Raw genomic sequence first — 110249 nt, forward strand, 5'->3', positions numbered from 1 at the left:
GTCTTTTCCTTTCTCCAGAATTATAAATGTCAAAATGTTTCGAATTATGCACACATGGACATTATAACCGTCAAATTCTGGACAGGCAACACCGTCAACTATCGGTCATTTTGGGATGGCAATAACAGCCATCCTTAAACCCTGAACAAGAGTATGCTTTACTATTTTCATAGACAGGCTTTTTACATTTTGGGCATACAGATACAGATTCTTTGGCCTGGGTTGCTGTAGAAGAAAGCTGCTTTACATTTCCTTTAATTTCTTCAGCAGTACGCTTTACTAGGCCTTCAAGCTCTTCATAAAATGTTTCTTCTTTTAATTCGCCATGTTCAACTTGAGAAAGCATTGTTTCGAAAAAGGCTGTTAATTTTACACTATATAAGGAAAAATCTTCAGGCATCATTTCAATTAATTCTCGGCCAAGTGGTGTTGAAATAATTTGATTCTTCTTTTTTTCGATAAACCCACGTTCTACCAGCTTTTCAATAATAGCTGCCCTCGTAGCTGTAGTACCGATTCCCTCAACGGCCTTCATCATTTTTTTGTCTGAAGCTTCATCAAGAAACTTCGCTGCATGTTTCATATCATGTAATAATGTTCCTTCCGTATAACGTTTTGGTGGAGCTGTTTCTTTTTGAATTAAAGAATATTCCCCGATGTCATTTAATGTTGTATGTTTTAATGAGCCTTCACTAATCGTTTCTCCATAAAGCTCTCTCCAACCTAGCTCAATTAATACTGTTTCTTTAGCTTTAAATGTATGCTCTTGGTCCATAAAGGAAGCTGTAGTTTCTTCTTTTACTGCACATGGATAAAAGGCAGCTAGAAATCTAGTAAAAATCACATTATATAGTGTAGCTTCATCACCTGATAGATTGTTGGCCACTCTTGAAGTAATAATAATCGCTTCGTGATCTGTTACCTTGGAAGGATCTACAAAAGAAGGTTCGATGTTATAGCCATTAGAAATAATGTTCTTAACCCATTCATGGCCAGCATGCTTTTCAAGCAACGAAGGAAGCTCAGAATCATTCGCAATATATTGTGACCCTGTACGTGGGTAAGTAACGTATTTCTTTTCATATAGGGCTTGTGTTGTGTTTAACGTATGATCTGCACTCCACTTATACTTTTCATTCATGTATTTCTGAAGTTCTGTTAAATCAAATAGTTTTTCAGGCTTCTCTTGTTTATGTTTCGTTGTAATATCAAAGGCCATCCGGCTTCCAAGTGAATTTAAAATACTTTGTGCTGCGTCTTTTGTTAAGTGTGTATCTTTATCTAAAACTAATTCGAATTTAGCTTCTTTCTTATCGGTTGCTGCAATTGAGTAATGAACTACTTTAGAAAAACTCTCAATAGTTTTGTCTCGATTAACTACCATTGCAAGAGTCGGTGTTTGAACACGTCCCAATGAAAGAACTTTTGGACTCTTACTTAATTTTGTGACCATCATTGTACCGTTCATCCCAATAAGAAGATCCGATTCCTCTCTCAGCTTTCCAGCAATGGCTAAGCCTTCATAGTGAGAACCATCTTTAGCGTTTTTGAAAGCTTTAACAATACCTTCTTTAGTCATATCCTGAACCCACATACGTTTTAACGGCTTCTGAACCCCACTTAATGAGTAAATCTTCCTGAAGATATGTTCTCCTTCTCTTCCGGCATCTGTTGCGATATAGACTAATTCTGATTGTTTCATAAGAGTTGTAATTGTCTTGTATTGCTTTTTAACACCAGGATTATTAATTACGGTTAAAGGAATATTCTTAATGAAAAACGGAAGTGTGTTTACATTTCCCTTCCATCCCCAATCTTCATTGATTGATTCCGGACTCACACAATTCACAAGATGGCCAAAAGCAAAGGTATAGATTTTCCCATCGTTACCTACATAATGTCCTTCAGCTTCCTTATATCCCCCTGAAATAGCTGTTGCTAAGTCTCTTGCTACACTTGGTTTCTCACATACGAATAATTTGCTCATTATTTCCGTCTCCCTTTTTTAAAATAAAAAAAGCACCCATAAAGGAGTGCTTAACATTTTGATATTTATTTCATTGCACCAATACCACTTTAAAAATTGTATTTGATTTTTGTAATTTCTCTTTATATAGAGCAAGTACAGTATTTTTATTTAATCGTCCTGTCCCTGTTCCTAATAGTGGTATGACAACTGTTTCTATATTATTCTCGTTACAATATACCAATATGTTATCTAAACACTGATTTACTGTATCTATACTAGATTTTGTACCAGGCCAATTCATTGTTACAGCATGAAGAATCCCTTCGGGATAAAACAATTTCCCAGACGTAGTATGGATAACATCCCCTGAACGGGCTTTATTCCGCCTAAACAAAGCCTTTGTTATTTTTTCTATTGAGGGATCAGCATAGTGAATTGATTCAGCTACTCCATTTAGCTTTATGAACCTACCTAGTATGCCTCCCATCCATCCTCTTCCATTAGCTGCATTTACAAGTATATCCCCTTTTATATATGGAATGGTCCCTTTGATATATTCGATCATGAAAATACCCCTTATAGTTCTATTTAATTTAAATAATTATCAATAAAAACTACCCAAAAAAGTGTTTGAAATCGTTATATTAACCAACAGTTCTATTATTAAATTTTTTAAATGCTTGCCAGTAGCTTTTTACGGCAAATTCTGCGCTTTCCTCTGTTCGAGCATTGCTAATACAAGCTAAATAACGTTTTCCTTTATATTTGAAGACCTCACCACTTCGGTAATATCTCATTTCGCCTTTGATTAGTTCTCGATGAATAACATAGTTATCGATATCGAGATTTTGGATTAAGTAATTAGGAACTTCTAGTTCACATTCCTTTTTTAAATTAATCGGAGCTGTCATTTCCTTAATTTCCAATTCTTTTAACATTGAGCTTACCTCCGATCTTTCAAAGTTCCATATTCATATTGTTTTTTTTAAATGAAAGCTCAACTCTTGATTTTAGTTCGTTATTCCAATCCCATTTTGTTTGTCCTCTAGGTAAATCCGGTATATCACTTTCAATTGATATACACTGACCGTCTTTTTGACTGATTTCATAGTTTTGTATTTTATAAATAAACTCTTTTCCAGCATTATCATTGTCAACACATAAAGTTACTGATTCAACGTCTCTTCCAATATCTCTTAACTCTTTGAGTGTATTTTTAATGGTCCTAAAAACTGTTTGTTGTTTTAAACCGTCCATACTTATTAAACGGCAGTTTGTTAGTTTCGATCTGTTTATTGATAGGTAGCTCAATAAATCAATAGGAGCTTCGAAGAAATATATCTTCTCAGGATAACCCCTTGTTATACTGAAGCCACTGTAAGTTGCCTCTTTAGTAGTAGGTAATACCTTTTTAAAATACGGCCTATCTGCATGTAATCTTTTTTCTTCAGGAATTTCTCTTGTTCCTTGTAAATTGGCCCCGATTAACTCTCCATTCTCTTTCCACTTAAATACTACATTTTTATATGAGTCTTCCTTGATTAAGTCTGCTTGGATAAAAGCTTGAACTAAATCAGGATCTATTTTCCGATCATCCACGAGATACTTAAAAACATTATCGGAAGTGCTAACTTCTTTTACATCATAGTTAAACTCGCTTGGATAAGTTGGTTCTGGAACCTTAAATTTAGAAAGATCTTGCCCTCCAAGGTCTTCGTTAATTTTTTTTACAGCATGTTGAAAAGAGATATTATATACGTTCATCAAATAAGTAACGGCATTGCCTGAAACATTCTTACTGTTCCAACTGAAATAGTTTTTCCTTGAATTGACTACTAAACTATCGTGTTCCTCATGCCTATAAAAGTTGTTACCTTCACTTTTTAACGGCTCACCAATTGATAATAAATAATCCAAGATATTTACGTTATTGGCCCTCTCCTTTTCTTCAGCAGAAACAAATATTTTTTCTTTTTTATCTTCAGCAGCATTCATCAAGTATCATCCTCCTTATTACAAAATAAAAGAAGCTAGGTATTCTACTAACCTAGCTTCTTTGAACAAGATTTAAAATCATTGCAATAAAACCATCAATATAGGTTCCTATTTCACTCAAAACCGGAAATTTAGTCTCTAAATTAAAGAAGTGAATGCAAGCAAGCACACCAATAATAACTCCAACGGTACTGAAAATAACCTTAGATGGACCACTATTATAAATTGGAACACGACCCAATTTTCTTTTTTTAGCAGCACGATATTTAGCTTCAATTTTTTCTTGTTGAGATTCTTCTCTTTGTTTTTGCCTTTTCTCTCTTTTGAATTCTTTTTCCTGGTTTAATCGTTCTTTCCTCAGTTCCTCCATGAACTTAATTTTTTCAAGTGCAATTTTCTCATCGATCTCTATCTGTTTACTTTGTAATTTTAATTTTTCTTCTTTTTCAGACCTACGCTTTAAGTGGTAGTTTTTTAATATCTTATAAGCCTTTTTACTGCCGTTTACAGACCCTTTGGCGCTGTACTTGACGAATTGTATTGAACGACCTTTTACTTCCTCAAAATCAAGCTCCTGAAGCCTTTCTTTAAAGGTTAATTTAGGTATTACCATTGTTGTTGGAATATCAGCTTTAGGTAGTGGGGATTCGGTCGGTTTTTTAAAATTAATAATTTCTTGCTGGTGTTTAACTTCTTCTATATCACCTTCAGCTTTTAAGACACTTGCTTTCCTGTCAGTTTCAAGCAACTTTTCTTCAACTTCCTGAAGCTCTATTTTTCTTTCAAGTTCTTTTTTCTCTAACTCTGTTTCAATGCTTTTAAGTTCTAGTTCGGCTTTTTTTGCCTTTTCTTCAACTTCCTTTAAACGTCTTTCATGATCTTCCTTCTTTTTCTTATCTAACTCTTGCTTTTCTTCCATGCGTTCCATTGCTTTTGTTTTTTCTTCTTCTAACAATCTCAAAGCCTCTAAGCGTTGCGATTCTTTTACTGCCTCTTCTTTTTCCTTTAATTGAATTGACTTTTCTAAGGCTGCTTTTTCTTCCTGAATTTCTCTCATCTTTTTCTGAAATTCAATCTCTCTCAGTTGACTTTCCTTTTCTTCTTTCTTTAATTGCTGAAGAATATCGTTCTTTTCTGATTTCAATTGCTCTAATTTCGCCTTTTCCTCTACATGACTATTATAGGAAATAACTTCTTCTTCCTCGATCACTGTTCTATTTTCGACTTTTGCTACGTACTCAGTTACAGTTTTAGGCGCACTAGAGTTTTCCCTTATTAACTGAAAAAGGCTAGGAATATCTCTATCTATTAAAATCTTAGAGTTAAAAACACTTTCTCCTGTTTCTAACTCAGTGATTTTATAACTTACTTTCATGCTTTGGCCCGTTTGCTTATATTTAGTAACAGCCTCTAATAACATCTCATTTGCTTTCACAAAGGTTAGTGGCCGATCAAATTCAATTTTACTTTTTTTAACGTTTAATCCCTTTTTATATGTGATAAGAAACATGAACGTCCCTCCTTACTTCATCATTAACCTTGAGATTAACAATCGTGATCCCATAGAGCCAAGAGCACCAGCCCCTCTTGTCATAGCTCGGGAACCTCCACCACCGTACCACATATTTTCTAATACTACAGGTGATTTTATTATCAATGCTCCTGCACCGATAGCTAAGAATATGTTCCCTCCTGAAAAGAGAATATTAATTATCAAAGTCAATAAAAATAATTTCATTAATAGAGATACAACGATTTTTAGTAACCCTCTCCACCATACTTGAAAATAGTTGTTATCGTCTGCAATCATTGACAATGAAACCGGAGCAACTAAAATTTGCATAACTATATAGTCTGCATAGAAGACACAAACAGAATATAAAAACATGACAAAAACTACTGTAAAGAACAGTAGTAAAGCCGTTAATATAATCCCTCCAAAGCCTGATACTGCAATTCTGCTTCCGGCTAACGCTGCCGAAATAACAGCATACCCACCATTCCCCTGAAAATCCGTTCCAGCTGATGCAAAATAATTAGCTATTGGAAGAGCAATATCTAACACAATTATTTTTAGGGCCCAAGGAAGGACTAACATACCAGCAGCGCTTTTCACTACTCTTAATAGAATTTCATCTAAAGGATATTGTTGAGTTCCGTTTTGGGTATTAATGATATACTCGATTATTTTATAAAGAGCAATAACCACAGCGAAGATTCCTGCAAACCAAACGAAAAATGTCATGACACTATTTACAAAGTTATTTTCAGGTAAATTAAAAACCATTTCATTAACTAGGGTTAAGATCCAATTCATAAATTCTTCTACCCAGCCGTTAATTGTTTCCTCAATCATTTCCTTTAATTTGCCTTCAAGCCAATTCATATATTAAAAACCTCATTTCACATGTTCATAGTTATCTTCTTCAGACATGGCCTCTAAAACATTAAATGAATTTTGGTACATTTCAATTTCGTCTCTAGCTTGAGCTAAAATATCATCCTGTTCCATATCGGCTAAGTTTTGATCCTCAATTTCTTGATCTTCATCAAGACTTAATTCTTCCATTTCTTCTTGTAAGGACTCATAAGCATAGACTTCTTTTTCATAAGCTTCTTGAGCTGCATCACTAATTTTTCTTTTATAATCCATTTGAGATACTTCGTACTCTTCAACCAATCCTGGATATAATTCAAATTGGATAGCTTTTCTAGCCTTAATAGGGTACTTACCAGCAATCAATACAAGACTATCTCTTTCTGACATTGTTAGAATTTCATCAGCATTCATAAGTGATCTTTGAGAATAAGAATAGTTTGAACTACTAGATGAGTTACCTGTTCCACCCTTTGAAATGGAATGACCTCCTGTTTCCACTTTGACAGTCGCTTTTCCCATTAAATTACTGAAATAGGCTGCTGTAGTATCATTGACGTTTCCTAAACAAATTTTAATTGCACAGTTCCCTAAAATTGATTCGGCCTTATCTTTTCCGTACTTGTCCATCAATTGAGTATTGTTTTGAAGGATTGTACAACAAGCAATTCTATAACCCCTACATGTGGCTAAGAACTCTTCATAATTATTAAATTTACCTAAATTCGGAAACTCATCAAGTAAAAATACAGTCGGTACAGGTAGTTTCGCTCCGTTTTTATCTCCTAATATATAAAGCTCCTGGAACATTTGAGTGAAAAATAGATTAATAAGTCCCTCCCATGTAGAGTCCATAGTTGGAATTAATACATAAAGCGCAACTTTTTTAGTCCCTATATCTTCAAAGAAAAAATCATTATTACTTGTAAAGGCAGCGACCTCTTCATCTACATAATCACCGATTGTAGTAAGTAAACTGATAATGATACTTGCTCTTGTTTTTTCTTGAGACTTTTTAAAACCTAATTCATAACTTCTTCTTGCTGGATGACGTTTATCAAGAGCCATAAACTTCATATCAAGTTCACTGTCTCCATCTTCGTTTGCTTCAGGATCAAACTCTTGAAGAAAATCTAATATTCCCTCCATATTTCTTTTATCCGGATGAAATTCTGTCTTAGCATAGAGAATTAGTGCTTTTAATAATCCTAATTGTGCGTTAAACCATATATCCTTTCTTTTAGGATCGTTTTTTGCACTTACAATTGTATTCGCTACAGTTGTAGCATCTAAGTCACGTCTAACATAACCGAATGGATTATAATGATCTGATAATGCCATATTTTTAAAATTAACTACTCTTACTTCATAACCTTGAGCTTCTTTTATTTTTGCTGTTTTTTCAAAAACCTCACCTTTCGGATCGGTCACAACAATACTACAGTCCGTAATATTTAACATGTTAGTAAGAACAAATGACTGTGTTTTAAAAGAACCAGGTCCACCAACAACATAATAATTTCTGTTTGCTATTTTGCTTTTCTCATGTTGAATTAAAGCCTTTCCATCTTTTAATCCCATAACAATTCCACTTGTATTAGATTCTTGACTGACAGCCATTATCTCACCTCATTATTTTCATAACTATTTCTTGCAAAATATTCATCTATTAGTATTTTTTCATCTTTGAAAACAATCTTTTCTATGTCTTTATATTTCCTTGTCTTCTTTTCTGCTAAAATCATAGTTTCAAAACAACTTTCAAGTATTAGGTTTGCACTCTCAACTATATACAGTTTGGTCAAGTCCTCATTTTCACTTGATGTTGTATGGTATTTTTCCACTTCCTTAATTAGATACATAATCATCTGCATATGAAGAGAGTTTCTATGTTGATTTCGCAATAAAAGTATTATTAAAGCTGTTATTGTTGGTATGAGAATCTTATGACTTTCAACATAGTAAGTGTTACTTTTAGAGAAAGTTTGATGGTCTTTAGAACGAATAGATATTTCTAGGAACTCTATTAATTCATCCTCTACTGAAGATCCTTTGACTTCATCATATTTTTTTTTACATCTTTTAAATAAAGTCATATTGTCCCTCCCTTTATTAACTGTCTATTTATTTAATGTCTTTTTCAGTTCACCATACATATCCTTACTTGGAATCACAGTTATTTGATCAGGAACCTTAAATATTTCATGTTTTTTGGCCCATCTTGAAGACCCTTGAACACCATATCTTTCCCCAACGTTTTCATAGTTTTTATTTCGTGATTTATACAAAATGTAAATGAACAAAAATAACGCTGCTGCCATTGATAGGTATAACAATGGATTCTGTTCAGCGTGCATTTCCTTAATGTTTTTTATTGGATGTAGAATAATATCTTTCGTAAATTCCATTATCAGATTCGAGTTTATGGCCATCTTATACTCAGCTATAAAAGGAAGAAATCCTGATAAAAATATCGAGAAAAAGAATAGAAAAATAAAAAAGAAAGTAAACACAATTATTTTCGACTTCATATTATCCCCCTCAACTTTCTGACATAGAAGCAAATGTCCCTAGCACTTCTAAGGAGACTATTTGCTGTTTGCCGTTTTCTTCAGAAACTGTCACTTGAAATATTTGTGTTGTTTCTGGACTTTCAACACCCTCGATTTTGTAAACCGTATTTAGTAACACAAGTCCTGTTAACTCCTTGTTTTGAGCTGTCATATACAGCTTTAAGTTATTAATTTTATTTTCAAATTTGACGTTAGGAATTTCGGGAATACCAGCCGAAGTGAGTTGTCCATAAACTTCATCATTTACATAAGATTTTATTTTTTCATATCGTTCCTTATATGTTTCAGAATTGTAGTCATATTGAGTTTTAAAGAAGCTTTCAACAACTTTTTTGGCATCGCTGCTATTTGCTAGTTGTTCATCGGTAATAATTCCTTCAGCTTCATTCAATCCTGTTTTTAGGCTTTTGATTTCACCCTTTAATTCCTTATTAAGCTCACTGTATTCTTTGTTTTCTTGGCTCTTGCTACTAACATTAAAACCTAATGCAACATTAGCGAAAATCGATATTACTAGAGCAAGAGAAATTGTTATAAAAACTTTTGTATTCACTTATTTTCCTCCTATTTCACGACACGACCAAAGCCTGCAAAGTGTTGTTTCCAATAACCTTGATTCCAATTTGAATACCCTATTCCACCATTGTTAGCGTCATACATTCTTTGTTCGTCAATGTATATACCCACATGTGTTATTGAACCGGCTGGACGAGTAGGATTAGTACCCTTAAAGAAAATTAAATCCCCCGGTTGTGGTTCGGCTACAGGTATTGAATGAGCGTGTTGTTCGGCTGCTGTTCTCGGTAGATCGTAACCAATTAGACGATAAGCGTATTGAACCAAACCACTACAATCGAAGCCTACACTTGGGATACTTCCTCCCCAACTATAGGGCCAACCGTCATATTTCAATACTTCATTCATTAAAGCCTGATAAACTTCAGGTCCCAGGGCTGAAGCATCTACATTCCCAATACCTCCACCGGCCCCTGGAGATAGATATTGTTGAACTAACATTACATAGTACATATTTCCGTAAGCGTACCGAAAATTCCCGTTAAAGTCGGCTATAGGATTGCTGTATTTCACTGTTTTTCCATTTGCTAAATTCTTGGAGAAGTTACTTGCTAACTCAAAGGTGTACTGTTGTCCGTTATTTTTTACATAATTATTAAAACCGGAACCGAAGTTGTAGCTTTGAACAGGTGACCAAAAATCTAGTCCCTTTGATTTTGCATCGTTAATGACGGATGCAAAGTGTTTTACCCCCACATTAATAGACAAGATAGGATCTGTGATAGTGTTTGGAGGAAGCCCAAGAGACTCAGAACTTTGCATTACATCAAGGCCGTTTCCTCCTGTTTCAACCATCATAATTGCTAATATCACATCCACGTAATCAGGTATACCTTGTTCTTCTGCAAATTGTCTTACTACTGGCTCCCACGCTAAGACGGCTTCATTCACTCTTGCTGTTCCGGAATTTCCGGAATTACTCATTAAAGACATAAAACCAACAGCCATTAACATAAAAGAAGATAGCGAAATAATCGCTATCTTCTTTCTATGTTTGACTGCTTGATTCCCTAAAGATATGGCAACTTTTGCAGTTACAGCAGCCATTAAGCATCCATCCCTATTTTTTCATTTAACTTTATAAGCTTTTGTTGCAATTCAACAAGCTTATTTTCTAACTGCTTGATTTCTTCCTCCCTTTTCAAGGTATCGCTTTCTTCTTCCTCTAATGTATCTGTTTGTTTTAGAGTAGCAATTTGTTCATTTAAGTTTTTAATATTAATCTCGAACTCAGCCTTTTTAACGTATTGATCTAGTTCCTTAATTTCCTTATCACTTAACTTAAACACACCTGAATTGTCTACTTTAAGCCTCTCTAATACACTATTTGCATTTTCAAAGTTGTCATGTTCTAGAAAAGCTAAAGCCAATCTTTTAAGTGTGTCCTTATCCTCAATTAATGGTGCCTTGGCAATTAAATTTTCCGAATCAAAATCAACTATCTCTTTTTCAAAATTTAAAAATGTTGAATTGGATTTCAACTCTAAAATTTTCTCTTTTTGACCTGTTTTATAAAGATGATTTACAACTTCCTTTTCGATTGTTTTATCATAGTCTATGGCATCATCATACTTCCCAGCTTGAACTAACATTTTTGCAATGACGGACGGATCTTCTTCTTTATCTTTCATTATTTTTACTGCCTTTTCGGTATCACCACTTGCTACAGCAAGTGTTAATTCATTCTCTAGTTTCGATGCTGCTAACTCTGTCTTAAATTCTGCAGCAACATTTTTTTCAACTTGTTTTATCCCTCCGGCAAATAATAGAACCAACAACAAAGCACCCAGGCCCCAAAGATAAATCTTCCTTTTAAAGCCCTTTTTACGGCTATCTTCTTTAAATTGAGCTTTTTCATAAAAGCTTGATTGCTCTTTCTCTAATTCAACATCAACCAAGGTTTTTAAGTCTGCAAACGAAGTTGTAGCATTCACAGCAAACATAAATTCGTTATTTTCTTTTCGTAATAAATTATCCTTATTAATTAAAAACCTCTTGTAAGAATGCTTATCACTAAAGAATCCTAATACGAATAACTTATACTGATCTAACGTGCTTATATCTTTGTTATAAGGAAGATAACCATTTGAACGATAGAGGACTTTTATATCTTTAAAATTCTTAAAGAAAATATTATTCAAATCTAAATAAGTCATTCCATCGGATTCTAACAATGGATCTATTTCTAATAGATTTTTTATTAACTGAAGTTTAATAACTGGAACATATCTTTTTGCCTTTTCTAAAGGCTCATATCCCTCTGGAAGACTATAAACTAGATAAACTTTATTATTTTGGCGACTTATGCTTTCTATATCAAAAAAACCTGGTAGCGCATGCTCCAAGTCCTCAATTTGATCTAAACTAGTAACCTTTGTAAACTTTTCGTCAATCTCAATCTTGTATTCTCTCTTATTGACATAAAGAGTAAGGTTATCCATCATCGTTATTTTTTTCATTTAAAATCCCTCGACTTTATTTAGTTCATGAGTTATTTGATTGATTTCATTCTGTGAAAGAAGGACTTTATCTGACCAATCAGGCAACTCCTTTGCGCTACGTCCGGTCTTTTCTTCGTACTTTTTAGGATTTAATAATCTTAATTCCTCTTCAGTAAGGACAACTTTTAACAATGCTCTTTGAGCTCCATAAAGAATTAGTGCTTCACCTTGTTTTTTAGCTTGCAGGAAGTGAATTTCTTTATCAGATAAAGGAATCTTTAATCGATCAATAACCTGATTAACTTCACTAGGTTCAAATCCAAACATAATCTTTGTATAACTGTTTCCTACAATAGCTTCACCTATGCCGTTAAGAGCATCTAGAAGATCCTGAATTTGTTGAGTGGTTACAGTAGCACCAGCATTGTATTTCCTAAAACGCTTGTATGCTTGGAAAAAGAAATCTGCACTTTCAGGATTCTTTAATAAAAAGTGGAATTCATCACAGAATAATTCGTCTGAACGAGACTTATTACTTGTTATTAGCTCCCATAAATAACTAAACGTATTTAGATATGCTGCTGCTTGGATCTCCTTCTCTGTTTGCAACGGCTTTAAATTAAAGGAAATAAGCTTTGAGCTTAAATCAACGTTAGTGTATCCGTTAAATAAGGTACTTGAACCTTCAACCATGTCTTCTAAAATAAAACAATATCGTTCAATCAATTTATACTTTTCTATGTCTGTTTCTTTTAGTGCTTTTAAAGCTTTAAGATGGTCATTTAAAATTGGCCAGTCCTCTTTTTCCATTAGGTCTAAGTCTTTCTTTTCTCTAAAAACCCCATACAACTTCATGGACTCGTTTGAAATAATGGACAATTGGACCTGATCCATTTCCGGCATGTTAACTTTATGGAACCCTTTTAATCTATTTACCTTTTGACGAATTAAATTATCTACTTCGGTATCAGTTAGTTGTCGAACCCTTGATATATTGTCATCATCTGAATCTAGAGCTTGCGATAAAATCTCATAAGAGTTCATACGAGTGGCACTTGCGCTAGAAAGGTCAATTACAGTTCCACCAAATTTTAATACATCTTCTGAATACTCATCTTCCGGATCGATGATATAAATATTGTCTTCCCCTTCAGCAATCTTCCTGAAGATATTACTTTTTAGATAGGTGGATTTCCCACCACCTGAAGTACCTAAAACAATTTTATTTCGGTTTAACGTTCTTCCTCTATCTTTATAATCAATTGCAATCCAGGAATTTGTTTCTTTATTAATTCCTTCAATAGTTGAGGTTGGTGTTAAATCGCAAATTTCATTATCATCAAACGGGAAAAAAGAGCTTGCGCTGACAGTATTTGTCATTGCATAGGTATATTCTTTCAATTCATTTAGACCTATTGGGAAGGATGAAAAATAAGCATCATCAATTCTTCTATAAGGCGTTATTCCTTTTAAGTTAATCTTGATTAATACACGATTTAAACTCTCTTCTAAAGACTTTAGTTCAGCTTCCGAGTGAGCTTGTAACAAGATATATGTGTAAAGGTATATAAAAGCACTTTTTTCATCTAAAGACTGTTCTAACTGCTTCTTAGCTGTCGATAACTCCCTTTTAATTTGCTCTCTTCTCATGTGATCTAATGTCTTTAATAGTTCAGCTTCTTTATTCTTTACCGTTTCGTTATAATGCCTGTTTAAAATTTCTCCATTTGCTGGTTCCAGATGTTGGGTTATTGTAATATTCCCCTTCAACCTTTTTAAAGGAGATAACCAATTCCCTGTAGGTTCTGAAGGATAACTTAATATGACATATGGTTTTATATAGTTACCACTAGAAGCGATATATTCTCTATTTAATTCAAAGACAAAAGGGTAACGACTCTCTACGACATCTTTATCAATCAGTCCTTCAAGTTGATTTTCTTCCTTTGCCTTTGGTTCATTCTTTTGCTTCGTTCCGAATAAAGCTGATAAAACATTCATAATTTCACCTACTATTAATTTTGATAGATTGATGTTTTGTAATCTAAAAATTGGTGTAAAACTGATAGGGCCTCGTTTGCGCTTAATACTTCTTGTTGACTATCGTATGCGTTCAAAACTTGATGAATCGCTCTCATGATTTCCTCTCTCTTTTCCGTTAACTTGATTTCGGCTTCATGCAGGTATTCAAGGGTAGGCTTCTTTAATTTCTCTTTAAGAACAATAAAGTGAGCTTTAACGGCCATGTTTAGATCTGTTTCTGTTTTTTGGTATTCATATAAGTAGCTCGCTCTTAATTGCCTCAAATTTTCGTTTACGTCCTGATCTTGACTAGATTTAATATGCTGGACCTTCCATTTCCTTAAATAATCACCCATTTTAATTGGCATCGTCATAGAGACAGTTTGGGGGCGATAATGAATATTTTGAGCCAAAAATGCTCCATATTCATCAAAGATTGAGTTTTGTTCGTAAAGGGATAACAAATCAAAATTCACACCTTTTACTTTTATCATGGTGACTAGAGCATGTTCCTTTAAATAAATAAAATCAGAATATACACCCTCGATTGGACTTATATCATTGAAGGAAGTTTCTTTCTCGCTCAAATTATTCACTCCTAAACATTATTGATCTAAAAATCTACTTTTTGGTTTTACAAAGTAGATTTTCTTTTTCTTCTGATAATCAAGAATCTCTTTTATAAAATCTTTTGAACGTATGTTTTCTCTATATTTCACTGGTCTATAGTTCACGTAAATAACTGGAATAACAATGATAAATACAATAAAAAATGCTTTAATAAGCCAAAAAACAATTGAGTTATAAGGTGGAATAAATCCGATTCCGGCTGAGATTAATAATGCTGGAAAAACGTACAATAGTAACTCTTTTAAAGTCATGTTTGCTAAGATTTTATACTGATTATCAACATTTTTCGGGAAGAACCATTTACGTCCTCTTTTACCATTTGAATCAATCATTTCTAATAGTGCTTGCTTAACTTGTTCTTGATCCATAAGATACCTTCTCCTTTATAAATAAAGAAAGAGAAAGCAAAAATGCTTTCTCTAGAGTTTGTTTTATACGAATAACGAGTACACCCAAGGAATAATCCAAATTAACGCTGCTGATGCTGCAATGGCTGCAAGAACCCCACCAATACTTTTCCACATTTCATTTTTAACATGAGGATCATCGATTCCTGGTAAGTGTTTCACAACAATTTTCAATGCTGCTGCAATACCAACAACAACAACAATTCCTGTTAACACGGTTTGAAATGCTGTAGCACCACTTTTTAACTTTGTTTGAACTGAACTTGTTGACTCTGCTGCAAATCCAATTTCCGGAGCTATCAAAAACATAAAACATGAAAATGCCAATATAGTAATTGCTTTTATAGATTCTTTATTTAATTTCTTAATTGATAACATATATTTCTCCCCTACCTACAAGCGACTTGGATTACACTTGCTTTCATTAGTATTTTTTCTAAATATTTTAATTCCTGATGATTCATAAACCCTTCCGAACCATTCAAAACCTATTAGGAGGACCCTTTGAGGTTACGAAAGGTTCGAAAGAATCATAGCCTTCTAAGCTTTCAGAAGGCTTATTTTTCTAGTAGTAAGCCTTCATTGAGACGTATCTAATCAATGGTTTTTATAATTTCGGAACCATCCTTTGGAACCTAGAAGTTACTAAATCAAAAAGTTCCGGAAACGCTACTGAACACAATGCGACTAAACTAGCTATAACTAAAGTCGACCCAATGAACCAATAAGTTCGATTAGTATTCTGTTCCAACATAATTTATTGGAAGAAATTCATTAAAGAATCGATTGGAAGATGAACAAAACCGGCTGTTAACGTGTTAGTGAATTTTGTAATTACTGAGTTAAAAAGATTTACGAATCCAACTTTTGAAGCAGCTATTAATAAAGCAACAACGATAACGGCTCCAATCATCCAATAAAATCGGTCTGTATTTTGATCTAACATTTTATACCACTCCTGTTTTTTAGTTTTATTTTTCACTTTTTTTATTAAAGGGAAAGTATAAACCCGGATTTACCAACATTTGCAAGATTCCTTTATTGATAGACAATTACAACATAAATAAATGCAATTACAACAACTGCTGTATTAAACAATAGTTGAGGCTTAGCATTATGCATTTAATATATCCCCTTCCTTAGGCTCAACTTGCTATCTTATTTGCGAAATAGCAGTACCTTTAACAGATATATCCTTACTTAAAAGAGGTAGAAAGAAAAAATCATGTTTTGTATTAATTGTGTAAGTTACTTCATTACCAAACGCTAATTGTTGACTCATTTGTGAGCTTTGCACTTTGAATTTACCCTTGTAATGCTCTTGGTTAAAAGTATTTATTTTGTTATTCGCTTCGCTTGTAAGTCCTCCATTTCTTTCTATTTGGTAGTTAACGTATTGTTTAAATTCGTTAGCATGATTGATTTCAGAGAAAAATAACGCTAAAGATACCATTGAAAATATAATGAATAAGGAAATGTAAAGTTTCCCTACTTCCATAACTGAACCTTCTAACATAGAACGCCCCCCTTAAAATAACCCTTCAGACAAAGCTTCAGAAATCATACAGATCGCATAACCTAACGTAATAACAAAACTCGACATAGTTAGCTTAGTAGGATACAATGCAAATTTTCTAAGCTTATACGTAATAATCTCGTCAACACCTTCAAATAATTGATCACTAGAGAGTTGACCAAGTTCCATAATGATAGATTGATCATACGTATTTTGTTGGAAGTCATATAAAGTAGTCATAAATAATATAGAGCTGTCAGTACCTGAAGCATCCTTTGCAAATCTAACAAACGGAATTTCCGAGTTTGGGTATTCGTTCATTTCAATTAACAATCGTTCTAACGCTCGCTTAACGTGACTATCTTCTAAACGATCCAATAATCTTGTAAATACGCTGTATAAAGTTGCATCCGTTTGTAATAAATATGGGATTAGCATTCTAGTAAACTTTGCATATTGAAGCTGTTTTTCAAAGTTAAAGTTTCCATAGAACTTTTTTGCACGATTATATTCGTTCCACCACAGGAATCCACTAATAACTACACCAGCTAAAGCCCACCACCATTGAGTAAATAAGGCAGCTAAAATTAAAGGGAAACCCAATAGAATGGCCCTCAAAAATCTTTTCTTTTGGTACTTAATAAATCTGTCTTCAGTGAAGCCCATTTCTTTACACATGTCGTAAAGATTATGTTCTGCAATTCGTATCCAAAAGCTCGTTTTACCTTGTACTTGCTCACTCATACTTTCACCTCCATGATATTGTCATCAATGTATCTAGTTCGAAAGTTAATGAAATATCCACCTAACAACGATAAGTAAATCCCACTAGTAACCCAACCCATAGGATTTCTAGCGTAATCATTTATAAATTGATCCCACCCAAAACTAAAGGTTATAGCCATGATTAGTACGAGACCAATAGTAACAATGAATTTAAAGCTATAAGCCTCTTTTTGCTTTTGGGCCATAAAATCATCTTGCTTCTTTTTTACTTGGTTATGATAAGTCTTAATGTCCTTTAGTGTCTCTACGGAGAGCCTACCTTCAATAGAAGCAGTTGCTAATTGTTCTACGAATAAATCAAAAATTACATCGTTTTTATATTTATCCGATAGGACCTGGAAAGCATCTATCTGTTCTTTCGTGTTTGCATCCACTAAGGATGCTTGCAATAGATAAAGATCCTCTTTAAATTCTCCATTTGCCCTTTCTGTTACAGCTTTTAATGCATCTAAGACTGTTCTTTCCGGATTAGTTAACATTTGAGTAATGTTATTAACAAAGTTGTTTCTTTCCCTAAAGGCAGTTACTTCATATGCTCGTTTTGTATTTTGTGGTAGCATAATCTTATATGCGTAAAACATAGAAACACACCCAACAATAAGTGCTAACCACCAATAGTAGAAAAGAGCAAATGTAAAAATGGCACCTACAAAAAATGGAATTAGAAGAGAAGAAATAAGTTCTCGTCTTTCTAGTGGATTACCATAGGCAACACGAAGCGCATTAACCTCATCAAGCGTATAATTTCTCTTTTTGGCCATCCAATCAATTCTCCTTTCCGAAGGTTGGGATTTTACATTTAAACTTCTTTAGATTTTGAATGAATTCTTCACTCATTTCACCGATAACCGGAATAAGCTTGTCCCCATCCTTTATCTGTTTAAAAACAGTAACTTCAGTTTTATCAGGTCTAAATTCAACAACTTCACTAAGATAACGAACGACCTTTCCATTAATTTGAGCTTTTTCAATATGAACTCCGAATTGAAAGTAATTATATATATCAGATAAAACGGATTCTTCATCAATTGAATACCCTATCTTCATCATATTAATAAATCGTTTAGGGATAGCTCTTGCATCAACAGCATGTAGAGTTGTAATGATTCTGTGACCTGACAAAACAGCTTGTAACATTTCATATGCTTCTTTGCCTCGTGTCTCCGAAATTAACATCCAAACTGGATTATTACGTAAACCAGCCCTGATTAAATCAGTAAAAGTAATGGTAGGAGAAGTAAGCCAACTATGAATATCTTTGTCGGGATAAAGCTCCTTTAAATAACTATCCAACGTATCTTCCATATTTACGATTTTTTCATCAAAAGGAATGTCTTTTACTAGAAATTTTTGCAATTCTGTCTTTCCGGTTCCTGTTTCACCAGCGATAATTATATTCGAGCGAGATCTTATTGCTGCTTCAAAAAATTCCAGCATGTACTCAGGAGCAAAATGCTTAAAGTTTCCTTCATTCAAAACAGCTTCAGCTTTTGATGAACGCAGAGCCATTGTAGTACCGAAAGGAGATAGGCTTTTATGAACAGCGTTAATGCGTAAGTTATTTAGTGCAGCATCTAGTATTGGGTTCTTAGGTGTAAACTCTTTTCCTACTGCATTAGCAAACTTTTGAATTATCTTAATGATGTAGTTCTCACTAATTTCTTCGTCATATACATATTTTTCACTGTTTGTGTTAACGATTAGTTCCGTACCGTTATAGCTTATATCTGTTACCGTTGGATCTTTGATTATCTCTTCAATAACTCCTAATCCAACAATTTCAGTTAGAGCATAATCAACGTGTTCTTCAGTTCTTAAAATGACTTGATGTCTTTTTGGTAGATCCTCTTGCATGACCTTTTTAAGTGCTTGTCTTGCTATTGGATCAGTAAAAGCCTCTAACATTAATTCCGGATTTAATAATTTCAAATCATGGATTATATCTTTTAAAATATCCTCTGAAATCTTCTTCATATTTCCTCCTTTATCGATTACCTATATCCGTTATATAAGTTGCTTGGTACTTTGTATTTGTCTCATCTGTTACTGCAACTCTAATAGCCATAATCGTCCCATCGTTAGCTCTCAGGTAATCGTAAGAATATCTAGGATTTTCAAGTTTTACATTTACAGTGTCTTTAAACTTTTTCTCAAAATTCGTTTGAAATTTCTCACTTGTAATTTCAGCTGTACCAATTTCACCTCTAACAACATTATCCAAACTTTGGTATGCTGCTACTTGTGCAGACTCTGTGATCGATAAGACCAAAGAGTTATATCGAAATTCTTCTATTTTGTAATGACAAGTAAACAAAATAAGATAAAGACCAAAGAATATGATAAAAATTGTAAAAGGAAAGTCCTTCATCTTATCCCTCCATAAGAAAAAGACCTAGAATGTTTTCTCTAGGCCTTATCCTTTAATTTTTATTCCATTCCATAAACCGTGCCACATCTTGAGTAGTCCAGTTTTCAGGATAATAAGGATCGTTTGAATTGATTGGTCTTAAATAAATCGCATCTTGTTTTCCGGTAGGAGAATCAATATGTCCATACATATAAGCATCAATAACCAATTCATCGTTAATTTTTGTATTTACGCTATTTACACCAATTGTTTTTGTGCTGGTCCAAGTGATAGGATATGTCCCTAAGTCTCCCCAAATTGGAGTATAAAATTTCCTCTTTCCATCTTTTAGGGTTTTTGTAATTCTACTATCTTTGTTTTGAACTTGTTGATCGGAAAATAAATAGCCTGTTTCTTTTTCTAGATTTACATGAGGCAATTCAAATAAGTTATTAGCTGAAAACTTTCCACTAACTGTAGATGAAGTTGAACTTGTTTTATCCATAGAAACTTTTGCTATACCGTTTGTAATTGGATAACTTACATAAGTATCAACTAATTTGCTTGGAACTTCCATTTGAAAAGCAGTATCTAAACTACCACCAATTTCATTTGTATACTGCAAATCTATAGGGCTTTCGAAACCATATCCGGTCCAATTTCTATTTAATTTATTGAAGGATAATTTTAATGTTTCATAATAAAGCATCATGTTTTTACCCACTTCACGTTCGGTCATAACAACTCCTTTATACTCCAAAAGCGTTGATGATTTTGCATTTACTTCTAAAGTTCTCTCGCTGCTAGTATAACCGTCTGTCGTTAGTGATTCCCGACCTTGGATAACATCAAAATCATTTTTGTTATATCCCTCAAGCTTTATGGTATATGGCTTGTTGGTGTTTACCGTTAACATGGTTGCTGGAATAGTAAAGGTTAAATACTCCGGCAATGTTGCAGCAGTAAATTTCTGTTCAGAAATTTTTGTTGTTCCATCATATAATGCAACCGTAATACTCTTTGTCGAGTTAGAGAAATCCGAAATATTATTAGAATTTGGATAGTTTGTTACTTTTGATAAGTACACCCGAACAGGAAGCCCTTCTGTTTTCTTAGCAGTGTAGATTTGGATTTTATTCAATCCTGTTTTAATCATCGGCTTGTCGTAATAATAGTTAATTACGATATTTCCAGTTCCGACTACCCCTGATTGTGAATTTCCGTCTGTCCGGATATATCGGTACGTATATCCATCCTTTGTTATAGTTACAGGACTTTCGGAATAACTATCTTTTTCATGTAAGGTATAAGTTTTACTATCAATAATCTTTTGGCCTGTTCTTTCGTCAAGATAGTTTACTGTTACTGTTCTTCTTAGTTTGTAATTGAAAGTGTAAAATATTTCGCTATATTCAGTAGTTATATTTGTAGATGAATTACCAAACAAATCGTAATACAAACCATTTCTAGTGTGAACATTTGGTGCTGTAAAAGTGTTTACTGTCCCTACCTTATATAACTGTCTTAATTGATTGAATACATCATTGTTAGGATACATATTCTTCTGATCGACATTTACATACTGATAAGGATCATAATTCTTAGTTACGGTAACGTTATTTCTTGGCATAATCCCTGATACACTAGTAGATTCTGCAATTTTATAGATATTACCGTTGTAACTTATTTCTGCAGGAGCATTATAAGAGTAACTTTCTCCAATATAATAGCTTCCTACTTTTAAAGCTGTTTGAATTTCTTGAGCAGTGTTTAAATTATTTACATACCTAACTGTTAAGTCCCACTTAGAACGATAATAGAAGTTGACTGTAAAATTAGAACTTGGTACTGTACCCGTCTTGTACTGTGAATCATCTAATACTGTTTGTGGAGCATTTGGGATTCTTACTGTTGAATCATACTGTTCGTTGTATATGGTACCGATGGTAACTGTTTTAGCACTTGTTTTTAATACTGAACCATTGTCTCTATCTATATGCTGGATGGTCATAGTAACAGTTCTTGGAGTAAACTGTGCTGTCAGTCTAACTGTTGCATTCGGATCTCTAAAATACTGACCGTAACCCAAGGTTTGGTAACCACTTGAGTTAGGTATTGAAACAAATGGCTGCCATGCTTGCATAGTTCCTGATATATTGCCCGTGTCAAAAGAACCTCCATATGTCAAGGGAGCTTCCAAATGGAATCTTTGTCCTCCCTTTATAGTAGTAGTACCTCCTGTTTTACTAGAACCTGTTGATTCATTAACTAGTGTGACACTACTTGGTAAAGAGATTGTAATTGAATTATCTTGGTAAGCTTGGAAAGTAGTTGTTTGCGATACTTGTTTACCATTGCTTACATTTACTGCTAAATTTGAATTAGTAAAATAAAGTTGGTGGTAAGGCATTGAACCACTTAACGCATGATTATATAAGTCTGAATATCCAGCTATACGATTTCCGCCACCATTTACTCCGGTATAAACTCTAGATAATACTAACGAAGTTACTACAATTCCTCTCGCGCTATCAGTACCAAATATGTTCCCTGGACCATTCCAGCCATAATATAATGTTCTTGCAATTTGTTCATTATTGTATGGGCTAGGACCTGTGTAAGGTGTTCCTGTTCCTGGTGTGGCTTTATGATGCTCTATACAGAATGCCTGTACTCCATTTACCCTGAAGTCACCTACAATCGATCCCCCATAACTTACCTGCCCTTTGTATTCTATAGTAGGACCACTAGCTGCCATTACCTTTTGTCCAAAGAAAAAACTCTTAATTTTAAACCCTAGAGTGAGTTTTTCCTCTACTCCTTTTTTCATCAGCTCGTCCAGTTTAGCAGGTATTAAGTCATCACCTTGACCTACATATAGAGGTACATCACCATACATCAATTCACCCTTCTCATTAACTGTTAGAGCTTCAATTTCTTTCTCTGCTTCATCTCCTACAATTTCTTCTAAAGTAGGATTATCTCCATTGGTTACAACGGTACCCTCTGCATTTACTGATACCGGTAGTTGTATTCCTTGTAATAATAAAGTTAGAACAACGAGTAGAGATAAAACTTTTTTATTCAGCTTCATAATTCGGTCACTTTTCACGTTACCACTCACCTAATTTTTTTTACAAAATAAAAAGCCTACTAATTAATTTAGTAGACTTATCATAAGTTAGTTTCCAAAATTCATTTCAAACGTTCCAGTTTCCCAAGTTCCCATCCCTGTTCCGGAACCAATATGGTCCTCTAAGTCACCACCACCGGTTACTTGTCCTACCGTTGAACCAGTAGAATTACTATTAGAACTATTTGGTTGACTCGGACTAGGATTGGAACTATTAGGACTAGTAGATTTATTTCTAGAGTTACTTGTTGAATTACTAGTGGTACTAGAACCTTTCGAAGACCCCTGCGAACTGTTCGAAACCACTTTATTATTTACCGAATTGGAATTACTTGTATTAGATTGTGCTTCTTGTTGTTGCTTGGCTACTTGTTCGGCAGCTGCCTTTTCTGCTGCTAATTTTGCTTCCTCTTTTTTACGATTTTCTTCTTCTATAGCAACTATTTTCTCATTGACTGATTCAAGATGTTTTTTTAGTTCGTCTTTTTTCACTTCATTCTTCACTTCATCAACTAGTGATAATGCTGAATTATAAGCTTCTCTACTCAATGAGTTTTCTGCTTCTTTAATTTTATTTAAAGCAGAATCAATTGAAGCCAATTGAGCGTTAGCCTCAGATAAGTATTCGGATAAGTGATCGTAAATCGATTCATTAATACTTTTAATGATAATCAATTTTTGATTAATCTCTGTAAGTTTTTCCTCAGTAATGCTTTCAACTAATACTTCATTTTCTAAGGTGCTGTAGACTTCTTGTTGAATTTCAGCAATTTCTTTTACTTCGCTTATTTCTTTAGAAAGTTGATATTGTGCCTTTTCTTCTTCTACCTTTCCTACAGCAACTTCAGCATATTTGATTTTATTTTCAATATCATCGGCTAATCTAGTTCTAGTGCTGTTGTATAGTGAATCTACTGCATATTCAGCATTTTCAAGCGTTTCTACTCTCAAGTGTTCTAACTGTGTTGCTTCCTTCGCTAAAACCTTTTGATTATAAGCATATACACCTGTTCCTGTACCAGCTAGTAAAGAAAAAGCCGTAACACCAACAATGATTTTCTTTTTCATCATCTACTTACACACCCCTTCACATCTATAATCGGTTATTTTCTAAAATTTGTTAAGGATTTTTTGTTAAAGGATAATTTTGCTCGATACGTTATCATGTAAACAATTTATTATAGAGGCCGTTTTTTCAACAGCCTCTATTACTTTTTATAAAAATTCGCAATCGCTTGCGATTAATATACAAATTTATAGTTTAAACGAGGAAAAGGGCTTATTAACTTTTTATCGTCTCACCGATAGATAATAAACAATCTTTTCTTCCTTTTTGTTGGTTTTTGGCATGTACCAACACCCTTACGGTCAATAATATGTTATTAACCGACGTCGCTCTTGGATCACAAGTGGATTTAAGCATGTTCCCCCACTAACTCATGAAATTCGTATAGTTAACTCGAATAGTGATCTTTCATCGAGAACCACGCAATATTGTATTTTCAAGGATCATTTGTGCCGTTTTAAAAATAAATTGCACACATCATAACGTATAGGTTTTTCAATTTCCTTTAACTTGCTTTAACTTGCTTTTGTATATATAAATCACTTTTTCTATTCTTTCTTTTGGCCACTATTTGTCCGTTAATGGTCCTTACAGTTCTAATGTCATAATATATCTCTTCTAGTCTCCGAATCTTTTTGGTTTCAACATTCTGTACAATCAACCCGGTTTTAAGTATGTAAATCTCTTTGGTGAATGTACGTATTGTAACCTGGTTTTTGAAGTCTAAGAATTGAAATCTATGCATTTTTGGTAATCTAACCTTTCGCAATTTTATCACCACCATTTTGCTTAAAAACTCTATTAATCTATTTGTTTTAAAGATTAAAAGAGATTTTATTTTTGTTCACTTAGTTCTTCTACCTTAATTTCAAGTGCCTTAGCTATTTTCATAATATTTTGATGCGTAGGTTGTTTACGAGTCCCATTTTCAATTTGAGATATGGTAGGTTGGGGAACACCGGATTTTTCGGCTAGTTCAAATTGAGTCCATCCTTTTTCCAATCTCTTTTCCTTTATCCTCTTAATGGTATTCACCTCCTTATGTTTATATTATTCGAAAATGAATATTTCGTCAACTATTTTATTTTTATTCTATTATGAATAAACGTTCAATAATTTTAAAAAACCCTCACTTTTCTGATATGATTTAAATAAAATAATTACCTGTATTGGTGAGTGAAATAAATGAATGAGTTCTACAAAGAACTGGGTGAAAAAGTTAATAAGTATCGAAAAGCAATTAATATGTCTACTACCACACTTTCAGAGCTATCAGGAACATCACAAAGTACAATTAGTAAAATTGAGAATGGTGCTACAGCAACTAATATAGAAACTCTGTTAAAAATTTGTGAAGTATTAGGAATTACACTTTATGACATACTACCGAGTGAAATTTTCCCGGAATTTAAAATTACCGATCCGGATAAATTGCAACTACTTAATGTTTTTAACCAAATGTCAAAAAGTGAATTAAAGTTAATTCAAACTTTTCTTACAAACATCCTTCCAACATTAAAGAATTTAACTTCTCTTATTAAAGCCTTAGATCAATTATCCGACGAAGAAAGGGAATTTTTAATTTCTTTCTTTGATTCGATTTCGAATAATTAATTTAAGGAATACAAATACAATATAATAGTCCATACCAAAAAGGGAGGGTTAAAAATTTACCCCCCCTTTTTTAAAGAATGATTAAATGTTATTCATTTTCTTCTTTATCATTTGCAATTGCTTTTTAATTGTTTCAACTGATTTAAACAATTTTTCAGCTATTTGTACCTTATTCAATCCTTCTTCTTTTAATTTGAAGACCTCTCGTTCGGTTGGAGTTAATACCCTTGTTTTTCTTTCTAATTTGAGTTCCTTTAAAAGCACAGAAGAAACATCAGAATGAATACTAATCTTGTCATAATAAGCTTCTCTAATTGCTTTTGGAATATCTCTATAAGAGGATTTATTAATATAGTTAGTAGCTCCATTGTCAAATGCTTCAAGAATAATTTCCGGTTCATCCCACGATGTTAACATAATAATTTTCTTTATTCCTTGTTCGTATAATTGGTTAGCTATTCTAAGCCCGCCAAGATCTTCTTCATCTTCAGAAAGTGAAAGATCCAATAATACTACATCCACATCTAACTCGCTAATTTGTAATGCATCCTCTTCTGTAGATGCCTTTTTAACTACTAAAATATCTTCTTCCTGTTCTATATATTCAGATATACACTTCATCCAAACTTGATCGTCTTCGACAATTAGAAGTCTAATATTATCCATAGATCATTTCCCCTGCCCCTGTTAATTCAAGTTTTGGTTCCTGAATCTCGATAACTCTCTTCTTGGGTAGAATCAATGTAATTGTAGTACCCTGGTTTATTTGACTTTTAACCGTAATATCTCCTTGGTGTTTTGTCATAACGTTATAGCAATACGTTAATCCAAGGCCAAAATTCCCTACTCTTTTCTTAGTTGAGTAGAAAGGATCTAATATTGAAGAAATCTTATCTTTTTCAATACCTTTCCCATTATCATTAAAATCTATAAAAACTTTACCACGAGTTAAATAGATTTTAATTGTGATACTTGGATTACTCCCCATAGCTTCGATTGCATTTTTTAATATGTTTAAAGTGGTTTCCTGAAGATGGACAAAGTCTCCATATACTTTTACATCCATTTCATAATTCTTTTTTATTTTGACTTCAGAAATCAAGGGTTGAAGTAAATCAATACTTGTATCAATTAAATTACTTAACCAAAAATCAGTTTCCTTCAAGTTCATAATGTCTAATTTATTTTGAATCCGATTTGATAGCTCTAGAACATGACTTGTAGATTTCAATATTAATTCAATATTTTCTGATTCAGGTCCATCTACTTTATTCTTTAGTTGGGTAGTTAATAAATCAATTTTTGCAACTTCATTTTTTATTGTGTGGTTTAAAAGTGCCGTTCCCGAGGTGACAGCTTTCATTGTAGAGTCACGTTTTTGCTTCTCAAACTTAATTTGCACACCTAAAATCCCATATCTAGTGCCAAAATATATAAAAAAGCCAAATTGGACAATAATGATCAAAGGATTATATATCCAAGCTCCTACTACCCCAAAACCTTCTAAGATTATGTTGGTGATTAAAGGAAAAGCGATCATCGGAATAACCGTAATACAGGTTATTATTTTCTGTCTTTTTATGGATATTCTAGTTTCTTTTATTGCAGAGTAGACCATTAAACCGAAGCACATTAATACGTAAGGTACTATCCATATTGCTAATATTGCATGTATTGTATGAAATTCAGGGTACACATGAAAAGGGAAAATCGGTAAATACATGGCGATAGGAGGAATTGCTAATGCAGCTTTCCAGACCCGTTTTTGTTTGCGTGTTTTAATCGATTCCGAATATAATAGGCCAAAAAATGCAATGCAATAAGCAGTCCAATAGTGACCGAAAGATGTAGATATTCCATCTAAAACTAGAATCCATTCAGGCCGATTGATTCCTGTACCAAGAACAGCGCCAAGCCCACCAAAACCGCCACAAATACCAATGTAACTGACCCATCTCATTTTTTCGTCATTTAAGTTTGTAAGAAGAACAATAGCACTCATTAACCAAAGTAATATCACAAGTATAAGCATATTGATTTACCTCTTTACTCTCTCATGGATAAAAGAAAGTGTATCGGTAGCAATCTTAGTTCTCTGAAGAACAATTCCAGCATGTCCACAATTATAGATATGTCTCGGAGGCTTCCCCCACGCTTCCCATAAGTGGTTTGCATCATTTAAATCTATATATTGATCAAATCTACCGGAGATTAACAATATATTGTTTTTATTAACTTTTGGTTTAGCTTGACTAGGATCTAAAATGTCCCAATATCTCTCTAAATCCTCATAAGTCACACCATTTTGTTCTAGGTCCTTCTTTATAAATTTTCCAGGAATTGTATTCCAAATTGAATGAGATAATTTATTTGCATAAAAGATCGATACTATACCATCTATTTCCTCTTCAAGAGTAGCAGCTAAATTGGTAATCCATCCCCCTAGACTTACACCTACTAAGTAAATAGGACCTTTTTTATTTATTTTCAACCAATTTATCAACGTTCGTAAGTCAACAATTCCTTGTCTCGTTGAATCGACAGTACGGTTAATATTTGCGCTTATCATTAATTCACCACTATACAGTGAATCTTCTGGCTGCCTTTGAAAATGAAAGGGTAGTGGAAAATAATACATATTCCAACCAAACTCATTCATAATACGGTCATGAAATATCTTCTTAATTCTATCGAATGACTCCATTCTCCAACCATGAACAAAGATAATATTTGGTTTGTTTTCCTCATCCTCATTTAAAAATACATCACCTTTTACCATATCGTTGTTGGTAATTCCGGAAGGAAGTGAAGAATTGAAGGCAAATGACCCTATTTTATAATCCTTTTCTGTAGAAGATAAATCGATAGTAACGTTCACTGGATTAGATTTATAAAAGGTTTCTCTATCTATAGTTTCCTGAGTTATATCTTGGGGAGTTAAGTAATGTGAGATTTTGCTCTTCTTTTTGTGTAGATCATATAATGCGTAACGATCTATGAATTTTGAAATTAACAATTTTCTTCCTCCTATAAAAAGTTATTTATCCCTTTAATGAGATTATTTTACATTAAATAAACCTCCTATCCTTATCTTCAGTAAATTAAACCGTAAAGATAAAAATGGAGGTTCTTATTTCTATATTGAAATTTACGTTTAATTTATTGCATACAATCAATAAGTAGATAGGCTATTAATTTTTGCTACTACAAATTTTATATATATAGCATATTTACTTATATCGGTCAAAAGTCATTTTAGTTTAATTACAAGAACGTAAATTGACCTAGATAACATAAAATTATATTTAAAATAGGAATTATTAGGTAGACACCTTTTTCTGTAAGAAAACAATTATTTATAAAACATACAATTAATAATAAAAAATTCAAGATAAATAAAAAAATACAAGTATATATAAGGAAAATAATATGAATGCTGAATCCCTTATGTAGCAAGGGTTTTAGGGTTCAAAATTATTTTTGAAATACAGTCTTCACATACCCACATATTGAAAAATACTTTCTTCACTATCCACATATATCTAAATCCTTTATCAAGATTTCCACATAACTATAAATACAGTTCTATTATTATAGATAACTTGAAATACAGTCTTAAAATTCGGTGTTCTAGTAATTCCAGGGTGATAATTTTAGTTATTTTGTAACAATAGGATATTTATTGAAATTAAAGGATAATAGAGAAATTTGAAGAAGTTTCGAGGGAATGACAAATAGCCCTTTCATTTTTAATTTTTGAAAAGGCTGATTGGATTAGATTTTATTTTTTTATAAAAAAACCAGTTTATTTAACTAGTTTTTGAAACTAGGAAAGGAGGATATACCCCATTTGTTCTATGGTATGCAGTCATAATTTCGATGCGATCTCCCTCAGATAAAAACCCTTTAAATTCTTCAAAGGAATTAGAGAAGCACTTATTAACGAATGCACCTAAGTTTTTAATAGAGTTTAATTCACCATTATTGTGTAGGTGTTCAAGGGTATCTGCAACCTTTGAAACCGTATAATTTATCATTTTGTCGTGCTGGTTTACTACACGTAAATGAGTAGAGATTTTGGCCATTCTACTAACCGACTTGTAAATATCCTGCATCTCGCGCCATTTAGCAGGGATTTTAGCATTCTTAATACGAGCTTCCATTTCTTTTTTTGCTCTTGCAAATGATGTTCTCTCTTCTAAATCATCGTTACTTTTAAAACATGCTCCATTAAGGGCAAAAGTAAATTTCTCAATGCAAACTTGAACGAATGTTCTCTTTCTCACTTGGCGATCTTCAGAAGGATTTTTAACTTTGGTATTAATTGGCTTAAACAAAAAGATGTTTTGAATAATAGATAAAAAGTTTCTAACTCTCTTTGCTGTAGTGTTTAAAGTCGTTTTTAGATATGACATAGTTCTCACATCTTTAACTTCATCAACATTCAATACCTTTCTACGATTGGTTCCTACCTGACGAGTGAAATATTGACATAGTTCAAGAAGTAGAATAGGTCCTTTGTGATAACGTTGTTTAATTAGTAAGCCGAACACTCTTTCTTGGAATAAAGCATGAGGAATTCGGAAATAACTTGAGGATTTATCGCTAAATGAATTATTAATTTGTTGATTATATAAAGCATAATTAACAATTTCATAGTGGAGTCCTTTAGAAGTATATACTTCAGCTATATAATTTTTTTCAATTAATTTATCAAACGCTTTTTTGACAGTTTCATAACTTAAATCATGTTCAGAGGAAAGGTTAGATATACAAAGTTGTTTGCGATCACTGATTGAAGGGTCTTTCGTAAAAGAACGGATTTGGCCCATTTCATCTACATATAAGTGGAGGATCATGAAAACAGAAATCTCAGAGGTTGTAATTGGATGAATGTCTTCCTTAGAATCCCGACGTATATTTTTCAGGTGCTCTTCAAAGAATTTGACTCCATCGATTGTGTAGTTTTGAGGATCTTTAGTTTTATTTAAAATTGACATTGTATATACTCCTTTTTGATTCAACAAAAAAAGACGATGATCCCTGTATTATCAAGGAAAACATCGTCTTTTATGTGTTGAAAAAAGGCAGCACAAAATAGACTTTTGGCAGGAATTTTCTTTGACTTCCTTCTTATACTAATGTAAAATACATATATATAAGAAGAGAATAAAAGAGACTTCCCGTCAGTGTTTTCCCTAGGTGGTTTAGGGGGAACCGTCTAAGAGTGTTTGCAGCACTACTTAGATGGCTGGAGGTCTTTTTTTTATTGTCGTTTTTATTTATTGTGACAAGTATAGCAATAAAATTTTTAACTAGCAATTTATACCTATGTATAATACGTTTGTTATTTTTAATAAATAAGTTGTCGTAAATCTACTTTACAACAGCTTTTTTTTTTTGTAAACAGAAGAAATCACATTCGTTATCGAATATTATCATATTTATCTATTATCAAATTTATCTTTATGATTATAGATAAAAAGATAAATTATCATATTTATCTTTCGTTATATTTATCTATTATCATATATATTTATTATCATATATATCTAAAATCGAAATCCGAATAAGCATAGATGTGACAAGGGTTTGGATAGCCTTTTAAGTAAACTCTCTCTATTAAAAAGTTTATACTAAATTTGCAAAGATTCACATCTCTACCAAAGTGCTTTATAATTAATGAATCAAATATATCTATTATCATTTTTATCTTTATGATAATAGATATATAATACAAGTAGAAAAAATTTTCAGAGGGTTAGGAGGAATTCGGAATGGGCATTACCATATGTGTTGGAAATTACAAAGGTGGAGTCGGAAAAACTAAAAATAACGTTATGAATGCTTACGAACTAGCTAAGAAGGGCTTCCGAGTCCTGGTTGTAGATCTTGATCCACAAGCAAACTCTACAACTGTTTTAGTAAGGACCAAAAAAGCGCATAGTGAAGAGGTTTTTAGCTTTGATAAAACATTAATGACAGCTGTACGTGAAGGGAATTTAGAGGGTTTAGAGGTTCCGATTGTTGAAAACCTTTGGTTGTTGCCCTCGTATATTGATTTTGCGAACTATACTACATTTTTAGACATTCGATATGGCATTGTGGAAGAAGATGACCGGGATTATCATCATATTACTAAGGAGAAAATTACATATTTTTCAAAACTTCTACAGCCATTAAAAGAAAAATATGATTATATTTTTATTGATGTACCTCCTACCAAATCGTATATAACAGATAGTGCAGTGATGTGTTCGGATTATGTATTAATTGTTCTTCAGACACAAGAATTGTCACTGGATGGTGCACAAATGTATTTAAAAGATTTACAGACTCTGGCCTTGGAGTATGGTGGGGAGTTTGAAATTTGTGGAGTATTGCCTGTTTTAATAGATGGGAACGCATCTGTAGACCAATTTGTTCTAGAAAGCGCAGCTGAAGTGTTTGGTGAAGAAAACATGTTTAAAATAAAGGTTCCGAACATGGCCAGATTAAAACGTTTTGACAACACAGGTATAATCGAAGTCGATCAACACGATAAAAAAGTGGTAGCATTCTATTCTAATGTTGCTGATGAATTAATAAGCAGAATTAATTATTTTGAAGGGAATGGTGATTTAGATGGAGAATAATATCAAGAGTGAGAAAAAAAGAGTACCTGGATTAATAAGACAGGAAAGAGTTATTCCGAATCTTCCAGATCCTAAAATGGAAAATGTGATTACCGAAAAACCAAAAGAAGAAACTAAAGCAAATGGCAATACCACCAAAAAAGCAAACATAAACCAGCAGAGTAATATAAAAGTTTCATTAAACACTAAAAAACAAATTGATATATTACTTAAATTTTCTAATCATAAATTTGCTTATGAACTAATTGATAGTATGGTTGATGTTTATGTCGAACGTGCTTTAGATAATGATCAGAAACGGGCATTTAAGACGTTAAGTAAATTAATCTCTGAATAAAAACGTAATATGTAATTAACTTTATAAACATTCTTGAAATTCCATCGAGCCAAAGCGTATGAGTTGTTTTGGCTTATTTTTTTGATAAAAAATACCTCTTAGAACCTGCCCCTTTTTTCTTCAATGTTATATATTTATATATTTTCTATAATAAAAAAATATAAATTTTATATATATTTTTAATAAAACAATATTCCTTAAATAAAATTTAAAATAAAACTATATATTTATGATATATTTTTTATATAATTTATATATAATAATATGCATTGCTGATGGTGTTTTAGTCATTTTATATCATTTCTATATTATTTTTATATAAATATTATATAAAAATGTTTACTTTTTAATAATTATAGGTTATGATTAATACAAGGTTAAGAAAAAATAATTTATGAGGTGAACGGAATGAAATTGTGCGTAGGAATTGATATTGGAAATGCAAAAACAGAATTAGCTTTTGAATCAGAAAAACAGTTGCAACTTGTAAGACAACCTTCAGTTATTTCATATCTTCCGAGAACTCCTGAGTCAAATGATCTCCCACTGGAACATGTAATGAATAATTTAATAGATAATCTAATTGTGAATATTTCATCGCCTTCAATAAAGAGAAATGGAGATTACTACATAGGAAAAAAAGCAATGCAACATGACGGTATTAAAACGAATATGTTGATTAACCTAGGTGGAAAATCAACGCACGATTTACCTATCATTACTTCATTGTCGTTAGTTGCAGCAACTTCAGTAAAGAAGCATTACGAAACTGAAGGTGAACTTCCTGAAAGTTTATCGATAGACCTAAAGATGGCTACTGCAATTCCTTCATCTGAATTTAGTCGTCAAAATGCAAAAACTCTTGAGGATCGCTTTAAAAATAAACATATTGTGACTTTGTATATTGGAGACCATCAAGTGTTAACTTCAATAAAAGTTACAGATTGTAAGGTAACTGAAGAAGGAAAAACTTCTATGTTAGCATTTTTAAATAGTGATGAAGACATTCTTGAAGATTATAATGAAATCTACAGCGAGAATAAAAAGCCTTCAGACTTCAAATCGACAAGAAGTCTTCACTCAGATATTGGAGACGGTACATCAGAATTTGTTGTTATAGAAGGAGCAAGTCCGGTACAAGGATTAAGTAAAGGAAAACGATTAGGTGTTGGACATGCTTCCGATCTTGCTATAAGACTTTTACGTGAACAAATAAATATTAGTGACAAATTTACTCGTCAACAGTTACAAGAGTGGCTAAAGAGAGATAATGAAAAAGGGCAGCTTGCAAGAAACTTAATGGGTGAAGCTACATTGGGACAAGCGCAAGCCATTTTAGAAGAAATTCAAACGTCATTCCAGGAGCTTGCTTCTTCAGATGTTGATTATGTTTTTGTTCATGGTGGAGGTAGCATCACTTTTAAGAATGAATTGCAAGAAGAGTTAATGGATTTTGCTAAGAATAATCATTTTAAAGTGGTATGGATTCCTGCTAAGTATGCGACTACGATGAACTCAAGAGGGACATTCTATTTGGCGAAAATGATGTATTCTAACAAGAAATAAACTTGAGAGGTCTTAGTGACCTCTTCTTATAATTTTAGGAGAGTGAACATATCATGTCTAAAAAGATTGGTAATGAAGAACAGAAAATCAAAGGGAAATTTTTAATAAATATTGAATCACGAACAGATGAAAAGAAAATTAAATTTACAAAATGGTTGAATGCACAAACTAATCCACAGAATAGTTTTCTTTCTTTAATAGAACATTGTATTGATCGTTTTGGATATGAAGATGTTACGGATCACGAGATAGCAAAAAGGCTGCACACAGAAATTCTTTATTTTAACAACAATGATGTTCCTCAAACTAATATAAAAATGGTTGAGGCTAATAATTTAAAAATGGACAATGAAGTTGAGAAAGAAAAGATAGAGATAAAGAAACAAGTAAAGAAAGTAAGTGAAGTAGAACCACAAGAAGATCCTGAAGATGATAATAATATCATTGCTGATTTAAACTCTTTTTAAAATTATTAAAGTCTATTCAACTAAAATTCAGGGGGGATTTACTTGAAAAGTAATAAAGTTAATAAAGCGATGGAATATGCAAAAGCGTCACAAGCGATGGAGGGTCTAAAGGTATCTGAAGAACAAGAAAAGTTAGTTTTAGACATCATGAGTGGTAAAATTTCTGAAGAAGAATTTAATCAGAGAGCAAGACAATTGGCGAATGAATAATAAGTATAGAAGTCAATCAAGGTACTGTTATCCTGGAACCGATGTATTAATTAATAAGTTTGATGAGAAAGATCTCGACAAACTAACTAATCTTGAAACCACTTTTACAACTCGAAGGATATACCAGCTATATGAAAAGCCGATAGCTGGATCTTTTGGGTTGAAGCATTTACAAAAAATTCATAGATTTATTTTTAAAGATGTTTATTCGTTTGCAGGAGAATTTAGAGATGAACAAATTTCAAAAGGGACCACAACATTTGCTCATCCTCTTCACATTCATTCATTCGGAAATGACATATTAAAAGAGTTAAAAAATGAACAGTTTTTAAAAGGATTAAACAAAGAAAACTTTGCTGAGAGAGCATCTTATTATTTAGGTGAAGTGAATATCCTTCATCCCTTTAGAGAAGGTAACGGAAGAGTCCAAAGGGAGCTATTTAGGATTTTAGCTTTGAAGAATGGTTATGAGTTAGATTGGTCAAAAATTAGCCCCGATGAAATGTTAAAATCCTCAATTCAGTCAGTTAATGATTCAGCAGCCTTTAAGATTATCTTCATGAAGGCAATTATAAATAGTGAACCGGATCAAACTTTGATTAAAGAGTTTAGGTCTTTGAAAAAAAGTAATGAACTAGAATTATAATATTGATTATTAAAAGGAGAAAGGAATTAATTATTCCCTTCTCCTTTTTTGTGTTTATCTAATTTTTTAGCTTTTACATATGATGAAAATTGTGAAAATATCTCTTCTACTTCATGTAGATCGTTGTTATTTAAATCGAAATATTTTTCAGAAAGCGCACCTATTTGAATTAATCTTCTAGTTCGCTTCTTTCTTTCAATTTTACTTAAAGAGTGTTCAAATATTTTCTTTTCTCTTTCAAGTTTTTTTATTTGTTCATCTAGTTTACTGATTTGATTCGTCATTGCTAGTTCCAGTTGAATTTTCGATAGTTATTGTGTCCCTTGTTAATTCCTCAAGAGTTTCAATGAATGAATAAATTTCCTCAATGGACTTATTTTCTAAATTAAATTTTTCAATAAACCTCTTACCTGTATTTTTCTCTAACTTAGCTATTTCTCTTTTCTTTTTATCTTGAAGCTTCTTGATCTGTTCCTCAATTGATGTGATTTTAGATACTGTACTTTGGGTCATTGTGTTATCTCCTTAATAGTTTTCTTTTATTCTATCAAATTTCCTTTTATGCTTCAAATTAATATTAAAAGGCATAGGTAAAACAATTGTATAAGAAACTAAATAATGTTAAAATATATCCATAACAAAGTGACATATGGCGCACTTATACACTCTATCGAGTGTGTGCTAAAACCAAGAAGGACTCCGTCCTCTTTTGGTTTCCGTCAGGCGTGTTGGTTAAAATTCGCTTCGCTCATGTTTATAGAAAGGAGAATTCTGAAATGGCTATTTATCACTTTAGTGGACAAGTAATGAGCAGAATTTCAAAACAAACAGGAAACCCTACAAGTCCATTAGCTAGTGCTGCTTACCGTTCTGGTGAAAAGTTAGTTGATGAAGTAGACAATAAAACATTTTTCTATAAACGTGAGGTTGCACCTGTTACTCATATTCTAGCTCCTTCTCATGCCCCTGACTGGGTTTATGATAGAGAAAGATTATGGAATGAAGTGAATAAAATTGAAAAGAACTATAATGCTCAATTTGCTAGAGAATTTAATGTTGCACTTCCAGTTGAATTAAACCTAGAACAACAAGAGCAATTAACTTTAGAATTTTGTCAAAAAGCATTTGTTGATCGAGGAATGGTTGCTGATATTGCTATACATAGAGACGATGTAAGTAACCCACACTTTCATGTGATTCTTACAGTAAGACCATTTAATGAAGATGGGTCTTGGGGAGTTAAGGCAAAGAGAGAGTACAAGTTTGATAACAATGGAAATCATATTTTAGATAAAAACGGAAAAAAGGCTTTTGATAAGGTTGATACAACAGACTGGAATCGTAAAGAAGTTTTTAATTATTGGAGAAAGCTTTGGGCTGATACTGCAAATGAATATTTAAAGGAAAATGGTATCTATGAAACTATTTCTCATCTGTCAAATGAGGATAGAGGGATTGAACAGATGCCTACAATTCATGAAGGTTATGTTGCTAGAAAGATGGAGCAGAACGGACAAGAATCTGACCGTGTTTCTATAAATAAAGAAATTAAAAAATATAATAAAACTATTTCTGACCTTCAAAAGTTCAAAGCGAAAAAAGAACAATTAAACTATCAAAATAAATTTGCAAGAAAATTTTCTCCAATGGAGAAAAAGAATCTAAGTGATATTGCAAAACAATTAAAGATGTTTGTAAATGTAGATTCATTGAGCGACCGAAGAAGTCAATTAAATGACTGGAAGAAATCTATTCAATTTACAAAAGATAATGAATCCAAATTAAAGCAATTAGCACGAATTGAAAAAGAAGAAACTTTAATTTCTTCTGCTGAAGATATTTTCAATTCTGAAAGTGAAAGATTCATCAAACAGTATTATTCAACATGGGATCTTAATAGTTTGAGTTTAGATGAAAAAATTATGATTGTTGAGAAGACTATTCAAACCAATCAACTATTAACAGAGGATGAGTTGGATCTAATTGAAGAAGAGGTTTACTCAAATAACTTACTCAAAGAAATTAATGGAATTCTTCACAATAGATACGCTTTTGTTCTAACTGTTAATCAAAAAATTGAGACTTTAAATTCTATAAGAGTAGACTTAGAAAAGAGATTAGGTATTTCGACTTCTGATTTTGAAGGGTCACTTAAACGTGCAGCATTAAAAAATCCACAGGAGTTTGAAAAACTAAAATCCATTATTAACAATACTGGTGAACTATTTAAAGCAAGAGATTTAATGAATGAGTTCTATAATTTAGAAGTTCAAAAACTTTATCCTTCAATTAATGTTGAGAATTTAACACTTGAAGAAAAGGAAATTTTAATAGTGGGTACGGAGTATTACGAAAAACCGGTCACATTAGAATCTATTCCCACGTTGCAAAGATACACAGAAGAAGACCAGATAAAATTAATTAGTCTTCTTACACAAGATGATGAAGTAAGTAAGGAAAATATTATTAAACTATATCCGAAGTTCCAGGTTAATAATCCTCGTTATCTAATGCTATTTAAAGATGAGTGCTTGAGAAATATTGATAGATTACCGAGAAATGTATCTGAACTATTGAAGGAAATTAATCCTGAATTACTCGCTGAAAATGAAATTGATAAGAGTTCATTAATAAAAGATATTAATATGAAAATTAATGAAGAAATTGATAGTTATAACTCAAATTCTTCAGCAATTGCAGCTCTTCAATCTGGTGTTACAAATGGTCTGCTACAAGGGATATTAGAACGAAGAGACTTTAAGTCAAAACAACAGTTTGAAGAGGATTTAAAATCTAAATCTAAAAAGAAAAATATCCATCGTTCAGGACCATCTTTATAGATTCATAATTACAAGAAAATGGAGTGAGTTTTATGGCCAAGAAAGGCTTCAAATCTAAAACATTTGAGGAAAGACAAGAAGAGCTTCAGGGACATTATGAAACGCTTTTAAAAGGGGTTAAAGAGGTTTCTTCTGATCCTGATGAATATATGAAATATCTAAACTTTGTGAGTAAATTTCCTAAGAGATCCCTACGAAATCAAATGTTAATATATATTCAAAAACCTGATGCACAATTAGTTGCCGGTTTAAAAACATGGAACAAGTTTGGGAGACAAGTTAACAAAGGATCTCAAGCAATCAAGATCTTTGCTCCAATCACGAAGAAAGAAAAAGTGGTTGATGAAAAAACACAAAAAGAAGTAGAAAAAAATGTTATAAAGGGCTTCCGAATGGTTAATGTGTTTGATGTTAATGATACAAACGGTGTACCATTACCTACTACTCCATTAGTGCCGAAAAATGTAAAAGAAAGTGAATTTGCAGAGAAGATTTATCTTCCGTTGGTTGAAGAGTTGAGAAAAGAGTTGCCTATTCAATTAGATGAAAACTATGTAGGAGATAGCAACGGTTACTACACTAGGTTAGAGCATAAGATTGTAGTAAATGCTAATTCTCACCGAGACATTACAAATCAGTTGAAGACTCTTATTCATGAATATGCTCATTCTATATTCCATAATGAGACAGGTAAATATAAAGATTATGACCGTGACTCAAAAGAGGTCCAAGCAGAGAGTGTAGCATACTTAACTACAAAGAGTTTTGGTATGGACACTAGTGATTATAGTTTCGCATATATTAAAGGTTGGGCTGCTGGAAAAGATGAGAAACTTCTTTTAGCATTCCAGGACGATATTCAAAAGGAATGTGCCAAGCTAATTAAGAAAATTGAGGATGTTATTGTTGAAAGAAATATTTCCTTTGATGTTGCTTCAGTATTAGATACTAATACGACTTCAGTTGAGGAAGGGGAGCAACCATTATCACTAATTCAATATGGAGAAACTTATGTGATAGCCAAAGGGGAGTTCAAAGAAAGCTCTCTAAATAACCTTGAAGACGTCAAGAAGCTTGGGGAGTCCTTTGATAACAAAGAGGTTGCAGAAAAATCCTTTGAAATTCTAAAGGGCCATGTACAGTTAGAAAGTGCAGAACAAATTGATAAAGAGAAAGGAAAAATCCACCTTTATCAAAGGAAGTTGATTGATCCTACAGAAGAGGTAGAAAAAACCATGTATTTTGTGGGGGTTCCGAGCTTTACGAATATCAAAGCTTTATCCGGTTTAACCATTGATAAAGAAAAGGCTTTGTCTACATTAGAACGAATGACTTCTAAAGTTGGTATCGGAGAAAATAAAAAAATTGAGAAGGACCTTTCAATGAGGGATCGTGATGGTGACGGAATGACCGACCTTCAGGAAAAAAGAGTTGGTACTAATCCTATAGACCAAGATACGGACCATGACGGAATTTCTGATAATCGTGATATTAATCCTAGAATCATTAAAAAACCTCAAGCAGAGTTAGAGTTATCACTATAATAAAATAATAAGGAGTGAGGAAATCATGAGAAAATTATACCTTTTTGAAATAGAGGCAGACGAGAAACCAATATTTAATATTGGTGAATGGGAGAGGCTTCACAACCTTACGAATGATTCAAAACTTGCTTCGGAACCCGATGTAGTAGCATACGGTGAGACTGAAGATGGGAAATATATTGAACTTTATGATAAGGCTGCTGAAGCCTGATAAATCGCAATCGATTGCGAAATTAAGAAAACCGGTCCCTTACATAATCTGTACCCCTTGTAAAGGACATTTTAAAAAAGCTAGGCTACTTTAAGAAGATGATCTCTGTATTCGACAGGGGTCATCTTTTTCATATTCCATTGATATCTGTTGTGATTATAGTAGTGGATGGCAGCTTTCACTTCTTGTTTAAGTTCTTCTAAGGTTTCACATGATTTTATATCAGCCAAGTCCTTAAAATGACCAAAGAATGATTCCTGTGGGGCGTTGTCCCAACAGTTCCCCCTTCTGGACATGGATTGTCCCAACTTGAATTTTTTCACCAGCTTTTGATATATAGGGCTGGTATAGTGACCTCCCTGATCAGAGTGTATATAGGCTCCTTTAGCTAATTTTATTCTCCTGTTTCTCTTTAACTTCTTAAGTGTGTCCGTAGCGATATCAAGGGTAACTCGATCAGAGAGCTGATGAGCTAACACTTCATTGGTGGAAGCGTCAATAATGGTTGATAAATACGCCCTTTTGCCTTTACCGAAATATAGGTAGGTGATATCCGTAAGCAGGACTTTATAGGGTATTCCTTGTTTGAATTCCCTGTTAAGCAGATTCGGGACGACCTTGTGCTCCTGGGTAGCCTTCATGATGCGTTTGTAGGGATTCGTTCTCCTAAAGGGGCTCTCAATTCCGTATTTCTTCATAATTCTTCTGATTCTCTTGAGGTTGAAGACAACACCAAACTGACCTGCCAATACCATCTTAATTTGGCGAGCCCCTTTTTTACGGTTCTTAAAATTGTATGCTTTTAAAACCAAGTTCCTGAGGGCTTCATCCTTTTTCTCCTGATCATTCCTTCGCTCAACTTGTTTAGCTGAAAAATAGTTATAGTAACCTTGACGTGAAACACCAGCTGTTTTACAGAGGTGAGAAACCATCCCTTTTAGATTGTACTTTTCGATGACTGAATGAATAAGGGTATATTTTTGGTCAGCCGATAACTTTACTTCTCCCTCTTTTTTAGCCCTCTTTCGGCGAATCGTATCTTTTTTAATAGTTCATTCTCTGCTTTCAACAGGTTATTTTCGGCCTCTAATCTTGCATACTTTTCTTCGATAGAAAGTTCTCTTTCCCTTGGTCTGCCTGAGTTTCCTGACCTTGTATCACGAAGGCCCAGAACCCCGTGCTTCCGATAAGCTTCTCGCCACCTTTTGCCTGAAGACTCAATCCGTACGATTCCAATTACCTCTATATCGAACCCACAGTCTTCAAATATCTCTCTCGGAAACTTCCCCTGGTCATATTGTGTTATAAAGAGCTCCTTAAACTCATCTGAATAGGTAATTCCTTTGGGACTTACTGACTTCACATAGGGATTTTTAGCTAGTAATTCAATCTCTTTTTCCGATAATAATTTTTTACTCATACTTTCTCTCCCGTACTATTTTTAATCTATTGTACATAAAAAGACCCTGTGCAGCAGACTTTTTTAATGTGTCTACTACACAGGGTACAGTTTAACACAAGGGCCGGTCTTTTATTTTTTCTTTGATTTTTTTAAAGGGATTCCATATTTATTGCTATGCTCAATACCTTTTTTGGCCAGGATCTTTGCTTCATCTTTCGACATTTTCATTCTCTTTTTTCCCCTTTCAAGAGCTTTAGTAAAATTATGGACAAATTCAGAATTTTATATACATACCTCTTCCCCCTCCCCCATATACATAAATTAAATCTAGGACACTAGGACACTGTCCTAGACAAAAATCCAGAATAGAGGGATAGGAATGATAAGAGAAGAGGGAGTAATGATTAAGGACAGGAAGACACGTTCGGATAAAAAGCGAGACGTTAAACCGACAATTTCTACAGAATTAAAAAACTGTATATATAGACTTTCCTACATAACGGACACGCCAGTTAAGGATGTAGTAGAAGTAATTTGTGAAAAGGGCATTCAATCTAGAAAGGTTATTGAATACCTGTCTCAATACTTCAGAAGAGAATATAAATACCTGAATACCTTATATATGGGTGATCTAGGTAGAGAATCATTACAAAGGAAATATCAATCGGGCAAGAATGAAAGAATTACTACCCGATTTAATCAAGCTACTTTTGAGGAAATAAAAAGCCTTTCCAATGCTCTAGATGTGACACCTACAAAAGCAACAGCCTTATTGCTTGATGCTAGTGTAAGGAACACTAACATACTGAATGCTTTTGTAAAATCATATTTGCATCAGAATGTAGATAAAGGAAGGATGAAGGAATTAAAAGAGGTGCTGCATTATGTGAACAAAAATAATCCATACAACGAGGACATATCCTGGTTTACTTTGCTTTCAATGATATTAGAAGAAGTCAAGGACAGTACAACCAATGTAAAAGAAGCGATTCATAGCTGGATGGATAAGTTTAAATGAGTAAAGGGAAGAAAAAGACATATTAAAAAGCGTGTTTAGGTGTTAGCCATAACACGCTTAATAACAAGAATACAAAGGCTTATCCCACCTTTGTACAGAGAAGCCTAAAGACTTCCCTTTCTATCCTTCCAGAAGTTCTCTAATTCCAACTCTTCACTTATTCTCTCGCTTAAAGGCTTAATTAAATATTTATCGCCTTCGTTACGGTGATAGGCCTTAATCAATACATTCATAGCATCACGATAAGCATTAGCAGCATAAAAGGCCGGACAATCTGAAACCACTTCATAACGTCCACTTTTCCACTCCTCTTTCAATTCATCATATGCGATATTAAACCATGTTCTAAGACTGTCTATTGCGTGATCATCTACTGTCAAAATTAATCCTCCTTTCTTTTAATTAATGGTTGCTACTTCCCGTTCTGTCTTTCCTAATTGTATAGAATTTGTCCTAAATTGGACAAGTTTTCTGCTAAATTTCCCATTCATTTAAAAGGCTTAAAGTTGACTTTATTATATAATTTTTATATAATTTTTATATAATAAGTTAAAAATAAAGTATTTAAGGAGGGTTTATTTGTATTTTTGCTTATTTCAAACAGCAATTATAAAGAGTGGTCTTCAAGAAGAGAGTTTTGAGTTTAGGATTAACCAAAATCTTTATAGGGTGGATATGGAGAGGCTTATAGAAATTGTTGAGCAGAAATCGGAACTGGAAAAGGAGTTCATTAATCGAACTATCAAAGAATATAGCCTCTTAAATCGTAATATTTTGGAGTTTGTTGAATTTCTAGCGAAATCCCATATTATGAAGATCCAATTATGACGGCAAAAAACGAAAAAGCGAAGGTGATATTATTGAGTCTATTAAAATCTATTGAACAAAAACGAAAAGAACTCATAAGTGTTGCTTCATCGAGAGGATTTTTGGATGATAAAACAATAAAGTTAAGCCAGGAACTGGATGTTCTAATTAATAAATTACAAAAGAAGAAACGGAATAGCTATATAAAAAATTAGTGGAAATGTTAAAGTAAATGATCTAGCAGACTAATGTATATAATTTTACGCACTCTTAAGGTTTAGAAATTCCCTTGTTGACTATAAGGTATTTATTATATTATATAATTTGTTGAGTGCGTAAAATTATTTGGAGGTTGCTATATGCAAAGTATGCTACCTGAATATATGAAAGAATACTTGGATTCCCTTATCGAAAAAGGGTACCAAAAGAATACCGTTAAACAATACTCGTCTGATTTACAAAAATTCTTGAATTGGTTGAATAATTCTAAGGGATCCATAGCAATAAATACACTTCAATCACTAACTGATCATGATTTAAATGACTATGTTAAATATTTGTATGATACGCAAGTCTCGGATGCAACTTTCAGAAGGCTTCTATCGGTTCTTAATCAATTTTTAAAATACTTGAATATAAATGATAGTTGTATTTTTGATAAAGCCAAGGAACGTCCTCTAAGGCCCCTAAATGATAACGATTTTATTTCTGATAATGATATGAATAAATTATTAATTTCCATGAGGAAAGCAAATAATTCTACAGCTAGAGATTTCTTAATTGATAGAAACCTAGCAATCGTATGCCTAGTGAGATATTACGGCCTTACACCGAATGATATTTCAAATATTACAATGGATATGATTAATTTTGCACAAAAAACAATAGAAATTAAAACTAACGAAACTCCCTTAATAATTGAGCTCACCGAAGAGCATGTCCAATATATTCGAGATTACAGAAACTCAATAGACGAGAAAATAAGGCCACGTTTGCGATCACTAGACCCTCTATTTGTATCATTTTTTAATCTAACATACAGTTATCGTTTTGATTATGCTGCCGGAAAGCCAAAGGCTTTATCTATACGTGGTATTCAAGAAATGATAAAAGATGAGATTAAACTAGCAGGGTTACGAAAAATGTCAGCAAAACACTTGAGAAACAGTTGCATTATAGACCACTTATCTAAAGGTCTATCTAACCAGGATGTAATAACAAAATTTCAACTTTCAGATTTCTTTTCTTTACGCCGTTATAAAGAGTATTTAAAAGAAAAACTTGAAATAGAAATATCTAAAGTGATCGAGTGAGATCTTTAATGTATTATTTTTAGTAGTCTCTGTTATAGAATCGGTTGAATCAACCAAAACCATGATACTACTGGATTCGGTTGATTCAACCGATTCGGATTGCGAATTTAGATAAATGTTAAAATATATAAATGCTATAAATTAAGATGTTAAAGGAGTAATATAATGGATGTTATCTGGCAGTTTATCAATTTAGCTAGTCTTATAGGGATTATTAGTCTAATAGTCTATGTAGTAAAGAGAAGAAAAGCAGATAGCTAGGAACTATGGCTAATTGCTATACTATTTATATAATTAAATTAATACTAGGGGAGAATATTTTGGCTTACATGACTAAAAAGCAAATGAAACAACAGGAGGAAGGGATAAAAGCTTTATTGATCATAATTGGTGGAGCTTCCTATTTGTACACCAAATCTATAACTACAACGGCAGTTATAGTTGGAGTGGTTATATCATTAATAATTGCTTATTCAATTTTAAAAGGCATAAAACATAGAGAAAGGCTAAGAAAATCGGGTATAAATGTAATTGACCAAATGAAAGGTATTCAATTCGAACACTACCTAAAAGAATTGTTCCTTTCGCAAGGGTATAAAGTGCTTGTAACTCCAGCAGCCGGAGATTATGGAGCTGACTTAATTTTAAGTAAAGATGGAGAAAAAATTGTTGTTCAAGCGAAACGATATTCAAAAAATGTAGGTATTAAATCTGTACAGGAAGTAGCAGGAGCCAAAACATATTATCAAGCAACTGAAGCATGGGTTGTAACAAACAGCTTTTTTACAAAAGCAGCTAAAGAGCTAGCATCAAAATTAGACGTGAAGCTTGTTGATAGAGAAGGTTTAATAACTTATATATTAAAAATGAATCCAAATGCTATTCCGAACACCAACCACAAAATTTCTTAATAAAATAAATAATAATGGCCAAGACTTTAATTGTCTTGGCCATTGCCATCAAACAAATTTTGGCAATCTTAAAAATTCTGAACTATACTTGTCCCTGAATGCCATCTAAATGTTATTATTTTCAAAAAGGATTTTTATCATCCTCATAAATCTTCAAATCGTTAATTAAACCATGACCTTTTTTCGATCTTCAGGTGTCATTAAATTCTATTTTCCCATCATAATTACCATCTAATTATTTTTAAAAACAACTAAGTTCCCTTCGAAACTTCACCATATCACATTTCGTTGAGGGTTAGAGGCTTGCAAAAAGTTGCTGATCTCTTAGGTTTGGAAATCAAAATATAGAGGCAAAAGAAGAAACATCTAAATAAAAAGATGTTTCTTCTAGATTTCCTTACTAAGTAAGGATTGATTCCAAGGGGAAATGGGTATATTATAAAAGAGTATCCTTACTGAGTAAGGACTAGTCACAATAATATATCAAATAGCCGAACAAATAATTATCGCAGAACATAAAATAGTCGAAATAAGAACATAGATGCCTAGCAGATGCAGAATAGATAAAAATTAAAATAAAAGAAAAAAACATAAAAAAATAATAAAACATAGATAAAAGAAAATTGTCGAATAGTGAATTAGGCGAATGACAGGGAATAGAATGGATGGATATTAAATGGCGAAAGTAAATATTTTAAATGGGTTCGGCGACCTTGAAAATATTCGTGAGTCTAGGGATATAAAAATTACATCTAAAAGGCAACTCACGATACCAAAAGCTTATTTTGATTATTTAGGAATCGAAGAAACAGTCCACGCAATTTTATTAGACGATGGGATACTGATTAAACCGGAAAAGAAACAATCGCTTCAAGAAATTGATGTCGAAGTTATTCTGCGTAACGTAATGAATGAAGGTTACACTGGTGATGAGTTGGCAGACGAGTTTTCTCGCCGTGTCAAAGAGTATAATAAAGTTCTTGATCGTAGGATTGAAGAGTTTCTAAATGATATGACAAGTGATACGGTGTCGGAGGCAAATGAAGGAGACGATTTTAATGGCCTCGACATATTCTTTAACACCGAAGATGGAGAAAATTCTGAAGCAATCCGAGAAAAAAAATAAGCATTTATATGAAGGGGAACCACCAACATTTTGACATAAAACCCACGCTAAGCAAATTTCGACTTAAAAAAAGCCGATTTTTCCTACGCTAAGGAATCATCGGTTTTTAAGTCATTATTCTAGTCGTTTCATTCTGTATAAATCCAGATACATTACCATTTGGTTATTCATGATAATCAACCCAAACATGCTGGTACTTTCCACTTTTAGGGTTCCTTTGTGGCAACTCATCCGATTTTTCTATTAACAGGTTAGTTAGTCCCTGCGTTGCAAAGTAATCTAATAGGGCTTCTCTAACATTTTCCCAAACTTGATCTCTAAGATTACCCTCGTCCACTTCTAAACGTACTGTTAATTGATCTGGTGCCGTTTGAATTAGTTGAAAACACCTTACGCCTGGTATTTCCTCCACAATGGTTTTGAGAGCCAAGGGCAGAATATGAACGATTTGACCGTTGGTAGAGAATTTTAAAATGTCATCCGTTCTCCCTTCTACTTGAACGACCGGGAATGGTCTCCCGCATTTGCATGATTCTGGGGACATGATAACACGGTCAGTTAGTTCATAACGAATAAGAGGCTGTATTCTGTTGGCCAGATTTGTAATTAGAACCGAATGAGATTGCTTCCCTGGTGGCACAGGTTGGTAATATTCATCTACTGGTTCAAATATAATCCAATCTGTATTTACATGAAACTGACCTTCTTCACATTCGAAAGTCATGGCTGTTGCTTCTGTACCGCCGTAAAGATCTAGAACGCGAGCTTGGAAAACGGATCCTAGTTTCTCACGAACATTTGGATATAATTTTTCTCCCCCCAAAAGGATCGCTACAGGCTGAATATTTAACCGACCTGCTTTTTGTTCTTCTGCTAGAATTTCCATCGCTGTTGCATACCCCCCAATTAAAGCTGGTTGATATTCATTCAATTCTTTGACGAGCGTGGAAAGGGGGGATTGGATAGAAAAAGCTCTTATTTTTCCGTTTGATGGTCGTTTTAAGCGTAGGCGTTCAGCAGTGGAGAATGCTGTAAAATGTCCAGCTGTAGAGCATACCGCTGCATTTCGTCCACCTTTGGCTGCTACTTTCAATATGTCACTCCATTTTAATTTTGTTGTTCCGCGAATAGCCATCAATGTTTTCATGATAGTATCTGAATCTTTATCCTGAATAAAGATTCCAGGTACTCCAGTTGACCCTGAAGTGGTCGAAACCATATAGCGCCCTAAATAAAGATATCCAACTAATGACATATTTGACACGAATTCCTTCACACCTTCTATGGTGATTTCTGGATCAGTTACCCAATCATTAAAATGGTCCATGAGTTCTGATTTGGTGACTGGAGGAATTTGCTGTAAGCTTGTAATCCGTTCAGGCAACTCGCTGTATTTTTGTGCGTAATATTGAGAGTTTGATCTTGCAAAATTAATAAGGTCAGCTAAACGAGATTGTTGCCGAGAGAGAACGTCTTCTGGTTTGCCTCGTTTAACCTTCCAGATTTCCATAACTGCTTTTAAAGGTGAGATATTCTCCATGTATGTCATTCCCATCTCTCTGTTTTAAAAATTTTATTGTCAGTACTATGGCCATTTAAAAATTACATGTACTAAAAATCAAAGAAGTCTAATAAAACATCAAACAGCTTATGGCTTAAAAGCTTTATATGCCCTTAGTGTGCCCGTAATAGTGGAAAATTGACCAGTTTCTTCAATTGAGACAAATCCAGTTTCTTTTAATAGATTAAGAATAATCCCTTTTACATGATTTGAAGTTGTTTCAAACCCATCTAAAAATTGAATAGAGAAAAATGCAACTCGCATCAACCAATTTTGTGGCTTCTCAAAATCAATGATATGGAATTGGCCACCAGATCTGAGTTTCCGATGGGCTTCTTCAAATGTTTTCTTTTTCATCTCCAGAGTTAAATGATGAATAAATAAACTTGTAAATATATGATGAAATACATTATTGGAAAAGGGAAGTTTATCAGAAAACCCTTCCTCAAAGGTAATATTATTAACTTGAGTTTCTTTAATTTTATCCTTAGCAATCGATAATATTTCATGATCAGCATCGACTCCAATTACTTGCACACCAGGTTGTGATTGCTGTATTAAAAGTGCAAGTGTACCTGTACCGCAAGCTAAATCCATTATCGTTTCATTTGGTTGGAGAGTTGCTTGCTTAATTAAATGGGTTTTAAACTTTTTTTCTTGCATTCCCCATTGAATTAAAGGATCATAAAATCGAGTCATCCAATGGTATTTCAGTGCAGGGATATATTCACCTTTCTTGTTTTTATCCATTAAACATGCATCCCTTCATTCATAATAAATGACTTATGATTTTTGTTTTTTTACTTAGAGGGGTAGCGTCAGGAAAATGCGAATTTACAACGCTAAGCCCATTTTCAAGACGATTCCCCCAGTTTTAACAACGTTAAGAAAGTTTCAATGGTCTTAAAGAATCTAACGAGACCATTTTCTCCGAATTAAAATGGTATTCTCCAAGTAAATTAATATGTTCCCAACCTAGAGGTGACATATGGTGCAATAATTCTTCATTAAAACTACCTGACCGTTTTTGATATTCAACTGCCTTTGTTAGATGTAAAGTATTCCAGATACTGATGGCATTGATAATTATGTTTAAGGCACTGGCCCTTTGCAATTGATGCTGTATGGTTCGTTCCCTAAGCTCACCTTGTTTTCCAAAGAAAATAGCCCTTGCCAATCCATTCATGGCTTCTCCTTTATTCAATCCTCGTTGTATTTTTCTTCTTAATGATTCATCCGATATATAATTCAAAATAAAGATCGTTTTTTCTATTCGGCCTATCTCACGTAAGGCGGTAGCTAAGCTGTTTTGTCTTGAATAGGAACCTAGTTTCCCCATAATAAGGGATGCTGAAACTGTTCCTTCCCTTATAGAATGAGCTAATCGCAAAACATCTTCATAATTTTCTTTAATGACCTTTGTATTTATTTGTCCACGTAAAATGGCTTCTAATTTTGGATACTCACTCGCTTTATCAATTGTAAATAATTTTGAGTCCGATAAATCTCTTATTCTTGGAGCAAATTTAAATCCTAATAAATGAGTCAGCCCAAATATTTGGTCTGTGTAACCGGCTGTGTCTGTGTAATGCTCTTCTATGTTTAGATCCGTCTCATGGTGCAACAAACCATCCAAAACATGAATCGCATCCCTTGAATTAGTATGAATAATCTTTGTGTAGTAAGAAGAAAATTGGTCACTAGTAAAACGGTAGATGGTGGCTCCCTTTCCAGTTCCATAATGTGGATTTGCATCTGCATGTAGTGATGAAACACCTAGCTGCATTCTCATACCATCTGACGAAGATGTTGTACCGTCGCCCCAATAGAAAGGCAATTGTAATTTGTGATGAAAATTTACTAATACGGCTTGGGCTTTATTCATTGCATCTTCATACATGCGCCATTGAGCTACATTGGCTAGTTGCTTATATGTAAGTCCGGGTGTGGCTTCGGCCATCTTGCTCAAACCAATATTCATTCCCATTCCTAAAAGGGCAGCCATGATAATGATTGTTTCTTCCTTATCTGGTTTTCGATTATTAGATGCATGAGTGAATTGCTCATGAAATCCTGTTAAATGAGCAACATCCATAAGTAAATCAGTTAATTTTATTCTTGGGAGCATCTGATACAGGCTTGCACTAAATTTTTTTGCTTCTTCTGGAACATCTTTTTCTAATCGTGCAATTGACAGCTTTCCTTTTTCAAGAGAAACCCCGTCTAACTTGTTGGAATTGGTAGCTAACCACTTTAACCTTTTGTTAAGGCTGCTGGTTCTCTCCGTCATATAATCCTCGAATGATAAACTAACTGATAATCTTGTATTCTCCTTCGTTTGATTCCATGTATCTTCTGAAAACAAATATTCTTCAAAGTCTCTATATTGTCTGCTGCCAACAATGGAAACATCTCCTGCCCTAACATGCTCCCGAAGTTCTGTTAAAACAGCCATTTCATAGTAATGACGATTGATTGTTGTACCATCATCCTCGTATAAATGCTTTTTCCAACGTTTTGAAATAAAATCCACAGGTGAGTCATCAGGCACTTTTCGCTTTCCGGATTCGTTCATTCCACGGATAATCTCAACAGCTTGTAAAAGTGGCTCATTTGCTTTTGTAGAATGAAATTCCAATACCCTTAATAGCGTTGGCGTATATTTTCTAAGTGAATAAAATCGTTTTTGCAGTAAGTCTAAATAATCATAGTCGGCAGGGCGTGCAAGCTCCTGAGCTTCTTCGACCGAAGAGACAAAAGAATTCCATTCGATAACGGATTCTAAAACCTCAAAAACGTCTAATTTTTCATGTTTTGCTTTGATTAAAGCTTGTCCGATGTTCGTAAAGTGTATAACTTTCTCATTCAGCTTTTTACCGTTTTGTTTCTGAATTTCCTCTTGAGCCTTACGGCCTTTTGATAACAGACTAAGTATTTGTCTATCATGAATTTCAAAAGCTTTATCCGTTAACTCTTGAGTAAGATGTAATAAATAGACGGTTAATATCGAATATCGCTTATTTTCTTGAAAGTCACGGAATGCATATGGCTCATATCTTGAGCCTAAGCGAGATAGTTGTAACAGGCGATTGCGATGCAAATGACTAATTTGTACCGTTTCTAATTCCATTCCTCGTATGTATTCGAGTCGTTCTATTACTTTTAGAAATGTTTCGGGTGAAGGATGACCCGGCGGTTCCTTTAACCAACCCAATATCGTTTTATTGGATTCGGATGGATGCTGCGAAGTAATGATCTCTTCAAGCTTTCCTTTTTGTTCATTTGTAAGAGATTGACTAACAGTATTAAACAGTTTCTTTTCAGCCATTGCCCTTGCCTCCCACACCATTCTTTCAAGTGTAGTAATAGCAGGCAGTATGATTTTGTTTTTTCTTAGAAAATCTATACATTCATGTAGTAGATGTATGGCATCGCCATTTTCAAAAGCTAATTGATGAAGATGCTTAAATGCTATTCGATATTCTCTTAGAGTAAAAGTTACAAAGTCGTATTCACTTCGAAGTTCTTTCAAATGATCCCAAAGTGTATTTTCTCTTTGAGGATAAAGACTAATCGAAGATGGAGTGGCACCGATTTGTTTCGATATATAATGTATGACTGATTCCGGGATGCTTTTGATATGAGTGTATGGCCAACCGGGATACCGAAGAACAGCTAATTGAACTGCAAACCCTAAACGGTTTTCTTCTCTCCTTCGCTTATTAACTATTTCTAAATCCCGTTTGGAAAAAGTGAAGTAGGTCCCCAATATCCATTCATCTTCAGGGATTTGCATAAAATCCTGCCTCTGTTCCAGTGTAAGCAATTCTCTCCCTCTCGCAATTTTCATTCAGTATCATCCCATTTCCATAATTATTCAGTTAATTAGTTCAATTATATATCAATAGAGTGTACTCTATTGATACAAGTATAGTAGACTGATAAAATCATAGTTAAGAGTGTCTCATAAGACTTGTCTCAAAAACGAGGTGAAATTTTGCAGAAAATCGGTTATGTACGCGTCAGTTCGACTAGCCAAAATCCTTCAAGACAATTTCGGCAATTGAACGAAATTGGAATGGATATTATTTATGAAGAAAAAACTTCAGGAGCCACAAAAGATCGTGAACAACTTCAAAAAATGTTAGAGGATTTACAGGAAGGTGACATTATTTATGTTACAGATTTAACTCGGATCACTCGAAGTACGCAAGATTTATTTGAATTGATTGATTTAATACGAAATAAAAAGGCAAGCTTAAAATCACTTAAGGATACATGGCTAGATTTATCAGAAGATAATCCATATAGCCAATTCTTAATTACGGTAATGGCTGGTGTTAACCAATTAGAGCGAGACCTTATTCGTATGCGTCAGCGTGAAGGAATTGAGCTCGCAAAGAAAGAAGGGAAGTTTAAAGGACGGTTAAAGAAATATCATAAAAATCACGCAGGAATGAATTATGCAGTAAAGCTATATAAAGAAGGAAATATGACTGTAAATCAAATTTGTGAAATTACAAATGTATCTAGAGCTTCTTTATATAGAAAGCTATCGGAAGGAAAAAAATAAGCATTCATTACTTATATTAAAAATTTCCGGGGATTGTGAAACAACGTACCTAACCAAGCAGGCTATTTCTATAAGGAAGTATCAATATTTGTTTATCTAACTAGGCACGATCATCAAAGGGTTCCGAGTACATTTTAACGGAGATATACGCTAAACTCAGATTTAAAGCAAGGCTGTATTTTCCGAGAACACTTTATAAAAAACAACCTTAGTCAATCACAAACGAAGGTTGTTTTTATAAAGTCATGGTCTAATTAAAACAATTGCTGTCCCAAGAGCATACTTGAGACTGAAAAGGCACCAGCAGGTGGTAAAACATTAGTATATATGGGAGGTCCCAAACGGGGTGTAAAGGTTGTAGCAATCCAATTTCCATATTCACCAGCCAGCAAAGAGGGAGGTTTCATTATAAACCGTCCACTTAAAACGAAATGCCGAATGCTTATAGCGGTCTCATCAAATATTGTCAAGTTGCCAAAAAAGGAGGCATATGGTGAATCGAAACTTATTTGTTTAGCGCTTTCGTCCCAATACCCATTAATCGGAATAGGTATACCACGAAAATTAACTGTACCTACTACTTTGTTGTCTACAATGGAATCAATGGTAAGTATACCTCTAATAATGGATCTCCCCGCAATAGAAGCATCAATCCCCCATACGGATGGAAAGGGGATACTAACTTTTGCTGTCTTTGGAATTTTCAAAATTAACCTCTCCTTGATTATTTTATGTATGGATTGAGTTGTATTTAATCATAATCCTGTAGTAATGATACAGTATATGCACAGAGAATCACTTAGGTGTTTTGTTAAGAAAGAAGCATCAATAATCAATCAGCCTACTGTCTAGATGAACAAGAGTTTGCCTGACCCACGAAAAATATGGAACATTAATTCCTGCTGCTCATACATATGGTCTCGCATTTGGAAAATTTCTTAGCTTTAAAATAAATCATCTGATTCAATGAAATGTAATGCCTATCATCACCTATTTTTATATGTACCTCAGACGAATACCTATACCTCCGTTACTCTTCGATCATATTGTATTTGTACGAGGTGGTGTAAAATGTTTAAATTATATTTAGATCCTGGTCACGGGGGAGTGGACCCAGGAGCTATTGGCAATGGGATGCAGGAAAAAGAAATTACCTTAAATATTTCCCATAGCATCCGAAATCTCTTGGAAAACCATTATGAAGGCCTGCAAATTAAAATGAGTAGAACAGCAGATATTACGCGCAGCTTGAAAGAACGTACAGATGATGCGAATGCTTGGGGTGCAGATTATTTTCTATCCATCCACGTTAATGCATTTAACGGTTCAGCTCATGGGTATGAAGATTATATTCATAACAGTTTGTCTGATTCATCGAGAACAGCGTTAATTCGGGACATTATGCATGAAGAAATTGTCAAAGTAAATAACTTGCATAACCGTGGTAAAAAAAAGGCCGATTTCCATGTACTGCGAGAAACCAGAATGCCCGCTTTATTAACGGAGAACGGATTTATTGATCATGCAAGCGATGCCCAAAAATTAAGAGACCCGAATTGGCGGCAAGCGGTTGCCCAAGGGCATGTTAATGGGTTAGCACGCGCGTTTAATTTGAAGAGAAAATCGACTAATCTGAAAAGCAATATGGCTATTAAACGTGTAATTGTTGACGGTGTGCAAGTAGGGGCTTACGCAGAAGAAGAAAATGTGTTGAGAACTGTACAACGCAACCTGAGAACAGCACAAAGGATTATTATTGAAAATGTGTAGTTTCGTTGGGAAAACGGTTGCTTGACTGCGAGCACGTTAAAGTTTTATCAAAATGGATAGCTAGGCTGGATGAACAAAATATACGCTAAGCCTTTGTCGTGACGGGCTTAGCATTTTTTTCTTGCTCTAAGTTGGTCCGGCCGATATAAGCCAGGACTAGCTTAATATCAGATGAATAGAACGAAGTTGTTGAGGGAATTATAGCTCATGATGTTTCTATTTCCAATTGTTGGATTTGAGGTGAGTTTTTGCCTAAGATTACTCCTATTCAGTCATACATGATTATTATGCTTTCGGTTGGATTAATGAACCACGTTATTATTGGCCCGTTACTGCTAGGAGCATCAAAGCGAGATGCCTGGCTCGTCTCGTAGTGCTTCTTGTTTTTGTCGCTTCACCTGTTTGGATTGGTTGCTTGAACTACATCATTCAAAACATGAACAATCAACACATTAAAAAGTGGCTAGATCAGCACTTTGGAAAGTTTTTATCTGCAATCTTAGTGATTATTTATAGTTTGTTATTATGGCTCATGGGCTTTATTTCCTTAAAAGATACTCTAACATGGACAATCGCATCTTACTTGCCGCAAACACCGATACTAGTTCTTGCGGGAACCACACTTGTTGCATGCTTCTTTGCTACTTTTCAAGGACTCCGTACAATTGCAATTGTGAGCGGAATATTGTTGCCATTTGTTGTTATTCTGGGGCATCTTGTGGCGATTGCCAATTTTCAGTTTAAAGATTATACCTTGCTTTTTCCATTGTTAGAAAACGGGACAGCTCCATTATGGAAAGGCGTTCCTTACGTTGCCGGGGGATTGCTGGAGTTGTCTTTCTTGATGTTGCTGATTCAGCACAAATTAACAAAAAAACAGGATTTAAAAGCTTGATGTTGATGTGCTTCATCCTTACAGGACTTACGTTAGGACCATTAATGGAATCGATTGCGATATTTGGCCCTGATGAAGCGGCTAACCAAAGATACCCCGCTTACGCTCAATGGGTCAGTCCGATTATTTGGTCTGTGTAACCAGCTGTGTCTGTATAATGCTCTACTATATTTAGATCCGTCTCATGGTGTAACAAACCATCCAAAACATGAATCGCATCCCTTGAATTAGTATGAATAATCTTTGTGTAATAAGAAGAAAATTGATCTTACAACTAAGTAAAATTTATATTGGAGGAAAAAACTTTGGAAGAAGTTAATATTGGTTTACTGACTATCAAAGTCATCGTTGGTTTTGCAACTTTATTTTTTATCATTATCATAACAGGCAGAACATCCATCTATCAGTTAACCCCGCTTCACTTAGTTTTTGTGTTAGTACTTGGAGATTTTTTAGGAAATACCATTTATGAAGATAAGGTAGGGATTTTTTATTTTTTATATGCCATCGGATTGTGGACGCTTCTTATGTTGGGAATAGAGTTTATGACTCTAAAAAATAAATCGACACGTTCTCTCTTATTAGGCAATCCTGACATCATCATTCGAGATGGTGTTATGGACAGAAAGTTACTTACAAAGAACAAATTGGATGTAAATCAAGTATTGAGTATACTCCGTCAAAATAATGTCTTTTCAGTTCGCGAAGTCAAATACGGTATATTGGAAGCTAATGGGCAAATAAGTTTATTATTAAAATCCAAGTATCAAAAACCAGACAAGCAAGATCTCAATCTTCCAGAAAGTCCAGTAGACCTCCCAACATCGTTAATTATAGATGGGGAAATTTTATGGGATAATTTACATGAACTCGGATTTGATCAACAGTGGTTAAATAACCAATTAACTACCAATGGATATGATAATCTAAAGCGTATACTTTACGCAGATTGGCGAGAGAGTGAAGGCATACATGTAAGTCCTAAATAAAATTTGTTAGGATAAGAGCACATCAATTTTCTTGGTGAATATAAACTTTAGTCTTCAACAATCAGGCGCTTTAATGAAGTAACTAAAGCCTAATTTTTCACTTATAACACCGAGTATAAATGCTAATTTAATAATGTACAGAAATGATTACATAAGAATGTACAGTTTAGTGTCATACATGCATACTTACACTGAGGTGAAGAGGATGCATGTACATCTAGATATAAGTACAGATATAGAAATTAATTGTTTGGAAGATTTACCAAAGTTAAAGCTTCTAATGGAGAGCCTAAATATGAAAATAAATAAAAGTAGATTAGGGCGGGAATTAGGTGTAGATAGGAGGACAGTGGATCGATATTTAAATGGGAATAGTTCTTGCAAAACTCGTAATAGAAAGTCAAAAATAGATGACTTATATAACGTTATATCTGAGCTACTTTCAGAGGAATCTATACAAACCTTTTACTACAAGAGGATTCTATGGGAGTATCTAAAAGATAACCATGGGTTAGAATGTTCTCAGTCATCTTTCCGACGCTATATATCTGATAAACCTGAATTCCAGGCATACTTTAGTGATGGAAAAAGAATTCAAGCGAACAAGACCGTTGTTCGTTTTGATACCCCTCCCGGGGAACAAGCACAATTTGATTGGAAAGAGAACATTAGATACATAACAAAAGAGGGGGAAATTATATACGTCAATGTCGGGGTACTAGTGTTAGGTAATTCAAGATTCAAGTCTTATGGACTAACCATGTCAAAGTCACAAAGTGTACTAATGTCCTTTTTGATGGAAAGCTTTGAAGCGTTTGGAGGAGTTCCAAAAACAATATTAACGGAGATGTGGGCATTGTGGTAGCCCATTTGGAAGAAAGGTATGGAACTCTACCGATGAAAGGCTTAGAAGAATTGTCTGGAGATGCAATAAAAAGTACAGTGTCAAAGGAGAGAAAAGCTGCGAAAACAAGCATATTGATGACAAGGTCTTATATCAAGCCTTTATCAACACGTTTAATGCCATAATAGAAAACAAAGATTATTTTTTAGAAAAATGGCAGCAGAACATAGATAGTGATGATTATTTACAAAAATATAGAGTAAGACAGTTTATTGAGCTCATTGAAAAAGCAGAGCCAATAACAGAGTTTGATTTGGAGTTATATTTTACATTGATTAGAAAGTTGACTGTATTTGTAGGGGAAAGAATTGTTGTGAGTTTGTTAGATGAAACGGAAATAGAATGTGAGATTGAGTAGATTATTATTGGTCTTGAAGGGTTTGTATTCTGCTATTTGGGTTAATTCTATGGAAGTTGTATTAAAAGAAACACTCTAAAAATTGGTACAGATACGAATCCATTTGTACAGAACGTAAAATAAAGGATTTAAGAATAAACGTATACAAAATTGGAATAATATCTTTGAAAATAACCAAGGAGGATTGAATATGTCATTAGTACCTTATGATCCATTTAGACAATTATCAAATATGAGAAGAGAATTCGATCGTTTCTTTTCGGAATTACCAATTTCGTTTGACAATGAACATGGTATAGGTGGGATTCGAGTAGATGTTCATGAAACTGAGAATGAGGTTGTGGCAACATGTGATTTACCTGGTCTTGAAAAGAAAGAAGATGTAGATATTGATATTCAAAATAACAGATTAAGCATTAGTGGTTCTATCAAGCGTACCAATGAAATAAAAGAAGAAAATATGTTAAAAAAGGAACGCTATACAGGTCGTTTTCAACGTCTGATAACACTTCCAAGCCCCGTTTCACATGATGGGGTTAAAGCTACGTACAAAAATGGAATACTTGAAATAACAATGCCAAAAGTGGCGAAGGACGTAAAAAAGAAGATAGATGTAAGTTTCCAGTAACATGAGTAAATTGCTACTGGTCATGAAAGATTTCGGGTATGACTACATGCAGGAATTAGCTAAAGAAAGTCCTGATTTGGTGGATTTGATAATTTTAACTATTCATTCACCTGAACAACAAAAGAAAAAGGTCATTTCTGAGTTAACAGATAATATTAAGAAGAGCTTTTTATAAATCTGATAAGGATCATAGGCTTTATATAAGCTAATAAATAATCATTATAGTACCTAAATTGTAATTAATTCATCGAAAGAGAAAGACAGGTTAAATAACTTGTCTTTTTTGTTTTGCAATTAACAAAAGATTATTTGGTCAATCTTTGTAATAACATGTTTACTATAACCAACATAAATAATTATGAATAACAATACCATAATTTTGTAATGCTAACTGTAAACTAACATTTTGAGAGGATATTATGTACATAAATAAAAACTTGTCTGTACATGTCAAAGATCGATTAGATTATTGTGATGACTTAGTAATTAGGACATTTCCAGAGTTGAAAATTGAGGTATTATATTTTGGTCATCTAGTAGGGGAAGAAGAGTTGAAAAATAACATTTTACAACCTTTTTCAAATACAAATGAAGAGGAAGTAAAAATTATATTAAGAAGAAAACAATATCAACAAGAAGAAGATATTAATTTAATGGTTAAGGGAGTACTTGAAGGAAAAGCATTAATAATATACCAAAATTCACTTGCGTATGCAGTGGATATTTATGTTCCTAAAACAAGAAGTGTAACTCCAGCAGAAATTGAAACAGTAATTGTAGGATCCAAAGAAGCCTTTATAGAAGATATTGGAACTAACTTGTCTATGATCAGGAGAAGGATTAAATCAGACTGTTTAAAAGTTCTTAGTTATAACATAGGTACCATCACACAAACGAAAATGTATTTGTTATATATTGAGGGGATTACTTCTCCCATATTAGTTAAAGGATTGCAAGAAAAGATCAATAACATTGATACAAAAGGAGTTAATGACTTAAATCAAATTATACAGTATTTAGACAAGAAGCCGTTATCTGTTTTTCCGCAGTATTTTACGACGGAGAGACCAGATGTCTCGACATCTAAGTTACTTGAGGGCAGAGTTCTTTGTTTAATGGATGGCAGTCCCTACTCATTATCAACCCCAACAAATTTCTTTGAATTCTTTCAATCGCCAGATGATTATAATCAACGGTGGTTACTTGGTACTTTATCTAGGTTATTAAGATTTGCTGCACTATTTATAACATTAATCGCTTCCGCTTTTTATGTAGCAGTGTCAATGTTTCATTATGAGATTATCCCTGTTCAATTACTTCATGAGTTTATTCAATCAAGAAGTAAAGTACCATTTAATCCAGTAATTGAGGCATTAATTATTGAAGGTATTATTGAATTGTTAAGAGAAGCAGGAGCAAGACTGCCTTCTAAAATTGGACAAACAATTGGCATAGTTGGGGGAATAGTAATTGGTACCGCGGCAGTAGAGGCTGGTTTTACAAGCAATGTTCTAATTATTGTAGTTTCTGTATCTGCCATATCATCTTTTGTAGTACCACATATCGTAATGACAGCATCTTTAAGAATTACTCGATTTTTCTTTATTATTCTTGCATCCATATGGGGGTTTTTTGGGATCATTTTTGGATTTGTTATTATATTGATTCACCTCTGCAGGTTAAAGAATTTAGGGGAGTATTATTTAAAGCCTATATCCCCACTATCTTTGAAGGATATAAAAGATACCATCATTCGTGCTCCTTATCAGTTTTTTAAGAAATAGGTTAAGGAGGGAGCCTTATATGCAAACTGAAAAATTTAAACCGTTCTATCTCTTTTTTATTACTTATATGACTCAAACGAGTATAGTGCTCTTTATGTTACCTAACATGATAGCCAATTATTTTGGATATAATGGTTGGTTAATGATTATACCCATTTCAGTTTTTGCTATGATTCAAATTGGATTAATTGCTGGAATTTATTATTTTAATAAAGGAAGTTCAATTTTTCAAACAATCGAGACTTCTTTTTCAAAGGTGAATATTATTGCCAAACCTTTGTATCTTTGTTTGAGTATATTTTGGTCCGTTCTTTCCATTACAGTTGCAAAACAATATGTACATGTTATGAAGTTTTTATACTTTCCACAAACAAATATACAATGGTTTGTACTGTTAACATTAATTCTTACGTATTACCTTGTGACAAGTGGAATCGTAACAATTGCTCACGTCTCTACATTGTTTTTCTTCTTATCAGCACCAATGATATTCCTTTTAATTTATTTTGTTCCCGATTTCTCTTTTTTGCAATTTTCTACCTTTGTTTTTAATGAACATAATGACTTTTATGGAGGCATGATAGAGTTATATACAGCATTTCTAGGGTTTGAAGTAACACTATTCATGTTTCCTTACATAAAAAAAGAGAAAAAGGTTTTTAAATACGTGTTTTGGGGGCACCTGTATACCACATTACTATATTTGAGTGTAACGATTTTTTGTTACGGGTTTAATAGTTTCCAACAATTAAATTATCAAGTTTATCCCGTAATAAATTTATTGCAGTATATAGAATTTGACTTTATTGAACGATTGGACTCCGGATTTTTTATATTATTTTATTTGAAGTTAATAATTACTATAACGATGTATATATGGATTAGTTTAGTTACGTTTAAAAGAGTTGTTATGTGGAGTGCTCAACGTAGTGCTTTTGCATTATTGGTAGTTGGATACTTAGTGACATTACCATTTGTCACCAAAAATGAACTTACTTCTTTGTTATCTTTATTAGCAAAAGTTCAAATACTAATATCCATTTTCTTACCACTGTTAGTATTGACAATTATATTTTTAAAAAGAAGGAGAAAACATGTCTAGAATCTTACTAATTATTCTAATATTGTTGGTACTACCGGGATGTAGGGACCAAAAAATTGTAGAAGAGTTAGGGTTTATTCATACAATAGGTTATGAGTTAATTGAAGAAGGAGAAAATTCAGGGAAACTTGAAGTGACAATATCTCTACCAGTAGCAGAAACCTTAAAACAACAGACAATCACTACGGTGGTTGAAACTTCGAAGGAATCAAGAATATTTTTAAGTAAAAAAACAGATAAAAATTTAGTTTCCGGGCAAGTTCGAAGTATTTTAATTGGAGAGAAACTAGCAGAAAAGGGAGTATGGGATTTAATTGACACATTTTATCGAGACCCTGTTTCAAGACCTACAGTAAAACTGTCAATAGTAAAAAGCAATCCAAAACAATTATTATCAAAGGACTATCCAGAATATAAAATGGTTGACACTGTAATCGAAAATCTTCTAAAAAAAGAAGCAAGGTTAAATACAATTCCTGAAATGGATATACATAAATTTGCAAAAGATTACCTAGACGATGCTATTGATCCTATTGCTCCTATTATTTTACAATCGGAAGACGGAATAATGTCGGACGGAATCGGGTTATTTAGTGGTGACCAGTTAAAAACAACCATACCAGCCATACAAGCAAGAATCTTTTTTTTACTAACTGGAGAGTTTAAAGAAGGTGATTTATTAATTAAAAACGAAGAAGAAAAAGTATTATTTAGTTTTTTAACGAATAAAAGAAGTATAGATGTTACACTAGGAGATAAAGAAGAAATAGATGTGAAGTTGTCAATTGATTTTAAAGGCTTCTTACTGGAATACCAAGGAAATAAAGACATCACTAATGAAAAAGAAATAGAAGCATTAGAGAATTACATTCAAGAAAATATTGAAAATCAAATACGAGATATATTGGAAACTATGAAGGAACATCAAATAGATAACCTCGGTTTAGGAAAGTATTTAAAACAAAAAATGGATTATCAAACATGGAAAAACTTGGACTGGCCCAAGACAATTGACAGGGTGAATGTTACCCCTAGTGTTACCGTTAAAATAATTGATACCGGGATGGTTAAATAAAAAAACTTGCTAAGTATTTATCATGGCTTGAATGAATAGTATTTAAGTACGACTTAGTTTATGCAAAGGAGGGCATCATGGCTGTAATAAAGGCAAGTTATATTGATAAAAGACTTCTAGCAAGACTTATCCGTGCGGAAGCAGAAGGTGAAGGGGAGCAAGGAATGTTATTAGTCGCCAATGTTTGTGTAAATAGAGTACGAGTAAGGTGTTTAGATTTTGTTGATATTAATTCTGTAGAACGAATGGTTTGGCAGTCCCCTGGAGGATTTGAAGCCGTACACCATCCATACTTTTATCAAAGGGCAAGAGAAAAAGAAATCAGATTAGCAGAACGAATAATTAATGGTGAAAGGCATCATCCAGCAGAACGAGCACTATGGTTTTTTAGACCGAATGGCACTTGCCCTGCCCAGTGGTGGAATCAGTGGAATAGTGGCCGATATAAACTTCATTGCTTCTACTCACCTGTTGAATCCGAATGTCCAGATGTATATAGGGTTTATTGAATATAACAATAATCTCTAAGAAAATTGTAAAGAAAAATAAACAAAAGAAACTTAAGCAAGCTTAAGTCAGACTGTAGACAAACCCATGAAAATTGAGTTTTGCTTACAGTCTTTTTTGATTTAAACTTGTATTAAGAAAATCTTGAGGTGATAAATATGGGGTACCGTCAGGAAAATAGGCTTAGCGTTGTAAATCCGCATTTTCCTGACGGTACCCCTATACGAATTACAAATAGGCCATTGACCCCTCTCTATTTGGGATGGCTAGACTTCCATTTTATAGTCTAATAAAATTTTCCTTAAATCCTGTCTCGGTATTTCCAAATTAATTGTCACCCGTATAAGTTCGTCCTCTTTATCACTTTCCCGATCCGACAATTCGATTTCGCGATCAGATTGAGTGGACAACTCCACACCTTCCCTCACATCGGAATTAACGTCTTCTTTACCACTTATTGATTCTCCATACAACATTTCCCACTGTTCATATAAGTTTTTTGCTGTGTGATATTCATCAAGATCAGCTTCTGTATCTATCTGTAATTTTTCTTTCAACCCACGACATGACTCTTCCCATTCCTCTAAGGTCTTCAAATCAAATAATTTTGAAAACCTTGGTTTCATTCTTTCCCAATGCAAATAAATGTTATCACACCATTTCAGCAACTCTTCACGATATTGTATTTCTTCTACTTCTTCCACTCCTCTTCATCTCCCGACCATAATTTTCATCCATAATATTCAAAAAACAATCGACATGTTTAAAAGTACAAATAGGTAAATTTCGTTAATGCTTCTGGTTATGAAAAGGTAAGTGGCCTCCGGTAATTGATAATAGACTTATCAAAAGTAAATTATTCAAAATGACACAAACCTTTTATTAAAACATCCTTGTTAGTGATTTTTACCTATTTGATAATAACAATTTCATCATATGCTCCGCGATTGTCCAATGACTAGACAGTTGCCTAATTGTTATTAATTGGAATTACTTGGTCAATAATCATTGCTTTTAAAATTCCAAGTGCAAAGGCTTGTAGTTATTCCACCAGATGAAATAGTTATAGCCGAAAGAAAGAAAGTTTCTGTTGAAACGAATAAACCCCCAAGACAAATAACAAAAACATCCATAATGAGAATGATGATCCCAACATTAATTTTAATGAATTCAGAAAAGTACTGGGCTAATAAATCTGTTCCACCTGTGCTTGTCTCGAAGCGAAGCATAAGACCAATGCCAAAACCAATGAATACACCACCTGTAAATGAACTAAGAATTGGTGAAAATTTTATAGGAACTTGATTAACGTTATGAAAAAGGTCAATAAAAAATGATGATAAAAGCATACCGTGCAAACTATTAAAAAAATATGAACGATACTTAAACCAAGCTAGAGCAAAAATGGGGATGCTCAATACCATTATCGTGAACCCGGCGTTTGTATTTAATAAATAACTAATAATTAAACCTAGGCCAATAATTCCGCCATCTAAAACTTTGTTTGGTATTAAAAAAGTATTTATTCCCAACGCTATTGACATGCTGCCTACAAGAATAGCAACTGCTTTCATAAAATATGGCATTTATTAAGAACTCTCCTGTCTAAATGGACGTGTTCTATGTATATGCCAAAAACGTTAGCATTATAGACAACTTTTACTTCACTGAATATAACTTCTGAAGTGCAAGTAGACGCAACATAAGCGCAAAAAAACGATAACTAATAACCCTAGCCCTTGTAGGTCAAGTAACCCTGTTTAAAGGAAAATGTCTATTAATGATACAAAAAAACTACCCGAGGTGAGGCAGTTTTTGCAGATAGACATTAAATTTATTCAATTATAATATATGATATAGGTGCATTCCCAGTTTACTCCCTTTATTTTACACTAGGCGATAACATAAATACGATTTTGATACTTCTGCTCTTTCCCTACTAACGAATAGGTATCACGACTTCCTTCTAGAGTATTTACATCATTTGTAGCAGAATATTTAGTTGAAAAAATTTCCTAGCGTTTTTAAATTTAACGGCTGAAGAAAAACTTTCTATATATACATATACCCGAATCAATTTTAAAAAAATATTTTTCCAAAGATTTTATTTTCAAGATTCGACTTAATGATATTATATAAAAAAATGGTACTACTTTTTTGTTATGTGTCTTAAGATCATCCAAGATAGCGAAATAAACCATTATCCATTTAAAATAGGCATCACTTTATCAATAGCTTCTTGTAGTTTTTCACTATTTTTACTATACATTTGCTTAGCTTCTTTTGATTCGGTTCCAAGAGCAAACAGCTCTAAGTCTGCTTGGCACTTTTTCATGGTCGAAAGAATTAAAGGTCTTTCTTGAGGAGATGCGACTTGTAATTGATCGTCAAACAGGTCAACTGTTAACTCTCCATAGGAATTAACTTGTCCAAGAAAAACATTTTCTACCGTTACACCAAGTTTTTCTAATTCAGTGTGTAACCAAGCACGGCTTCGTCCAATCGTCGCAAGTGGTTCATCCATTATCACACCATCCATAATAACAGTCTGAGACTCTTTAATTGAAGCAACCGTCAAGTTTAGATCCTTTGCTGTTAATGGTTGGTTTTCTTTCTTTAACATGACGGATAAATCCCCTGTTGCCTCTAATACAGCGAATTCTACATCAGACACCTGATAAACATCCTTCTTACGAAGTAATTCTAATAATTCATCTGTCGTGTATCTTTCCTTTTTTAAATTATCTTCCATGATTTTCCCATCTTTTATAAAGACAGTTCCTGTTCCTCCTACAAAATCACGGAACTTTTTACTTTTTAAGGAAAGCAAACCAGATAAAAAGGGTATTGCTGCAAAAATGACAATTCCAATGATTCCATGAAAAATGTTCCGTTCCAGTCCCATAGCAACTTCAGCACCTATACTTCCAATGGAAATACCAGTTACATATTCAAAGAAAGATAATTCAGAGATTTGCTTTTTCCCTAACCATTTTGTAATAAAAAATAAAACAACAACAAAGAATATTGACCTTACGGCAATATCTAACCATTCAGGCACCACTTAACACCCCCTATAAAAATTATATCTCTTAAAAACCTTTGTACTGAAATTCCTCTTGTTCTAATTCTCCAACTCGTTTTTTTAAATCCGTGACTACTTCATGTACAACCATCATGGTTTCATGTAATGAACATTTCGAATCATCATCTAGAGTCCGTAATGCTAAACTTGAAAGACTTGCTTCTACTCCTTTTAAACTGACAAAACATTGTTTGACATCTGATCCTACTGTCATCCTAGATTCTCCTTATCCTTTTGGTTTAAAAATTAGAGCCCCTATCATGCCGAAAATAATGGCTGCAGAAATTCCTGAACTGGTCACTTCAAACATTCCTGTGAGCACACCAACTAACCCATGTTGTTCTGCCTCTTGCATGGCCCCATGTACAAGGGAATTCCCAAAGCTTGTAATAGGTACGGTAGCTCCTGCACCAGCAAAGTCAATCAAGGGTTCATATAATCCAAACCCATCTAAAATGGCCCCCACTACTACAAGGGTACTTAACGTATGTCCCGGAGTTAGTTTAAACACATCAAACATAATTTGCCCAATGACACAAATCAAACCACCTACGGTAAAAGCCCAAAAGTAGGTCATAATGATTGTTCACCTCCGTATTCAATCGATACCGCATGAGCGATACAAGGAATCGTATCATTTTGCTGGAAAGAAAGAGGTGATAATAAAGCACCAGTGGCCACTACTAACATTCTTTTAAATTCGCCTTTTTTCATGCGATTTAATAAATGACCATAGACTACTGTTGCTGAACACCCCGCCCCACTTGCCCCTGCAAGGACTGGTTGTCCTTTCCGATAAATCATAAGTCCACAATCTTGGAATTGTCCTTCACTAATGGAAGTTCCATGCTTTTTAAATAAATCAAGGGAAACTTCACGCCCTATCTTGCCAAGATCCCCAGTGACGATTAAATCATAATAAGAGGGATCAATGTTTCTTTCCGTTAAATGCGCTTCAATCGTATCAACAGCAGCTGGTGCCATAGCCCCTCCCATATTAAATGGATCGGTCAGTCCCATATCAATCACACGGCCTATCGTAGCAGAAGTGACACTCGGTCCATCCCCAGAATCACTTAAAAGGGCCGCACCAGCACCAGTAACCGTCCATTGTGCAGTAGGTGGTTTTTGTCCTCCATATTCTGTCGGATAACGAAACTGTTTTTCAACAGCTGTGTTATGACTCGAAGCCCCTGTTAATATATATTTAGCCCCCTTTGTATTAATAATATAAGCACCTAGAGCCAATCCTTCCATAGAGGTAGAACAAGCACCAAATAAACCAAAATAAGGAGCTCCAATGGTTCGACTAGCGAAACTTGTGGGAGTAATCTGATTGATCAAGTCCCCTGCGAGAAGAAACTGAACCTGTTCCTTTTGTATTTCTCCTTTTTCCATTGCCTTTTGACAAGCTTCTTCAAAAAAAACTTTATGTGCTTTTTCATAGGAATCCTGTCCGAGCCATAAATCGGCATGAAGAAGATCAAAATCTTCCGATATAGCTCCATCTGCTTCAAATGGTCCACCTACTGTTCCAGTGGAAATAATCACAGGCTTTTGTTCGAAAACCCATGTACGATGACCTGCAAGCATTATAACGCCCCCCATCTGATTAAAATTGTTTTAATTAAGGCGATGACAAAAGCAGAAAACACACCAAATAAAATGACAGAACCGGCTAGTTTAAACATATTGCCGCCTACGCCCAGTACAAGTCCTTCGGTTCGATGTTCAATGGCAGGTGATATGACCGCATTACCAAAACCAGTTACGGGTACAGCTGTCCCTGCTCCCCCAAATTGGGCCATTCGATCATATACTCCAAAACCGGTAAGAAGCATCGTAATAAAAATTAAAGTACCTACCGTCGGATTTCCGGCCGTTTGCTCTGTAAAATTAAAATAATAGATGTAAAAGTCTTGAATAAGCTGACCAATAAGACAGATGAGACCACCTGTTAGAAAGGCTTTAATACAATTTGTTACAACCGGTCTTTTTATTTCACGTTGTTTTTGTAATTCCTGGTATTCCTGTTGGACAGGAGTTAATTGTTTCTTTTGATTATTTGACATAGCTCGATCCTTCCTCTTTACGTCTGTTCCTTTAGAATACTTTCAAGTTTTTGCAAATCTTTTTTTAAGCTTTTCTTATTCATATTGTTTTTTTGCAGTCTTTGTTCTATTTTTTCGAGTTCCCAGAACATTTTTTTATCCGTCGAAACGACGACTTTATGATTCGGATACATTTTTTCTAAGTCAGACTTTACTGTCTTCTCGATACTTTTTAATCGAAAACGATTGAAATTTTCTACCTTTATCGCTACTAAAAGCTCCTTATCTGTATTCACAGCCCTTACATCTGTAATTTCATCCTTAGTAATCATCTTTTCTTTAGCTTGGTTGGCGACAGATTGATCGATTGGCTTGCTAGTATGTACTTGTGAAATACTCAAATCTTTATTGTTATAACCCATTTGATTCTGATTTTCGTTACATCCTGAACCTAATCCAATGATGGTTAGTAATAAAATGAAAATTTTTAATTTAGTTATGTTGTCTTTCATAAAATCACCTCATGTTTTATCTCTTCAAAATCGAGAAAAAGGTTGGTCAATATCGAACCAACCTTTTGTATCGCATAAAGATTATTGTTTGTATTGAGGTTCTTCTTGTTCAATTTGTTGAACTCGTGGTGAAATGCTATCAACTACAGATTGAGTTTGTTTAGCCGCATCTTGATACAGTTGCTTTGCTTGTTCATTATCTGTACTAAGAGCAAATGTTTCAAAGCTAGCTTGAGCGCTTTTTAATCCGGCTAAAGCTGTTTTAACGTCACTGATGACTGTCATGAATAACGCCTCCTATATTTTATTTTGACCTTTATTAGATTGCTGTATAAAAAGATTTTTATTCATTGAATTTTATCAGACTTTAAATATTTAAAAATTTAGATATGTAATTTTCCACTGCTTTTGGAAAAGATACACATGTAAGAAAAAGCGATGAGAGGAGGATAGTGAAAATGGACAATTAAGTTATTAATAAACGGATTAAAATACAGAAAATTTATTCGTAGTTACTAGGTGTCTTGGAAATTGTTACATTGCAGGGAATTCCTTTTCAAACACAGTGAAGGACTTGTCAATGGAGTATTTTACAATTTGTTTGTCTCATTAATATTTTTTCAATAAACAAGAAAATGGTGAAAAAAGCGAGGTATACATTAGTAATGTACAAGGACTATACTGAAAATATTTTAGGAACAAAACCACGAGCTAGACATAAGAAAATAATTGAAAATTATTTAGATAAAAGTTTTACCAATCCTATCATACATAAGGAAATTCATGGTGATAAAGTCTATGTCCCCTTAGATTTAAACAGGGTCTGGAATAGGATAAATTAATATTTAGTTTAGCCACAAATACTCCCCACCTGCGTATAGGTGGGGAGTATTTAATGCTATCTAGAGGTGGGGGAGTCTTTAAAACCAGTCTAAAATACCTGCATATTTTTGACCGCTGTGTGGCAATCTACCCAAGTGATTACAACATTGTTAACAAGGAGGAAACATCATGCAACAAATGCAGACGGGTATGAATAATCAACAAGCACAAGCTTTAATGACACAACCGCCTGAAATAATGTCAACAAAGGATCATCTCTATGTAAACGATATGTTAAGCTGGAATTTACTTGCGATGAAGAAAATGCATTTTTTCGCTCAACAATGTCAAAATCCCGAAGTAAGAGCAGCACTTGAACAAGCTGGACAAATGCATGATCGACACTATCAACAGCTGCTTCAACAGATGCAACAGTATGTAACTCAACCTTCACAAAATATGAATCAATAAGGAGGAAACTATAGTGGAAAATAATACTCCAAACAGGATTAAAAATCCTGAAACACCAGTCCCTAAGACGCCGCAAATGAACGATAGAGATTTTCTAAACGATGCCTTAACTACGGAAAAATATATATCTTCCTCATACTCGACTGCATTAAAAGAAGCTAGCCCTGAATCGTTGTATCGTACAATAGCGTCTGTTTCCCAAGAAACAGAAGACTGTCACCGCAATCTATATAACTTAATGTTTAAAAACGGATGGTACGGTTTGGAAAAAGAAACTCCACAAACTATTCAACAATCGGTTCAGCAATTTTCTAACTACATGCAAAGTCAAGATCCATATAGAGGTAATGTAATACAATAAAAGAACACGTGTTCAAGAAGAATAAACTCAAGGTAAAACAACAATAGTTATGCGAGACAAAAGGTTGGTTAGTTGTTAACCAACCTAGAAAATAATTTAGAATTTACAACAATCGAAAGGGCGGCGGTAAGATGAATCTTAAGTGGATGAAACTTTTATCAACGGTTTTTCTTTCAATTTTCTTGTTATTAGGGTGTAATAATGGAGATGACGATAATAATCCACCACCGGAGGATGTAACTCCAGGGACAGAGGAACCAATTGAAGATCCTATCGACGCAACAGATTCAGATACTATTGATCAACATAATGTCACCCCTGATACAGAAGAACCAATTGAAGATCCGATCGACGCAACAGATCCAGATACTATTGATGAACATAATGTCACCCCTGATACAGAAGAATCAATTGAAGATCCTGAAGACGCAACAGATCCAGATACTATTGATGAATAAGTTTATACACCGTTTGTTCTCAAACGGTGTTCTTTATGTATCAAGATTCAAGGATGTTAATAAGAAATTTAATACTTATATTGCAGCATTTTCTAATAACAAATTTATAGAGGTGTCTCATGACAAAATTACGAAAGTCCTTATTGGTTACTGTTTCCGTACTTATTCTTCTACCCATAGGGTTATTATTCATAGTACCAAATACAAGAAACAAAGAGAATCCCGAAAATAAAACAGTTGCTGTCAAAAACAAATTTAATCCCCCTATAACCAATGTCCAAAATGTTGAAAACGAAAAAAATGTTCTTCAAATAAACAGCCTTTCCATGGGTCAAACCATCAAGAATCAATTAAAAAATGATCCTTCCGTTTTTCTAATTAAACACAATGAAAAAACTGAGAGTCATTATATTAAGAAAGAAGTAAACGTTACATTCAAGACTCTTCCCTCAACAAAGGAAATAAAAAGGATAACACAGGAGATAAATGGCACTATCATTAAAAAGCTAAATTCTACGATTGTTTTTCGTTCTAATACGCTTTCGACCAAGGAACTTATTGAATATTTTAACAGACAGGCTATGGTTGAATTTGCTGAACCCAATTATCTTTATCTGCAAAATCAAATTGGACTTCCTAATGATTTGCTATATAGAGAACAATACCAATGGAACTTATCGGCAATTCAAGCAGAAGCAGGCTGGGATATCACCAAAGGGGATGAACATATCATTATTGCTGTTATAGACACTGGCGTTGATCTGGACCATCCTGATTTGAGAAGACGAATTACAAATGGTTATAATGTACTGTTGAATAATAATTTCCCTGATGATGACAACGGGCATGGCACCCATGTAGCAGGAATCATTGCATCGGAAACAAACAACCATGAAGGTGTTGCAGGCATCACTTGGTATAACAAAATAATGCCTATAAAAGCAATGGGTGCCGAAGGGCATGGGACGACCTTTGATATAGCAAAAGGGATTTTTTGGGCAGTGGATCATGGAGCCGATGTCATTAATATGAGTTTAGGCAATTATCAGCATTCTTCCCTTTTAAAAGGGGCAATCGATTATGCATACAGTAAAAATGTTGTCTTGATTGCTGCAGCAGGAAATGAAAATACTATGCAGCCGAGCTATCCAGCTGCTTTTTCTAAGGTTCTAAGTGTCGCCGCCGTAAGTTACACCGGACAACGTGCCCCTTTCTCAAATTATGGAGATTATATCGATGTTGCAGCTCCCGGAGTTCAAATTCCGAGCACCTATTTTAACCAGCAGTATGCTGCCCTTTCAGGTACTTCTATGGCTTCACCTCATGTAGCAGGACTAGCAGGTCTTTTGCTTTCAGTAAACCCTAATTTAACGAACCAAGAAGTAATAGACATTATTAAGAATTCTACTTATGATTTAGGAATCCCTGGAACTGATCACGAATTTGGTAGTGGCTTAATTAATGTAAAGAATGGATTGGAAGATGCCCAAAGCAAAAGGCAATAATCCCTTTTTGAAACCGTTGCTTTTCGTTGTTATAAAACTTCTACATGGTGTACATTGTTTGTACATGATAATGGAAAAACTAAGGAGGGAATTTTAGTTGGAGTGGATTTTTTATCTATACCTGTTAAATACGTTCTTTATGTTATTCATAGCTATTTGGGAAGTTCGTCGTCCTGCCAAGGCTTTGAATTGGATAATAATCGTCCTTGTTTTGCCTATCATTGGTTTCTGGCTATATCTTAGCACATCAAATCCCAAGATTATTCATCGGAAAAGATTGACCTCTTCTCATAATGAGTCTGATAAATTACCTGATACATATACTGATTCAGCATCGATAATCGCCGATGCTTTAAGGTATTTTACTGTAGGCGGGCTTCGAGTCGGCAAAGTCCACGTACTAAACAATGGAATAGCAAAATATGAACAACTTATCGAATCCCTACAAAAAGCCCAAAAAACCATTGATCTGGAATATTTCATCTATCGGAACGACCAAATTGGTAATCACATCTCAGAACTGCTGATCGAAAAAGCAGTAAATGGAGTGCGGGTTCGTTTTATTAGAGATGGTTGGGGGAGTAAAACATTTCCGAATCAAAAAATCCTTCAGATGGTGGAAGCAGGGATAGAATGCCGGATAATATTTCCTTTACGCTTTCCCTGGATTTTATCCAATTGGAATTATCGGGACCATTGTAAGATTGTCACGGTCGACGGAAATAAAGCTTTTACTGGTGGCATGAACGTAGGATATGAATATACAGGATTAAAGCCAGACGTAGGATTTTGGAGGGACACTCATTTGCAAATTATAGGGGAAGCAACAGGCGACTTGCAGACTATCTTCGACGTTCATTGGAATATCGCTGTACCAGAACGGATAAAGTCAAAAACAAAATCTGAGGCAACGAAAAAGGCCACTAAAATCCCAAAATATAAATCAAAGGAAATCAATCCAACCGGCAGCATAGATCTTTCAAGATGGTCTGCCGAATTAGGATCTGAGTTATGGCCTATAGAAGGTAAAACAGACAATACCCAAACAAAGACAGGAGAATTGCAAAAAGCGTACATCCATACGTTGGAAGGAAACCCTGGAATTCCTACCCCAGTTATTCGTCAAGCTTACTTTATATGTATAACACAGGCGACCAAGACTATTGATATAACAACACCCTATTTTGTACCAGAAACAGATATTATCATGGCGTTAAAAACAGCTGTGGCTCGTGGTGTGCGCGTAAGATTGCTGGTTCCTCGCCATATTGTCCAAAAAATTGTGGGCTATGCAAGCCGTACTTTTTACGGGGAACTTATAGAAGCTGGGGTCCAAATCTACCAGTATGACAAAGGAATGTTACATGCGAAGGTGATGATCATAGATGAGGAGGTTACAGAAGTAGGCGCAGCAAACTATGATATGAGAAGTTTTCGCCTGAATTATGAGGTGTGTCAAGTCGTGTACAGTGCTGATGTGGCAAGAGAACTCACAGAGCAGTTCGAGGGGGATCTTACTGATTCTGTACCATTAAGAATTGAAGACTTGTTGCAACGATCCCTGACCGAGCGCATTTTTGAACAAGGTGCTCGTCTGCTTTCTCCATTATTATAAGTTGATGTATCCTGTTTTTATTGTTCTATCTTAAATCTAGATTTAACTTTGTTTTTAATATATTTCTGACTTATTAAAAAAAAAGTCGAAAACCCGTGTATTATAAGAACTTCCAACATGGGTTTTTTCTTATTTACGATGGAAATTCATTACTAAAAAACGGTAATACTAAAAAGGCAGCTCAAAGAGTTTGAATTCAAAAATATCTGTTACCTTTTCATTTAAATATAGAGGTGATATCAATAGATAATATATTTGAAAATCTTAAGGAAATACGTTTATTAGAAGATAAGCTCTATCATTTAGAATTAAATGGTTGGCTAAAAAATGAGTTTTTAACTTGGGAATGGTGGATACTAGTCGTTTTTTTAGTTGTGCCTTGGGTTATATGGGCTAAACTTGTTAAACGAGACATTATTTTAGAAATTTTGTTATTTGGTACCATAATTATCTTGACAACAACCTTATTAGATGTAGTTGGTGCACAATACAGTTTTTGGGATTACCCCATTGCATTCCTACCTTTTATTCCTAGGGCCTTTCCTTTTGATTTTTCAATGGTACCTGTAGCTTACATGTTGTTATATCAATATTTTAGAAGATGGAAATCTTTTATTTTAGCCCAGATCATTATGGCACTAACATATGCCTATATAGGTGAACCCTTTTGCGAGTGGGTCAAACTTGTTAATTATTTAGAGTGGAGATACAGATATTCATTCATATATTACATCATTGTTGGAATTGTAACTCGAGCTTTAATACTAAAACTAGCCTCTTTATCTAAACCTCAAGATCTTACAACTAAGTAAAATTTAAATTGGAGGAAAAAACTTTGGAAGAAGTCAATATTGGTTTACTGACGATCAAAGTCATCGTTGGTTTTGCAACTTTATTTTTTATCATTATCATAACAGGCAGAACATCCATCTATCAGTTAACCCCGTTTCACTTAGTTTTTGTGTTAGTACTTGGAGATTTTTTAGGAAATACCATTTATGAAGATAAGGTAGGGATTTTTCATTTTTTATATGCCATCGGATTGTGGACGTTTCTTATGTTGGGAATAGAGTTTATGACTCTAAAAAATAAATCGACACGTTCTCTCTTATTAGGCAATCCTAACATCATCATTCGAGATGGTGTTATGGACAGAAAGTTACTTACAAAGAACAAATTGGATGTAAATCAAGTATTGAGTATACTCCGTCAAAATAATGTCTTTTCAGTTCGCGAAGTCAAATACGGTATATTGGAAGCTAATGGGCAAATAAGTTTATTATTAAAATCCAAGTATCAAAAACCAGACAAGCAAGATCTCAATCTTCCAGAAAGTCCAGTAGACCTCCCAACATCGTTAATTATAGATGGGGAAATTTTATGGGATAATTTACATGAACTCGGATTTGATCAACAGTGGTTAGATAACCAATTAACTACCAATGGATATGATAATGTAAAGCGTATACTTTACGCAGATTGGCGAGAGAGTGAAGGCATACATGTAAGTCCTAAATAAAATTTGTTAGGATAAGAGCACATCAATTTTCTTGGTGAATATAAACTTTAGTCTTCAACAATCAGGCGCTTTAATGAAGTAACTAAAGCCTAATTTTTCACTTATAACACCGAGAAATTAGACTTTTTATATTTTGATTTCCTTAACGTTGTAAATCCGCACTTTCCTGACGCTACCCCAATTAGACGTAAAGCTTGTTGATAGAGAGAGTTTAATTAACTACATACTTAAAATGAATCCTAATGCAGTTCCGAACTTCAAGAAACTTTCTTAATAAAGAATAATGGCCAAGACTTCAATTGTCCTGGCCATTATTTGTTCCTGAATGCCACATTTATAATAAGTTCCATCTAATTAATTTTGGTAATCTCCGAAATTTCCTTTCCAAACTCCACCTATATAGCATTTTTATATTTAAGATTTAATACCAATTTAAAAGCCAGCAATTATGCTGGCTTTAATAAGAAATAATTTATCTCTTGGCAACTGCTTCGATTATTGTTTGATTTGTATTTATATCTTCTATTTCAATGTCTTGGTAGTAGTAATTCAAGATTTCCTTAAAGTTTCTCCCTTGTTTAGCCATACCATTTGCTCCATATTGGCTCATGCCAACTCCATGTCCATTTCCCTTTGTATTTACAATTATGTTAGTTCCCTCAAGTTCTAAGGTGAAATCTGTGGAACGTAGTCCTAACATTTCTCTGATTTCCTTGCCACTAAATAATTTACCATTTATATCAACAGTAGATACTCTGTTACTTGAAGTACGAACTATTTTACTTAAATCTCCACTACTATTTATTTTAACACCTAGTTTCTCTTGAAAATCTTCAACAGTAAGCGTCTTACTATCTTGATATACAGGAGAGTTGCTGTCCCAGGGACTAGGTACACTCCTTAAATAAGGAATGGTATTGGACCAATATTCTTCTGAGTTCTCTGTATATCCATTACTAGTAGAAAAAAAAGAGGCATCTATAGGTTGATCTTTGTAGGTCATAATAAGTCCTCTAGTTTCATTGATGGCATTGTTGATTTTCTTTATATTTTCATCATATTTACTACCCCAGGTAATTTTTAAATCATTATTACTTTTATAAACTTGATGAAGGGTAGAATCAGTTATATCAGTACCAGGTGGTAGTTTACTTAAATCAGGGTTTAATAAAGTTTTTATGGTAAAGGTTCTTGCAGCAACTGCTTGTGCTTTTAAAGCCTCAAGCTCAAAGTTAACTGGCATCTCAGCTGCTAGTACACCTCGAACATAGTTTTCTAATGTTGTATCCTCAATTTCATTAGTACTAGTTCTCAAAACAGATACAGGTATTACCTCTTCTTCAGATGGATGTTTATCTTCTGTAATAATCTCTTTATCCTTGCTTACCACTTCAGCCTTATTTTCAGTAGAAAACCCTAACACAATAATTGAGGGAATAACTAGTACTAATATTAAAATGGATATTACCGATAAGTAAAAATTTTTCATAGATTGCCCCCATAAATTATTTTTACTTATTTATACAAATCTGAATAAATCTTTAGAACGTAATTACAAAGATAAGGGAATTTTATCCATTATTTTTAGTAAAAAAGTACCATTTTTAAAAAAATATATTTTTAAAAAAAGGATATTTTTGTAATTTATAGAATTAATATACATAGAAAATTATGGAAGGGATGATTTGTTGCTTATATACACTCAAATTTTTTTAAGTTTAGTATTTCTTATTTCTGGAACTATAAAAGTTCTAGAATACTCAAATTTTAAAACTACTATTAGTAAAATTGGGTTCAAGAATAAATACCTTACCTTAGTCTCTTCTGGAGTAGTCTTTATAGAACTCTTAATTTCTGGATTAATATTATTTAATCAAACAAGATTATTAGCTTCTTTAATTATCACAATACTTACATCCGTATTTTTCTATCTTTCAATTAAAATGATAATTAATGGAAAATCAATTGATTGCAATTGTTTTGGTTCAATATCAGAAGAAAAGCTTGGGTTTAACACTATCATTAAATCATTAATATTATTTATTTTATGCATCATTCAATTTATTAATAAAGAACCATCAGGCATTGAAATAGCAAGCTATAGAACAATTCTGGATGCTATTTCCTCTTCAATAGGAATTATGTGTATATACTTATTACTGGTCTCTTATAATAACTTGTCTTCTAAACTTAAATAGGCAGGGGGGAGTTTTTTGGTTTCTTTAACAATTCAATGGGTACTACTTATTACACTAACTTATATGGTAATAAGGCTATATTCTCTAATTTCAAAATCTCAAAGAAGAAAAACTTTAATAAAGTCTAATGATGGATTTCCGTCTGGAGGGACTTATCCGTTCAAAACCATTTCTACAATAAGTAGTAATAAAATATCCATAAACCAAAATAGTTTTAAAGGAACAATTATTGTTGGTACTTCTTATGGATGTGATGCCTGCAAAAGCGTTTATCCAGTTCTTTCGCAATTCAAAAATCTATTTCCAGAATATCAACTACTTAATTTATCATTTACAAGAAAAGAAGACATTAACGAACTTATAAATGAATATAGCCTACATCCTGAAACTATTGCTCTCCTACATATTAAAGAAATGGGCAACTTTGGGTTTGAAGGGTTCCCATTTGCATACCTGGTTTCTAGTCAGGGGAAAATCCTTCAAAAAGGATTAGTTAATACTAAAAATGATTTTGATTTATTGGTTTCGTTTAGTGAAACAAAAAGAGTTTCCTAAAAACAAATTGAAAGGAGGTGATAATTATGGGAAACGAAAATCTTTTGGAGATTATGCCTGAAAGTGATTGTGGAGGTTCTAGTTACTCTTATTGTAACTATAATAGACCTTGTGGTGTTGGTGGTATTAAAAGTTTAAGAGAATGGTATACTGGATGCGGTGTACTTTGGGCATCAACTTGCGAATGTTAGTATTGAAGAAACCAAGGGTTATTATAATCCTTGGTTTTTTTACTCTTAGGGGTGGATAATATGAAAAAGAATAATCATTTTTACAAAACACTTGAACTTGTTTGGAAAATAGATTACTCTTGGGTAATTTATTCAATTTGTTTAAGGATTCTACTTGGACTAGCACCACTTGTTACTTTATGGATTACAACTCAACTAATTAATAGTGTATCTATCCTTATACAGACTAAAACTGATGACTATTCGAGAGTATTAGTTCTTCTTATACTCCAACTTATTAATACTTCATTTCAATCAGTTTTACAGCACTCAAATGAAATATTAGATGCAAAAATGGAGGTTAAAATAAATCACCATTTAAATAGTGAAATATCTAAGAAAGCCATAGAATTACCGTATGAGTATTTTGACATGACGGAATTTTACAACCAGTTTTATCGTGTTAAGAATATAAATGGTTTTCATATTCTTTCACCAATTAAGAGCATACTGAACATTTTTAGATCATCCATTAGTCTTATTTCATTAGTTTCATACTTATTTATTATACATTGGAGTCTCGTTTTACTAAGCTTAATTGCATCAATTCCAATCTTTATTGTGCAGTATAAATATGGATCAAGGAGATTTGGTTTAATGTTATATCAAACTCCTTTAGCACGAGAAGCAAACTATTTAATTTCACTAATATCTAATAAAGTTAGTAATAAGGAGGTAAGGATACTCGGTGTAGACAAGTATCTAATGAATAAATGGAGTAATCTATTTATGGAAAATAGTAATTCAATGTTATCTCTAATAAAAAAAGAAAAATACGCTAATATGCTATTAGATACAGTATCTGGACTGTTATACGGAGGAGGAGCTGGAATAGTAGTATGGTTATTAAAAAATAATAGGTTAAATATTGGTGACTTTGTTGCTACAGGCCAAGCAATACTTGGTGCACAACAGAGTATAAACAACATATCAACGAGTCTTGCAGATCTCTTTGAACAGGGACTATACATAAAGGATTTATTTGATTTTTTAGCAATTCCAACAGGATGCATCCAATCAATTGATAACCGCGAAATGTCAAAATTTAATTTGGAGAAAGGAATATATGTAAAAAATTTACGCTTCTCCTACCCTCAAAGTGATACTCCCGTACTTAATAACATCACATTTTCTATTGAGAAGGGTGAAAAAATAGCTATTATTGGAGAAAATGGATCTGGTAAATCAACTTTAATAAAATGCCTAATAGGTCTTTATAAAGAAAAAGATGGTCAAATTTATTACGATGATAAAGAGATTAAAACTATAAATCATTCGTCCTTGCATGAAAATATATCAGTTATTTTCCAGGATTTCACTAAGTATGCGTTAACTATTAGAGAAAACATCCAACTTGGAAATATTAATAAAATAGATCCTGGTAAATTTGAAGAATCCATATGGAAAAACGGAATAGAGCATATTGCATCCAAATTTAAATATGGTTATGAAACTAGATTAGGTAAATTATTTCCTGAAAGTGAAGATTTATCTGGTGGCCAATGGCAGAAAATTGCACTAGCAAGGCTACTATATAGAGATACCGAAATAGTTGTTTTAGATGAACCTACATCAGCTCTAGACCCAATATCAGAATTAGAAGTATATAAAAAATTTTACGAATTATCAATTAATAAAACCACCATATTTGTCTCCCATAGAATGGCAGCAGCTAGACTTGCTGATAAGATAATTGTAATGAAGGATGGGAAAATTGTTGAAATGGGAAGTCATGATGAATTAATAATTAAGAAAAGTATTTATTATGAAATGTTTAATTCCCAAGCCAAATGGTACTATGAACCGAAGACCATGGACTCTATGTATAAAAGCGTATAAAAGGCGAGGTAACCCCGTGAAATCAAAATTGAGAAAAAGTAGAGGCATCTAAATTAAAGATGTCTTTTTTACATTTCCTTACTAAGTAAGGATTGATTTTTAGAGAAAATGCGTATATTATTAATGTATCCTTACTAAGTAAGGACTAGTCACAATAATATATCAAATAGCCGAACAAAAAATTATCGCAGATCATAAAATAGTCGAAATAAGAACATAGAAGCCTAGCAGATGCAGAATAGATAAAATTTATAAGAAAACAAAAAATAAAGAGAAAAAAACATAAAAAATAACAAAACATAGATAAAAGAAAATTGTCGAATAGTGAATTAGGCGAATGACAGGGAATAGAATGGATGGATACTAAAATGGCGAAAGTAAATATTTTAAATGGGTTCGGCGACCTTGAAAATATTCGTGAGTCTAGGGATATAAAAATAACATCTAAAAGGCAACTCACGATACCAAAAGCTTATTTTGATTATTTAGGAATCGAAGAAACAGTCCACGCAATTTTATTAGACGATGGAATACTGATTAAACCGGAAAAGAAACAATCACTTCAAGAAATTGATGTCGAAATTATTCTGCGTAACGTAGTGAATGAAGGTTACACTGGTGATGAGTTGGCAGACGAGTTTTCTCGCCGTGTCAAAGAGTATAATAAAGTTCTTGATCGTAGGATTGAAGAGTTTCTAAATGATATGACAAGTGATACGGTGTCGGAGGCAGATGAAGGAGACGATTTTAATGGCCTCGACATATTCTTTAACACCGAAGATGGAGAAAATTCTGAAGCAAACCGAGAAGAAAAATAAGCACTTATATTCAGAACTAATTAAGAAACGACAGGAAATTGTAAATGACCCTTTAATCGGTACTAAATTAAAAGGCGATTTAAAAGAGTTTCGATCTCTAGATTTTAAATTTAAAGGTCATGAATTAAGAATTTGTTATGCATATTACCAAGAAGATAATCATGTTGTCTTTCTATATGCAGGAACAAGAGAAAATTTCTATGATGAAGTTAAGCGATATGTGAACAGATAGCAAAGTAGAGGTGTCCGAACGAATAACCGGACACCTTTTTATTGTTTTGAAACGTTGTTTACTTGTTTAAGATGTATTAAATAGACTGTACAATAATTTGATAACACTTTATATGCTCTTCCTTGATAGCTTCACCCAACATATTTGGTGTCTCAGTTGCTTCAAAAATGTAGTTATGTAATAAAAACACGATATAATTAGTCGTGACGGGAGGAGGAACCTAATGAATACGTTAGTTAAGGCGCAAGAACATTTGGACGAGTTTATGAATTCGGATGAAAAGTGTGTTTTAATTACCGGAACACATCAATACCAGAAGCATGTTTTGGCTTTAAGAACCGTTGCTAAGTATGCTGAACACAGCAATATTTTATTGAGAGTAAATGCTTTGCAAAATCTTGGGACAATTTTAGAGGAACCAAACGCAAATTACAAATCCGGAGTAGGTTATAGAACAGGGAACAACAAATTGTTTTTCGATTCGCTTAAAACAACTACCTGGAGAAACACCCCTCATAATATTGATTACGCAATATTATATCCATTAGATTCGGCGATGAAATCCAACAACATGCAAGAATTATTAGATGATTTACTGACTTATAAGCGACCACAAAAAGTATTTTTTGTTAGCTGGACAGATCATTATGACTATTCTTCGTTAAATAGTGTGGTAGATCGTCACATTATATATGACGTAGAAGAAGAGGATCCAGAATATCACCAGAGAGTGTTAAACGTAATCAAGCGATAATACCGTACTTTCTTAAAACAGGTATAATTACTAAGGAAATCAAAGTCTTTAATCCTGTTACTGTAACTAGTTTTAAAGAAAAAGTAAGAAAAACTACTGTAATTAAAGAAAAACAAAGAAAATGTAACAATTGGTTACTAAAATCTGTAGTTTACCCTTGTAAATTAGTGTATGTCCGGATATAATATGAAATGTAGTTGATACTAACTAACTAATGTAGAAGGGTGATTCTACATCCCGCATGGGGGCGTGAAAGATACCATGATATATCCAGTTCAGGGATTCCTTCCTGTTCCATTCACCATTAAAAAACAGTATATTTACCTAGAAATTGAATGTATAATTGACCTTGGAGTTTTTTCCAGGGTCAATTTTTATTTTTAGGGGAAATTATAGATGTTATCTACTACGGATTTACTTACAATTAGCGCAAAACCAGCGTTAAAAGATATATCATTACAGATGATACAATTATTTTATAAAGAACACCTATGTGATCGACTTTTTACATTCGAACTAGATGATCCAAACCGGCCGTTTGTAAAACTCCGATTTAACGAGAAACACTTATGTCATATGTTGGGGATTCAGTATGTTGTACAAAGGTTAAAGAACAAACATGACTATTCGGGAGAAAAAGGATATAAATGTTTGGAAAATGGTACACTTACATTCGACTTCCTTAAAAAAACAAATAAACAATGGTTTAATTCCAAAAAGAATCGGATGCTTTACTTTCCGTTCGTTTATCAAATAGTAAATAATCCAACGGTTATAATATTTTCAGACCAAGGATTAAATACATCTCTATCTCTTGATATTATTCTCTACAACCAACTAAATAATACTTTTTTACATTTAGGACTAGATAAGGATCCTAATTCAGATTTTTACTATCCAAAAACGTTTTATGACCGTAATGACAATAAGCATATTGACCAAAGAACTCAATTAACTGTTAAAAATATAACGGTCGATATTGATTAACATAAGGGTTATTATGTAAGGTTGTAAATCATTGAAATTAAACATATTGGGAATAGGTTACAAGGGGTCGGAAATACCGATACCCTTTTTGTTCATTACGAACCGCATTTCTTAATCAACGAATGGCAGCAAGAATCCTGGAATTAGTTACGTTTGCTTCACCCTATCTTTCCCATCACTTATTTGGAGAAATTTAGGCGTTTTATGGAATCATAATTTGCATAACTTGAGATACCTCTCATCCCCTCCGAACGATTCAAATCATGTTTTGAACCATTCGGAAGTAATAAGAACTTAAAAATTCAAGGGACAGAGCATTCGAGCTAAATACTCAATTAGGGCTTCCGAAGAACGTTCTGAACCCTTATCATCACTAGATTTCTCTTGCTGCTAATATAGTAAACTATCGTTACAAAAATAAACTTAGAGCACGAGGATACTGTCCTAATCATAACACTGGAATAAGACAAGTAAGAATAATGGATTCACAGGTATAACAGGCTTTAACTCATAAAGAATCTCAAAAAATGATTAATTGAATAAGTACTTATAAATTTAAATAACATTTCTTACACATTGTTTTCCATCGATTTTCAGCATTTAACCATCTATTCTTATGACAAGAAGGACAGCTGATTTTAACTTTATACAACTCCCATTTTAACGTTTTCCCATTAAAGATATACTTTTCATTATTATTTGAAGGATCAGGGATTTTCTTTCTTCCTATATCAACAATGCAGGACTCACAATATAGTTTATTTTCGTATTTAATTAGTTTCACTATAAATCCACCTATAAGTGGACCTTTCAACTCTCCTTCTGTCGCATCACATGAACTACAAGTAAATCCGTTCAATTTGTCTTGTTCAATCTTAAGGTTCCTTTGGCACATTGTTTCATTGTAACTATCATAGTAGCGAACACCTGGAATAACTTTTGAACAAGAATAGCAAATTAAATCTTTTGTTCGTGTGGGATAGGAAAAAACATAACCACTTGTGCCTTTCTTATCCCTCGTGTAACTCGCATGGCCAACAACAGTTAAGTCATTGCTAAATTCACAATGAGGGCATTTAACACTAAATTGGTCTGTTCTGCAATCCAAACAATCACATGGTCCACCGAAATCACAATTAGGCATGGAATATCATCTTCTTTCCATAATTTAATTAAAACTCTCTTATTCTCTTATTCCTCCATTAATCTCTTAATAAGGTTTAAATGAGATTCCTTTTTAGTATTTAATCGGACTATACTCATAATTGGTTTACGTAATTTTTCAGAAAATATTTGATAAAACTTAATATCTCTTTCAATTTTTCTAAGGTAGTCTATAATTTGCCTAAAAGTTTCTACTACCATATTTACTACCTCTTCATTTGAAAAATCGTTTATTTGAGGACAACTACGCCCAACTACAAAAATATCTTTAAAATAGACATCTATGTAATTATTTTCATAAACATATCTCATATTAATTGATTTAATAACTTGTATTAATAACTCTTTTGCTTCAACGTATAGAAAATAATTAGAAAATTTAGATTGATTCAAAGAATGCCTTAATACCTTCGCCTTAATTGCTGGTACATTTAATAATTTGGCCCAAGTCACTCGATGATTACCATTAATAACAAAATATTTATTGTCTTTTGGATAATATTTTAATTCCACTGCTTCCTTACGATCAGCAAATTCATCATTGCTAAATATTTGATATATCGTACCTAAATCACTGAAGTTATTTTTACGTTCAAATCTATCCATCCTATACTTTTCTAATGTACCGACTTTATAAATAGCATGATCCCACCATGTTTGATTACTTACCCCCCTTAATCCTAGTGAAGCTATATTTTTTGTAGGAACTAATTCAATACTTTCATCATCGTTAGTCAGATCATAATAATTATCATAAACATTAGGTTCTAGTAACTCTTGCTTTAAGAATTGGATGTGTTCACTCGATACACCTAATGATGTTAATTTGGCTTCTAAGTTATTGATAAAAATCATCACCTTATATTATAATGACGTTCGTCTTTTTCCTTTAATTGCTTTACCAATCTATAAAAAGTTGTTTTTGATACGTTAGATCTTTTCATTGCTTCGACAGCAGTAATTTCTTTATTGAACCATTGTTTATAAGCTAATTCAAATTCCGGAGTAATAACAGCTTTTGGCCGGCCTAAATGTTTCCCTTTCGCTTTTGCAGCTTCTATACCTTCAGCTTGTCTAATTTTAATATCCAAGCGTTCCTTTTCCGCAAAAGCTGCTAATACGGTCAAGATTACACGCTGAATGGCCTGTTTAATAATATCATCTTGTTCATTGGAAGTATTGATCATTGGCTCCTTAATAAACTTTAACTCTACCCCGTTTTCTACAAACCACTCATATTCTTTTAAAGTTTCATTCATAGATCTTCCCATTCGTGTAATGGAATCAAAAACTATTTCGTCGCCTTCACGAACCAACTGTTTCAATAGTTGGTATTTTGGCCGTTCAAAATTTTTACCACTCATTTTTTCGATAAATACATCTCTTTCTTCAATGCCTTCTCTTTTCATCGTTTCAACTTGTCGTGCCTCGTTTTGATCCTTATCAGAAACACGTATATAAGCAAATCGTTTTTTGGCCAAATTAGATCCCTACCTTTACCATTATATTGTAATTATACACAATATCGTTTCTAAAGGTATGTCACACATTAGATACGTTCCAAAAATAAATATACCACCTTTAGAAAATCCGAAAAACTATATTTTTAATAGGGTTAAAAAGGTACACCTTTTGAAACACCATACCCCAAAAACGTCGGTCACATTCCAAATCAATTTCCCGTTGGGAAAATTAGATTCAAAAGTAAAAAAGAAGGATATACCTCTATAAGTGCGCGACTTCAAGAACTCATGCGTTTTATAAAGTGGCGAAAAGAATTTTTTAAGTAAAAACGTTGTAATTTTCGCTCGTTCAAACACTTTTATAAGGATGGATCTAGTGACCAAATGTCCGAGTTAAAAATCGGATGCGTCATATTTATTGGGTGACTACTTAAAAATTCTCCCGATTTTATTATATGTAAAGGGGAAGATCCAACATTGATAACGCAACTGTAGTTTAAAAGAGATGGTTTTCTCATGGATGTACCTTCCCAACTTTGGAATAACAAACTAGGAACTTTTATAAGAAAGCGAGGAGAATTAAAATTTCGTTGGAAAAGAACAAACATAAGGATGCATAATCCACACTTTTATCTAAAGAAATATATACAACCTGTATTACTTCTACCTTTCAAACACTTAGTAGGGGATTCCATTCTTCTAAACTCCTATTTGAGTAAAGTAAGGGGGTTAAGCCTACTTTAGATAAGCCTAATGGAATTTTTTTGAATTAATTAAAAGAAAAAGGGAAAAACATTTTTCTTTTAAAACTACTAGTAGGAGGATGATAAAAAATGAATTTTTATTTGCAGACACCCAAAGGGTTAACAATAAGTTTTTCTGTCTCGCCACTTTGGTTTTCATTGATGATAGCTGGATTAGGAGCTCGGTTAATTAGTCAACATTTATTACCACTTATCGAGATCGGACTTAAAGCCTACGAAATATGGGGAAAATGTTCCCCGGACCGACAGTCCAATGGTGGCCGTCTTTAATCTCTTTGGTGAATATTTTTTTGTACTAGTAAGTTAAGCATAGCGCCTTTTGCTACACTTTGTTTAAAGTAACCAGATTTAACAAATTAAATATTACTTTCCGTTTCTACCCATTACGTACTCTCTCATTATTTATTTAAGCTTAATACAAGCAGTTAAGAACAATTTTTATTAAAAACATAATATTTCTTCGTTTAACCTATTGAAAGTATATTAAAATAATTCAGAATATTATATACAATATAATCTAAAGATGGTAATATTATCAATATCATCAAAGATTTAACATAAACTCCATTTGAAGGGAGGTGATTTAAATGTCGGTAGATATGCAAAAAGTTGTATCTCGCTTGCAAACAGATTTAAACTTTGCAGCAGAATTCCTTGATAATTCTGTTGAGGCACTTAAAAGTTACAATCTTCTGTCGCATGAGTATAGTGCATTAGTAAGCCGAAACTCAAATGATCTCCAAAAATTAGGATTTGAACAGAGTGTGGTTTCTGCAGCACTTTCAGGTGCTCATAGTTCTACTTGTCCTAAATAGTAAGGTGGATTAGGGATGCTGAAATATTGGGCATCTCTAATTTTAATAAAAGGAGACTAAAAATGGATATAAGTGAATTTATTAAACCATCAATGCTACTCCCTTCTATTAGTCCTAATAAAGATTTGATAGCTTTTTATTATGACGAAAGTGGAGTCTTTGAACTCTATGTATATAATTTGAAAAATAAAGTAATAAAAAAAATATCCTCAGGACATGTACCTACAAACCCAGAATATCCTCCTTGTTGGTGTACTTCAAGTAATGTAATCTACCTTTTCAATGATGAAACTTCAGTATTGTACTCTTTTGACATACTTCAATTGACAGTTCAAGAAGAATTAAGTAGTCCATATAATTTTTTTCCGATTGATGTAAATGATAGTGGAACAATTCTAATGCTTATGGGGTATGTAACAAATCGGGTGAATTTATGGACCTTCAACTTAATTGAAAAAAAATTAAGACAAATAACAAATTCAGTGTTACCTATATCAAATGGGAAATTTATGAAGGGTATGGATGGTTGGATTATATACACAGCTAGTCTAAATAATAATCACGGACAAGGTATATTGATCTATAGCCTAACTGAGGAACGAGATTATCTTTTATATTCTTCAGAAAAAAATTCCAGTGATTTGTTTATCGACTTTTCTCAGGATAATAAAAGTATAATTTTTAATAGTTCAGGTGGAGAATATGTATTCCCAGGCATTCTAGATTTAGAAAGTGGGAACGTTAAATTATTTAATAATTTAGAATTAGATTTAAGTGGTGTTTGCATGAGCAAAAATTTTTTAATATCTGTTTCTACAAATAAAGCAACATCAGAGATTGTTTTAATAAATATTGAAAATGGCGAACTGAGACGACCTAACATCCCAGTAGGTGTTATTCATTGGATAGCTCTCACTAATGAAGAACATGATTTATTAATAAGTATGTCAACTGTCGACAATCCTCCTAAACTATTCAATTATAACCTAATTGAAAACTCAATTGTTGAATTGGTAGAAAACAAAAACTTAGTAATAAACAATAATAGGGTAAAAAAGGAGCATATCTATTATGAATCCCTTGATGGGCTTAAAATACCAGCAATAGTAAACTACAATTCAAACGAAGTGGCAAATGCACCAGCAGTTCTAATGTTACATGGTGGTCCACATTCACAATGGCTTATGAACTATAATCCTTTGGTGAACTATTTAGTTAATTTAAACATTATTGTTTTACAGTTAAATGTTAGAGGAAGTACAGGATATGGTTCAAGTTTTAAACACGCTCTTATGAAGTGGGGTTCAGATGATGTCTTTGATGTATTTCATGGTTATGATTACTTATTAAAAAATTGGAAAGTTAACAAGAATAGTATCTTTGTTTTAGGGTACAGCTACGGGGCATATTTGGCTATGAAAACTGCACTACAATACCCTAGCTTATGGAAAGGTGTCATAAATTGGGCTGGATTCATAGATCTAGAAAGAATGTATAGAACATCTGGCGCTAGAATATTATTAGAAAAAATATCTGATACAAATAAATTAGAAGAGTTGAGTACAATTAAAGATATTAAGCATTTAGAAACTCCTCTTCTTATAATACACGGTGCAAAAGATAACCATTGTCCTATAGAGCAAGCATATATTCTTAAGGAAGAACTAGAAAAATACAATAAAATTTTCTACTATGAAGAATTTAGGACTCTAGGTCACTATTTTTATTCTGAATTTAATGGATTAGAAATTTATAAAAAAATTGGAGAATTCATAAAGGAGAGGTTAAATGAGGAATGAGAGTTGTCTACATGAAGTAGAAATGAAAAAGAAACTAAATAATTTTACAAAGAACTATAATCAAAATTCTTCTTTAACCCCTAGTGATTGGTTAAGATATTACGACTTCATAGTCTCTTCATTTCACGTGCCCCAAGGTATACGACCAACTGTTTCAGAATTAGCATCTCTGTTTAGGAATTTAGGGATTGAAAAACCTGGTTCCTTAGCAATGATTTATGCACACGGTTTATATATACTTGCACGTTCAAATAACCTTGAAATTTTTAAAGGGGGATTTAACTATTAAATGGTTATGAATGAATATAGTTTACTTGAACTAGAGACAATATTTAATAATTTTATTAATGATTTTAATTTAGAACGAAGTACCGACACTATTTGGTTATATCCAAAAGATATAAGATTTGATTATTTACCTAGCCAAGGATTTAAACTACATATATCCGCAACAATTATAAACTGCATAGATATAGCTAAAATTGTACTTCCATACTTTCATGAATACAATATCCCTTACAAGATAATTTCAAGTATAGAAGAACTTCTTATGTTGAACAGAGGATTATATGGTTATTCACAAATTGGGAAGTTTATAACAGTTTACCCCGAAGAACCAGAAATGGCTATAAACCTTTCTACTATTCTTGATCAAAGGACTAAAGTTTTTAGTGGGCCAAAAATCCCATCAGACAAACCATGTTTTCCTCAAAGCCTTATATTCTATCGATATGGTGAAATAAGAGGAAATGAAGAAAACAGAAAGATACCGAACAATCACTTAGTAATGCCAAATGGAAGCCTTGTCGAAGACACGAGGAGTAGTGGCCTTGCTGTTCCTGATTGGGTAATAAATCCATTTGAGAAATATGAAGAAAATAGTATTGACCAATTACCCAAAAATTATGTTGTTATAGAAGTTTTGAGAAAGCGTGGTAAAGGTGGCGTTTATAGAGTAATTGATTTGTCTACAGATGATAAAAAGGTAAAAATTTTAAAAGAGGGACTCTTCCAAGGAGAAGTCGAAGTTACTGGGACAGATGCTAGAACTCGATTACAATGGGAAGTGAAATTATTGGATAAACTCTCCAAATCAAGCAATATATTTCCACAAGTCTACGAAACTTTTTATATGAATGATAATTTTTATGTTGTAATGGAAGACAAAGGTCATAAGTCTTTAAAACAATTAGTTAAAGAAAATAAAAATTTTGAAATAAAAGATATTTTAAATTTAATGATTACCATAACGGAACAACTTGTTAAACTTCATGCTGATGGAATAATTCTAAGGGACTTGTCATTGGACAATATAGTTCTAAATGATAAAGGAGAATGTTTTATAATAGACCTTGAATTCGCCTATAAAAAAACAGAAGGTCCCCCTTTGATAGCAGTGGGAACACCAGGTTTCTGTCCTAAAAGGATCTACAGTTTAAAACAAACAGTTGTCCCACCAGATTTAAGTCACGATATTTATGCTATTGGTGCTATGATTCATATCCTTATAATGCCATCTAAATATATGGAATTTTTAGAATTGAGTTTAGATTCCGTAATAGATAAGAAGATTATATTAGAAGCATGGAATAGAGGAGTTCTTCCTCCTTTCATCCCTAGTAAATTAAAAAACCTAATATCTAAAAGTACCTCTGAGGATCATGAGTATAGGTATCATAACACCGAAACTTTTCTTAGTGATTTAATTGATATCCGAAAGGAGTTGGTATAGTTGAATAAAAATCAGTGGGTTATTCAAACTAATAATTTAGGTAAACAATATAATAGTGAGAATTGGGCAATTAGGGGAATAAATACTACTTTAAAAAAAGGTGAATTTGTTGCTCTTATCGGTTCTAACGGAGCAGGTAAATCAACCTTTATTCACAGTATATGCGGTTTATTGGAGCCTACTGTAGGGGAAGTTTACTATAACTCTGAACAAATAGACAACAAGAATCCTTTTTACAATATTGGTTGGAGCAGTCAAAGACAAGTTATAGATTGGTATCTTTCAGTCTATGATAATGTCTTTTTAGGAGCAAGATTAGCTGGATATTCAAAAGCAGCTGCCCATGAAAAGACATTAGAAAGCCTAGAACTAGTTGGCCTAAAAGAATATACTTATCGGCAACCTGATGCTTTATCGGGTGGTCAACAACAAAGGGTTCAGATAGCCCGTTCTCTTGTTCATAATCCCTTTGTAATAATATTAGATGAGCCTACAACTGGGTTAGATGCAGAATCCTCTGAAAAATTATTGAATTATCTTCATCTAAGGTCTCGCGAGGGTGCTCTTGTTGTAGTTTCTTCTCACGACTTAGCTCTTTTGGAAACATATTGTGATAGAGTACTCCTACTATCAGATGGAACGATACTAGCTTCAGAAAATAAAGAGGAATTTCTGACCCGCTTTGCAGGTGAAGAAATCATTTGTATAGATTATGAGGGAGAAATAAATAAAATTTTATTGGATACCATTAAGGCAAATTGCATTAGTGTTATAGCTAATTATCCATTAGAAATTAAAGTTAGGAGAGGATTTTCGATAGGGGATATTATTTCTATACTAGAAGGTCATGTCCGGGTTATTGATGTTAAAAGAAACCTTCCTGGTTTAAGAGAAGCATATTTGTCCTTTACTAAAAAGAAGGGAGTTGTGTAAAAATGAAAACCGAAAAAAATATGAATACCACTTTAAACTTGATACCAGATAGAGTCAGAAAGTCTAATAGTTTTATGTTTTCTAAATTACTAGTAATAGCTGAAATTGAATTTAAAGCTTATATTAATAACATTAAATCAAGTTATGGACAACTCTTAGAACCAATTATTTACATGGTTTTTCTTATGGCAGGTTTAAGAGGTATTAATCAATATGTTACTATTGAAGATGGATCACAAGTTGATTTTATGCAGTTTGCCCTTCCTGGAATACTAGCTATGATGATAATTAAATTTATGGCACATACAATTTATCGCTCTACAATTGATAAGAGATGGGGGTTGCTTGCCCTCAAATTTATAAATGGTGTTTCTCCTCTAACATATATTCTGGGTATGACAATTTATCCAGCAATTATGTTTCTAGTTCAAGGAACAGTAGTAAGCTTATTACTATTACTATATGGTATTACATTCTCAGTTTGGAATTATATTCTTATGATGGTAATAGGTTTATTCTGTATTAGTTTTTGGTGTTCCTTAGGAATTGTAATAACAACACGAATTGATAATTATCAACAAAGAGACATGCTTGTTGGATTATTAATTCTTCCTTTAATTATGACTGCACCTAATTTTTATTCTTTGTATACAGCACCAACGTATAGTCAGGTTGTAGCTTATTTTAATCCAGTTACATATCAAGTGTCTGCTATGAGAAGTATTTTTTTAGAATCTCCATCATTATTAATGATAAGTATTTCTATTATAATTTCTTTGATTATGGTTTTTGTTGCATCTTTCTTAATTAGAAATGCCGAATTAATTAGTAACGAAAGATGAATTCATACCATAATATATTCGTCAAATTGATTGTACTTATTAATTAGTAAGATGAAAATATATTAATAAGATTGATGCTCATTAATTAGTAGGGTGATACTATGAAAAAAATAGATATAGCAAAGAATTTATTAATAAGTAATAAAGACATGTTAAGCTGCCCAAAATGTCATAGTAACATGTTTATTAAGAATCCTTATAGCTTAATATGTCAAAATAACCATTGTTTCGATTTATCTAAACGTGGTTATGTGAATTTTCTACTAGGTTCAGTTAAAGTAAACTATAATAAAGAGATGCTGAATTCAAGATATATAGTGTCTCAATATGGGTTCTTTAACCCAATTATAGATAAAATAACTCAACTCATAAGGAAAAAAATAAATACTAGCAAAAATTCACAGGTTAGAATCTTAGATGCAGGATGCGGAGAAGGATACCACTTATCAAGCATTATAAAAAATTTAAAAAGTGGTGGTAATTATAACTTACAAGGAATTGGAATTGATATCTCCAAAGATGGTATTTCCATTGCTTCTTCACGCAGCAAGGAAATTATATGGTGTGTTGGAGATCTAGCAAATACTCCATATAAAGATGGTCAATTCGACATTATTACTAATATCTTTTCACCATCTAATTATTTTGAATTTAACAGGATTCTCAAAGACGATGGACTGGTAATTAAAGTAGTACCAGGGCCAAATTATCTAATAGAGTTACGAAATGGTTTTTATCAAGGTGAGAAGGATAACTATTCTAACGAAAATGTACTCCAAAAATTCAAAGAAAATTTTCATGTGCTATATAGTGAACATATACATCATAAAACATATGTAGAAAAAAAATATATCAAAGATTTCATTAAAATGACCCCCCTGTCTTGGGGGAGCTCTAACGAAAGCATAGTTCAATTTCTAAACCAGAATTCCTTGAAGTTGTCTGTTGACTTCATAATTCTTGTTGGTATAACACAATCTAAAGATCAACCTGAAAACAAGCAATTCCTTGAATATTATAAATCTTAAGCTCTTTTTATTAACTAGTTTTGAAGCAATGCATAATCACCAGATCTCCAAAGTTTTAATTATCGGTACAATGACAATATATTTATCAAAGGCATGCGTAAAGATGAATTTGGATTGCTGCTAAACTTTGATAACGGCCAATATGCAGGAAACATGGAGTTTATACCTCCACAGCAAAAAAAGAAGTTATACAGTATGATGAAGGTTGTTAATGAAAATGAAAAATATAGATTCATTGAACCGATCAAGTGCAAAGTCAAATATCATAATCTTACTAAAAAAGGATTGCTTAGAATACCATCATTCGTAGAGTTCGCATAATATACAAAAAAAAGCCTTGTTACATAAAAGAATGTAGCAAGGCTTTTTGTATTTACCATTTAGTCCAACATTTTTATGAATGTAAATATCTTTTTCTTTTCAATACTTTCAATAAATATATCAAGTTCTTCATATAGTTCAATACTAGCATCTAAAAAGGACATATAGTCTTTAACTATTTCTGATAATAATTCTTCTTTATTGTTATCCTTATCTTTTATATAAATCCTTTGGATAATTGAAAAATCATCATTGTATAAGACATAAACAGAAGCAATTAAATCTTTACTTTCTTTAAAATACCTTATGTTTTCCTTATCAAAGATTTCATTTATTTGTTTTTCAAATGAACCAACAAAGCTCTCTAACTGATCATCGGTCATAGTTCCAAAATAATTCATAAGATTATTTTTAAAGATTTCTCTTTCCTCATTAGTAGAAATGCTTCTATATGAGTCAATTAATATTGGAATATCAAAGATATTATAAGCCATAAAATTAGATAAAGGCAGTCTTCTTTCTATATTTCTTATCTCTTTAAAATTATCTAATTGGGACAAAACTACCAAATGTCTATAGAACATAAATAATAAAATTCTTCTTAATTCAGTATAGACTTCAAAATTCTTCTTTTTATCAACTAACTGTTGAATGTAGTAAAAAACTATTGTTGCAGCAATACCTATACTAAGATTAGCGAGAACAAAAAGAATTACATCAACAACTTGATATATTATACTTCCATACTTAAAAGCTTCTGGGTAATTCCCTAATATTGTCCATACTTTACTAAAAATCATAAAGATAATACAAGATAAGAAAACCCAACCAAAATCAATATAATATCGCATATATCCCCCAATAGTACCTTAAAACTTTTTAATACTATAATATTTAAAAGGACAGGTAAATCCTGTCCTTAACAAACTTTAATTTAAGCAATAGTAATTATAGATTACCGTCGCTATAAACTGATATGATCCCGATAGAACCATAATTACCAGGATTTCCGTAGTTACCAATATTTCCGTAGTTACCATATACCCCGAAATTAGTATTCTTATATGGAGAATTATTTTTATACATTAATCTATTCTCCTTAACAATTTCTCCTAAGTAGCGACCATTCATATCTATGAATATTTCTTCTCTTTCACGATAATGGCCAATATTGGGCCCATCAGGTGCATGGAGCTGGCCGTTCCTGAAATTCGCAATATGATGTCCTTTACTATTAAATAAGCGAATCACACTCATCTTTTTTCCTCCTTAATCAAACTAAAATTATTGTTAATTCTATTGTTTAATGAATACAGTATTTTGTCAAATATAGAAAAATATTCAACTACTATTAATAAAAAAATGGATGTCAGGCATTTCGCCTGACTATAATTTAAATGGACAGGATCTTCTCACAAAGATCCTTCTTTATAGAAGAACTTTTTACGATCTCTAAAGGACAGAGATCCTAAAGACTATTACAAAAGAAATGTTATAGAACAAATTTTGCTGTTAAGCCCGCCCCCTGTTCTCCATTCACTTTAGTTCCTCCGTCATTCCACACAAGGCGCAAAAATAATTTTTTAAGCACTCTCATTCTCCTATGACCTAGATCCTCCCTTCAGTCGGACCTATCCCAAGTCGAATGGACTTTGAGGTTTCTATGGCCTGCTACGTCATTTCCTCGATGTGATGGTTATATCACATCGAACATTCCTCACATCCCAAGAACCCTTACAAAGTACGCAGAAAATTTTTTTTGCTTCCTCCCTTGTGTTCCATTCCTCCGTCTCTTTTGTTCATTCCGAACAGGGGGCAAGTTTCAGAAACCCCCTAATTCCAAAACCAAAAAAACCAAGACCAAAAACCAAAGTAGTATAGCCCATGACTTTAACTGAAGAATTGGAGTTTGTAGCAACCGCAAATGAATTGACTGAAGTAGGTGAATTTGAATGGTTAAACTTCATTATCGACCATGAATCATTAGATTTTGTAGGTTATGAATTTGAGGGACGAGAAATCGAGATTGAAGAAGTCGGATGTGAACAATCATTGTTCCGAATGGATGTAGATAAAAAGACTGGTGAAATTACAGTGTATTCAGCATATAGCCAAGATTTTGATGTTATGGAGGAAGTAACGTTCTACTTCAACACAGAAAAGCTTTTTGCAGACATTAAGAAATACATGGAAACAAATGAAGTTGATAATCAAGGCGAAGTGTTTGTAAGGTATTGCCAACTAAGAGATGAAGGTTATGAATGTGATGATGCTGTTTTAATGGCGTATGGGGACTAATCTAGTTCCCATATAGAGCGTGGAACATGGAAAATATCTATAGCATAAGGGAGAGAAACTATATGAAAAACAAACTAATACAACTTACAACTTACGGTACATATATTGAGGAAAACGACCAACAAGAGGAACTTTCTTTTCAAGTTCCTGAAGGTTGGTTAAGAATTAAATTAAGAGAATTATGGAATGACACCTTAGAACTTTTTTTAACTGAATACACTTGGGATAATACCGAGATAATTTATAACTTAGCAAGAGTAGAGGGTGTCCTTGTTGATTATGAGGATGAAAATGAAGAATACTTCTCAATAATCAGATGGCATAAAGAAGATGTAATAAATGCGTTTAAAGGACACTCGATTCCAACTACAAGAGAGAATCTAGAAGTCTTATTTAATAGTAGAGCTACTAGAACTTTACAAGAATTGTGTACGGCTGAAGGTAATAATATTTTAGACCAAATCGTCTATGACTTAAATTCTGAAGAGAAATTTTCCCCTCAATTAACACCAGAAGAAATTGGATTAAAAATGATAGGGATATACTGGGAAGAGGGTACGTTAGAGGCAGAAATTTTAGAAGGTTGGTATAACTTGTTAGAGAAGCATCCATGTAATTTGTTTGAACCAACAAAAGACTTAATAGACCTGTATGTTGATGCTGGGACTTGTAACCACTCTGTATGTTCAGTGGTTACATCAATAAAAAATCAATTAGAATCTCTATTCCCTTCTGAATTTGCAAAATTGGAAACTGAATATAATAAGTATATAGAGCAAGAACAAGAACCTACAAGTAATGAAATCATCTATAAAGAACAAGAATATAAAGTACATTTCGATACATGTACTCCGGTAGATATTAGTATTACAGTTTACCATCAAGAACAAACCGAATTAACGAGAGAAGAAATCATTGAAGAAGCCCTTGGTTACGCAGAAGATTTAGGGCTAGAACTTAGAGAGCAATCAATAACAGAAATTGCAACTCTAATAAAAGAATGAAATTAAAAGACCTGTGAGGGCAACCCCTTCAGGTCTTTTCTATGCTCCAATGACGAGCCCAGGCTGACGGACGGGGCTGTCAAGGGTGTTCTCGAATTGTGGCCAACGGCTCCTAGGCTAAGTGTCGTTTATTTTTGCGTCGTCGTGTGGGCCAAGAAAGCGTAATGTGCATGTGGGGAGTTATTGCACAGTAACGCTTTCTAAGACCCCTTACTCCTAGCAAAACCAACTCCACTAAAGCCATGATCCGTAGGGCAAATTCTGCGCTGCATCCCTTGACAGCCCCTATTGGTTCCTTATGTTCAAAGAACATTATAAGGAACCAATCCTGCTAAATTTGAATGAATACACAAGTTTAGAAAAACCTAAAAAGACGATAACAGATTAAGAGTCTTATAGGATTAGTAATAAGCAAAGAGACATTATTAAAAAGATTATTAAAGGAAAAAATTCATGCCTTTTTGGGTGTTAATAACTTGTTAATATGTGGATGAAGCCTTATTAATCTACGAAAATCTTTATCTATTTTTATATAATTTTTATATAAAATCCTTGTTATTATGATGTATAAATGTTATAATTGTATTATAAGGAGGTGAGGGAAAGCCCACTAAATAAAGAGCAAATCTCAAATGCTCAAATTAAACAATCACTCAAAAGAAAAAGGAGAGTTTTAAATGGCGAAAGAAAAATTAGACATGGTAAAAGAGATCGTTAGAATAAAGCAAGTGTTAGTAGAGGGCGAAATTGTTAGAGAAAAAATCACTTCACCTTATGATGCTGCTGCCGTTGCTACAAAATATATCGGTGATGAGGACAGAGAAGTTTTCCTAGTGCTAGTGTTAAACACTAAAAACCAAGTGAACGCAGTACATAGATGTCACATAGGAAGTATCAACGCTAGCATAGTTCATGGGAGGGAGGTGTACAAGGCAGCCATCTTAAATAACGGATCTTCAATCGTGGTTGCTCATAATCACCGGAGAAGGGATATGTTTCTTTTTTATTAATCATCTGATATATTAGGTATTAACTAAAAATATTAGGTAATACCTAAAAGGTGAGGTTATTAAATGGGGAAGCAACCTTTTCTATCTGTTATTAGTAATAAACAAGAAATATTCTATCCTACATATGAAGAATCGAGAGAATACCAAGCGAAGTTAATTGGTCTATGGGAACAGCAACAGCGTGTTCTAGGATATACGGAGCATACCATAGCTCTTGGAACAAAATGCTTGAATGAATTCTTAGATGTGTCAAATAAGTTCATATGGGAAGTTACAATGTCCGATGCAGATAAGTTTTATTTAGGATTGGTCGGAAGAGGACTAGCATATTCCACTAGGAGGAAATATCAATCCACTATCTCTACTTTTTTAGAGTATTTAAAAACTAGGCATGGTCATGAAATATGGGAGAGATATAAAGTACAAGTTCCAAATTTATTAGATAAATTTAACCGTTACTATCATAGAAAAGATGATCATAATGGTCAGGTAATACCTCCAAAACCTGAATTGCTTGATAGATTTTGGAATGGTATGAAGGAGGAAATGAAAACAGCTAGAAAATACTCTACTGTTGCGAGAGACTATACCCTTTTTAGGATGTTAGAATTAACAGGTTTAAGAACTCACGAAATAATTATGATGGACGTAAAAGACTGTAGGTTTGACTTAGGGGAAAAAGGTAAAATTCATGTTCGTTTTGGAAAAGGATCTAAGGGGTCAGGATTTAAGCGAAGATGGGTACCGATGTTAGATGATGTAGATTTACTTCTGAATTGGTACTTGGAAAGGATTAGACCTCTTTTCACTACTGAAACTGTAGGACCTTTATTTTTATCAGAAGGTGGAGTTAGGTTAAATAAACATACAGCTCGAAAGAGCTTAGCGAGAAGGCAAGAAAAGATGGGTTTTACAAAAGAAGAGATTTTTAGTCCTCATCAATTACGTCATTCATTCGCAACTCGTCAGACAGAACTTGGTGTTGACTTATTAACGCTAAAGGAACTGTTAGGTCACGCAGATGTCGCAACGACTTTTAATTATTCAAATCCTGGTTCAGATCATTTAGAGAAAAGAGTGAGGATGGCGCAAGAAAAGTGGCGAAATCAATTATTAAATTTCAACAAAAAGGGTGAATGAATTGGCGATTGAATGGAGATTAAGAAAAGTCATGGCTGATCGTGGAATATGGTCTGGGGCTGAATTAGGTAGGCTTATGGAGGATACTGCAGGTTATAAATTATCTCCTCCCTCAATAAGCGCTTTATTAACTAGTGAGCCTAAGCAAGTAAAGACGCAAACAATGGATGCACTTTGTACGGCATTAGAATGTACTCCAAATGATTTATGGAAACACACTCCTACACCTGTGAAAAAACTTGAAAGATCAACGAATAATAGGTTGGCAAAGGCGGTAAATGAATCCATTTCTAAAGATAAGCTTCCACCAATATAGGATTTAAAGATGATCAATTTTACTTGCGTATATTGTGAAAGGAAACTAAATCAATCAGAAATTAATAAAAAAGCAACCGTCTGTCATTATTGTTTTAGTAAAGCACGTGTAGAGAAAATCCAAACCGAAGATTTTCTTAAAGAAAATTTCACAAAAACATGGAGTGCAGCACTATTTAAAAAATATGTTCTGTATTTAAAAGAACTAGGTATTGGTGTAGATGCAATTCGTAAGAACACTAGTAAGGTGTTACGAGTTTTACAAACAGCAGAAAATGAGCTTTTAAGGCCATCTGATATTAATGAAGAATGGCTGGTATCTACATTAGAAAAATCTCCTAATCCTAAGGGAGTTAGATCAAGCCTATTTAATTTTTTGATTAAGGAAGGTTATTTAAGCCTTAACGCAGATGAGGGTATTCTCACTAGCATTAGAGAGGGTTTAGGACAGATCCCTACGGGATTTAGGCGTCTCCTAGATATATATATTAACGAGAGAATGGAACTAAGAAATAGGCAAGTAAAGTTTAATGCGAGGAACCCATTATCCCTATTAACAGTAAAGTCAGACGTGGAAATATTTGTTAGGTTAGTCCGATGGTTTCAAAATAACTGTAAGCATATAGAATCTTGGGATACCGTTCAACAAGAAGATGTTCATGAATTTCTTTTAACTTTAACACCTAAAAATCGTGAGATTGTGAGGAAAGATTTATTAGTTCTCTTTAAGTTAGCTAAAAGAAAAAGGCTAATAACCCATATACCAATCTTGGATATAAAATCTAGAGAGCTTCCACCAACTATCGAGCCATTAACCTTTGATGAGCAGGTAAGTGTGGCTAAATTAATTAAAAGTCGCCTTTACGAACAACCCTTAGAGTGTTTATTGACTGCCCTATGTTTTTATCATGGGTTATCTTCATCACATATTAGAAACATAAAAATCAGTGATGTAAAGGTTGAAATAAAAGCAATTTTCCTCAACGATAGACCACCAGTTTATTTATCTGATGACGAACTTATTTTAATAAATGAGTACGTTAAACAGAGGTCGAATATTAGAAACGCAAAGAATAAGATTTATTTAATTCTAAGTTCAAGTTCATCAGAAGTATATTATGATCGTCCAATCAATAATCCCTTCATAGCAAGAAAGGTAAAGGCTTTTTGTGGCTTTACTCCTAAGTCTTTGAGAATAACTTGTTTTAATTTTATAGCAAGTAATTTTGGTCCGCAGTTACTCGTTGAAGGGTTTGGATTGTCACTAACACAAGCTTCAAGATATGGGAAATTAGAGGATTATCTTATTGAGGAACAAATCCAATCAGAGCGTGATAACATGAAGTAAGAAGTCTCATGAAAAATTAAATGTAGAGGTAACCGAATTTGAGTTAAGCAACTGTCGATTGACAATAATGTTGTTCCGTTTAAGGGCAATTTAATGGAATAAAATTTCTGAACAAAAGGGAATAATAAATGATAAATTTAGGTATCTTGTGGGGGTTCTTATGATTGATAAAAGAAAGGCTTTATCATTTAGTACATTAGTTATTCCTTGGTTAACCACTCCATTGTTAGGGAAAAATTCTTTTGTTCGCTTTCTTCCAGTCGCAACTTTTATTGGTTATACCTTTAGTTTTTTAAGCGAAATAGCTGATAGACGTAAGTGGTGGAAAGTAAAAAATGCTTTATTTCCAAATTATCGTTTAGATTTCTCTTACCTTTTAGGCTTATTTTTCATAACAACTATTTGGGTGTTTAAATTAACATACGGTAGCTTTATAAAGTACTTAACATTAAATATTGTACTCGATTATCTTCTTGCATTCCCTATCGTAAAATTTTTCACTAAAGTAGGAGTATTCGAATTTAAGAAAATGCGACCTAAACATTTTTACATATTGTCCGTTGTAACAGCAATCGTTATTTATTTTTATCAATTATTAGTGGAACGAACTATTGTAAAAGAGGTAAATAAATAATAAATGTAACTCAACGGTGAAGGCTGAAAACGTGGAGAGCTTAATCTCAATGAAGCGTTGGAACGGAAAATAGTCCCAAGAATAGCGACTGTATTACTTCTCTTTATATCAGTAAAAGGTGATGGCACAGTACCGTCGAAGCGTGTAACGAACGTAAAGGGATAGCCATTAGACTAATAAAAGATTCATTTAACCATGCAAGACGGATCTTTAACGATTAATAGGGTTCTTGTAAGACTAGGAGAGGGACAGTAGCTCCAAAAGGAGCTATCTACTTGTTAATACGAAAGAAACTAAGGCACAACGAATATTATGATATGTAATATCATTTCGATTCTTTATATGCTCAAAGTGCTAATGGTCAAAATTTTTATGGATTAATCGATTTAATGCAATCTATCGATTCAGATAATAACAAGACACTAGCATTTTATGAATTTAAGGAGTTCAATAACTTCAAAAAATTGGTTGTTAGATAGTGAACAAAGATAAATTTAGGAGTTACCGAATATGTCTGAACAAAACATGTCCTTTTCCATCCCTCTTACAACCCAGAGCCTTCAAGGGAGGACATAGAAGTTACAAAAAGACTTCAAGAGGTTGGTAAAATGCTAGGCATTGAACTTCTCGATAGTTTAATCGTAACTGAAAACCCTAAAAACTTTATCTCTTTGAAAGAGAAAGGGTATCTATAAATCACTTACTAGGAGAGAGGAAAGCCCTCTTCCTCCCTCCTTCTTTTAAAATCTTTGCCAGCCATTTAAAGCATGAAAACTTCTAATACTGACGTTTAAAAAGGTGGTTACGAAAGTGACTGAAATCGAAAATAGCACGAAACAAAAAGTAATCGAAAAATTACAAAGTGAAATGAATCTAAACAAAGAGAGTAATTACATCCAAGCGATCGGTCAGTTTTTACTTCAGTACATTGAAAATAACCCTAACGTTTCTGAAGCTATCCTTTCAACAGATAAGACAATAAATAAAAGTTTAGAAGCAATGAAGACAGAAGCTCAAAAGAAGGCAGTTAATGGATTTGCAATGTTCACACCGGAAGAAGGTTTTGCCCTGGTACTAAAGTATTTTGAAGTTAAAGCAGAGAAAGTTGAAGTACCGGAAATAAAGATCCCGACTAAAAAATCTTCTCGATTTGATGTTAAATTAGATGATTTTATGTAAGGAAGTGATTAATAGTGAAAGAATCGGAATTTAAAGCTCATTTTTCTTTAGAAATTAGTAGTGAATTAAAGAAATATATCATTGATGATGCTTTGTATTATAGTAGATATTTTTACGTTAAGAGAATGACATCTAGCTTACAACGTGGTTACTGCACTCATTGTAAATCTAATCACCTTGTAAAATCAGATAGACTTCTAAAACACAATGAGACTTGGAAATGTGAAAAATGTCAGTCTCAAGTATTGGTTAAATCAATTGGCCGAGGAAGAGGAAAGATGATTGATCGGGCTTATGTTGTATGGTACGAAAAATCACTTGTCGATTCTCAGACAATTACAGCCACAGGCTACAATGTTTCAATGGATTATAGAGAAGATATGAATGGAATAACCTCTATTGTTCCAATCGCTCGATACCTGTTTGAGAACGGAAAAGCAACTATGATGCACAGAAGCCCTTATATTTCAGGAACTTTAGAAAATGGAACCATGAAATATGAAAGTGGTTGGATGTTTGCAAGAAAGCCGTACACTATGATAGGGAAAAATTCCTTTACTTCCCATTCGGAACAATCCGTAGAAAGTTTAAGAAAAGCCGTTGAGGGAACGCCTTTTATCTATAGTGAATGGGAATATTTCTATAATGAAAATTTGGACCTTGTTAAATACTTTTCAGTCTTTTCTAAATACCCATTCGTTGAATATCTAATGAAAATGGGGATGACAAGAATAGTTAAAGCTATGGTTGATAATTGGAATCTATACCGGAGTATTAACTATCGAGGTAAAAATATGGAAAAGATACTAGGATTAACGAAGAAAGAAATAAAAGATTGGAAGGATTCAGGTATAGAAATGACACCAGCCCTTCTAAGTACCTTTAAATGGTTTAAAAGAAGAAAAGTTACTATTACATGGGAAACAGCAAAATCCTGTGAATCTTTAACTACTGGAACCTATTACATGGAACGGTTTGCATATTTGCAAAAACACGTATCATCAAACGAGCAAATTTTAAGATATGCAGCCAATCAAGTAAAAAAGGATCCTAAAAGACACTCAACCATTTTAAATGTCATTATATCCTGGACAGATTACTTAAACGAATGTAACGAGTTAGGGATTGATATAACAAAGAAAAACACTTTGTTACCTAATAACTTGCATAAAGCACACCAAAAAACTTCACGTTCCATCCAATTGAAGAAAGATGAAATCGTTAATCAGAAAATCGAAAAGCTTCAGCCTAAATTAAAAAAATATAACTTTGAACATAAAGGACTATTCATAAGACCTGCCTTATCTACTAACGAACTGTTTGAGGAAGGAAAAATACTAAGTCATTGTGTGGGGGGATATGCAAAAAGATATTCTGAAGGTGATATTGCTATTCTATTCATTAGAATGAAAGACCAACCGGACACACCTTTCTATACTGTAGAAATTGACTTGAAAGCAAAAAGAATCACTCAATGTAGAGGATTCAAAAATGAAGATCCTACCGAAGAAGTAGAGTCATTTGTTAGTAAGTTTAAACAAGTTAAGTTAGCCAAGAAACAGAAGGAAAGGAAAATAGCTGGATGAATCAACTAACTACTACTAGAGATACAAGCTTGATAGCTTCAGAGATTAATAGCATTAAAGAACAAACTCAAAAAATCTTCTTGTTAAGTTCAATTGAAATTGGAAAAAGGCTTGTTGAAGCTAAACATATGCTTCCACATGGGGAATGGGGTAATTGGTTAGAGGAATCTGTTAGTTACTCTCAGAGAACAGCCAATAACTTAATGAAAATCTATGAAGAGTATGGTAAAGACCAACTTACTTTACAAGGAGAAGTAGACAATTCGCAAGCGATTTCGAAATTGAATTATACACAAGCTGTAGCTCTTTTGAGCATTCCTTCAGATGAAAGAGAAGAGTTTATAAATGAACACGATCTAGAAAGTATGTCTACAAGGGAGTTACAACTAGCAATTAAAGAAAAAAAGGAACTTGAAAAGAAGCTGAAACTTAGCGAAGAAAAGGCAGAACGTGAAAAGGAAGCAAAAGATAAATCCCTGAAGCAATTTAAAAAATTAGAGGAACAGACAGAGGAACACCAGGACAAAATTACAGATTTAAAGCAACAACTTGAAGCAGCAAAAAGGGTCGGGGATGAGAAAGAGATCGAACGTCTCACTTCTTCCCTTCAATCGACTGAAACGGCTTTAGGTGAGGCACAGGAACGAATACAAACACTAGAAAAACAACTGAAAGAAAAACCTATTGAGGTTCCAGCTGTAATTGAACAAGTACCTGAAGATATACAAAAAGAGTTAGAGGCCCTACGTAAACAAGTCTCTTCACAAGTAGACAATGACAGTATTGCAAAGTTTAAATTCTGTTTTGAATCTCTAGTTAATGGATTCAATGAGATCCTTGAGACATTAAATCAGATAGAAGATGAGGAGTCCTCAACAAAGTATAAAAAGGCTGTAAAAGGCTTACTTGATAAGATGCAAGAGGAATTATAAGGAGATGTTTAATATGTATGAAGTAAAAAAAGAAACTCTAGAACTAGTGGGATATGAACGTGAAGAAGGATACGAAGTAAATTAGGTATAAAACATCGGTAAGATCCTCTAATTGAGGGTCTTACCATACATAATTTAATGTAAGGAGTATCGAATTTTGATTAAAAACTATTTAATACTAACATGTAAGAACAGAAAGATTGTGGTTCGTGCAACGTCTATTCAAACAGCAAAGTCAATTTTAAAGAGATATACTAACGAGACATCAAACAGCATAAGGAAATTGACATTGATGGATTTAGTGAATATAAAGGACCAACTATTGGTCCTACCGGATAGGGATTTTATATAGGAAGGAGAAGAAAAATGTTTAGTAGCAATAAAAAGAGGGCTCAAGGAATCTAAAAAGTGCTGGAACACTTTTTCCAAGAGCTATACAAAGTATAAATTATAATTTATATATTGTGTAGTGCTTGTGATATACTAACTGTAATTAAGATTTTTCTTTTGATTGATTGTTTAAATTTTACTCCTGAAGCTATCAGGAGTCCTTTTTTTATTGCTTTCTTGATGCATTATTGTTATAATTACATTATAAATATACTAACGGAGGGTTAGAAAATGAATTTTATTAATTTGGAACAAGAAAAGAGTTTTTTTAAGATCAAAGACCAAATCCCAGCAAATTTAAACAGTGATCGAGGGTTACTTTCTATTGCTTATATTATGGCCAGTAATGACGAGCTTGAGACTAAAATGGCTCCTTATATCGACTGGATTGAGGGTTTTGATTATGAAAAGTTGTTTGCTGAAGAAACATTTTCAATCGCTGAAGAAGTTCTAGTAAAAGTTGCCGTTGCCCTTTATGATAACGGTGTAAATCTCCAATTTAATGAGGTTTTTACGAAATTAAACCAATATCAAAGAGAAATAGCCTTGCATGCTGCTAATTATAAATATGATAATAAAAGCATGTACGAGCCTGAAGACGGAAATCTATATATCAAATAAGAAAAGGTGTTTATATGAAGCAATATTCTTTCAGTTTTAATCCTGGTATGTTGGAGGATTTTAAAAAGATTCTTCCAGCTAATAGAAGTAAAAAGATACTCAAAAATTACCTAATTAATGAGTATGAATTGCCGGAACCATTAAGTGAGCTTCAGCAACCAATAAACGATATTGTTATTCAACCATATTGGATGACCGAATCTGAAATTAATAAATTAGATCGTCTAATAAAACAAGCTAATACAAAAGGTTTTTCGCTTAGTCGATCCTCTATAATGCGAGACGTAATGAAAAACCTTGTAGAAAAATATCAAAATAACCCTATCCAAAAAAGCGAACAACATAGACAAACTTTTAAAGTTCCGACTGGAACAAAAAGTCGCTTATCACTTCTCGTTGCAGAAAGAGAATTAACTTATGAGCTATCATCATTTATTATGGATGGTTATATTCCCTCTAATGATTTTCCTTCAATGAGAAATCAAGAACAAGAAGACTTAAACTTCAAAACCGACATAGAAGTATTCGAAAAAATGGATGAAATAGCTTCTGAATATGGGTTTAAAAAAGGGGGAAGAGCTAAGATCTTTAGAGACGCATTGAGTCAATATGAAGCTTTGCTCCAATCAAATCCTCCCAAGAAGGAAGCCCTAAAACAAGAATTAAAGTACATTCTTGAAGAGTACAGGAGTATTGAAGATGTACCTGTAATAAAGGAACAAATTCAAAAATATTTAAACGAATAAAGGAAGTAAGGTGAAAAAATGATATTACTTTTATTTGGGATTTTATTTCTGTTCATTGGTATATTCTTACTAGTAAAAAAAAGAACATTAGATAACCCATTTGCATATTCCTTAATAATTGGAGCTATTTTGTTCTTAATGATCTTTTTTAGTCCAGCATGGCAAGATTTGATAGATACTGCTAAATATAGAAATGACTTTAGAAATTAATTAGTAAAAGGGTTGGAATAATATTCAAATGAAAACTATTAGTAGTTGTGATTATTGTTCAAAAAGATTTTATGTAGAAGAAATGACACCATTATTTGAGTTAAATAAAGAGAACGTTCGTTTATACTGTGATCGTTGTCTACCTGAAGTGAAAAGTAACATAAAAACACTTCCTTGGAACCATTTATATACTTGGGGGAGAAAAAAACAATAGACACAAATTGTGCATTAAGGGAAGGAGTAGCTTATATGATTTTTTTAAAACCTGAAAAACGTATTCCGCATAATTATTTCAATGAGAAAGTTTATAATTGGGTTCTTCAAAATCAAGATGAAGAAAAGGCTTTTTACGAAGTTCATGGTTCACAAGGTTGTTGTAGTTGTGAAATTCGTTCTGTTTATCGAAATGGTAAGTTGGATGGGTTTTACAGAATTGATTCAGAAGGTAATGAAAATTACTATTTCGACTACACTTGGTATATTGAGTCTGAATATCTGATTGAACAAATACCAAATTTAACAGCAGATGAAATCGAAGAATTAGAGGATATGGAACAGGTTTGGATTCATTATTGCCCGGAATGCCATGAATGGGCAATGGATGGGGCAAATATTTAGTGAACAATTCGAAAAGTAGTACAGATACAAAGAACGACAAAAAGAGGGATTTTAATTGAGCTTTATTAAATTATTTGGATTGATAATTTTCGGCATAATTCTATGGTGTTATTTTCTTTCATTAAACTTCTTTGAAATATACCCTAAACTTTTACAATTACCATTGTTCCAAGTTGGTTTAGGTGTTGTGTTTGGCTCATTTGCAATAGTTAAATTGTTCAGCAAGATGTTCGCCAAGAAAGTTTAAGGCTTTCTCGCAATCAGACCTTCCATTTGAAGTTGAGGGTAGTCTTTTAGATAATAGTCTTTACGGTTGTGCTTTACCTCTGTTTTTATCCAGTGGTTATAATCAAGTTTTACCTCTATATCATCACCAGTTGTAAAGTATGTTCCATCCGATAAAGAATATCTACCTTGCCAATTCTTAGATAACGTATCAGTCAATTAAACCAACTCCTAGAAAATAGTTTTTATCATTATCGACTGTTAATTTTAAAAATAAACTTAATGCACACTTCAAAAAACAGTCCAATATTTTACATAGTAGAAAAATTGGAACGATTGACACATATTGTTCATTAAGAAAGGAAGATAAATATGCAATCAGTAAACATAGAGGATATTAGTAATAGCGTATATTCCATATACTTAGATTCCTTACAACAGAAGGATAAATCTTTTATTATTAAGGTTAAAGAAATAATAAAAAATATCCACAATAACTTATCAAAATCGATGTTTAAAGCAGATGAAAATGTAGAACTTGATAGTATCACTTCCTTGCAGGTCAAGATATTCAACTCATTTATTAGAGAATTAGCAAAAGGTAATTCAAAACAGTGTGAGATGGAATTTAGGGATTACTTACAGCAGGTTTTTAGAAATAAAAAAGTCTTAAATCAAGCAGAAATATTACAAGTTTATTCTATGTGCGAAGGTTTTAACTCATTAGTCGAGTAATTCAACTTAATACACATTTCGAACTTGTAGTACACACATTTAGTGACATAGGAAGGATTAATAGAGAAATGGACCTATTTTCTAATCGGTTTAGAGAATTACGATTGAATAGCAAACTTACTCAAGCTGAAATTGCTCTAGTATTAGGTGTAGATCAATCAACTATCTCTAATTATGAAAGAAATACTAAGAAGCCAGAGTTTGAAACATTTTTAAAAATAGCAGATTTCTTTAATGTCTCTTTAGATTATTTAGTTGGAAGAACAAGTGAGGAAAAAAGCTTCTACCAGAAATATTATGACTTAAAAAATTTTGTCTCTACAGAACTCAATGACTTGATAAGTAAGATCGAAGAATGTTAGGACTTTAATAAATCGTACAAGCAAATATTTTATTTTTGTAATTTCCCCATCAGAAATTTTACTTTTTAGGAGAGGATTAAATTGGCTAAGAGCGAAGTTGAAAGGTTTCACAGTGAAAAATGTCAATTAGATGAGGAGCTAAGTAACCTAAAAAAACTAAGACATAACTCTATTACAGAGTCAGAATCAATATCGTATCAACGACAAATAACGAAGGTCAGAAATAAACGTAGTAAAATCATTGATAGCTTCTTAACACGATGGGATAAAAATAAAAACTGACAAAGCTCACCTTGTCAGTTTTTTTCTTAAAATACCATACAATGAACCTAAACAATGCTGAAATAACACATATTAAAAACAATACAGTTAAAGGAAAAAGGTTATCTTGCCCTATTTCACTATGAATATAGTTGAAAACAAAGAGAAACAAAATAGTACCATACGTAGCAATAAAGAATTTTTTTAACATATCCCTTCATCCTTCCTGGTAACAGTAGTTTTTATTTATCAGAACAACTGTCCTGAAGAGTCTCTATTAACCATTTATTCTTTTTTTCATCCTTAATAATTCCTTCTTCAAAGGCATTATTCACATCATTTCTAGTTAAATATATTTCTAATAAATTAAATTCCTCTCGATGATCTTTTTCATATTTACCTTTAAAAAGATAATCATTAATTTTTTCTGTTTGATCAAGTTCAATGTGAACTATAAATAATTCCTCTTCTAACCACGTTCTCCCCCATGAGAAGTTCCAATTAGAATTAAGTAGAGCCGGTATAAAATAACTTTTCATTTCAGAATATATATAGTCCCAGTCGGCAATTGAATCAATACTTAACCTTAATCCAAATGAAAAGTGTAAAAAATTAGAGTCAATGTTTAAAAGGCACTCTAATAGCTCCTTCTTTGAAGGAACTAAATTTGTATCTTGCCTAATAATATTAACCAGCTCATCTTTTGAAAATTTAGTAGTTAATTTCACCTCAACACCCTCACTTTAATATTTTGATAATAAGAAAAAGAAAGAGGAAACGTTAATAACGCTTCCCCTCTATGTTCAAGATTAGTTATTAGCAAATTCAACCCAATTTTTATCCATATTAAAAACTACGTCAGCCTTGTAAGGTTTACCTTGTTTTGTTTTCAAGTTAACGCTTATTGTTTTACCTGCAAAGAGCTTTCCAGCTTCAGTTTTTGTGATGTTCTTCTTCCCTAGCTTCTCCAAACCATTCTTCCAAATAGTAGTTTTACAGCCATCTGTTACTGACGTTTTATTTTGGCAAGAAATTGTCAGAAGCATTTGTCCACAATCTGACGGAAATATTGACCGAAAGAAAGGGGAAGCCCACAACTTTCTTTAGCTTCCCCTTTATCTAAATATCAAC

119 protein-coding genes and 4 pseudogenes are annotated in these 110249 nt (G+C 33.2%); 67 read left to right on the plus strand and 56 right to left on the minus strand.

Annotation, left to right across the window (positions count from 1 at the left end; genetic code table 11):
* Positions 1–94: 94 nt before the first annotated feature.
* The 25 genes from M3175_RS20445 to M3175_RS20565 form a co-directional block, all read right to left on the minus strand.
* A complete protein-coding gene (locus M3175_RS20445) occupies positions 95–1987 on the minus strand; it encodes a DNA topoisomerase (protein WP_251523036.1) in 1893 nt (630 codons plus the stop codon).
* 70 nt (positions 1988–2057) lie between these two features.
* The gene (locus tag M3175_RS20450) at positions 2058–2534 is read right to left on the minus strand and encodes a macro domain-containing protein (RefSeq protein WP_251523038.1); all 477 of its coding nucleotides are present in this window, start codon (positions 2532–2534) and stop codon (positions 2058–2060) included.
* Between the two features lie 79 nt (positions 2535–2613).
* Positions 2614–2907: a hypothetical protein gene (locus M3175_RS20455; protein WP_251523040.1), complete on the minus strand. Its 294-nt coding sequence runs from the start codon at positions 2905–2907 to the stop codon at positions 2614–2616.
* A gap of 19 nt (positions 2908–2926) precedes the next feature.
* The gene (locus M3175_RS20460) at positions 2927–3964 is read right to left on the minus strand and encodes a DUF3991 domain-containing protein (protein ID WP_251523286.1); all 1038 of its coding nucleotides are present in this window, start codon (positions 3962–3964) and stop codon (positions 2927–2929) included.
* 52 nt (positions 3965–4016) lie between these two features.
* The gene (locus tag M3175_RS20465; RefSeq protein WP_251523042.1) at positions 4017–5474 is read right to left on the minus strand and encodes a hypothetical protein; all 1458 of its coding nucleotides are present in this window, start codon (positions 5472–5474) and stop codon (positions 4017–4019) included.
* Between the two features lie 12 nt (positions 5475–5486).
* Positions 5487–6350: a conjugal transfer protein TrbL family protein gene (locus tag M3175_RS20470; protein ID WP_251523044.1), complete on the minus strand. Its 864-nt coding sequence runs from the start codon at positions 6348–6350 to the stop codon at positions 5487–5489.
* Positions 6351–6362: 12 nt separating this feature from the next.
* Positions 6363–7961: a VirD4-like conjugal transfer protein, CD1115 family gene (locus M3175_RS20475; RefSeq protein ID WP_251523046.1), complete on the minus strand. Its 1599-nt coding sequence runs from the start codon at positions 7959–7961 to the stop codon at positions 6363–6365.
* Positions 7961–8437, minus strand: coding sequence for a hypothetical protein (locus tag M3175_RS20480; RefSeq protein ID WP_251523048.1), 477 nt, complete (start codon positions 8435–8437; stop codon positions 7961–7963). Before M3175_RS20480 ends, M3175_RS20475 begins: the two co-directional genes overlap by 1 nt.
* 24 nt (positions 8438–8461) lie before the next feature.
* On the minus strand, positions 8462–8872 hold the full coding sequence (locus M3175_RS20485) for a hypothetical protein (protein ID WP_251523050.1): 411 nt from the start codon (positions 8870–8872) through the stop codon (positions 8462–8464).
* Positions 8873–8882: 10 nt separating this feature from the next.
* Positions 8883–9467, minus strand: a complete 585-nt coding sequence (locus M3175_RS20490) for a hypothetical protein (protein ID WP_251523052.1) — start codon at positions 9465–9467, stop codon at positions 8883–8885.
* Positions 9468–9478: 11 nt separating this feature from the next.
* The gene (locus M3175_RS20495; RefSeq protein ID WP_251523054.1) at positions 9479–10537 is read right to left on the minus strand and encodes a bifunctional lytic transglycosylase/C40 family peptidase; all 1059 of its coding nucleotides are present in this window, start codon (positions 10535–10537) and stop codon (positions 9479–9481) included.
* Positions 10537–11949: a hypothetical protein gene (locus M3175_RS20500; RefSeq protein WP_251523075.1), complete on the minus strand. Its 1413-nt coding sequence runs from the start codon at positions 11947–11949 to the stop codon at positions 10537–10539. The genes M3175_RS20495 and M3175_RS20500 overlap by 1 nt, the downstream gene beginning before the upstream one ends.
* Positions 11950–13932, minus strand: a complete 1983-nt coding sequence (locus tag M3175_RS20505) for a VirB4 family type IV secretion system protein (RefSeq protein ID WP_251523112.1) — start codon at positions 13930–13932, stop codon at positions 11950–11952. It lies immediately after the preceding gene.
* Positions 13933–13946: 14 nt separating this feature from the next.
* On the minus strand, positions 13947–14540 hold the full coding sequence (locus M3175_RS20510) for a TraC-like domain-containing protein (RefSeq protein ID WP_251523113.1): 594 nt from the start codon (positions 14538–14540) through the stop codon (positions 13947–13949).
* A gap of 18 nt (positions 14541–14558) precedes the next feature.
* Positions 14559–14951, minus strand: a complete 393-nt coding sequence (locus M3175_RS20515) for a hypothetical protein (RefSeq protein ID WP_251523114.1) — start codon at positions 14949–14951, stop codon at positions 14559–14561.
* Positions 14952–15014: 63 nt separating this feature from the next.
* Positions 15015–15368 carry a CagC family type IV secretion system protein gene (locus M3175_RS20520; protein ID WP_251523116.1) on the minus strand — a complete coding sequence of 118 codons (354 nt, stop codon included), beginning with the start codon at positions 15366–15368 and terminating at the stop codon, positions 15015–15017.
* Between the two features lie 379 nt (positions 15369–15747).
* Complete coding sequence (locus M3175_RS20525) at positions 15748–15936, minus strand: hypothetical protein (RefSeq protein WP_251523118.1); 189 nt, start codon at positions 15934–15936, stop codon at positions 15748–15750.
* A 207-nt stretch (positions 15937–16143) separates the two neighbouring features.
* On the minus strand, positions 16144–16506 hold the full coding sequence (locus M3175_RS20530; protein WP_251523120.1) for a hypothetical protein: 363 nt from the start codon (positions 16504–16506) through the stop codon (positions 16144–16146).
* A gap of 12 nt (positions 16507–16518) precedes the next feature.
* Complete coding sequence (locus M3175_RS20535) at positions 16519–17250, minus strand: hypothetical protein (RefSeq protein WP_251523122.1); 732 nt, start codon at positions 17248–17250, stop codon at positions 16519–16521.
* Positions 17247–18053 carry a hypothetical protein gene (locus tag M3175_RS20540; protein WP_251523124.1) on the minus strand — a complete coding sequence of 269 codons (807 nt, stop codon included), beginning with the start codon at positions 18051–18053 and terminating at the stop codon, positions 17247–17249. The genes M3175_RS20535 and M3175_RS20540 overlap by 4 nt, the downstream gene beginning before the upstream one ends.
* Before the next feature lie 4 nt (positions 18054–18057).
* Entirely contained in the window at positions 18058–19266 is a 1209-nt protein-coding gene (locus M3175_RS20545; RefSeq protein ID WP_251523125.1) for a CpaF/VirB11 family protein, read from the minus strand.
* Between the two features lie 10 nt (positions 19267–19276).
* Positions 19277–19660 carry a pXO2-26 family protein gene (locus tag M3175_RS20550; protein ID WP_251523127.1) on the minus strand — a complete coding sequence of 128 codons (384 nt, stop codon included), beginning with the start codon at positions 19658–19660 and terminating at the stop codon, positions 19277–19279.
* Positions 19661–19712: 52 nt separating this feature from the next.
* On the minus strand, positions 19713–22733 hold the full coding sequence (locus M3175_RS20555) for a thioester domain-containing protein (protein ID WP_251523135.1): 3021 nt from the start codon (positions 22731–22733) through the stop codon (positions 19713–19715).
* Between the two features lie 87 nt (positions 22734–22820).
* Complete coding sequence (locus tag M3175_RS20560; RefSeq protein ID WP_251523137.1) at positions 22821–23843, minus strand: V-type ATP synthase subunit I domain-containing protein; 1023 nt, start codon at positions 23841–23843, stop codon at positions 22821–22823.
* A gap of 829 nt (positions 23844–24672) precedes the next feature.
* On the minus strand, positions 24673–24873 hold the full coding sequence (locus tag M3175_RS20565; RefSeq protein WP_503328622.1) for a helix-turn-helix domain-containing protein: 201 nt from the start codon (positions 24871–24873) through the stop codon (positions 24673–24675).
* A 150-nt stretch (positions 24874–25023) separates the two neighbouring features.
* Here M3175_RS20565 and M3175_RS20570 point away from each other — a divergent pair, with 150 nt between their 5' ends.
* Complete coding sequence (locus M3175_RS20570; RefSeq protein WP_251523139.1) at positions 25024–25452, plus strand: helix-turn-helix domain-containing protein; 429 nt, start codon at positions 25024–25026, stop codon at positions 25450–25452.
* Between the two features lie 81 nt (positions 25453–25533).
* On the opposite strand, the gene M3175_RS20575 is transcribed toward M3175_RS20570, so the two are convergent.
* From M3175_RS20575 to M3175_RS20590, 4 genes are all read right to left on the minus strand, one after another.
* The gene (locus M3175_RS20575) at positions 25534–26118 is read right to left on the minus strand and encodes a response regulator (RefSeq protein WP_251523141.1); all 585 of its coding nucleotides are present in this window, start codon (positions 26116–26118) and stop codon (positions 25534–25536) included.
* Complete coding sequence (locus M3175_RS20580; protein ID WP_251523143.1) at positions 26111–27484, minus strand: ATP-binding protein; 1374 nt, start codon at positions 27482–27484, stop codon at positions 26111–26113. Before M3175_RS20580 ends, M3175_RS20575 begins: the two co-directional genes overlap by 8 nt.
* A gap of 6 nt (positions 27485–27490) precedes the next feature.
* Positions 27491–28468 (minus strand): alpha/beta hydrolase, encoded by a 978-nt coding sequence (locus M3175_RS20585; protein ID WP_251523145.1) that lies wholly within the window; start codon positions 28466–28468, stop codon positions 27491–27493.
* A 793-nt stretch (positions 28469–29261) separates the two neighbouring features.
* Entirely contained in the window at positions 29262–30452 is a 1191-nt protein-coding gene (locus M3175_RS20590; protein WP_251523147.1) for a hypothetical protein, read from the minus strand.
* Between the two features lie 777 nt (positions 30453–31229).
* Here M3175_RS20590 and M3175_RS20595 point away from each other — a divergent pair.
* The 6 genes from M3175_RS20595 to M3175_RS20620 all read left to right on the plus strand — a co-directional run bounded on the left by M3175_RS20595 (position 31230) and on the right by M3175_RS20620 (position 35313).
* Positions 31230–32087, plus strand: a complete 858-nt coding sequence (locus M3175_RS20595; RefSeq protein ID WP_251523149.1) for an AAA family ATPase — start codon at positions 31230–31232, stop codon at positions 32085–32087.
* The gene (locus M3175_RS20600; protein ID WP_251523151.1) at positions 32077–32424 is read left to right on the plus strand and encodes a hypothetical protein; all 348 of its coding nucleotides are present in this window, start codon (positions 32077–32079) and stop codon (positions 32422–32424) included. The genes M3175_RS20595 and M3175_RS20600 overlap by 11 nt, the downstream gene beginning before the upstream one ends.
* Before the next feature lie 408 nt (positions 32425–32832).
* A complete protein-coding gene (locus M3175_RS20605; protein WP_251523153.1) occupies positions 32833–33990 on the plus strand; it encodes a ParM/StbA family protein in 1158 nt (385 codons plus the stop codon).
* Positions 33991–34043: 53 nt separating this feature from the next.
* Positions 34044–34457 carry a hypothetical protein gene (locus M3175_RS20610; RefSeq protein WP_251523155.1) on the plus strand — a complete coding sequence of 138 codons (414 nt, stop codon included), beginning with the start codon at positions 34044–34046 and terminating at the stop codon, positions 34455–34457.
* Positions 34458–34499: 42 nt separating this feature from the next.
* Positions 34500–34667 carry an antitoxin VbhA family protein gene (locus tag M3175_RS20615; RefSeq protein WP_251523157.1) on the plus strand — a complete coding sequence of 56 codons (168 nt, stop codon included), beginning with the start codon at positions 34500–34502 and terminating at the stop codon, positions 34665–34667.
* Positions 34660–35313 carry a Fic/DOC family protein gene (locus M3175_RS20620; RefSeq protein ID WP_251523159.1) on the plus strand — a complete coding sequence of 218 codons (654 nt, stop codon included), beginning with the start codon at positions 34660–34662 and terminating at the stop codon, positions 35311–35313. Before M3175_RS20615 ends, M3175_RS20620 begins: the two co-directional genes overlap by 8 nt.
* Before the next feature lie 26 nt (positions 35314–35339).
* Here the strand turns inward: M3175_RS20620 and M3175_RS20625 are convergent, their stop codons facing one another.
* Both M3175_RS20625 and M3175_RS20630 read right to left on the minus strand, forming a co-directional pair.
* Complete coding sequence (locus M3175_RS20625) at positions 35340–35597, minus strand: DUF3847 domain-containing protein (protein ID WP_251523161.1); 258 nt, start codon at positions 35595–35597, stop codon at positions 35340–35342.
* A complete protein-coding gene (locus M3175_RS20630; RefSeq protein WP_251523163.1) occupies positions 35578–35826 on the minus strand; it encodes a hypothetical protein in 249 nt (82 codons plus the stop codon). The genes M3175_RS20625 and M3175_RS20630 overlap by 20 nt, the downstream gene beginning before the upstream one ends.
* A gap of 263 nt (positions 35827–36089) precedes the next feature.
* On the opposite strand from M3175_RS20630, the gene mobQ reads away from it, so the two are divergent.
* From mobQ to M3175_RS20645, 3 genes are read left to right on the plus strand one after another with little or no spacing between them, the layout of a single operon-like run.
* Entirely contained in the window at positions 36090–38153 is a 2064-nt protein-coding gene (mobQ, locus tag M3175_RS20635; RefSeq protein WP_251523165.1) for a MobQ family relaxase, read from the plus strand.
* A 32-nt stretch (positions 38154–38185) separates the two neighbouring features.
* A complete protein-coding gene (locus M3175_RS20640) occupies positions 38186–39697 on the plus strand; it encodes an ArdC-like ssDNA-binding domain-containing protein (protein WP_251523167.1) in 1512 nt (503 codons plus the stop codon).
* Between the two features lie 25 nt (positions 39698–39722).
* Positions 39723–39908 carry a hypothetical protein gene (locus tag M3175_RS20645; RefSeq protein WP_251523169.1) on the plus strand — a complete coding sequence of 62 codons (186 nt, stop codon included), beginning with the start codon at positions 39723–39725 and terminating at the stop codon, positions 39906–39908.
* A gap of 80 nt (positions 39909–39988) precedes the next feature.
* Here the strand turns inward: M3175_RS20645 and M3175_RS20650 are convergent.
* Positions 39989–41328 (minus strand): IS3 family transposase gene (locus M3175_RS20650; RefSeq protein ID WP_371321714.1). Its coding sequence is split into 2 segments (ribosomal slippage): positions 39989–40933 and positions 40936–41328, totalling 1338 coding nucleotides; the frame shifts between segments, so codons are not numbered across the junction.
* Between the two features lie 382 nt (positions 41329–41710).
* Between M3175_RS20650 and M3175_RS20655 the strand changes: the two genes are divergently transcribed.
* A complete protein-coding gene (locus M3175_RS20655; RefSeq protein ID WP_251523172.1) occupies positions 41711–42328 on the plus strand; it encodes a hypothetical protein in 618 nt (205 codons plus the stop codon).
* 104 nt (positions 42329–42432) lie between these two features.
* Here the strand turns inward: M3175_RS20655 and M3175_RS20660 are convergent, their stop codons facing one another.
* Positions 42433–42708: a hypothetical protein gene (locus M3175_RS20660; RefSeq protein WP_251523174.1), complete on the minus strand. Its 276-nt coding sequence runs from the start codon at positions 42706–42708 to the stop codon at positions 42433–42435.
* 444 nt (positions 42709–43152) lie between these two features.
* Here M3175_RS20660 and M3175_RS20665 point away from each other — a divergent pair, with 444 nt between their 5' ends.
* The 4 genes from M3175_RS20665 (at position 43153) to M3175_RS20680 (ending at position 46485) form a co-directional block, all read left to right on the plus strand.
* The gene (locus M3175_RS20665; protein ID WP_251523176.1) at positions 43153–43350 is read left to right on the plus strand and encodes an aspartyl-phosphate phosphatase Spo0E family protein; all 198 of its coding nucleotides are present in this window, start codon (positions 43153–43155) and stop codon (positions 43348–43350) included.
* Between the two features lie 144 nt (positions 43351–43494).
* On the plus strand, positions 43495–44448 hold the full coding sequence (locus tag M3175_RS20670; protein ID WP_251523179.1) for a tyrosine-type recombinase/integrase: 954 nt from the start codon (positions 43495–43497) through the stop codon (positions 44446–44448).
* A 329-nt stretch (positions 44449–44777) separates the two neighbouring features.
* Positions 44778–45359: a restriction endonuclease gene (locus M3175_RS20675; protein ID WP_251523181.1), complete on the plus strand. Its 582-nt coding sequence runs from the start codon at positions 44778–44780 to the stop codon at positions 45357–45359.
* A 676-nt stretch (positions 45360–46035) separates the two neighbouring features.
* A complete protein-coding gene (locus tag M3175_RS20680; RefSeq protein WP_251523183.1) occupies positions 46036–46485 on the plus strand; it encodes an AbrB/MazE/SpoVT family DNA-binding domain-containing protein in 450 nt (149 codons plus the stop codon).
* Between the two features lie 163 nt (positions 46486–46648).
* Here the strand turns inward: M3175_RS20680 and M3175_RS20685 are convergent, their stop codons facing one another.
* The 3 genes from M3175_RS20685 to M3175_RS20695 form a co-directional block, all read right to left on the minus strand.
* Positions 46649–48034: a phenylacetate--CoA ligase family protein gene (locus M3175_RS20685; protein WP_251523185.1), complete on the minus strand. Its 1386-nt coding sequence runs from the start codon at positions 48032–48034 to the stop codon at positions 46649–46651.
* A 99-nt stretch (positions 48035–48133) separates the two neighbouring features.
* Positions 48134–48796, minus strand: coding sequence for a class I SAM-dependent methyltransferase (locus M3175_RS20690; RefSeq protein WP_251523187.1), 663 nt, complete (start codon positions 48794–48796; stop codon positions 48134–48136).
* 133 nt (positions 48797–48929) lie between these two features.
* The gene (locus M3175_RS20695; RefSeq protein ID WP_191565650.1) at positions 48930–51896 is read right to left on the minus strand and encodes a Tn3 family transposase; all 2967 of its coding nucleotides are present in this window, start codon (positions 51894–51896) and stop codon (positions 48930–48932) included.
* 147 nt (positions 51897–52043) lie between these two features.
* Between M3175_RS20695 and M3175_RS20700 the strand changes: the two genes are divergently transcribed.
* On the plus strand, positions 52044–52619 hold the full coding sequence (locus M3175_RS20700; protein ID WP_063385374.1) for a recombinase family protein: 576 nt from the start codon (positions 52044–52046) through the stop codon (positions 52617–52619).
* A gap of 254 nt (positions 52620–52873) precedes the next feature.
* On the opposite strand, the gene M3175_RS20705 is transcribed toward M3175_RS20700, so the two are convergent.
* Positions 52874–53326 carry a hypothetical protein gene (locus M3175_RS20705; protein ID WP_000701227.1) on the minus strand — a complete coding sequence of 151 codons (453 nt, stop codon included), beginning with the start codon at positions 53324–53326 and terminating at the stop codon, positions 52874–52876.
* A gap of 364 nt (positions 53327–53690) precedes the next feature.
* On the opposite strand from M3175_RS20705, the gene M3175_RS20710 reads away from it, so the two are divergent.
* From M3175_RS20710 to M3175_RS20720, 4 genes are all read left to right on the plus strand, one after another.
* Positions 53691–54389 carry an N-acetylmuramoyl-L-alanine amidase family protein gene (locus tag M3175_RS20710; RefSeq protein WP_063385375.1) on the plus strand — a complete coding sequence of 233 codons (699 nt, stop codon included), beginning with the start codon at positions 53691–53693 and terminating at the stop codon, positions 54387–54389.
* Between the two features lie 248 nt (positions 54390–54637).
* Positions 54638–54763: a hypothetical protein gene (locus M3175_RS25005; protein ID WP_285852375.1), complete on the plus strand. Its 126-nt coding sequence runs from the start codon at positions 54638–54640 to the stop codon at positions 54761–54763.
* Positions 54763–55284, plus strand: a complete 522-nt coding sequence (locus M3175_RS20715; RefSeq protein WP_224773295.1) for a GerAB/ArcD/ProY family transporter — start codon at positions 54763–54765, stop codon at positions 55282–55284. The genes M3175_RS25005 and M3175_RS20715 overlap by 1 nt, the downstream gene beginning before the upstream one ends.
* A complete protein-coding gene (locus M3175_RS20720; protein ID WP_224773487.1) occupies positions 55281–55424 on the plus strand; it encodes a hypothetical protein in 144 nt (47 codons plus the stop codon). Before M3175_RS20715 ends, M3175_RS20720 begins: the two co-directional genes overlap by 4 nt.
* Here M3175_RS20720 and M3175_RS20725 read toward each other — a convergent pair.
* Positions 55394–55552: pseudogene (locus tag M3175_RS20725) on the minus strand (Tn3 family transposase); the annotation flags it as partial. The gene M3175_RS20720 and the pseudogene M3175_RS20725 sit on opposite strands and share 31 nt — an antisense overlap.
* Positions 55553–55589: 37 nt before the next feature.
* Here M3175_RS20725 and M3175_RS20730 point away from each other — a divergent pair.
* The 9 genes and pseudogenes from M3175_RS20730 to M3175_RS20770 all read left to right on the plus strand — a co-directional run bounded on the left by M3175_RS20730 (position 55590) and on the right by M3175_RS20770 (position 62633).
* Complete coding sequence (locus M3175_RS20730; RefSeq protein ID WP_251523189.1) at positions 55590–56273, plus strand: DUF421 domain-containing protein; 684 nt, start codon at positions 55590–55592, stop codon at positions 56271–56273.
* Between the two features lie 205 nt (positions 56274–56478).
* Positions 56479–57120, plus strand: a pseudogene (locus tag M3175_RS20735) (IS21 family transposase); the annotation flags it as partial.
* Between the two features lie 58 nt (positions 57121–57178).
* Positions 57179–57535: pseudogene (locus tag M3175_RS25195) on the plus strand (hypothetical protein); the annotation flags it as partial.
* Between the two features lie 190 nt (positions 57536–57725).
* Positions 57726–58163, plus strand: coding sequence for an Hsp20/alpha crystallin family protein (locus tag M3175_RS20745; protein WP_160549348.1), 438 nt, complete (start codon positions 57726–57728; stop codon positions 58161–58163).
* Between the two features lies 1 nt (position 58164).
* On the plus strand, positions 58165–58338 hold the full coding sequence (locus tag M3175_RS20750; protein WP_017250230.1) for a hypothetical protein: 174 nt from the start codon (positions 58165–58167) through the stop codon (positions 58336–58338).
* A gap of 244 nt (positions 58339–58582) precedes the next feature.
* On the plus strand, positions 58583–59947 hold the full coding sequence (locus M3175_RS20755; protein ID WP_251523193.1) for a spore germination protein: 1365 nt from the start codon (positions 58583–58585) through the stop codon (positions 59945–59947).
* Positions 59948–59966: 19 nt separating this feature from the next.
* Complete coding sequence (locus tag M3175_RS20760; RefSeq protein WP_251523195.1) at positions 59967–61049, plus strand: GerAB/ArcD/ProY family transporter; 1083 nt, start codon at positions 59967–59969, stop codon at positions 61047–61049.
* On the plus strand, positions 61042–62124 hold the full coding sequence (locus M3175_RS20765) for a Ger(x)C family spore germination protein (protein WP_251523197.1): 1083 nt from the start codon (positions 61042–61044) through the stop codon (positions 62122–62124). The genes M3175_RS20760 and M3175_RS20765 overlap by 8 nt, the downstream gene beginning before the upstream one ends.
* A 77-nt stretch (positions 62125–62201) precedes the next feature.
* Positions 62202–62633, plus strand: coding sequence for a cell wall hydrolase (locus M3175_RS20770; protein ID WP_251523199.1), 432 nt, complete (start codon positions 62202–62204; stop codon positions 62631–62633).
* Between the two features lie 264 nt (positions 62634–62897).
* On the opposite strand, the gene M3175_RS20775 is transcribed toward M3175_RS20770, so the two are convergent.
* The 9 genes from M3175_RS20775 to M3175_RS20815 all read right to left on the minus strand — a co-directional run bounded on the left by M3175_RS20775 (position 62898) and on the right by M3175_RS20815 (position 68564).
* Positions 62898–63335, minus strand: coding sequence for a hypothetical protein (locus M3175_RS20775; protein ID WP_160549868.1), 438 nt, complete (start codon positions 63333–63335; stop codon positions 62898–62900).
* 294 nt (positions 63336–63629) lie between these two features.
* The gene (locus M3175_RS20780) at positions 63630–64217 is read right to left on the minus strand and encodes a YitT family protein (protein WP_116354726.1); all 588 of its coding nucleotides are present in this window, start codon (positions 64215–64217) and stop codon (positions 63630–63632) included.
* Positions 64218–64831: 614 nt separating this feature from the next.
* A complete protein-coding gene (locus tag M3175_RS20785) occupies positions 64832–65692 on the minus strand; it encodes a DUF421 domain-containing protein (protein WP_251523201.1) in 861 nt (286 codons plus the stop codon).
* A 31-nt stretch (positions 65693–65723) separates the two neighbouring features.
* The gene (locus M3175_RS20790) at positions 65724–65930 is read right to left on the minus strand and encodes a DUF1657 domain-containing protein (protein ID WP_251523203.1); all 207 of its coding nucleotides are present in this window, start codon (positions 65928–65930) and stop codon (positions 65724–65726) included.
* A 12-nt stretch (positions 65931–65942) separates the two neighbouring features.
* Positions 65943–66293, minus strand: coding sequence for a stage V sporulation protein AE (gene spoVAE, locus M3175_RS20795; RefSeq protein WP_031537032.1), 351 nt, complete (start codon positions 66291–66293; stop codon positions 65943–65945).
* Positions 66290–67309 (minus strand): stage V sporulation protein AD, encoded by a 1020-nt coding sequence (gene spoVAD / locus M3175_RS20800; RefSeq protein ID WP_251523205.1) that lies wholly within the window; start codon positions 67307–67309, stop codon positions 66290–66292. Before spoVAD ends, spoVAE begins: the two co-directional genes overlap by 4 nt.
* Positions 67309–67788, minus strand: coding sequence for a stage V sporulation protein AC (gene spoVAC / locus M3175_RS20805; protein WP_251523207.1), 480 nt, complete (start codon positions 67786–67788; stop codon positions 67309–67311). Before spoVAC ends, spoVAD begins: the two co-directional genes overlap by 1 nt.
* Positions 67789–67805: 17 nt before the next feature.
* Entirely contained in the window at positions 67806–68279 is a 474-nt protein-coding gene (locus M3175_RS20810; protein WP_251523209.1) for a YhcN/YlaJ family sporulation lipoprotein, read from the minus strand.
* An 81-nt stretch (positions 68280–68360) separates the two neighbouring features.
* Positions 68361–68564: a DUF1657 domain-containing protein gene (locus M3175_RS20815; protein ID WP_191777334.1), complete on the minus strand. Its 204-nt coding sequence runs from the start codon at positions 68562–68564 to the stop codon at positions 68361–68363.
* Between the two features lie 735 nt (positions 68565–69299).
* On the opposite strand from M3175_RS20815, the gene M3175_RS20820 reads away from it, so the two are divergent.
* The 7 genes from M3175_RS20820 to M3175_RS20850 all read left to right on the plus strand — a co-directional run bounded on the left by M3175_RS20820 (position 69300) and on the right by M3175_RS20850 (position 75030).
* A complete protein-coding gene (locus M3175_RS20820; protein WP_034298115.1) occupies positions 69300–69572 on the plus strand; it encodes a hypothetical protein in 273 nt (90 codons plus the stop codon).
* Positions 69573–69585: 13 nt separating this feature from the next.
* Positions 69586–69933, plus strand: a complete 348-nt coding sequence (locus M3175_RS20825; RefSeq protein WP_251523211.1) for a spore coat protein — start codon at positions 69586–69588, stop codon at positions 69931–69933.
* 131 nt (positions 69934–70064) lie between these two features.
* Positions 70065–70391, plus strand: a complete 327-nt coding sequence (locus M3175_RS20830; protein WP_009336493.1) for a hypothetical protein — start codon at positions 70065–70067, stop codon at positions 70389–70391.
* 119 nt (positions 70392–70510) lie between these two features.
* The gene (locus M3175_RS20835) at positions 70511–71896 is read left to right on the plus strand and encodes a S8 family peptidase (RefSeq protein WP_251523213.1); all 1386 of its coding nucleotides are present in this window, start codon (positions 70511–70513) and stop codon (positions 71894–71896) included.
* Positions 71897–71993: 97 nt separating this feature from the next.
* Positions 71994–73511, plus strand: coding sequence for a phospholipase D-like domain-containing protein (locus tag M3175_RS20840; RefSeq protein ID WP_251523214.1), 1518 nt, complete (start codon positions 71994–71996; stop codon positions 73509–73511).
* Between the two features lie 233 nt (positions 73512–73744).
* Complete coding sequence (locus M3175_RS20845) at positions 73745–74323, plus strand: CBO0543 family protein (protein ID WP_251523216.1); 579 nt, start codon at positions 73745–73747, stop codon at positions 74321–74323.
* Between the two features lie 23 nt (positions 74324–74346).
* The gene (locus M3175_RS20850; protein ID WP_097159208.1) at positions 74347–75030 is read left to right on the plus strand and encodes a DUF421 domain-containing protein; all 684 of its coding nucleotides are present in this window, start codon (positions 74347–74349) and stop codon (positions 75028–75030) included.
* Positions 75031–75502: 472 nt separating this feature from the next.
* On the opposite strand, the gene spoIID is transcribed toward M3175_RS20850, so the two are convergent.
* Entirely contained in the window at positions 75503–76519 is a 1017-nt protein-coding gene (gene spoIID, locus M3175_RS20855; RefSeq protein WP_251523218.1) for a stage II sporulation protein D, read from the minus strand.
* 199 nt (positions 76520–76718) lie between these two features.
* Here spoIID and M3175_RS25200 point away from each other — a divergent pair, with 199 nt between their 5' ends.
* The 7 genes from M3175_RS25200 to M3175_RS20885 all read left to right on the plus strand — a co-directional run bounded on the left by M3175_RS25200 (position 76719) and on the right by M3175_RS20885 (position 82643).
* Complete coding sequence (locus M3175_RS25200; RefSeq protein WP_371321715.1) at positions 76719–77228, plus strand: MauE/DoxX family redox-associated membrane protein; 510 nt, start codon at positions 76719–76721, stop codon at positions 77226–77228.
* Between the two features lie 15 nt (positions 77229–77243).
* Positions 77244–77783 (plus strand): hypothetical protein, encoded by a 540-nt coding sequence (locus M3175_RS20860; protein WP_251523220.1) that lies wholly within the window; start codon positions 77244–77246, stop codon positions 77781–77783.
* A 251-nt stretch (positions 77784–78034) separates the two neighbouring features.
* On the plus strand, positions 78035–79852 hold the full coding sequence (locus M3175_RS20865; RefSeq protein ID WP_251523222.1) for an ABC transporter ATP-binding protein: 1818 nt from the start codon (positions 78035–78037) through the stop codon (positions 79850–79852).
* 356 nt (positions 79853–80208) lie between these two features.
* Positions 80209–80670: an AbrB/MazE/SpoVT family DNA-binding domain-containing protein gene (locus M3175_RS20870; RefSeq protein ID WP_251523224.1), complete on the plus strand. Its 462-nt coding sequence runs from the start codon at positions 80209–80211 to the stop codon at positions 80668–80670.
* Positions 80633–80902 (plus strand): type II toxin-antitoxin system RelE/ParE family toxin, encoded by a 270-nt coding sequence (locus tag M3175_RS20875; protein WP_251523226.1) that lies wholly within the window; start codon positions 80633–80635, stop codon positions 80900–80902. Before M3175_RS20870 ends, M3175_RS20875 begins: the two co-directional genes overlap by 38 nt.
* 223 nt (positions 80903–81125) lie before the next feature.
* The gene (locus M3175_RS20880) at positions 81126–81656 is read left to right on the plus strand and encodes a hypothetical protein (RefSeq protein WP_251523228.1); all 531 of its coding nucleotides are present in this window, start codon (positions 81126–81128) and stop codon (positions 81654–81656) included.
* A gap of 396 nt (positions 81657–82052) precedes the next feature.
* On the plus strand, positions 82053–82643 hold the full coding sequence (locus M3175_RS20885) for a PBECR4 domain-containing protein (RefSeq protein ID WP_251523230.1): 591 nt from the start codon (positions 82053–82055) through the stop codon (positions 82641–82643).
* Between the two features lie 547 nt (positions 82644–83190).
* Here the strand turns inward: M3175_RS20885 and M3175_RS20890 are convergent.
* The 3 genes from M3175_RS20890 to M3175_RS20900 are packed head-to-tail and all read right to left on the minus strand — an operon-like array spanning position 83191 to position 85288.
* On the minus strand, positions 83191–83787 hold the full coding sequence (locus M3175_RS20890) for a hypothetical protein (RefSeq protein ID WP_251523232.1): 597 nt from the start codon (positions 83785–83787) through the stop codon (positions 83191–83193).
* A gap of 47 nt (positions 83788–83834) precedes the next feature.
* Entirely contained in the window at positions 83835–84662 is an 828-nt protein-coding gene (locus M3175_RS20895) for a hypothetical protein (RefSeq protein ID WP_251523234.1), read from the minus strand.
* Positions 84662–85288: a recombinase family protein gene (locus M3175_RS20900; RefSeq protein WP_251523236.1), complete on the minus strand. Its 627-nt coding sequence runs from the start codon at positions 85286–85288 to the stop codon at positions 84662–84664. Before M3175_RS20900 ends, M3175_RS20895 begins: the two co-directional genes overlap by 1 nt.
* 1333 nt (positions 85289–86621) lie before the next feature.
* On the opposite strand from M3175_RS20900, the gene M3175_RS20905 reads away from it, so the two are divergent.
* From M3175_RS20905 to M3175_RS20935, 7 genes are all read left to right on the plus strand, one after another.
* A complete protein-coding gene (locus M3175_RS20905; protein WP_251523237.1) occupies positions 86622–86849 on the plus strand; it encodes a hypothetical protein in 228 nt (75 codons plus the stop codon).
* A gap of 62 nt (positions 86850–86911) precedes the next feature.
* Complete coding sequence (locus M3175_RS20910) at positions 86912–88648, plus strand: S9 family peptidase (RefSeq protein WP_251523239.1); 1737 nt, start codon at positions 86912–86914, stop codon at positions 88646–88648.
* A complete protein-coding gene (locus M3175_RS20915; RefSeq protein WP_251523241.1) occupies positions 88638–88937 on the plus strand; it encodes a hypothetical protein in 300 nt (99 codons plus the stop codon). Before M3175_RS20910 ends, M3175_RS20915 begins: the two co-directional genes overlap by 11 nt.
* Complete coding sequence (locus M3175_RS20920; protein ID WP_251523242.1) at positions 88938–90380, plus strand: class III lanthionine synthetase LanKC N-terminal domain-containing protein; 1443 nt, start codon at positions 88938–88940, stop codon at positions 90378–90380.
* The gene (locus M3175_RS20925) at positions 90381–91313 is read left to right on the plus strand and encodes an ABC transporter ATP-binding protein (RefSeq protein WP_251523243.1); all 933 of its coding nucleotides are present in this window, start codon (positions 90381–90383) and stop codon (positions 91311–91313) included. It abuts the gene before it with no gap.
* 2 nt (positions 91314–91315) lie between these two features.
* Positions 91316–92155 carry an ABC transporter permease gene (locus M3175_RS20930; RefSeq protein WP_251523244.1) on the plus strand — a complete coding sequence of 280 codons (840 nt, stop codon included), beginning with the start codon at positions 91316–91318 and terminating at the stop codon, positions 92153–92155.
* Positions 92156–92256: 101 nt separating this feature from the next.
* Entirely contained in the window at positions 92257–93183 is a 927-nt protein-coding gene (locus M3175_RS20935) for a methyltransferase domain-containing protein (protein ID WP_251523245.1), read from the plus strand.
* A gap of 380 nt (positions 93184–93563) precedes the next feature.
* Here M3175_RS20935 and M3175_RS20940 read toward each other — a convergent pair whose 3' ends face one another.
* Positions 93564–94355: a hypothetical protein gene (locus tag M3175_RS20940; protein ID WP_251523246.1), complete on the minus strand. Its 792-nt coding sequence runs from the start codon at positions 94353–94355 to the stop codon at positions 93564–93566.
* Positions 94356–94452: 97 nt separating this feature from the next.
* Positions 94453–94761, minus strand: coding sequence for a hypothetical protein (locus tag M3175_RS20945; protein WP_251523247.1), 309 nt, complete (start codon positions 94759–94761; stop codon positions 94453–94455).
* Between the two features lie 627 nt (positions 94762–95388).
* Between M3175_RS20945 and M3175_RS20950 the strand changes: the two genes are divergently transcribed.
* The 14 genes and pseudogenes from M3175_RS20950 (at position 95389) to M3175_RS21015 (ending at position 107535) form a co-directional block, all read left to right on the plus strand.
* Complete coding sequence (locus tag M3175_RS20950) at positions 95389–95802, plus strand: hypothetical protein (RefSeq protein WP_251523256.1); 414 nt, start codon at positions 95389–95391, stop codon at positions 95800–95802.
* A 62-nt stretch (positions 95803–95864) separates the two neighbouring features.
* Positions 95865–96806, plus strand: coding sequence for a hypothetical protein (locus M3175_RS20955; RefSeq protein ID WP_251523258.1), 942 nt, complete (start codon positions 95865–95867; stop codon positions 96804–96806).
* A 677-nt stretch (positions 96807–97483) separates the two neighbouring features.
* A complete protein-coding gene (locus M3175_RS20960; RefSeq protein WP_251523260.1) occupies positions 97484–97816 on the plus strand; it encodes a JAB domain-containing protein in 333 nt (110 codons plus the stop codon).
* A 63-nt stretch (positions 97817–97879) separates the two neighbouring features.
* Positions 97880–98956, plus strand: coding sequence for a tyrosine-type recombinase/integrase (locus M3175_RS20965; protein WP_051489013.1), 1077 nt, complete (start codon positions 97880–97882; stop codon positions 98954–98956).
* A gap of 31 nt (positions 98957–98987) precedes the next feature.
* Positions 98988–99272, plus strand: coding sequence for a helix-turn-helix domain-containing protein (locus tag M3175_RS20970; protein ID WP_081757375.1), 285 nt, complete (start codon positions 98988–98990; stop codon positions 99270–99272).
* A gap of 9 nt (positions 99273–99281) precedes the next feature.
* Entirely contained in the window at positions 99282–100619 is a 1338-nt protein-coding gene (locus tag M3175_RS20975) for a site-specific integrase (RefSeq protein ID WP_035333627.1), read from the plus strand.
* 160 nt (positions 100620–100779) lie between these two features.
* Positions 100780–101253, plus strand: coding sequence for a hypothetical protein (locus M3175_RS20980; protein ID WP_035333629.1), 474 nt, complete (start codon positions 100780–100782; stop codon positions 101251–101253).
* A gap of 536 nt (positions 101254–101789) precedes the next feature.
* A pseudogene (locus M3175_RS20985) lies at positions 101790–101948 on the plus strand (JAB domain-containing protein); the annotation flags it as partial.
* Positions 101949–102063: 115 nt separating this feature from the next.
* The gene (locus M3175_RS20990) at positions 102064–102432 is read left to right on the plus strand and encodes a Cas9 inhibitor AcrIIA9 family protein (protein WP_251523262.1); all 369 of its coding nucleotides are present in this window, start codon (positions 102064–102066) and stop codon (positions 102430–102432) included.
* Positions 102433–102446: 14 nt separating this feature from the next.
* On the plus strand, positions 102447–104018 hold the full coding sequence (locus M3175_RS25205) for a PcfJ domain-containing protein (protein WP_251523264.1): 1572 nt from the start codon (positions 102447–102449) through the stop codon (positions 104016–104018).
* Complete coding sequence (locus M3175_RS21000) at positions 104015–104950, plus strand: DUF3102 domain-containing protein (RefSeq protein ID WP_251523266.1); 936 nt, start codon at positions 104015–104017, stop codon at positions 104948–104950. The genes M3175_RS25205 and M3175_RS21000 overlap by 4 nt, the downstream gene beginning before the upstream one ends.
* Positions 104951–105571: 621 nt before the next feature.
* Positions 105572–105961 (plus strand): hypothetical protein, encoded by a 390-nt coding sequence (locus M3175_RS21005; protein ID WP_251523268.1) that lies wholly within the window; start codon positions 105572–105574, stop codon positions 105959–105961.
* 14 nt (positions 105962–105975) lie between these two features.
* A complete protein-coding gene (locus tag M3175_RS21010) occupies positions 105976–106707 on the plus strand; it encodes a hypothetical protein (protein WP_251523270.1) in 732 nt (243 codons plus the stop codon).
* A 459-nt stretch (positions 106708–107166) separates the two neighbouring features.
* Positions 107167–107535 (plus strand): hypothetical protein, encoded by a 369-nt coding sequence (locus M3175_RS21015; RefSeq protein ID WP_251523272.1) that lies wholly within the window; start codon positions 107167–107169, stop codon positions 107533–107535.
* A gap of 243 nt (positions 107536–107778) precedes the next feature.
* Here the strand turns inward: M3175_RS21015 and M3175_RS21020 are convergent, their stop codons facing one another.
* Positions 107779–107979 carry a DUF5348 domain-containing protein gene (locus tag M3175_RS21020; protein WP_251523274.1) on the minus strand — a complete coding sequence of 67 codons (201 nt, stop codon included), beginning with the start codon at positions 107977–107979 and terminating at the stop codon, positions 107779–107781.
* 153 nt (positions 107980–108132) lie between these two features.
* On the opposite strand from M3175_RS21020, the gene M3175_RS21025 reads away from it, so the two are divergent.
* The 3 genes from M3175_RS21025 to M3175_RS21035 all read left to right on the plus strand — a co-directional run bounded on the left by M3175_RS21025 (position 108133) and on the right by M3175_RS21035 (position 109139).
* Entirely contained in the window at positions 108133–108495 is a 363-nt protein-coding gene (locus M3175_RS21025) for a hypothetical protein (RefSeq protein WP_251523276.1), read from the plus strand.
* Between the two features lie 68 nt (positions 108496–108563).
* Entirely contained in the window at positions 108564–108857 is a 294-nt protein-coding gene (locus M3175_RS21030) for a helix-turn-helix domain-containing protein (RefSeq protein WP_285852376.1), read from the plus strand.
* Positions 108858–108938: 81 nt separating this feature from the next.
* The gene (locus tag M3175_RS21035) at positions 108939–109139 is read left to right on the plus strand and encodes a hypothetical protein (RefSeq protein ID WP_251523280.1); all 201 of its coding nucleotides are present in this window, start codon (positions 108939–108941) and stop codon (positions 109137–109139) included.
* Between the two features lie 221 nt (positions 109140–109360).
* Here the strand turns inward: M3175_RS21035 and M3175_RS21040 are convergent, their stop codons facing one another.
* Complete coding sequence (locus M3175_RS21040) at positions 109361–109846, minus strand: hypothetical protein (protein WP_251523282.1); 486 nt, start codon at positions 109844–109846, stop codon at positions 109361–109363.
* Between the two features lie 81 nt (positions 109847–109927).
* Entirely contained in the window at positions 109928–110164 is a 237-nt protein-coding gene (locus M3175_RS21045; RefSeq protein ID WP_251523284.1) for a hypothetical protein, read from the minus strand.
* Positions 110165–110249: the final 85 nt, after the last annotated feature.

This window comes from Robertmurraya korlensis (assembly GCF_023715225.1).
Lineage (GTDB): Bacteria > Bacillota > Bacilli > Bacillales > Cytobacillaceae > Robertmurraya_A.

Bases quoted from the DNA above. Each gene is read 5' to 3' on its own strand.
- M3175_RS20445 (WP_251523036.1), bottom strand. From the start codon at position 1,987: ATGAGCAAATTATTCGTATGTGAGAAACCAAGTGTAGCAAGAGACTTA.
- M3175_RS20450 (WP_251523038.1), bottom strand. From the start codon at position 2,534: ATGATCGAATATATCAAAGGGACCATTCCATATATAAAAGGGGATATA.
- M3175_RS20455 (WP_251523040.1), bottom strand. From the start codon at position 2,907: ATGTTAAAAGAATTGGAAATTAAGGAAATGACAGCTCCGATTAATTTA.
- M3175_RS20460 (WP_251523286.1), bottom strand. From the start codon at position 3,964: ATGAATGCTGCTGAAGATAAAAAAGAAAAAATATTTGTTTCTGCTGAA.
- M3175_RS20465 (WP_251523042.1), bottom strand. From the start codon at position 5,474: ATGTTTCTTATCACATATAAAAAGGGATTAAACGTTAAAAAAAGTAAA.
- M3175_RS20470 (WP_251523044.1), bottom strand. From the start codon at position 6,350: ATGAATTGGCTTGAAGGCAAATTAAAGGAAATGATTGAGGAAACAATT.
- M3175_RS20475 (WP_251523046.1), bottom strand. From the start codon at position 7,961: ATGGCTGTCAGTCAAGAATCTAATACAAGTGGAATTGTTATGGGATTA.
- M3175_RS20480 (WP_251523048.1), bottom strand. From the start codon at position 8,437: ATGACTTTATTTAAAAGATGTAAAAAAAAATATGATGAAGTCAAAGGA.
- M3175_RS20485 (WP_251523050.1), bottom strand. From the start codon at position 8,872: ATGAAGTCGAAAATAATTGTGTTTACTTTCTTTTTTATTTTTCTATTC.
- M3175_RS20495 (WP_251523054.1), bottom strand. From the start codon at position 10,537: ATGGCTGCTGTAACTGCAAAAGTTGCCATATCTTTAGGGAATCAAGCA.
- M3175_RS20500 (WP_251523075.1), bottom strand. From the start codon at position 11,949: ATGAAAAAAATAACGATGATGGATAACCTTACTCTTTATGTCAATAAG.
- M3175_RS20505 (WP_251523112.1), bottom strand. From the start codon at position 13,932: ATGAATGTTTTATCAGCTTTATTCGGAACGAAGCAAAAGAATGAACCA.
- M3175_RS20515 (WP_251523114.1), bottom strand. From the start codon at position 14,951: ATGGATCAAGAACAAGTTAAGCAAGCACTATTAGAAATGATTGATTCA.
- M3175_RS20520 (WP_251523116.1), bottom strand. From the start codon at position 15,368: ATGTTATCAATTAAGAAATTAAATAAAGAATCTATAAAAGCAATTACT.
- M3175_RS20525 (WP_251523118.1), bottom strand. From the start codon at position 15,936: ATGTTAGATCAAAATACAGACCGATTTTATTGGATGATTGGAGCCGTT.
- M3175_RS20530 (WP_251523120.1), bottom strand. From the start codon at position 16,506: ATGTTAGAAGGTTCAGTTATGGAAGTAGGGAAACTTTACATTTCCTTA.
- M3175_RS20535 (WP_251523122.1), bottom strand. From the start codon at position 17,250: ATGAGTGAGCAAGTACAAGGTAAAACGAGCTTTTGGATACGAATTGCA.
- M3175_RS20540 (WP_251523124.1), bottom strand. From the start codon at position 18,053: ATGGCCAAAAAGAGAAATTATACGCTTGATGAGGTTAATGCGCTTCGT.
- M3175_RS20545 (WP_251523125.1), bottom strand. From the start codon at position 19,266: ATGAAGAAGATTTCAGAGGATATTTTAAAAGATATAATCCATGATTTG.
- M3175_RS20550 (WP_251523127.1), bottom strand. From the start codon at position 19,660: ATGAAGGACTTTCCTTTTACAATTTTTATCATATTCTTTGGTCTTTAT.
- M3175_RS20555 (WP_251523135.1), bottom strand. From the start codon at position 22,733: ATGAAGCTGAATAAAAAAGTTTTATCTCTACTCGTTGTTCTAACTTTA.
- M3175_RS20560 (WP_251523137.1), bottom strand. From the start codon at position 23,843: ATGATGAAAAAGAAAATCATTGTTGGTGTTACGGCTTTTTCTTTACTA.
- M3175_RS20570 (WP_251523139.1), top strand. From the start codon at position 25,024: ATGAATGAGTTCTACAAAGAACTGGGTGAAAAAGTTAATAAGTATCGA.
- M3175_RS20575 (WP_251523141.1), bottom strand. From the start codon at position 26,118: ATGGATAATATTAGACTTCTAATTGTCGAAGACGATCAAGTTTGGATG.
- M3175_RS20580 (WP_251523143.1), bottom strand. From the start codon at position 27,484: ATGCTTATACTTGTGATATTACTTTGGTTAATGAGTGCTATTGTTCTT.
- M3175_RS20590 (WP_251523147.1), bottom strand. From the start codon at position 30,452: ATGTCAATTTTAAATAAAACTAAAGATCCTCAAAACTACACAATCGAT.
- M3175_RS20595 (WP_251523149.1), top strand. From the start codon at position 31,230: ATGGGCATTACCATATGTGTTGGAAATTACAAAGGTGGAGTCGGAAAA.
- M3175_RS20600 (WP_251523151.1), top strand. From the start codon at position 32,077: ATGGAGAATAATATCAAGAGTGAGAAAAAAAGAGTACCTGGATTAATA.
- M3175_RS20605 (WP_251523153.1), top strand. From the start codon at position 32,833: ATGAAATTGTGCGTAGGAATTGATATTGGAAATGCAAAAACAGAATTA.
- M3175_RS20610 (WP_251523155.1), top strand. From the start codon at position 34,044: ATGTCTAAAAAGATTGGTAATGAAGAACAGAAAATCAAAGGGAAATTT.
- M3175_RS20620 (WP_251523159.1), top strand. From the start codon at position 34,660: ATGAATAATAAGTATAGAAGTCAATCAAGGTACTGTTATCCTGGAACC.
- M3175_RS20625 (WP_251523161.1), bottom strand. From the start codon at position 35,597: ATGACGAATCAAATCAGTAAACTAGATGAACAAATAAAAAAACTTGAA.
- M3175_RS20630 (WP_251523163.1), bottom strand. From the start codon at position 35,826: ATGACCCAAAGTACAGTATCTAAAATCACATCAATTGAGGAACAGATC.
- mobQ (WP_251523165.1), top strand. From the start codon at position 36,090: ATGGCTATTTATCACTTTAGTGGACAAGTAATGAGCAGAATTTCAAAA.
- M3175_RS20640 (WP_251523167.1), top strand. From the start codon at position 38,186: ATGGCCAAGAAAGGCTTCAAATCTAAAACATTTGAGGAAAGACAAGAA.
- M3175_RS20645 (WP_251523169.1), top strand. From the start codon at position 39,723: ATGAGAAAATTATACCTTTTTGAAATAGAGGCAGACGAGAAACCAATA.
- M3175_RS20655 (WP_251523172.1), top strand. From the start codon at position 41,711: ATGATTAAGGACAGGAAGACACGTTCGGATAAAAAGCGAGACGTTAAA.
- M3175_RS20665 (WP_251523176.1), top strand. From the start codon at position 43,153: ATGACGGCAAAAAACGAAAAAGCGAAGGTGATATTATTGAGTCTATTA.
- M3175_RS20670 (WP_251523179.1), top strand. From the start codon at position 43,495: ATGCAAAGTATGCTACCTGAATATATGAAAGAATACTTGGATTCCCTT.
- M3175_RS20675 (WP_251523181.1), top strand. From the start codon at position 44,778: ATGACTAAAAAGCAAATGAAACAACAGGAGGAAGGGATAAAAGCTTTA.
- M3175_RS20680 (WP_251523183.1), top strand. From the start codon at position 46,036: ATGGCGAAAGTAAATATTTTAAATGGGTTCGGCGACCTTGAAAATATT.
- M3175_RS20685 (WP_251523185.1), bottom strand. From the start codon at position 48,034: ATGACATACATGGAGAATATCTCACCTTTAAAAGCAGTTATGGAAATC.
- M3175_RS20690 (WP_251523187.1), bottom strand. From the start codon at position 48,796: ATGGATAAAAACAAGAAAGGTGAATATATCCCTGCACTGAAATACCAT.
- M3175_RS20695 (WP_191565650.1), bottom strand. From the start codon at position 51,896: ATGAAAATTGCGAGAGGGAGAGAATTGCTTACACTGGAACAGAGGCAG.
- M3175_RS20710 (WP_063385375.1), top strand. From the start codon at position 53,691: ATGTTTAAATTATATTTAGATCCTGGTCACGGGGGAGTGGACCCAGGA.
- M3175_RS20745 (WP_160549348.1), top strand. From the start codon at position 57,726: ATGTCATTAGTACCTTATGATCCATTTAGACAATTATCAAATATGAGA.
- M3175_RS20750 (WP_017250230.1), top strand. From the start codon at position 58,165: ATGAGTAAATTGCTACTGGTCATGAAAGATTTCGGGTATGACTACATG.
- M3175_RS20755 (WP_251523193.1), top strand. From the start codon at position 58,583: ATGTACATAAATAAAAACTTGTCTGTACATGTCAAAGATCGATTAGAT.
- M3175_RS20760 (WP_251523195.1), top strand. From the start codon at position 59,967: ATGCAAACTGAAAAATTTAAACCGTTCTATCTCTTTTTTATTACTTAT.
- M3175_RS20765 (WP_251523197.1), top strand. From the start codon at position 61,042: ATGTCTAGAATCTTACTAATTATTCTAATATTGTTGGTACTACCGGGA.
- M3175_RS20770 (WP_251523199.1), top strand. From the start codon at position 62,202: ATGGCTGTAATAAAGGCAAGTTATATTGATAAAAGACTTCTAGCAAGA.
- M3175_RS20780 (WP_116354726.1), bottom strand. From the start codon at position 64,217: ATGCCATATTTTATGAAAGCAGTTGCTATTCTTGTAGGCAGCATGTCA.
- M3175_RS20790 (WP_251523203.1), bottom strand. From the start codon at position 65,930: ATGACAGTAGGATCAGATGTCAAACAATGTTTTGTCAGTTTAAAAGGA.
- spoVAE (WP_031537032.1), bottom strand. From the start codon at position 66,293: ATGACCTACTTTTGGGCTTTTACCGTAGGTGGTTTGATTTGTGTCATT.
- spoVAD (WP_251523205.1), bottom strand. From the start codon at position 67,309: ATGCTTGCAGGTCATCGTACATGGGTTTTCGAACAAAAGCCTGTGATT.
- spoVAC (WP_251523207.1), bottom strand. From the start codon at position 67,788: ATGTCAAATAATCAAAAGAAACAATTAACTCCTGTCCAACAGGAATAC.
- M3175_RS20810 (WP_251523209.1), bottom strand. From the start codon at position 68,279: ATGAAAGACAACATAACTAAATTAAAAATTTTCATTTTATTACTAACC.
- M3175_RS20815 (WP_191777334.1), bottom strand. From the start codon at position 68,564: ATGACAGTCATCAGTGACGTTAAAACAGCTTTAGCCGGATTAAAAAGC.
- M3175_RS20820 (WP_034298115.1), top strand. From the start codon at position 69,300: ATGCAGACGGGTATGAATAATCAACAAGCACAAGCTTTAATGACACAA.
- M3175_RS20830 (WP_009336493.1), top strand. From the start codon at position 70,065: ATGAATCTTAAGTGGATGAAACTTTTATCAACGGTTTTTCTTTCAATT.
- M3175_RS20835 (WP_251523213.1), top strand. From the start codon at position 70,511: ATGACAAAATTACGAAAGTCCTTATTGGTTACTGTTTCCGTACTTATT.
- spoIID (WP_251523218.1), bottom strand. From the start codon at position 76,519: ATGAAAAATTTTTACTTATCGGTAATATCCATTTTAATATTAGTACTA.
- M3175_RS20865 (WP_251523222.1), top strand. From the start codon at position 78,035: ATGAAAAAGAATAATCATTTTTACAAAACACTTGAACTTGTTTGGAAA.
- M3175_RS20870 (WP_251523224.1), top strand. From the start codon at position 80,209: ATGGATACTAAAATGGCGAAAGTAAATATTTTAAATGGGTTCGGCGAC.
- M3175_RS20875 (WP_251523226.1), top strand. From the start codon at position 80,633: ATGGAGAAAATTCTGAAGCAAACCGAGAAGAAAAATAAGCACTTATAT.
- M3175_RS20880 (WP_251523228.1), top strand. From the start codon at position 81,126: ATGAATACGTTAGTTAAGGCGCAAGAACATTTGGACGAGTTTATGAAT.
- M3175_RS20885 (WP_251523230.1), top strand. From the start codon at position 82,053: ATGTTATCTACTACGGATTTACTTACAATTAGCGCAAAACCAGCGTTA.
- M3175_RS20890 (WP_251523232.1), bottom strand. From the start codon at position 83,787: ATGCCTAATTGTGATTTCGGTGGACCATGTGATTGTTTGGATTGCAGA.
- M3175_RS20895 (WP_251523234.1), bottom strand. From the start codon at position 84,662: ATGATTTTTATCAATAACTTAGAAGCCAAATTAACATCATTAGGTGTA.
- M3175_RS20905 (WP_251523237.1), top strand. From the start codon at position 86,622: ATGTCGGTAGATATGCAAAAAGTTGTATCTCGCTTGCAAACAGATTTA.
- M3175_RS20910 (WP_251523239.1), top strand. From the start codon at position 86,912: ATGGATATAAGTGAATTTATTAAACCATCAATGCTACTCCCTTCTATT.
- M3175_RS20915 (WP_251523241.1), top strand. From the start codon at position 88,638: ATGAGGAATGAGAGTTGTCTACATGAAGTAGAAATGAAAAAGAAACTA.
- M3175_RS20920 (WP_251523242.1), top strand. From the start codon at position 88,938: ATGGTTATGAATGAATATAGTTTACTTGAACTAGAGACAATATTTAAT.
- M3175_RS20930 (WP_251523244.1), top strand. From the start codon at position 91,316: ATGAAAACCGAAAAAAATATGAATACCACTTTAAACTTGATACCAGAT.
- M3175_RS20935 (WP_251523245.1), top strand. From the start codon at position 92,257: ATGAAAAAAATAGATATAGCAAAGAATTTATTAATAAGTAATAAAGAC.
- M3175_RS20940 (WP_251523246.1), bottom strand. From the start codon at position 94,355: ATGCGATATTATATTGATTTTGGTTGGGTTTTCTTATCTTGTATTATC.
- M3175_RS20945 (WP_251523247.1), bottom strand. From the start codon at position 94,761: ATGAGTGTGATTCGCTTATTTAATAGTAAAGGACATCATATTGCGAAT.
- M3175_RS20950 (WP_251523256.1), top strand. From the start codon at position 95,389: ATGACTTTAACTGAAGAATTGGAGTTTGTAGCAACCGCAAATGAATTG.
- M3175_RS20955 (WP_251523258.1), top strand. From the start codon at position 95,865: ATGAAAAACAAACTAATACAACTTACAACTTACGGTACATATATTGAG.
- M3175_RS20960 (WP_251523260.1), top strand. From the start codon at position 97,484: ATGGCGAAAGAAAAATTAGACATGGTAAAAGAGATCGTTAGAATAAAG.
- M3175_RS20965 (WP_051489013.1), top strand. From the start codon at position 97,880: ATGGGGAAGCAACCTTTTCTATCTGTTATTAGTAATAAACAAGAAATA.
- M3175_RS20970 (WP_081757375.1), top strand. From the start codon at position 98,988: ATGGCTGATCGTGGAATATGGTCTGGGGCTGAATTAGGTAGGCTTATG.
- M3175_RS20975 (WP_035333627.1), top strand. From the start codon at position 99,282: ATGATCAATTTTACTTGCGTATATTGTGAAAGGAAACTAAATCAATCA.
- M3175_RS20980 (WP_035333629.1), top strand. From the start codon at position 100,780: ATGATTGATAAAAGAAAGGCTTTATCATTTAGTACATTAGTTATTCCT.
- M3175_RS21000 (WP_251523266.1), top strand. From the start codon at position 104,015: ATGAATCAACTAACTACTACTAGAGATACAAGCTTGATAGCTTCAGAG.
- M3175_RS21005 (WP_251523268.1), top strand. From the start codon at position 105,572: ATGAATTTTATTAATTTGGAACAAGAAAAGAGTTTTTTTAAGATCAAA.
- M3175_RS21010 (WP_251523270.1), top strand. From the start codon at position 105,976: ATGAAGCAATATTCTTTCAGTTTTAATCCTGGTATGTTGGAGGATTTT.
- M3175_RS21015 (WP_251523272.1), top strand. From the start codon at position 107,167: ATGATTTTTTTAAAACCTGAAAAACGTATTCCGCATAATTATTTCAAT.
- M3175_RS21025 (WP_251523276.1), top strand. From the start codon at position 108,133: ATGCAATCAGTAAACATAGAGGATATTAGTAATAGCGTATATTCCATA.
- M3175_RS21030 (WP_285852376.1), top strand. From the start codon at position 108,564: ATGGACCTATTTTCTAATCGGTTTAGAGAATTACGATTGAATAGCAAA.
- M3175_RS21045 (WP_251523284.1), bottom strand. From the start codon at position 110,164: ATGCTTCTGACAATTTCTTGCCAAAATAAAACGTCAGTAACAGATGGC.